The 115,343-nt window shown below is 45.7% G+C and carries 85 protein-coding genes (1 of these 85 running past the window's edge); 54 read left to right on the top strand and 31 right to left on the bottom strand.

What is annotated here, in order from left to right; genetic code table 11:
• Positions 1 to 75, bottom strand: the 5' end (the start) of a protein-coding gene (locus JUB15_RS26325) for a DoxX family protein (RefSeq protein WP_207515649.1). The gene continues 315 nt to the left of window position 1, outside the view; 75 of the gene's 390 nt are visible here — the first part of the coding sequence; the start codon lies at positions 73 to 75; the stop codon falls past the left edge of the window.
• Positions 76 to 173: 98 nt separating this feature from the next.
• On the opposite strand from JUB15_RS26325, the gene JUB15_RS26320 reads away from it, so the two are divergent.
• Positions 174 to 1,364, top strand: a complete 1,191-nt coding sequence (locus JUB15_RS26320; protein ID WP_207515648.1) for a winged helix-turn-helix domain-containing protein — start codon at positions 174 to 176, stop codon at positions 1,362 to 1,364.
• A gap of 129 nt (positions 1,365 to 1,493) precedes the next feature.
• Here the strand turns inward: JUB15_RS26320 and JUB15_RS26315 are convergent, their stop codons facing one another.
• The 4 genes from JUB15_RS26315 to JUB15_RS26300 form a co-directional block, all read right to left on the bottom strand.
• A complete protein-coding gene (locus JUB15_RS26315; RefSeq protein WP_207515647.1) occupies positions 1,494 to 1,697 on the bottom strand; it encodes a hypothetical protein in 204 nt (67 codons plus the stop codon).
• A gap of 84 nt (positions 1,698 to 1,781) precedes the next feature.
• Positions 1,782 to 2,210, bottom strand: a complete 429-nt coding sequence (locus JUB15_RS26310) for a response regulator (RefSeq protein ID WP_207515646.1) — start codon at positions 2,208 to 2,210, stop codon at positions 1,782 to 1,784.
• Positions 2,211 to 2,222: 12 nt separating this feature from the next.
• Positions 2,223 to 2,486, bottom strand: a complete 264-nt coding sequence (locus tag JUB15_RS26305; RefSeq protein ID WP_207515645.1) for a hypothetical protein — start codon at positions 2,484 to 2,486, stop codon at positions 2,223 to 2,225.
• A gap of 204 nt (positions 2,487 to 2,690) precedes the next feature.
• Positions 2,691 to 2,936, bottom strand: coding sequence for a hypothetical protein (locus JUB15_RS26300; protein ID WP_207515644.1), 246 nt, complete (start codon positions 2,934 to 2,936; stop codon positions 2,691 to 2,693).
• A gap of 218 nt (positions 2,937 to 3,154) precedes the next feature.
• Between JUB15_RS26300 and JUB15_RS26295 the strand changes: the two genes are divergently transcribed.
• The 5 genes from JUB15_RS26295 to JUB15_RS26275 all read left to right on the top strand — a co-directional run bounded on the left by JUB15_RS26295 (position 3,155) and on the right by JUB15_RS26275 (position 6,022).
• Positions 3,155 to 3,532 (top strand): hypothetical protein, encoded by a 378-nt coding sequence (locus JUB15_RS26295; RefSeq protein ID WP_207515643.1) that lies wholly within the window; start codon positions 3,155 to 3,157, stop codon positions 3,530 to 3,532.
• A gap of 121 nt (positions 3,533 to 3,653) precedes the next feature.
• Positions 3,654 to 3,983 carry an ArsR/SmtB family transcription factor gene (locus JUB15_RS26290; RefSeq protein ID WP_207515642.1) on the top strand — a complete coding sequence of 110 codons (330 nt, stop codon included), beginning with the start codon at positions 3,654 to 3,656 and terminating at the stop codon, positions 3,981 to 3,983.
• Positions 3,984 to 4,038: 55 nt separating this feature from the next.
• Complete coding sequence (locus JUB15_RS26285; protein ID WP_207515641.1) at positions 4,039 to 4,884, top strand: arsenite methyltransferase; 846 nt, start codon at positions 4,039 to 4,041, stop codon at positions 4,882 to 4,884.
• Between the two features lie 89 nt (positions 4,885 to 4,973).
• Positions 4,974 to 5,387, top strand: a complete 414-nt coding sequence (locus JUB15_RS26280; protein ID WP_207515640.1) for an arsenate reductase ArsC — start codon at positions 4,974 to 4,976, stop codon at positions 5,385 to 5,387.
• A 17-nt stretch (positions 5,388 to 5,404) separates the two neighbouring features.
• The gene (locus JUB15_RS26275; RefSeq protein ID WP_207515639.1) at positions 5,405 to 6,022 is read left to right on the top strand and encodes a class I SAM-dependent methyltransferase; all 618 of its coding nucleotides are present in this window, start codon (positions 5,405 to 5,407) and stop codon (positions 6,020 to 6,022) included.
• Positions 6,023 to 6,108: 86 nt separating this feature from the next.
• On the opposite strand, the gene JUB15_RS26270 is transcribed toward JUB15_RS26275, so the two are convergent.
• Positions 6,109 to 7,122, bottom strand: coding sequence for a LacI family DNA-binding transcriptional regulator (locus JUB15_RS26270; RefSeq protein WP_207515638.1), 1,014 nt, complete (start codon positions 7,120 to 7,122; stop codon positions 6,109 to 6,111).
• A 175-nt stretch (positions 7,123 to 7,297) separates the two neighbouring features.
• On the opposite strand from JUB15_RS26270, the gene JUB15_RS26265 reads away from it, so the two are divergent.
• The 24 genes from JUB15_RS26265 to JUB15_RS26150 all read left to right on the top strand — a co-directional run bounded on the left by JUB15_RS26265 (position 7,298) and on the right by JUB15_RS26150 (position 53,510).
• Complete coding sequence (locus JUB15_RS26265; RefSeq protein WP_207515637.1) at positions 7,298 to 10,513, top strand: SusC/RagA family TonB-linked outer membrane protein; 3,216 nt, start codon at positions 7,298 to 7,300, stop codon at positions 10,511 to 10,513.
• A 19-nt stretch (positions 10,514 to 10,532) separates the two neighbouring features.
• Positions 10,533 to 12,131: a RagB/SusD family nutrient uptake outer membrane protein gene (locus tag JUB15_RS26260; RefSeq protein WP_242696527.1), complete on the top strand. Its 1,599-nt coding sequence runs from the start codon at positions 10,533 to 10,535 to the stop codon at positions 12,129 to 12,131.
• A 49-nt stretch (positions 12,132 to 12,180) separates the two neighbouring features.
• Positions 12,181 to 13,041, top strand: a complete 861-nt coding sequence (locus JUB15_RS26255; protein ID WP_242696526.1) for a DUF5017 domain-containing protein — start codon at positions 12,181 to 12,183, stop codon at positions 13,039 to 13,041.
• A gap of 121 nt (positions 13,042 to 13,162) precedes the next feature.
• A complete protein-coding gene (locus tag JUB15_RS26250; RefSeq protein WP_207515635.1) occupies positions 13,163 to 14,884 on the top strand; it encodes a sodium:solute symporter family protein in 1,722 nt (573 codons plus the stop codon).
• 13 nt (positions 14,885 to 14,897) lie between these two features.
• Positions 14,898 to 17,528 carry a glycerophosphoryl diester phosphodiesterase gene (locus tag JUB15_RS26245; RefSeq protein ID WP_207515634.1) on the top strand — a complete coding sequence of 877 codons (2,631 nt, stop codon included), beginning with the start codon at positions 14,898 to 14,900 and terminating at the stop codon, positions 17,526 to 17,528.
• A 200-nt stretch (positions 17,529 to 17,728) separates the two neighbouring features.
• Positions 17,729 to 21,115, top strand: a complete 3,387-nt coding sequence (locus JUB15_RS26240) for a hypothetical protein (RefSeq protein WP_207515633.1) — start codon at positions 17,729 to 17,731, stop codon at positions 21,113 to 21,115.
• 135 nt (positions 21,116 to 21,250) lie between these two features.
• Positions 21,251 to 23,356, top strand: a complete 2,106-nt coding sequence (locus tag JUB15_RS26235; protein WP_207515632.1) for a right-handed parallel beta-helix repeat-containing protein — start codon at positions 21,251 to 21,253, stop codon at positions 23,354 to 23,356.
• A 112-nt stretch (positions 23,357 to 23,468) separates the two neighbouring features.
• Positions 23,469 to 25,334: a glycoside hydrolase family 97 protein gene (locus JUB15_RS26230; protein WP_207515631.1), complete on the top strand. Its 1,866-nt coding sequence runs from the start codon at positions 23,469 to 23,471 to the stop codon at positions 25,332 to 25,334.
• 5 nt (positions 25,335 to 25,339) lie between these two features.
• A complete protein-coding gene (locus JUB15_RS26225) occupies positions 25,340 to 28,180 on the top strand; it encodes a hypothetical protein (protein WP_207515630.1) in 2,841 nt (946 codons plus the stop codon).
• A gap of 43 nt (positions 28,181 to 28,223) precedes the next feature.
• Entirely contained in the window at positions 28,224 to 30,506 is a 2,283-nt protein-coding gene (locus JUB15_RS26220; protein ID WP_207515629.1) for an FAD-dependent oxidoreductase, read from the top strand.
• 123 nt (positions 30,507 to 30,629) lie between these two features.
• Positions 30,630 to 31,970, top strand: coding sequence for an NHL domain-containing protein (locus tag JUB15_RS26215; RefSeq protein WP_207515628.1), 1,341 nt, complete (start codon positions 30,630 to 30,632; stop codon positions 31,968 to 31,970).
• Positions 31,971 to 32,187: 217 nt separating this feature from the next.
• Positions 32,188 to 32,580, top strand: coding sequence for a hypothetical protein (locus JUB15_RS26210; protein WP_207515627.1), 393 nt, complete (start codon positions 32,188 to 32,190; stop codon positions 32,578 to 32,580).
• 282 nt (positions 32,581 to 32,862) lie between these two features.
• Positions 32,863 to 34,353 carry a coiled-coil domain-containing protein gene (locus JUB15_RS26205; protein WP_207515626.1) on the top strand — a complete coding sequence of 497 codons (1,491 nt, stop codon included), beginning with the start codon at positions 32,863 to 32,865 and terminating at the stop codon, positions 34,351 to 34,353.
• Between the two features lie 86 nt (positions 34,354 to 34,439).
• Positions 34,440 to 35,360 carry a hypothetical protein gene (locus JUB15_RS26200; RefSeq protein WP_207515625.1) on the top strand — a complete coding sequence of 307 codons (921 nt, stop codon included), beginning with the start codon at positions 34,440 to 34,442 and terminating at the stop codon, positions 35,358 to 35,360.
• Positions 35,361 to 35,532: 172 nt separating this feature from the next.
• Positions 35,533 to 38,916, top strand: a complete 3,384-nt coding sequence (locus JUB15_RS26195; RefSeq protein WP_207515624.1) for a hypothetical protein — start codon at positions 35,533 to 35,535, stop codon at positions 38,914 to 38,916.
• 3 nt (positions 38,917 to 38,919) lie between these two features.
• On the top strand, positions 38,920 to 45,360 hold the full coding sequence (locus JUB15_RS26190; protein WP_207515623.1) for a DUF6443 domain-containing protein: 6,441 nt from the start codon (positions 38,920 to 38,922) through the stop codon (positions 45,358 to 45,360).
• Between the two features lie 14 nt (positions 45,361 to 45,374).
• Positions 45,375 to 45,848: a hypothetical protein gene (locus tag JUB15_RS26185; RefSeq protein ID WP_207515622.1), complete on the top strand. Its 474-nt coding sequence runs from the start codon at positions 45,375 to 45,377 to the stop codon at positions 45,846 to 45,848.
• Positions 45,849 to 45,953: 105 nt separating this feature from the next.
• Positions 45,954 to 46,202, top strand: coding sequence for a hypothetical protein (locus JUB15_RS26180; RefSeq protein ID WP_207515621.1), 249 nt, complete (start codon positions 45,954 to 45,956; stop codon positions 46,200 to 46,202).
• A gap of 1,143 nt (positions 46,203 to 47,345) precedes the next feature.
• A complete protein-coding gene (locus JUB15_RS26175; protein ID WP_207515620.1) occupies positions 47,346 to 47,684 on the top strand; it encodes a DUF1493 family protein in 339 nt (112 codons plus the stop codon).
• 259 nt (positions 47,685 to 47,943) lie between these two features.
• Positions 47,944 to 48,501, top strand: coding sequence for a hypothetical protein (locus JUB15_RS26170; RefSeq protein ID WP_207515619.1), 558 nt, complete (start codon positions 47,944 to 47,946; stop codon positions 48,499 to 48,501).
• Between the two features lie 226 nt (positions 48,502 to 48,727).
• Complete coding sequence (locus tag JUB15_RS26165; protein ID WP_207515618.1) at positions 48,728 to 49,024, top strand: hypothetical protein; 297 nt, start codon at positions 48,728 to 48,730, stop codon at positions 49,022 to 49,024.
• A 191-nt stretch (positions 49,025 to 49,215) separates the two neighbouring features.
• Positions 49,216 to 49,569, top strand: a complete 354-nt coding sequence (locus tag JUB15_RS26160) for a hypothetical protein (protein ID WP_207515617.1) — start codon at positions 49,216 to 49,218, stop codon at positions 49,567 to 49,569.
• Positions 49,570 to 49,704: 135 nt separating this feature from the next.
• Positions 49,705 to 50,010, top strand: a complete 306-nt coding sequence (locus JUB15_RS26155; RefSeq protein ID WP_207515616.1) for a hypothetical protein — start codon at positions 49,705 to 49,707, stop codon at positions 50,008 to 50,010.
• Between the two features lie 1,094 nt (positions 50,011 to 51,104).
• On the top strand, positions 51,105 to 53,510 hold the full coding sequence (locus tag JUB15_RS26150; RefSeq protein WP_207515615.1) for a glycoside hydrolase family 127 protein: 2,406 nt from the start codon (positions 51,105 to 51,107) through the stop codon (positions 53,508 to 53,510).
• 10 nt (positions 53,511 to 53,520) lie between these two features.
• Here JUB15_RS26150 and JUB15_RS26145 read toward each other — a convergent pair whose 3' ends face one another.
• The 3 genes from JUB15_RS26145 to JUB15_RS26135 form a co-directional block, all read right to left on the bottom strand.
• Positions 53,521 to 53,877 (bottom strand): helix-turn-helix transcriptional regulator, encoded by a 357-nt coding sequence (locus tag JUB15_RS26145; protein ID WP_207515614.1) that lies wholly within the window; start codon positions 53,875 to 53,877, stop codon positions 53,521 to 53,523.
• An 89-nt stretch (positions 53,878 to 53,966) separates the two neighbouring features.
• Entirely contained in the window at positions 53,967 to 54,425 is a 459-nt protein-coding gene (locus tag JUB15_RS26140; RefSeq protein WP_207515613.1) for a hypothetical protein, read from the bottom strand.
• Positions 54,426 to 54,594: 169 nt separating this feature from the next.
• A complete protein-coding gene (locus JUB15_RS26135) occupies positions 54,595 to 54,966 on the bottom strand; it encodes a helix-turn-helix domain-containing protein (protein ID WP_207515612.1) in 372 nt (123 codons plus the stop codon).
• Between the two features lie 1,017 nt (positions 54,967 to 55,983).
• Between JUB15_RS26135 and JUB15_RS26130 the strand changes: the two genes are divergently transcribed.
• Both JUB15_RS26130 and JUB15_RS26125 read left to right on the top strand, forming a co-directional pair.
• Entirely contained in the window at positions 55,984 to 56,586 is a 603-nt protein-coding gene (locus JUB15_RS26130; RefSeq protein WP_207515611.1) for an RNA polymerase sigma factor, read from the top strand.
• Position 56,587: 1 nt separating this feature from the next.
• Positions 56,588 to 57,367 carry a tetratricopeptide repeat protein gene (locus JUB15_RS26125; protein WP_207515610.1) on the top strand — a complete coding sequence of 260 codons (780 nt, stop codon included), beginning with the start codon at positions 56,588 to 56,590 and terminating at the stop codon, positions 57,365 to 57,367.
• A 1,046-nt stretch (positions 57,368 to 58,413) separates the two neighbouring features.
• Here JUB15_RS26125 and JUB15_RS26120 read toward each other — a convergent pair.
• Together JUB15_RS26120 and JUB15_RS26115 are read right to left on the bottom strand one after the other, a co-directional pair.
• A complete protein-coding gene (locus JUB15_RS26120) occupies positions 58,414 to 61,242 on the bottom strand; it encodes a CHAT domain-containing protein (RefSeq protein WP_207515609.1) in 2,829 nt (942 codons plus the stop codon).
• A 27-nt stretch (positions 61,243 to 61,269) separates the two neighbouring features.
• The gene (locus JUB15_RS26115) at positions 61,270 to 62,172 is read right to left on the bottom strand and encodes a hypothetical protein (protein WP_207515608.1); all 903 of its coding nucleotides are present in this window, start codon (positions 62,170 to 62,172) and stop codon (positions 61,270 to 61,272) included.
• A gap of 325 nt (positions 62,173 to 62,497) precedes the next feature.
• Here JUB15_RS26115 and JUB15_RS26110 point away from each other — a divergent pair, with 325 nt between their 5' ends.
• The gene (locus JUB15_RS26110; protein WP_207515607.1) at positions 62,498 to 62,857 is read left to right on the top strand and encodes a hypothetical protein; all 360 of its coding nucleotides are present in this window, start codon (positions 62,498 to 62,500) and stop codon (positions 62,855 to 62,857) included.
• 80 nt (positions 62,858 to 62,937) lie between these two features.
• Here JUB15_RS26110 and JUB15_RS26105 read toward each other — a convergent pair whose 3' ends face one another.
• The 4 genes from JUB15_RS26105 to JUB15_RS26090 all read right to left on the bottom strand — a co-directional run bounded on the left by JUB15_RS26105 (position 62,938) and on the right by JUB15_RS26090 (position 67,475).
• Positions 62,938 to 63,651: a tRNA1(Val) (adenine(37)-N6)-methyltransferase gene (locus JUB15_RS26105; protein ID WP_207515606.1), complete on the bottom strand. Its 714-nt coding sequence runs from the start codon at positions 63,649 to 63,651 to the stop codon at positions 62,938 to 62,940.
• A 257-nt stretch (positions 63,652 to 63,908) separates the two neighbouring features.
• Positions 63,909 to 64,952 (bottom strand): tRNA (adenosine(37)-N6)-threonylcarbamoyltransferase complex transferase subunit TsaD, encoded by a 1,044-nt coding sequence (gene tsaD, locus JUB15_RS26100; RefSeq protein ID WP_207515605.1) that lies wholly within the window; start codon positions 64,950 to 64,952, stop codon positions 63,909 to 63,911.
• Between the two features lie 190 nt (positions 64,953 to 65,142).
• Positions 65,143 to 66,393, bottom strand: a complete 1,251-nt coding sequence (locus JUB15_RS26095; protein WP_207515604.1) for an ABC transporter permease — start codon at positions 66,391 to 66,393, stop codon at positions 65,143 to 65,145.
• A gap of 212 nt (positions 66,394 to 66,605) precedes the next feature.
• The gene (locus JUB15_RS26090) at positions 66,606 to 67,475 is read right to left on the bottom strand and encodes an aldose 1-epimerase family protein (RefSeq protein WP_207515603.1); all 870 of its coding nucleotides are present in this window, start codon (positions 67,473 to 67,475) and stop codon (positions 66,606 to 66,608) included.
• Between the two features lie 213 nt (positions 67,476 to 67,688).
• Here JUB15_RS26090 and JUB15_RS26085 point away from each other — a divergent pair, with 213 nt between their 5' ends.
• The 3 genes from JUB15_RS26085 to JUB15_RS26075 all read left to right on the top strand — a co-directional run bounded on the left by JUB15_RS26085 (position 67,689) and on the right by JUB15_RS26075 (position 71,613).
• A complete protein-coding gene (locus JUB15_RS26085) occupies positions 67,689 to 68,321 on the top strand; it encodes an MgtC/SapB family protein (RefSeq protein ID WP_207515602.1) in 633 nt (210 codons plus the stop codon).
• A 522-nt stretch (positions 68,322 to 68,843) separates the two neighbouring features.
• Positions 68,844 to 70,442 carry a peptide chain release factor 3 gene (locus tag JUB15_RS26080; protein ID WP_207515601.1) on the top strand — a complete coding sequence of 533 codons (1,599 nt, stop codon included), beginning with the start codon at positions 68,844 to 68,846 and terminating at the stop codon, positions 70,440 to 70,442.
• A gap of 145 nt (positions 70,443 to 70,587) precedes the next feature.
• Complete coding sequence (locus JUB15_RS26075) at positions 70,588 to 71,613, top strand: GNAT family N-acetyltransferase (RefSeq protein WP_207515600.1); 1,026 nt, start codon at positions 70,588 to 70,590, stop codon at positions 71,611 to 71,613.
• Positions 71,614 to 71,745: 132 nt separating this feature from the next.
• Here JUB15_RS26075 and purB read toward each other — a convergent pair whose 3' ends face one another.
• Entirely contained in the window at positions 71,746 to 73,092 is a 1,347-nt protein-coding gene (gene purB, locus JUB15_RS26070) for an adenylosuccinate lyase (RefSeq protein ID WP_207515599.1), read from the bottom strand.
• 57 nt (positions 73,093 to 73,149) lie between these two features.
• Here purB and JUB15_RS26065 point away from each other — a divergent pair, with 57 nt between their 5' ends.
• Positions 73,150 to 73,893 (top strand): menaquinone biosynthetic enzyme MqnA/MqnD family protein, encoded by a 744-nt coding sequence (locus tag JUB15_RS26065; RefSeq protein WP_242696525.1) that lies wholly within the window; start codon positions 73,150 to 73,152, stop codon positions 73,891 to 73,893.
• Positions 73,894 to 74,039: 146 nt separating this feature from the next.
• Positions 74,040 to 74,882 (top strand): LamG domain-containing protein, encoded by an 843-nt coding sequence (locus JUB15_RS26060; protein WP_207515597.1) that lies wholly within the window; start codon positions 74,040 to 74,042, stop codon positions 74,880 to 74,882.
• Between the two features lie 416 nt (positions 74,883 to 75,298).
• Here JUB15_RS26060 and JUB15_RS26055 read toward each other — a convergent pair whose 3' ends face one another.
• Positions 75,299 to 78,667: a DNRLRE domain-containing protein gene (locus tag JUB15_RS26055; protein WP_207515596.1), complete on the bottom strand. Its 3,369-nt coding sequence runs from the start codon at positions 78,665 to 78,667 to the stop codon at positions 75,299 to 75,301.
• A gap of 314 nt (positions 78,668 to 78,981) precedes the next feature.
• On the opposite strand from JUB15_RS26055, the gene rfbF reads away from it, so the two are divergent.
• The 11 genes from rfbF to JUB15_RS26000 are packed head-to-tail and all read left to right on the top strand — an operon-like array spanning position 78,982 to position 91,078.
• A complete protein-coding gene (rfbF, locus tag JUB15_RS26050) occupies positions 78,982 to 79,761 on the top strand; it encodes a glucose-1-phosphate cytidylyltransferase (RefSeq protein ID WP_207515595.1) in 780 nt (259 codons plus the stop codon).
• On the top strand, positions 79,722 to 80,828 hold the full coding sequence (gene rfbG, locus JUB15_RS26045) for a CDP-glucose 4,6-dehydratase (RefSeq protein WP_242696524.1): 1,107 nt from the start codon (positions 79,722 to 79,724) through the stop codon (positions 80,826 to 80,828). The genes rfbF and rfbG overlap by 40 nt, the downstream gene beginning before the upstream one ends.
• Positions 80,825 to 81,370, top strand: coding sequence for a dTDP-4-dehydrorhamnose 3,5-epimerase (rfbC, locus tag JUB15_RS26040; protein WP_207515594.1), 546 nt, complete (start codon positions 80,825 to 80,827; stop codon positions 81,368 to 81,370). Before rfbG ends, rfbC begins: the two co-directional genes overlap by 4 nt.
• Position 81,371: 1 nt before the next feature.
• Entirely contained in the window at positions 81,372 to 82,598 is a 1,227-nt protein-coding gene (locus JUB15_RS26035; protein WP_207515593.1) for a class I SAM-dependent methyltransferase, read from the top strand.
• A 21-nt stretch (positions 82,599 to 82,619) separates the two neighbouring features.
• Positions 82,620 to 83,477 carry an NAD-dependent epimerase/dehydratase family protein gene (locus tag JUB15_RS26030; RefSeq protein WP_207515592.1) on the top strand — a complete coding sequence of 286 codons (858 nt, stop codon included), beginning with the start codon at positions 82,620 to 82,622 and terminating at the stop codon, positions 83,475 to 83,477.
• Complete coding sequence (locus JUB15_RS26025) at positions 83,470 to 84,207, top strand: cephalosporin hydroxylase family protein (protein WP_207515591.1); 738 nt, start codon at positions 83,470 to 83,472, stop codon at positions 84,205 to 84,207. The genes JUB15_RS26030 and JUB15_RS26025 overlap by 8 nt, the downstream gene beginning before the upstream one ends.
• 7 nt (positions 84,208 to 84,214) lie before the next feature.
• A complete protein-coding gene (locus JUB15_RS26020; protein ID WP_207515590.1) occupies positions 84,215 to 85,186 on the top strand; it encodes a glycosyltransferase in 972 nt (323 codons plus the stop codon).
• Positions 85,187 to 85,232: 46 nt separating this feature from the next.
• Entirely contained in the window at positions 85,233 to 86,222 is a 990-nt protein-coding gene (locus JUB15_RS26015) for a glycosyltransferase family 2 protein (protein WP_207515589.1), read from the top strand.
• Positions 86,223 to 86,244: 22 nt separating this feature from the next.
• On the top strand, positions 86,245 to 87,366 hold the full coding sequence (locus tag JUB15_RS26010; RefSeq protein ID WP_207515588.1) for a glycosyltransferase family 4 protein: 1,122 nt from the start codon (positions 86,245 to 86,247) through the stop codon (positions 87,364 to 87,366).
• A gap of 40 nt (positions 87,367 to 87,406) precedes the next feature.
• Positions 87,407 to 90,307, top strand: a complete 2,901-nt coding sequence (locus JUB15_RS26005) for a sensor histidine kinase (RefSeq protein ID WP_207515587.1) — start codon at positions 87,407 to 87,409, stop codon at positions 90,305 to 90,307.
• A gap of 21 nt (positions 90,308 to 90,328) precedes the next feature.
• Positions 90,329 to 91,078: a LytR/AlgR family response regulator transcription factor gene (locus JUB15_RS26000; protein ID WP_207515586.1), complete on the top strand. Its 750-nt coding sequence runs from the start codon at positions 90,329 to 90,331 to the stop codon at positions 91,076 to 91,078.
• A 14-nt stretch (positions 91,079 to 91,092) separates the two neighbouring features.
• On the opposite strand, the gene JUB15_RS25995 is transcribed toward JUB15_RS26000, so the two are convergent.
• The gene (locus JUB15_RS25995; protein ID WP_207515585.1) at positions 91,093 to 92,214 is read right to left on the bottom strand and encodes a glycosyltransferase family 4 protein; all 1,122 of its coding nucleotides are present in this window, start codon (positions 92,212 to 92,214) and stop codon (positions 91,093 to 91,095) included.
• A 49-nt stretch (positions 92,215 to 92,263) separates the two neighbouring features.
• Positions 92,264 to 94,897, bottom strand: coding sequence for a YfhO family protein (locus JUB15_RS25990; RefSeq protein WP_207515584.1), 2,634 nt, complete (start codon positions 94,895 to 94,897; stop codon positions 92,264 to 92,266).
• A gap of 344 nt (positions 94,898 to 95,241) precedes the next feature.
• Here JUB15_RS25990 and JUB15_RS25985 point away from each other — a divergent pair, with 344 nt between their 5' ends.
• On the top strand, positions 95,242 to 96,015 hold the full coding sequence (locus tag JUB15_RS25985) for a queuosine precursor transporter (protein WP_207515583.1): 774 nt from the start codon (positions 95,242 to 95,244) through the stop codon (positions 96,013 to 96,015).
• A gap of 50 nt (positions 96,016 to 96,065) precedes the next feature.
• A complete protein-coding gene (locus JUB15_RS25980; protein WP_207515582.1) occupies positions 96,066 to 96,581 on the top strand; it encodes a GNAT family N-acetyltransferase in 516 nt (171 codons plus the stop codon).
• A gap of 49 nt (positions 96,582 to 96,630) precedes the next feature.
• On the opposite strand, the gene JUB15_RS25975 is transcribed toward JUB15_RS25980, so the two are convergent.
• Complete coding sequence (locus JUB15_RS25975; RefSeq protein WP_207515581.1) at positions 96,631 to 97,344, bottom strand: PrsW family intramembrane metalloprotease; 714 nt, start codon at positions 97,342 to 97,344, stop codon at positions 96,631 to 96,633.
• 756 nt (positions 97,345 to 98,100) lie between these two features.
• Between JUB15_RS25975 and JUB15_RS25970 the strand changes: the two genes are divergently transcribed.
• Positions 98,101 to 100,920, top strand: coding sequence for a TolB-like translocation protein (locus tag JUB15_RS25970; RefSeq protein ID WP_207515580.1), 2,820 nt, complete (start codon positions 98,101 to 98,103; stop codon positions 100,918 to 100,920).
• A gap of 189 nt (positions 100,921 to 101,109) precedes the next feature.
• On the opposite strand, the gene JUB15_RS25965 is transcribed toward JUB15_RS25970, so the two are convergent.
• The 8 genes from JUB15_RS25965 to JUB15_RS25930 all read right to left on the bottom strand — a co-directional run bounded on the left by JUB15_RS25965 (position 101,110) and on the right by JUB15_RS25930 (position 109,778).
• Positions 101,110 to 101,514: a response regulator gene (locus JUB15_RS25965; RefSeq protein WP_207515579.1), complete on the bottom strand. Its 405-nt coding sequence runs from the start codon at positions 101,512 to 101,514 to the stop codon at positions 101,110 to 101,112.
• A 1-nt stretch (position 101,515) separates the two neighbouring features.
• Positions 101,516 to 103,156, bottom strand: coding sequence for an ATP-binding protein (locus JUB15_RS25960; protein ID WP_207515578.1), 1,641 nt, complete (start codon positions 103,154 to 103,156; stop codon positions 101,516 to 101,518).
• 2 nt (positions 103,157 to 103,158) lie between these two features.
• Positions 103,159 to 104,172 (bottom strand): ATP-binding SpoIIE family protein phosphatase, encoded by a 1,014-nt coding sequence (locus tag JUB15_RS25955; RefSeq protein WP_207515577.1) that lies wholly within the window; start codon positions 104,170 to 104,172, stop codon positions 103,159 to 103,161.
• Positions 104,165 to 104,578 carry an anti-sigma regulatory factor gene (locus JUB15_RS25950; protein ID WP_207515576.1) on the bottom strand — a complete coding sequence of 138 codons (414 nt, stop codon included), beginning with the start codon at positions 104,576 to 104,578 and terminating at the stop codon, positions 104,165 to 104,167. The genes JUB15_RS25955 and JUB15_RS25950 overlap by 8 nt, the downstream gene beginning before the upstream one ends.
• Positions 104,559 to 104,969, bottom strand: coding sequence for an STAS domain-containing protein (locus JUB15_RS25945; protein WP_207515575.1), 411 nt, complete (start codon positions 104,967 to 104,969; stop codon positions 104,559 to 104,561). Before JUB15_RS25945 ends, JUB15_RS25950 begins: the two co-directional genes overlap by 20 nt.
• Before the next feature lie 9 nt (positions 104,970 to 104,978).
• A complete protein-coding gene (locus tag JUB15_RS25940; RefSeq protein WP_207515574.1) occupies positions 104,979 to 105,842 on the bottom strand; it encodes an STAS domain-containing protein in 864 nt (287 codons plus the stop codon).
• Positions 105,843 to 106,429: 587 nt separating this feature from the next.
• Positions 106,430 to 107,086 carry a phosphatase PAP2 family protein gene (locus JUB15_RS25935; protein WP_242696523.1) on the bottom strand — a complete coding sequence of 219 codons (657 nt, stop codon included), beginning with the start codon at positions 107,084 to 107,086 and terminating at the stop codon, positions 106,430 to 106,432.
• The gene (locus JUB15_RS25930) at positions 107,061 to 109,778 is read right to left on the bottom strand and encodes a valine--tRNA ligase (protein ID WP_207515573.1); all 2,718 of its coding nucleotides are present in this window, start codon (positions 109,776 to 109,778) and stop codon (positions 107,061 to 107,063) included. Before JUB15_RS25930 ends, JUB15_RS25935 begins: the two co-directional genes overlap by 26 nt.
• Before the next feature lie 1,553 nt (positions 109,779 to 111,331).
• Between JUB15_RS25930 and JUB15_RS25925 the strand changes: the two genes are divergently transcribed.
• Positions 111,332 to 112,702 carry an exonuclease domain-containing protein gene (locus tag JUB15_RS25925; protein WP_207515572.1) on the top strand — a complete coding sequence of 457 codons (1,371 nt, stop codon included), beginning with the start codon at positions 111,332 to 111,334 and terminating at the stop codon, positions 112,700 to 112,702.
• A 112-nt stretch (positions 112,703 to 112,814) separates the two neighbouring features.
• Positions 112,815 to 113,306 carry a hypothetical protein gene (locus JUB15_RS25920; RefSeq protein WP_207515571.1) on the top strand — a complete coding sequence of 164 codons (492 nt, stop codon included), beginning with the start codon at positions 112,815 to 112,817 and terminating at the stop codon, positions 113,304 to 113,306.
• Positions 113,307 to 113,366: 60 nt separating this feature from the next.
• Here JUB15_RS25920 and aat read toward each other — a convergent pair whose 3' ends face one another.
• The 3 genes from aat to JUB15_RS25905 all read right to left on the bottom strand — a co-directional run bounded on the left by aat (position 113,367) and on the right by JUB15_RS25905 (position 115,135).
• Entirely contained in the window at positions 113,367 to 114,017 is a 651-nt protein-coding gene (gene aat / locus JUB15_RS25915) for a leucyl/phenylalanyl-tRNA--protein transferase (RefSeq protein ID WP_207515570.1), read from the bottom strand.
• Between the two features lie 117 nt (positions 114,018 to 114,134).
• Positions 114,135 to 114,431: an ATP-dependent Clp protease adaptor ClpS gene (locus JUB15_RS25910; protein WP_207515569.1), complete on the bottom strand. Its 297-nt coding sequence runs from the start codon at positions 114,429 to 114,431 to the stop codon at positions 114,135 to 114,137.
• Positions 114,432 to 114,679: 248 nt separating this feature from the next.
• Positions 114,680 to 115,135, bottom strand: coding sequence for an SRPBCC family protein (locus JUB15_RS25905; RefSeq protein WP_242696522.1), 456 nt, complete (start codon positions 115,133 to 115,135; stop codon positions 114,680 to 114,682).
• Between the last annotated feature and the right edge of the window lie 208 nt (positions 115,136 to 115,343).

Raw genomic sequence — 115,343 nt, 5'->3', positions numbered from 1 at the left:
GGCAGAATATATCATGAGTGCTGCAAATAAAATGGTAAACACCCAGTACAGGGTATTGATGGTGGTAGGCTTCATAATCGTTAGTTGGTTTAATAATCGTGCATTACTAATATAAGCAAAATCTCACAAATGGGCCATTTGTGGCAAAATGGGATTAACTTTGCCGCCCACGTATGAAGCCACTTATCCTCACGCCGTCACAAGCCAGAAAGATCATCCTCCATGCAGCAGGGCTGTACAAACCTGCACCCTTCGGGAAGGGCCGCGAGGCGGTTTATAAACTCATCGAACACCTTGGATTTATTCAGATCGATGCTAACTATGTGGTTGAGCGGGCGCATCACCATGCCATCTTCAGCCGCGTGCCCGATTACAAACCCGAATGGCTTGAAGAGCTGGAAGCCGACGGAAGGATCTTTGAATTCTTCACCTTTGTTGCCGGCTATATGCCCATGGATGATTTTAGATATTCATTACCCGTGAAAAAAGGCATGTCATTAAGAAGAAAACCGCTGACCCAGGCAGAGCTCAATCTTATGCAGAAGGTGCTGGAAAGGATAGAGCGGGAAGGGCCGCTGATGGTAAAAGATTTTGACAATGACCGGGAGGTAGCCAGTTCAGGGTGGTGGGACTGGCGGCCATCGAAGATGGCGCTCGAACGGTTGTATCTCGACGGAAGCCTGATGATCACCCGGAAAGATTTCCAGAAAGTATATGATCTGCCCGGTAACCTCATCCCCGATGATATTGATACAACGATGCCAACTCCTGAGGAGTTTGCCAGGTATGTGATCCAACGATCCTTACAATCGCTCGGTATCGCCTACGCCAAAGAGATCGTCTGGCGCGCACGTTACGTTAAAGATCATGTAATAAAAAAAGAGCTGCAAAAACTGGTGACGGAAGGGGCCGTTTGCCAGGTGGTGATCGAGGGCCTTACGACCAGTCCGCTCTACATGTTACCCGGTTATAAGAACAAAAAGATCGAATTGGCAGGCGAAGCGTATGTGCTTTCGCCATTCGATATCCTGAATGTATTCAGGCACCGGTTAAAGGACTTTTTCAATTTCGATTACCAGATAGAATGTTTCGTTCCCGAGGCAAAACGCAAATACGGCTATTTTTCATTGCCTGTACTGGTAGAAGATACGTTTGTTGCCCGTATGGATTCGAAGGCTGATCGCAAACAAAAAGTGTTGACTATTCACAATCTTCATTTTGAACGACTCAAACTATCGGAATCAACGATCAGCAGGATCACTGACGCTATTAAAAAATATGCAGTATTCAACCAGTGCCGGCAGGTGGACATAAAAAAAACGAACAATAAACAGTATACCAAGGCCATTCAGGCAGCGCTTTGAAGTTTATTTTGCACTTGCCCGGCTGATCACTGAATTAGCAGTCTTGCAGCAAACTCAAATTTTATTTATGAAAAAAATAAGCTCCCGTCAAGAGAGCTTATTTAAAAAACAAAAACTATATCAGGAGGACTATTGACGGCTACCGCTGCGCGAAACCGCTACCAGTACTATAATAAAAACAGCAGCGCCAATGATCCACATCACTGGTGAGCCCCAAAAGCCTCCACCACCACTGTCTTTATTTACATTTATATCAACATCTGCAGCTTTATCCTGTGCCCATAGCAATGAGCTTATTAAGGCGGTCATTGCTGTTAGATATACTCGTTTCATAACTACGTTTTATAATAACGTATAAAAATATATGCCATGGGAACTTTCTGATATTATTTGAGGACAGGAATGTACCTGGTATAATCAGCTCCTGTTTACCAGGTCACAACAATCAAGTATTTCTTTAACGCAAGCTGTAAATGCATCGTAATCTGAGGGTTTCGTATAGGCAGTTACATTTTCGTTCTCCCAGTAAGCACTGTCTTTTTCATTAAAGAACGTAGTGAGCAGAACAACCGGAATGGAAGGCAACTCAGGGTCTTTTCTGATCTCTTTATACGTTTCCAATCCATTCATCAGGGGCATGTTGTAATCGAGAATGATCAACGACGGCAAGTGGCCTTCGAACTTTGCCTGGTTTAAAAATTCTATTGCATTTCGCCCATTATGAGCGTCTTTAACTATGATAGCGGGATCAATTTCTTTTATTGCAGATCGAACCAGGAATCGGTCATCCTGGTCATCATCTATATGTAATATCACTTTCGCTTCTATCAGGTCAGGCACAGACATAGATGTTGTTTATTAAGCTTCTTTAAATAGGGTAGTCATTTCCTGGTCATTGTTACCATTTTCGTTACTGGTACCAATGGCTGCTTTCCGATTGGCTTTTATAACTTCTTTGGCGATCTGCTTACTTGCTTTCTTCAGCGCGTTTTCATATTTCTTACCCGACCCGTCAAACTCAGCAAGTGCATTGAAGATCCTCAGATACACGGCTTCCGACATCCGTTTCTTCGACTTCTTTTTCGCGGCATATTGATTCAATAAACTATTTTCAGTTGACATACAGGTTGATTAATTAATGGTGCTACTTAACAGCCTTACTTCTTTCGATAGGCAGGGTTGTATACGTTAAGTTCCAAGAATTGTTCCAAAAAACTGATATGAAGTGAATTTATTTGTGTAACCTATTCATTAATAAATAAATAAGTTTTAAAAGGAAGGATCAGATAAACAGGAGGGTATATTATGAATTTTGTGTATATAAGTCTACAAATGCTCCCTCCAGACTTCTATCTTAAGACTGTAGTTTACATCAAAATACCTGACTACTTTTTTTCTAAAATCCTTTGGCAGAACTTCAAGTTCGCCTACAATGGGAAGGATCTCAAAATAATGAGCGTCTGTCCTTACCACAATAAATAAGGAGCCGGTATCTTCCTGACGATGGGGATGAAAGATTTTAATTTTATCGCCCTGATTAACTTTTTGAGTGGAACCAAGCGTTTTCCACATGGGTATCGGATTAATAATCGTAAATAATCAGGCATAAAAATATAAAATCATTATATCAATCCAAATTTATGGGCGATACGTTTTAAAGATCATAGATCCATTTCGTCAATTTACCAGCTTGCTTGCCTGTGCAAACTACAATTCATAGTATTCTTACTATTGAAATTACCCGATCATGAACTATATATTTATATTTTTTATCAAATTATAATATCCTGATGAGCCGTTTATTTATTTCAACCTTGGTGGTTTTATCACTGCTGGCCTCGTGTATCACCATTCAACCCGGCTACCCTTCGCCATCAGGTGATGGAGGAGATCACGAAGATACCCGCAGCAATGATGAAAGGATTTACCCTTTCAGCGCGTTGGGAATTCCTAAAGGACACTTACCGCCTCCCGGTGAATGCAAGATATGGATCCCTGGTCGCGAGGCGGGCCAGCAGGGACCGCCACAATCATGTAGTTCTGCCTTCCGTGAGGCGCCACTTGGAGCGTGGGTTATTACACATGCCGCCAACCGGTATAAAGTGAATGTTTGCAGCAAAACAAAACCAGGCGTCATTGTTGAAGTGCGCTTTTATGCGTTACAGTAAAAGCATCAACAGCAAACTTAATCATAGTACAGGCCCCGGCGTCCCGATAGTTATCGGGACCGCCGGGGCTTTTTAAATAAAATTTTGGGAATTGGAATTTAATCGTAATATTGCGATAGATATGGGACTGACAAAAACCGAGATATTTACCGATAAGCAGAACAAGCTGGCTCAAATGATGAAGGCCTTGGCACATCCGGCGCGAATAGCGATCATTCAACATTTAATTAAAACACAGGCCTGTGTTTGTGGTGACCTGGTTGAAGAATTGGGGCTTGCCCAGGCAACCATTTCACAACATTTAAAAGAATTGAAGAATGCAGGATTGATCCAGGGGACCATCGAGGGCACCAGCGTCTGTTATTGCATTGATCCCAAAGTATGGAAGCAATACAAAGACGCATTTGATAACTTCTTTGTTGCTTATAAGAATAAGGACGGCTGCTGTTAAATTTTTTTGGTCCCATTAATCGCAATATTGCAATAAAACAATAAAAACTTGTCAAATGAACACCCAGGAACAATTAAAAGAAGTGGTAAAGCAGAAATATTCGGAAATTGCTTTACAGGATAAAGAAACAAACCAAAGCTCCTGCTGCGGTTCGGGCTGTTGCAGTACAGAGGTGTATAACATTATGTCTGACGATTACAGCCAATTGGAAGGGTATGATCCCGACGCAGACCTGGGCCTGGGCTGCGGCTTACCCACCCGGTTTGCGAAGATCAAAAAAGGCGATGTTGTCATTGACCTCGGAAGCGGCGCTGGTAATGATGCCTTCATTGCGCGGTACGAGACCGGCGAAACCGGAAAAGTGATCGGCATCGATTTTACGCCTGCCATGATAGAGCGGGCCAGAAAGAATGCAGAAGCCAGAGGATTTCATAACGTTGAGTTCAGGCAGGGTGATATTGAACAAATGCCTGTTACTTCCAATCTAGCTGATGTAATAGTAAGTAATTGTGTGCTTAACCTGGTACCAAATAAAGATGGTGTGCTTAAAGAGATCTTCAGGGTGTTGAAACCCGGTGGTCATTTCTCCATTTCAGATATTGTATTGGAAGGTGATTTACCAAAGGAAATAAGAGAGGCGGCCGAAATGTATGCCGGTTGTGTTTCCGGAGCCATACAAAAGCAGGTTTATTTGGAGTTGATAGCATCGAACGGGTTTGAGAACATCACCGTTCAGAAAGATAAACCCATTGCGATACCCGACGATATCCTGTCGCAGTATCTTTCGCCGGAACAACTGGTTACTTTTAAACAATCAGGAACAGGTATCAGCAGCGTAACGGTATATGCCGAAAAACCATTGGAAAAAAAGGCCTGCTGCGGTCCCGATTGCTGTGATTAGTGAATTACAGTACGCATACAGCCGCACAGAGAGCTTCGTAATGTATGTCTGGTAAGCAGTACTATTATAAAAAAGGAAATTTTCCCTCAATGAAACGGATCTTAATTTTATGTACCGGAAACAGTTGCCGGAGCCAGATAGCAGAAGGGTATCTGAAGTTCTTTGCAAAGGATAAAGCAGAAGTATACAGTGCAGGAATTGAAACGCACGGTGTAAACCCAAGAGCCATTCAAATAATGAAAGAAGATGGAATTGATATATCTCATCACACATCGAACCATGTAAATGAGTACAAGGATATCGATTTTGATTATGTGATCACTGTCTGCGACAATGCCAAAGAAAGATGCCCGTATTATCCTTCAAATGCAATAAAGCTTCATTACAATTTTCCTGATCCGGCAAAGGCAACAGGAACAGAAGAACAGATCCTGCAGGCGTTCCGGGATGTAAGAGGTATGATCAGGGAGTATTGCCAGAACTTTGTGGCTGAAAACTTATAACGCTCAAGTAAAAATATATGAGTGACGAAACAAAGGACCATTGGGAAAATGTTTACCGGCATAAACAGGCCAATGAAGTAAGTTGGACGCAGGATGTTCCGCAGCCCTCGCTACACTTCATCCACAGCTTAAATATTCCGGCATCTGCTGCTATCATTGATATTGGGGCAGGGGATAGTAAACTGGTCGACTTCTTACTTGATGAAGGCTTTCAAAACATTACCCTATTGGATGTTTCTGAACAGGCGCTTGAAAAAGTGCGGAAGCGGCTTGGCGATAAAGCAGAACGGGTAAAATTTGTGGTTGCAGATATAACTGAATTTACACCGGTTGAAAAATATGATGTTTGGCACGACAGAGCCACCTTTCATTTTTTAACCACCGTTGAGCAGGTGCAGCAATATGTTTCCATAGCAAGGCAATGGGTAAAGGAATATTTAATAGTAGGCACCTTTTCTGAAAAGGGTCCTAAAAAATGCAGCGGACTTGATATTAAGCAGTATAGTGAAAAAGAATTGGAAAATGTATTCTCTGCCGGGTTTAGTAAGATTCGTTGTATAGAGCAGGAGCATTTAACGCCTTTTAATACGCTGCAGCATTTTGTTTTTTGCGGGTTTAGGAAGTCCGGGCTTTAGCCGTTCGATATACTCTACTGTTAAGTTATCGGTTTTTTTCAGTTAAGCCGGTTGCCCCGCGCAGGCGTGTAAGCCAATTTGCCAGCTTAACTCGATTTGCGTACGATCAGCTCCGTTTTTAAGACCCGGATGATCGATTTCCACTCTGAAATATCCCGGTTGATCTGATCGATCAGCAGCCGGGCAGCAGTACTGCCGATCTCCTTTACTGGCTGCGATACGGTAGTAAGGGGCGGATCGATCAATTCGGACACATAATCATTGCTGAAACCCACGACGGCGATATCCTCCGGTACCCGTAATCCTTTTTTGCGAATGATCCGCAGCGCCTCGATGGCAGTAGGGTCATTGATGGCAAAAATAGCATCCGGTGGATTATCCAGCTGCAGCAGATGGTTTACATAAATTTTCACTTTGGCAAGCGTAAGATCATAGGGTATGATGAGCTCTTCATCGATCGGGATCTCGTACTTTTTCAGGGCGTCGCGATAACCACGCAAGCGTTTAACGCTGATGGACAGCGAGTCGGGACCGGCGAGATGAGCGATGCGCTTTTTCTTTCGCTTGATCAAATGCTCTACGGCGCGAAAGGCGCCTTCGTAATCATCTACCACCACTTTAGGCACACTCATATCTTCACACACGCGGTTGAAAAAAACAATGGGAACCCCTTTGCGCTCGAATACTTTCAGGTGATCGAAATTCCTGGTTTCCTTGGTGAGGGACACCAGCACGCCATCTACCTGGTTGGCCAGCATCAATTTGGTGTTGGCCACCTCTGTTTCGTAATGCTCGTTACTATGACAAATAATGGTGTTATACCCTTCCTGTGCGGCAATTTCCTGGGCGCCGATGATCACCTGCGGGAAATAAGAGCTCATGAATTCGGGAACAATGATGCCGATGGTGTTGCTTTTTTTATTGAGTAAACTGATGGAAAGCATATTGCGCTGGTAATCCATTTTCCCGGCAAGTTCCAGTACGGCCTGGCGGGTTTTTTCGCTTACGCTGGGATGTCCGGTCAATACCCGGGAAACAGTCGATTTGGAAAGATTCAACTTGTGCGCAATATCCACAATCGTTACCTGGTGACGTTTCATATATGGCTGCTATTGTTCTGGAATAAAAAACAAGTGTAAATGAACAACAAAGAAAACAAATTAATTGAAAGATGGGAATGTTCCCGTAAAATGGGAATGTTCCCACAATAAATTAATTGCAACTTTTTTTGTTCTGCTGAATGTATTTGGCATTTTTGTTATAGAACATTGCCGTATGAAAAAAACATTGCCTGCGATTGCCCTTACGATTGTAACTGCTTTTCAACTATTAACTACTGCTGCAACTGCTCAAAATGCACCTCCCGCCAGCAGTAATGTTGCTCCAGCCAAAGTAATTACCGGTAAAGTCACCGATCTGAACAATGAACCGCTCGAAGGGGTCACAGTTACGGTAAAAGGAAAGACGATCACTGCCACCACTAATGAAGAAGGTTACTACAGTATTTCTCTTAGCAGTACTACAGGGGTAGTACTTATTTTTTCCTCCGTTGGCTTTACGCCGAAGCAGCTGCGATTGAATACTACCGGCACCATTTACAATGTAAAACTGGAGACAAGTCTGAAAGACCTCGATGATGTGATCGTCATCGGTTATGGTAGCGTACGTAAAAAAGACCTGACCGGTTCTATAGGCCAGGTCAGAGTGACAGATATGAAAAAAGCGCCGGTAGCGTCTTTTGAAGATGCCCTCGGCGGCCGGGTGGCAGGTGTGCAGGTTACTGCTGTTGACGGCCAGCCGGGCCAGGGAAACACTATTGTTATCAGGGGCGGTAATTCTATCACCCAAAGCAATGCACCATTATATGTGGTGGATGGTTTCCCGGTGGAAGATCCCAATAATAACATGTTCAATCCCGACGAAATTGAATCTATAGAAGTGTTGAAAGACGCTTCTGCCACTGCCATTTATGGCGCCCGTGGCGCAAATGGCGTTGTTATCATTACTACCAAAAAAGGAAAGGCCGGGGCGCCGGTGGTCGCATATAATGGCTGGTATGGGTGGCAGAAAGAAATAAACCGGCAGGAAGTGATGAGCCCGTATGAATTTGTAAAATACCAGTTCGAGTTGAATCCGACGTCGGCTGCCACAACCTACCTGAAAAATGGAAAAACGCTCGAATCGTACCGGGATGCAGTAGGAGTGAACTGGCAGGATAAAATCTTCCGCACGGCGCCCATGCAAAACCACAGTATCTCCATCAGCGGCGGTACCGATAAGACCAGGTATGCTATTTCCGGTTCTTTGCTCGACCAGGATGGCATTCTGCTTAACAGCGGATTCAAGCGTGCCCAGGGCAGGGTAGTGCTCGATCAAACCGTGAGTTCAAAACTGAAAGTGGGCGTTAATATTAACTATTCATCCCTCCAGGCAAATGGCCAGATAGCTACGAATGGCGGCGACAATGGCATCAATGCTTCTTCTTATGCTTTTTACAGCGCCTGGGGCTATCGCCCGTTGACCGGTGACTCTGCTTTCGACCTTACATTTGCCGATGATGCATTTGATCCCAATATCACTTCTTCGGTGGACCTGCGCGTAAATCCAGTTGTACAGGCGCAAAATGCCTATAACAAGGCATTTACCAATGCGCTGTTCAGCAATGCCTATCTCGAATATAAATTCCTGAAAAATTTTACCCTGCGTGTAACAGGGGGAATTACCCGAAACGATGTACGCCGCGAGATCTTCAATAATTCGAAAACCTCGGCCGGCAACCCGCTAACCGTATATGGCCGCACCAACGGCATCAATGGTTCTGTAAATAACAATACCGTAAGCAGCTGGCTGAATGAAAACACACTTACCTGGAACCGCCGTTTCAATAAGAACCACCTGTTGAATGTAGTAGGTGGTTTTACCCTGCAGAAAACAAAAACAGTTATCGATGGCTATACTGCCAACCTGGTGCCCAACGAATTTTTAGGCATCAGTGGGCTCGACGAAGGAATTCCAGTTGTGAACACATCCTCTGAATCAGAAGCCGCAGTGGCCTCGTTTCTGGGGCGCGCCATGTATACGCTGTTTTCAAAATACCTGATCACTGCTTCTTTCCGTGCCGACGGTTCGTCGAAATTCGCCTCCGGCAATAAATGGAGTTATTTCCCTTCCGGTTCTGTAGCGTGGCGCATCCATGAAGAAAATTTTATGAAAGGCATTCCGGTGATCTCGGAAGCCAAACTGCGCGCAAGCTACGGGGTTACCGGCAACAACCGGGTATCGGATTTTGCCTACCTGAGTGTATTGCGACAAACCGGGTTCACCAACGGAAGCGGCAACACAACGCCCGGCTATTATTTTAATAACACCCATATCCCAGGCTCTGCTCCCGTAGAAGTGGGTAACAAGGAATTGAAATGGGAGCGTACGGCCCAAACAGATATCGGCCTCGATGTAGGATTACTGAATAACCGCATCAGTTTTACGGCCGATTACTATTATAAGGTGACCAGCGACCTGCTGCTGAATGCTTCGCTGCCTTCTTCAACCGGGTATTTGACCGGATTCAAGAACATTGGTAAGGTAAGTAACCGCGGTGTAGAGTTCACTTTAAATACGGTGAATATCGATAATAAGAAATTTACCTGGAGCACCAACTTCAATATTGCCTTCAATCGCAACAAGATACTCGAATTGAATTACGATCAACCCAGTCTTACCACCCGCGTGATCTGGAACGATAACTTCAATACCTCCTTGCCCTACCTGGCCAGGCCCGGCATGCCGGTAGCGCTGTTCATGGGATACCTGTTCGATGGCCTGTACCAGTATGAAGATTTCAACCTGTTGCCCAACGGAACTTATGTATTGCGCGATGATGTGCCGAACAACGGGCTCGACCGTTCCCTGATAAAACCTGGTTACATCAAATACCAGGACGTCAATAACGACGGAGTGGTAGATGCGAATGATCAAACGTACATCGGTAATCCCATTCCCGTGCATATCGGTGGCTTTTCGAACAATTTCCGCTATGGTAATATCGACCTGAACATTTTCTTTCAGTGGTCGTATGGCAATGATGTGTTGAATGCCAACCGCATTGTATTCGAAGGGGCAGAAGCCAGGCCCTTCCTGAACATGTTCAAATCTTTCGAGAACCGGTGGACGCCTGAAAACACCAATACCATTATGCCGGCCGCAGGTGTTACCAGTCCGAACGTATATTCAACGCGCATCATTGAGGACGGCTCATTCCTCCGCCTCAAGACCGTGGCGCTGGGCTACAATCTGCCGGCAGCAACCCTGAAGAAATTGAAGATGAAAAGTATAAGGCTGTATGCGGCTGCGCAGAACCTCGTTACCTGGACGAACTACTCGGGTGTTGATCCGGAAGTATCGGTAAGGCACAGCGCGCTAACGCCTGGTTTCGACTGGTCGGCTTATCCAAAAGCCAGAACGCTTACTTTGGGATTAAATGTAACCTTCTAACGATTAAACTTGCTCGTACATGCAAAAAGGAAACGTAAAAAATTATTTAACCTGGCTCGTTGTAGTGATGTTTATGGTAGCGGGGTTGAACAGTTGCAAAAAATTCCTCGATACCAAACCAACGGATTCCGTTACGCCGGAAAATTATTATAAAACACAAAGGGATCTTGACAGGGCGTTGTCGGCGGTGTACGACCGGCTTGGCGATCGCCGCGTATATGGTTCTGCCCTGTATGGGTACCTGGCTTTCAGTGATGAATTCTTTCTGAAAGGACAAACAACTGGTTATATGTCGAATACCATCGACGCTTCCATGCTCGAATTGAACAGGTGCTGGGAAGCCCTGTACGCCGGTATAGAACGTGCCAACATGTTACTGGCTAATCTGGATAAAGCAGAAGTAAGTGATTCTGCCCGCAACGAAGTGAAAGGGCAGGCCCTGTTCCTACGGGGGTTCTATTATTTTGTGCTCGTTGATAATTTTGGCGCTGTACCCTTGCGTACGAAGCCCATGGAATCGCCGACAGAACCGCCATTACCGCGTTCACCCATTGAAGAGGTTTATGCACAGATCATCCAGGATATGCTGGAGGCGGAAGGGCTGGTGAAGGATATTTCCAGCTATGGCTACAACGGCCGCATCAGTAAAACAGCGGTACAGGGAATTTTAGCGAGGGTGTATCTCACTATGGCAGGTCATCCTTTGAATGATGCGTCGAAATACCAGGATGCACGTACTTATGCGGCCAAAGTGATGCAATCGAACGAACATGCGTTGAACAACAGCTTTCAGCAGATCTTCATCAATCATGCGCAGGATAAGTATGATATCAAAGAATGTTTGTGGGAAGTAGAATACTATGGCAACAACCTGGAGCAGATCCGCGAAGGCGGTTTCCTGGGTTCCTGGATGGGAGTCCTATGTCCGAATGTTGATACCGGGTATGGCTACGACCACGTGCACGCCACAGCGAAACTGTATAGGGCCTATGACAGCGGTGATGTACGCCGTGACTGGACCATTGCGCCTTATCGTTTTGTGGCCAACGGAACAGGCACCGCTGCGCCGGTAACCAGAACCAACTGGACGGCCACCCAACTGTATGAAAGAAGCGCCGGTAAATGGAGAAGAGAATATGAATTATTCAAACCCAAAAGCCAGGATTATACCCCGATCAATTTCCCGATGCTGCGGTATTCAGATGTGCTTTTGATGTTTGCAGAAGCGGAGAACCACCTGAACGGACCTACCGCCGCGGCTTATGAGGCGGTGAATATGGTACGCCGGCGGGCTTATCAGAAACCCGTGGGCGCACCGGATGCATATGCTGATCTGCCAGCGGGATTGTCGGAAGTAGATTTCCTGGAAGCAATAAAAAATGAAAGATACCGTGAGCTGGCTTTTGAAGGCCTTCGTAAACATGATCTTGTTCGATGGGGGATGTACGTTACCACGATGCAGCAACTGGTGGCCGACTACCAGGCCACCATGCCATCGAGCTTGTCGGGCCCTGCCATTGCCCAGGCAGGCCGGGTGACTGCCAGAAGCGTATTGTTTCCCATTCCGAACAGTGAAATTTCTGTGAATCCTTACATCTCACAAAATCCCGGATGGTAATAACCTTTAATCTTAAGCCATGCTTACAACCAGATATATTATACCTATTATGCTGTGCCTAGCAATTTTGTCCTGTACAAAAAGAGATGGTGTGGAGGCGCCCGCCTTTGACGTATATACCGCTTCCGACACTTATAAAGTAGGCGATACCATAATCTTTGAGTTTGCCGGTACTCCCCAGAACATCGTGTTCTGGCCCGGCACACCCGGCCGTGTGTATGAATATAAAGACCGCCTGTTCACAACAGGGAACAAACTGCTGATCAAATTCAATACCTTTCAGCAGTTTGGTACTGTTGAGAATAATTTATCGGTGCTGGTATCAAATGATTTCAATGGAATTTATGACACCACCAACGTTAAAAAAGCTACCTGGACAGACATAACCAACCGGGCGGTTTTGTCGTCAGGCGCTGATCAAACGCCATCAGGCACCCTGGATATGTCGGAATTTACCGCTGGTAACAAAGCGGTAACGCTGGCATTCCGTTATGTGACCAACACCATGAAAACCCAGAACCGCTGGGTGGTGCGCACTTTCAATGCCGATAACCAGGCCGCCGATGGAACCGTTACCTCAATGGCCACTATGTCAACTGCCGGCTGGAAAGCAGTCGATTTCAAAAACCCCGCCGCTGTATGGTCCATTACCACTGCCCAACTGTTGATGCGGGGCACCGCCGATGCCCTCGACGACGACTGGATAATAACCAAAAGTTTCAACCCGACGGCCGTTACGCCCGACAGGGGGATACCCATTAAAAATATAACTGTTAATTTGAACAAATATGTAGCTACGGGCGTGTATACCAAGCCCGGCACTTACAAGGCGGTATTTGAAGCTACCAATGCCTCTTACGAAAATGTAGAACGCGTAGTGAAAGAAATTACATTAACGATAACACCATAAGCCAGATCACAGGTTGCTTTGCAGTCACGTTACTTACCGGAACTGTATATCATTATCACATTATCGAATTATCACATTACAATTAGCACATTAGCAAATTATCACATTAGCACATTGTTCTATGGTAGATACCACTGTCATCATTGTTTTCTCGGTCTTTATCATGCTGATCGGTTTTCTGTTTGCGCGAACGGGCAGGAACCTGAAGTCATTTTTTGCCGGTGGCGAAGCCGTGCCCTGGTTCATTGGCGGGCTCTCGCTTTTCATGAGCTTTTTTTCTGCCGGAACTTTTGTGGCCTGGGGATCTATTGCCTATCAGCATGGCTGGGTGGCTATTACCATTCAATGGACGATGTGTATCGGAGGTTTGATCACCGGTCTGTACCTGGCGCCTAAATGGAAAGCTACCGGCAATCTTACCGCTGCTGAATTTATTAGGGAGCGCCTGGGCGAGAAGGTGCAGAAGACGTATATCTATATCTTCATGCTGGTGTCCCTGTTTATCAAAGGCTCGGTATTGTATTCTGTGTCGAAGCTCGTAGCCTCATCGTTGGGATTTCCATTGATACCGGCAACCGTTGTGCTTGGATTGTTTATGATCGCCTATACGGCAGTGGGTGGTTTATGGGCCGTGATGGTTACCGACATCCTGCAGTTCGTTATTCTTACCGCGGCTATTCTCATCATTATACCCCTGGCATTTGAGGCAACCAATGGCGTGGAAAGTTTTTTGCAACAGGCGCCCGCTGATTTTTTCAATATCGTGAATGGCGAATATACCTGGGGTTTTATCCTGGCCTTTGCGCTCTATCATATCTTTTATATTGGCGGCAACTGGACATTTGTTCAACGCTATACCAGCGTTGATACCCCAAAGTCTGCCTCCAAAGTGGCCTATCTCTTTGCCGGATTGTATATCATCAGTCCGATCTTATGGATGCTGCCGCCGATGGTGTACAAGACCATTAATCCGTCTTTAACCGGGCTCGATACGGAGAATGCTTATCTGATGATCTGTAAGCATGTATTGCCCGCCGGGTTAATGGGATTGATCCTTACCGGCATGTATTTCTCTACTTCTGCCTCCGCCAATACGGCGCTGAACGTGGTGTCGGCGGTTTTTACCAATGATATTTACAAGACCAATATCAACCCCAATGCATCAGACAGGAAACTGATACGCGTAGCGCGGATCTCTTCGTGGTTCTTTGGGCTGGGCATGATCGGCATTGCATTGATCGTTCCTTACATCGGTGGTATTGTTGAATTTACTTTAAGCATTGGCGCTGTAACCGGCGGTCCGTTGTTGGCGCCGCCGATCTGGGCCTTGTTTTCGAAAAGACTGTCGGGCAAAACCACCATGTTGGTAACACTGCTGTCACTGGCCGTGAACCTGGTATTTAAAATGTTGCTGCCGCTTACCATCGGATCTAAATTAAGCCGCGGAGCAGAAATGCTGATAGGGGTGGGGCTGCCCTTTGTTATGCTGGCATTGTATGAATGGTATGCCTGGTACAGGGGGATCACTTCCGATCAGTATCTGCGTTTTAAACAACAACGCGCCCAGCGAAAACAGGAAGCTTTGCAGGCTGGCGTTGAAGAAGAAAAAAAGATCAAACGGCAGAACAGGTTCGGTTTGCGCGTGATCGCATTTTCACTGGCCTTTATTGCCCTGTTATTGTTTGTGCTGAGTGTGTTGACGGCATCGGGCGGAAAGATCGTGATGGTCATAGCCGCGGTTATCCTGGTTTCTGCGCTGATCCCGTTCAGGGCATCGAATAAATTGAAAATGATGCCGGAAACCAATCTGACTAAAACGCCTGCAATGGTGGAAGACGTTTGAACAATATTTTACAATGCGAACTCACAAAAAACATAGTATTACCGCCTGGGTGTTTATTATCGGCTGCGCTTTGCTGATGCCATGCAGCATGCAGGCGCAAGCAGCTGCATCCAATACCATCCAGTTGAGATCGGGCCGGCTACAATTATCCTGGCATAAACAAGCCGGTGGCTGGCAGTTGAAACAATTATCTGTACGCAGGAACAATGAATGGATCCCGGTGGCCGGAACAAGCGGTGAATACACGGTACTGTATGCTGCACAAAAGCCCGATACAACACCGTTAACCATTTACAATGAACAGCGACAGCCGCCGGTATTTCCCGAACCGCAATACCGTTACATTATTCCTGTATGGAAGGAAGCGGTTCAACCCGTAGCAATGAATACCGCCGGCGAAGCCATCGCTTTTTACCCGGCGCAGGTGACTGCTGCAGACAGCATTGTTCAATTCACCCAGGAAGAAAAACAGGCTGTCATCAAAGCGGTGTGGCAAATGGATGCCCGTTATGAAACAGATATCCTGGTTCAAATTACATTGACCGCTAAACAGGACGGCTATTATTCCATTGCCTCGCCTTCGCTGGCTATTGTTCCCAACGGTGAGTTGTCCTGGGGTATGGTGCCCGGCCATTTCCAGGGAAATGCTATACAAAACGATTTTATCAAAGCCTATGCTTACGGCCAGGGTATTCCCGCCAAACCGGTAGTAACGCATGATAGAACTGCCGCTACTTTATCACCCCTGGTTTCCAATAAAAAAGGCATAACGATAGCCGTGATACCGGCGCCGGGAACCAGCCGTGATCCCTGGGCAAAAGATAATAAAACCCAGGCCGACTGGCACCTTGGCCTGTCTGTTATGGACCGCCGCGCCCGGTTAACTCCGGTTGCCTGGCACCCGGTGCTAGGCCAAAAAGGGTCTTTCCTCCAGAAAGGGGATAGTGTTCAATTCAATTTCCGGTATTGCGTTCAGGCGGCGGATTGGTATACGGTGTATAAACATGCTGTGAACGATATTTACCACCTGAAAGATTTTCTGGCCCTGAAGCAAACCAGCCAGTCGCTGACTGATCGCATCCTGGCCATGCAACAGTACGTTGTAGACGACAGTACCTCTAAATGGAAAGTGGAACAATACCGCGGATTAGCCATCGGCGCCCAGCAATATCTAGGCGGCGTATATGGTGCACAGAAAGACGCCGTCAAAAACGCCGATTATGGCGCTATGTGGATGCTCGCAAACATTACTCATGACAGCATATTGAAGCAAACCCGCCTGCCTTATGTACGCAACTTCAAATTAGCCCAACAGGATACAACGGCCGGTTTCTTTCATGGAGCTGCCGCGGGGCAATACTATCTTACCCAAAGTAAAAAGTTCACAGAAGAGTGGGGCCCTTATGTGGAACCCATTGGAACCACCTATTACATGCTGATGGATATCGGCAATGTGCTTTTGTTCAATCCGCATGACAGCGCCCTGAAAAAAGAATTGCAGCTGGCCGCCGATAAACTGCTGGCCTGGATGAACGCAAACGGCCAATGGGCCGTAGCCTATGACCACGAAACGCAAAAACCGTTATTTACCGATATCGAAGACCTGCGGCCTACTTTTTATGGACTGGTGATCGCTTATAAATTATTGCATGATAAAAAGTATTTGACAGCAGCCCGCAAGGGGGCCGACTGGTACATTACCCATGCAGTTAACAAAGGCCATTTTACCGGTGTATGTGGCGACACGCGGTTTGCACCTGATTTTGCCACCGGCCAAAGTGCACAGGCATTACTCGACCTGTATGAAATAACAAAAGAAAAAAAATACCTGCAGGCGGCTGTGCACACAGCAAAGTTGTACACAACATCTGTTTACACCCATCCCATACCTACCCGGGAAGTTAAACTCGTAAAAGGAAAAGTAAGGCACGACTGGGAGATCAGTCAGGTGGGATTGAGTTTTGAACATGGCGGCAGCATGGGTTCTGCCAATCATCGCGGTCCGATCCTGCTGGCAAGTCATGCTGGGTTGTTTATAAGAATGTACTCGCTCACGCAGGATTCGCTCTTCCTAACTATGGCAAGAGCGGCTGCCCTGGGTCGTGATGCTTTTGTTGATCCGAAAACCAGCGTGGCTTCCTATTACTGGGATGTAATGGATAACGGCGCCGGTCCTTACCCGCATCATGCCTGGTGGCAGATCGGCTGGATCACCGATTACCTGTTGTCGGAAGTATCGCTGCGCACAGCAGGTAAGGTCAGTTTTCCTCGTGGTTTTATCACGCCCAAAGTAGGGCCTCATCAAACTTATGCGTTTGCTGCCGGCACTGTATTTGGTAACACTGCAAACTTATACCTGCAACGCGGGCTGTTAACTGCATCAAGCGCTTACCTCGATCATTTTGCCGCTATTAATAGCGACCGGAAAAAGCTTTGGCTGCTGTTATTGAACAACGACGATGAGCCATTGCAAACGTCCCTGACAATAGATTATAGCAAAGTGATCAATAATAAAACGATCACGGCGAAGAAAGTTGTAAGCAAAGATACTACTGGTAAACCGCAGGTGTTGAACGTTGGCAATAACTGGCAGGTTCATATACCGGCTTATGGCGTACGGGTGATCGAGATAGATTACGAATAAATTAGTTCAAAGTTTAAAGTTCAAAGTTCAAAGTTCACAGTTCACAGTTTATAGTTATTGAGTTAATAATTACTAGGTAAACGGATAATAGTTAGTTTTTAAGATCAGGTTTGTCAATTGTCAATTGCCGATTGCCAATTGGTTTTGCCGTTTGCCGTTTCACGTTTGCCATTAGCCGTTCACCCTAAACAAATAGTGCTATGTTATTCATCCGAAGGTCCTACATCGTGATAATGCTGTTGATCTGTATTCACAGCAAGGCCCAACAATCCTACCTGCTGGAAGCGGAAGATTTTCAATTCAAAGGCGGCTGGGTGGTGGAGCATGCAGGCAAAGCCGTTTCCGGCGAGCGGATATTACGCGTAATGGCCGGCGGCAAAAGCAAAGCAGCCGACGCACTCACGGTGGTAAGCATCCGGCAGGCCGGAAATTATGCGGTATGGACACGCTCAGCTGATTATGCCGGCAACAGACCGGGAACCCGGTTATGCCAGTTGCAGGTGAATGAACAGACCATGGAAGAATCAGGCAAACACGGTAAAGAAGGGTATTATTGGGAAAAAGTTGGGCAGGTGCAATTACCCGCTGGCGAAGCGGTGATCAGGTTGATCGATAGCAGAGGCAATTTTGCCCGTTGCGATGCAGTCTTGCTCACCCAGGCCGGTGATGATCCAAACAACCAGGCCCTGACTGCCCTGGCCGCACATAAAGCCAAACCCATTCCGCAAAAAGCGACAGCAGTACAATATCCGACGCTGGCGCCGGCGGTAACGGTAGACCTCGCAGCGGCACCGGTAGCTGCCATCTCCAATAACTACATACGACTGCGTTTTGTACCGGTAAAAGGCGGTGAACAACGACTGGCGGTAAAAACGGAGATCAAACAAAAGAACCGCTGGCTCAGTATAGATCCCTTGCACGAGGATCATAAAGTATATGTTATACAGGCAGATAATCCGCAACCCGGCTTTGGCAATTTCTTTCTTTCCTGGAACGGCTCCCACGGATTTACGCATTTTACCCACCAGGGAAAACAATATCGCTTACTGGAACCCGATAACGCCATGAACCCATTTATGGCCGGCGTTTTGAAACAGGCGATCCCGGTAACTGCCAAACAGGTAGATAATACTACCATTGAAGTGGAATACGCGGTGGAAGGAAAGCGCATCGTAAAAGGAAAATGGCGGTTGGCACCAAACAACAGGCACATAGGAATAACGCTTCAGTTGACACCTGTGCACAACGGGTATTACAGCCTGGGTGTCGCCGCTTTTCAGGGTAGTGTGCCCGACAGTGTTACCAATATCCAATTGCCGCCCATGTTCCAGTACCAGCGGTTATCGCCTCAACCCATACTGCTTCCTTCCGGCATGATGCCGCAACCGCTGGCCATTGTGGAAACCAAAACTGCCCAGGGTTTGTGGACGAGCTTTGCCAGCGGCGCTGCACAAAACTTTCCGCTCGAGTGGGGAAGTGCTTACAGCAGTCCCATGGGTTTTGCCGTTAAAAATGAGATGAACCAGGTGCAGCCGGTAGCCTTTGCACCGGTACTGGGCTTAGATGGTTCGAAACTGGAAGCAGGGGCCACCGTGCAAAAAGAATTTGTCATAGGCGCTACGACCGGTAACTGGAATGATGCGCTCGAATATATTTCAGACAGCATTTACACCGTAAAAGATTACCGCTCACAAAAAGGAACTTCGTTGACCGAAGCCGCATTCAATATGGTCGATCTGATCAGAAATGATTCGGCTGCCGGTTGGAGCGCTCCATTGAAAGGATTCTATGATATTGAGGCTAATCCGGCCGTAGTACCAACCGTGGTACAATCATCGCCGCTGACCCTGGTATCAGCAGCTGTGTTGGGCCGCGACGAGGACTTCTATATTAAACGCGCATTACCAACCATTGAATATACCCTGTCGCGCAGTGGATTTCGCTGGGCAAAAGCGGTATCGGGAACCACCTTCAACAGTGATAGCAGATCGTTGCGGTTAAGTCCGTTTGGTTCCCAGTTCACCACCAACTATTTTGAAGGCCTGTACCAGTTCCTGGGCGAAGCGAATCCCTGGCTCGAGGAGATCGCCTTACCCGATGGCGCCATTCGTAATGCCAGAGGATATTCGGTAGAAGTGCCCGATTACACGCAGCAACTCGCTGCCTGGCGACTGACCAAAGAAGAGAAATGGTTGAACACCGCCAAAGCAAGCGCCAATGCATACATTAAAGCACAGGTATACGGCAAACTCACCAAACCTTTGTCGCGTATGCCTTTTTATAATGCGGCCTTTTATGCATATTGGTGGGACCTGATCGATCTGTACGACGAAACCAAAGAACCGCATTGGTTGAAAGCGGCTGAAACATCCGCTTTTCAAACGCTGGCGGGCATCCGCTCTTTCCCATTGGTAAAAGATACGCTCCAAACGATCCATCCCGGTGGGCAGTTTGAAGGTAACACCACCATGTGGTGGAAGGGCGACAAAAAATACCGCCTGGGTTTTCCACGTACCAAAGGAGATGCGCCTGAAAAAAAGCTGCCGCAATCCGACGTATCACCGGTTGGATTGGGCTTTGAACAACCCTTTACCTATTTCGATGCCGGCAAAACGGTGCGGCCTGTTTTCATGAGCAGCTGGGCGCCTCATTTGCTCCGGTTGTTCGATCATACGCATCGCACCATCTTCCATACGTATGCGCGCAATGCCGTGATCGGCCGCTTTACCAATTATCCGGGTTATTATGCTTCCGGTTTTACCGATATTACCATGCAGCCTGATTTCCCATATAAAGGACCCGATGTAAGTTCTATCTACTATCATCATATTCCTCCTCATTTGGCATTTACGCTGGACTATGTGATCACCGAAGCCATCCAGCGTTCGAACGGGAAAGTGCATTTTCCCCATGGCAAACAGGATGGTTTTGTGTGGTTCAACAATCGCATTTTCGGTGGCGGCCAGGGCACGGTGTATGATGATTCAGGCGTACGGTTATGGATGAAGAAGGGACTGGTTACCATCAATACTCCGCAAGTGAATTACGTAACGGCCATTTCGGACAACCGGTTCTGGATCCTGTTAATGAACGAAGCTGATACGACCCTGCAGGCAGCTGTTCAACTGGGCGCAGCCATACCGGTAAACGACAGGTCAACAGCCGGTTTGTATGGAAGCACTGGCCGCAAGCGACAGGCGGCGCTGAACAACAGGCAGCTCAACGTTGCTCTCGAAGCAAAGGGTTTTGCCGCATTGTCTTTCCCATTGAACAAAAAAAATATCGAGGCGACAATTACGCCTGTAGAGAACGGCATGAAAGTGATCGATCTTGGTTTGCCCTGGGGCAAATGTTATGTGTTCAGGATCAGGTCACCCTTTGGTTGGGATTCGATCTACGGTTACCTGGAAACATCACCCCTGCCGGATGCAGCCATTACCGTTTCCTGCGGGGACAAAACAGTAACGCAAAACGAATATCCGTATGAATGGTCGTTTTATAAGCTGGAGGCGGGAAAACCGTTGCAGTGTACAGTTCAGGTAAAAGCGGGCGGACAAACAAAAAATGTAACGGTCGATTTTGAATAACTAAAAGTACAACGGCAAGTGATGCACCTTACAGGTCTTAATAAATAACCATGGGTCACATGCGTACCGGGGTATGCCACACTTTGAAGGTTTGGCACATATATGTTCAATGCAGCCATCAAACATTGCTTCATAATGAAAAAAAACAAACCATTCCTTATCATGCTCTGCCTGCTGCAGGTGGGCATTGCCTCGCAAACACAGGCATTGAATAAACCGGTACTGTTAGCTCCCGGCAATGGCAGCACCGGTTATGTGCGCAATCCCGGTTTCTCCTGGTCAACCGTCGCAGGTGCTTACAGTTATGAGATCCAGGTGGCGACTGATACCGGCTTCACCCAACTCCTTACCAGCCGCCAGGATCTATACATCACCCGCTTTGTACCGGTTAAGATCTTACCGGCAGGTAAAGTGTACTGGCGGGTGCGGGCGCGCGATACGACCGCTACCGATAGCAGCGCCTGGTCATCGCGGTTTACCTATATCGTCGCGGCGCCGCCAAGGGTGTATACCATTCCTGCAGGCGCATCCCTGAAAGCATTTAAAGATACCCTGCGCAAGGCCATCAGCAATACCCCTGCTGTTCTAAGATTGGCCAGCGCTACTTACACTTTCGATACGGGTTTTAGCGGACTATTCGCCATCGATACGGCCAATGTCAACGATCTTATCATTGAAGGCAATAATGCCAACATCATCATTCGCAATCACCCGCATGTGGGCTTTATGAAGCTGCGTAACTCAAGCCGCGTAGCCATCCGGCAATTGAAAGTCGACTGGGATCCACTGCCGCATGCGTTGCTCGACGTTATTGACGTTAACCATTCAAATCCCACCACACTCGATGTGCGGGTACGGCTGCGGCAGGTGGCCGGACAAACCAATGCTTATTATCCTGCTATCTTTAACAATCCATCTTTTACGGATCACTGGTCATGGGCTTTTTTACTCGATCCAAATAACCGGGGCAGTTTAAAGAAAGTGCCGCGCAATGTGTTTGGCCTGAGCGCCGATGATGTAACGCCCTTGTTTGATATAGATCCATACCAGTACCATATTGTGCATCCGGGCTCAACCTCCGGCCAGTATTTTGCTATTGGAGATATCCTGGCCATCGTTGCCCGCGACAATGTGGGCTCATTCATCAGCACCTACAATTGCGTTGACATCACCTGCGACAGCATCATCAATTACGCCAGTCCGATCGGATGTTATTATTCCTATGAAGGCAGTGAAATGAAAGTGTTGAACTGCCAGTCTGCTTTGAAAGATACCACACGGTATGTATCTGCCAATGCGGATGGTGTGCATTGCCGCGCCAACCTGATCGGACCATGGATAGAGAACTGCTCTTTTGTAGGCAATGCCGATGATGGCGTAGCCCTGTATAACAAGGGCATGTTCATAATGACGAAGAACAGCACCACCAGTGTAACGGTGAAGCCCGACTTTATGAACCTGGCAAAAGGTCATACGTTCAAATTGTATATTCCTAAAACCGGCTTTGTATCTGAGCCAGCTTATGTGGTAGATACAGTGATCTTTAGTAGTGGTAATTACCGGATCAATTTTTCGCCGGCCATACCGGCTGCCGATTATGCCGCCATGACCGACATCGGCTTGTCGGATCTGCAGCAGAATGTGCAATTGTTCAATGTAACCCTGCGCAATGAAAAATTCATGATCCACGATAACCTCTTCACCATACGAGGGCGGGGATCGATCATCCGTTCGGCCAAAGGTATGGTGAGCAACAACCGGTATTACCGCTGTTCTTCGCCCGCTGTTGCTTTCTATAATGAAGCGGCATCCTGGACGAATGGTTTGTACAGTCGCGATGCCTGGATAAAGGATAATGATATTCAAAATTGCGGATTTGATAATCTCGGCATGAAAGCCGGATCCATCCAGGTCGTGTTCCATAAGATCGTAAAACCAGCCAACAGTTACGTGGATTCTATAGCGCCGGGCCGTCATCATGCCAATCTGTTCATCACCGGCAATACGATCAAAAACCTGGCGCAACATGGTATAACGCTTTTTAACGCATCCTCGAGCAAAGTGCTGAACAACAGTTTTACCAGTGATATGACCACATTCCCTTTATCAGGTGCGCATTATGGCATTTATCTCGACAGGACCAATGCCTGCACTATCCTGAACAACCAGTTCTCGGGTGAGATAAGAACGCTAACATCGAATATTCATGTCACCAATAGTACGAATGTCGTGAGTCAGTAAAGAGGGAGCTGTGGTGGGAACATTCCCACAAATTGGGAACATTCCCGGAATTATTTTATAACAAAACCTTTGCAGGTAAGCTGCCTGCAAAGGTAAATTTGACGATTCATACATGCGGTTATTGCTTACCATATGTTTTCTCCTGCTTTGTTCCGTACTTTTCGCTGCGGATAGTTTGTTGCTGCAAAGTCCGAACCGGCAATTGGCAGTTACGGTATCGCTGAACAATGGAAAACTGATGTATGCGCTAAAGGCCGGTACGAAAATGCTTTTGTCGCCTGCGCCGCTCGGCATTCAGCTTCAAACCCGCACCATCGGCATGAACGGCAAACGCCTCGCCCTTCACCGCAGGTACACCGTCAACGAAACCCGCTCTTCCCGGCTCAATAACAGCAGGGCAGTGAACCATTACAACGGTTACTGCATCACTGTACAGCAAAACGACATTACCGACACCATCGAATTCCGCCTGTTCGACCAGGGTTGTGCCTTCCGGTATTTGCCGGTTATACCTGCGTCGACAAAAGTGCAGCAGGAGCTGACAAGCTTCACGCTGCCTGCGCATGCCGGCGTATGGTATTTTGAAAGGAACAGCGACTGGAAGCTCAAATCCTACGCCGGGCTATGGATGCGAACCGATGTGAGCCAGCTGCCCGCGGTGTCAGGCCAGGGACCCATACAGGGCAAACCACTGGTGATAACATTGCCTTCCGACAAATACATGGTGTTGACGGAAGCTGCGCTGCATGATTACAGCGGCATGCGATTGAAAGCCGTAGGCAATAATACGCTGCAGGTAAATTTTACAGAAGCAGCTGCCGGGTTCCCGGTTTCACCCGGAAGCCGCACGCCCTGGCGGGTGATCCTGTATGCAACCGGTTTGAACGAACTGGTAAATAATACAGTAATTGAAAATCTCAATCCATTGCCCGACCGGGCACTGTTTGCCGATAAGGCATATATAAAACCCGGTAAAGCCGTATGGAGCTGGATCACGCGGAATGAACATTACCTGGATCCGGCAGAAGAAAAGCAATTCATCGACGCTGCCAATGCCCTGCACTTCGACTATACACTGATAGATGATGGCTGGGAAACCATTTGGAAAAACAAATGGCAAACGTTGCAGCAGCTCTGCGATTATGCCAGGAAGAAACAGGTAGGCGTATGGGTTTGGAAACATTCCAAAGAAATACTCGATCCGCAACAGCGCGACCGTTTTCTGGACAGCATCCGGTTGGCCGGCGCTGTAGGGCTCAAGACCGACTTCATGAACAGTGAAGCCAGATCGCTCATCGATTTTGAAATTGGCTTGTTAAAAGCCGCTGCGCAACGTAAACTGATGGTGGTGTTCCATGGTTGTCAGGCGCCAACCGGAGAAAGTGTTACCTATCCCAATGAAATGTCACGCGAAGGCATCCGGGGCATGGAACTGAACATCATGAATGAACCAATACCGGCCTGGCATAATGCGGCTTTGCCGTTTACGCGCTTTTTATGCGGCCATGGCGATTATACACCAGGGTTCTTTACAAAGCGGGCACAAACAACGAATACCCATCAGCTGGCCCTGTTGTATTTGTTCAATTCACCCTTCCAGTGCCTGGCAGAAAACCCAGGCACTTTGTTGCACGATCCGATCTATGCACCAATACTTCCTTTATTACGAACCCTGCCTGTTACCTGGGATGAGACCAGGGTATTGCCCGGCAGCAGCATTGGCGCCCTGGCCGCATTCGCGCGGCGCAAGGGAAAGGATTGGTATGTAGCAGTGATCAATGGAACCGATAGCGCCATCACATATACGCTGCAGCCGTCTTTTCTGCCCAAAAAGAAAAAGTGGAAAGCGCGGGTGGTAACAGATGCCGCGGGCGATACGGGCTTTGAAAGTGTTGACATGCTATTACAAGCTACCCAACAAAAGCAGTTCCCGTTACAGGCTGCCGGTGGATTGGTTATACATATTAAAAACGATTAGTTGTCATGAAAAAAAGTAGGAGTAAGTTTTGCGCAATCATGTTAGGTTGCTGTTGGCTGGCGCCGGCTAAAGCACAGAAAAAAGTGCAGCTGCAAGGCGACAAACTGGTTATTACGAATGCGCAGCATGCTTATACATTCCTGCCTTCCTTTGTGGTGCTGTACAATGCTGCCGATCCCGCGATGGCATTAAAACCCGCTGGTATCAAAAAGGTAAATTATAATGTACTTACCTGGAAGGTGACCGATAGCAGCAGGGCCGATTTCAAACAAAAACAGGTGAACGCTTCCATGGCAGGGGATGGTTTCGATGACCGGATACTTCGAACAAAAGCCGACTGGAGAACGGCCAATATTTTCAACGCCGGCGAACGAATACCCTTACAGGCAAGATCAGTGCAGCAAAAACACGATACGCTTTTCTTTACTTATCCCGCTAACGACAAGTTTGTATTGACTGCGCAACTGATCACGAGTACAAAGCCATATCCATTGTTAAAATATAGTTTCCAGGCGTTACAGGAAGGATATTACAGTATCGGTTATACCGGCGCGCCTGTTATTGACAGCCATAAAGCTGCCAGCATCTGGCAGCCGCTGATCTGGCAGGAGAAGCGTATCCCGGATGCGGCTTATTGCACACCGGCTTTTATGGCCACCCTGCCAACGACCATGGTGTACGATGGCGCCAATACCATCGGGGTACTGGCGGCGCCGGAGGAAATTCCGTTCCAGCCATTGCCGGTATTGAACAACAGCCGGTTCGGCGTGTCACTGGTGAATGAAAAAAAGCAATTGCAGCCACAAATATATGCGCCCCTGCCGGGTGGTTATTTGTCGCAATTGACGGCAGGTGCTACGTTTAATTTTTCCATGTACCTGGTGACGGAAGCGAGTACGATCTCCGGTACTTACGAGAAGATCGCCCGGGAGCTGTTTGGCTTTGGGAATTACCGGCGGAATGATATTGCATCGCTCAATACCGCATTGGATAATATTGTTGACTATGCATTGTCGAAATACGCCTGGTTCATAGATAGCCTGAAGGGATGTGCGTATTCAACCGATGTGCCGGGAGCGGTGAAGAACGTATCCAGTCTGAACCCGCTGGAGCTGGCGCTGGTGCGGGATGATTCCGTGCTATTCGAAAAACGGGCTTACCCATTAATGGAATTCATGCTGTCGCGCGAGAAATTCCTGTTCAGTTTGGATAGTACTCAGAAGATCCAGAGCCCCTCACGTAAATTAAAAGGACCAATAGCGCCGCTGTCGGAACTGGTGGCATTGTATAATGTCTTTGGCCGTAAGAATGATTTTTACCTGCAATTAGCGCAAAAGGAATATAATACCGCCAGGGTGCGGAACCTGGATGACAAGGAGTTGGGAAAGAACTGGATCAACGCCATGATGTTGTATAAAGCAACTGGTGACAGTAATTTTCTGCAGGTTTCCATCGCCGGGGCCAACAAATACCTGCAACAACGGATCAATACCACACAAACAGCGTTTAATGATCCCCTGCAGGGCAGTTACTTTTTCTGGCCCACATTTACCGGCCGGTGGATCGAATTCCTGCAGTTGTATGAAATAACACGCGATCCCAAATACCTGGCTGCTGCGCAGCAGGGCGGCCGCCAGTATTGCCAGTTTACGTGGATGTGTCCACGTATACCCGACAGCCTCATTACGGTGAACAAAGGCGGTAAAGCGCCCATGTACTGGTACCTGAGATCGAAAGGACACAAACAAATGTATTATCCCGAAGAGAAAGCGCCGGCATGGCGCTTATCAGAGATCGGGTTAACACCTGAGTCTTCGGGAACAGCCACCGGTCACCGCGGCATCTTTATGGCCAACTATGCGCCCTGGCTATTACGGTTGGGCTATTATACCCGCGATACATTCCTCATGAATGTGGCGAAAGCCGCCACCATTGGCCGCTACCGCAGTTTCCCCGGTTATCATATCAATACCGAAAGAACGACTGCCTATGAAAAAGTTGATTTTCCCCTGCACGACCACACCGACCAAAGCGTAAATTCTTTTCATTACAATCATATCATGCCCATGGCATCCATGCTGCTCGATTACCTGGTAACGGATGCTTATGTGCGCAGCGGCGGCCGCATCGATTTCCCTTCCGAATATGTGGAAGGGTATGCGTACCTGCAGAACAGGATGTACGGCATGCAAAAAGGCAGTTTCTACCAACAGAAAGATGTGCAGTTGTGGATGCCTGCCCGGTTATTACGGATCGATAATACGGAGTTGAATTATATAGCTGCCCGTAAAGACGGCCAGTTGTTGCTGGCATTCACCAACCAGTGTAACCAGCCGGTAACGGCAAACATAGTGTTGAATCCAGCCTGGGTTACCGCCGGGCGTAACAGTCGGATCACGTCTTATACAGATAAACAAAAACCGGTGTTGAAAGACAGCAGTTTCACGGTTCAGGTAGCTGCCAATGGGATAACTGCTATTGCTGTTACACCGGTGCAGATAAGATCAAATTTCCAGGAGAAATTACTGGGCACCGGTACTGAGCGTTGTAATGATTATACAAAGCTCGATGCCGGCAATGCGCATGCGCTGTTGTTTCAACTGGGTGAATACGATCGCCGCCTGTACGTGTACCTGGAAGACGATGATAACAGGTACCGCCAGGTGTCGATCACCTACGCAGGCCAGGATGGTAAAGAGCGACAGATCGTTGATAGCACTTATCCGTTTGAATTCACGGTGCCTGTTGGTCACAAAACACCGGTAAGCTTTCAGTTATCGCTGGTAACTGTAAATGGTCAGGTTCAGCAAAGCAACAAAGTAGTATTAGGCAATAAAACCCGCTAATTAAATAACCGAAACTTTATTCTAAATAATAATTGATATAACGATGAAAGTTGATAACAGTACAGGCAAGCGCTCTTTTGTAAATAAAACGATACAGGCCGACCTGGTGATAACCGGTGGAGGTTTATCCGGCGTATGTTGCGCCATAACCGCTGCCCGAGAAGGATGTTCAGTGATCCTGGTGCAGGACCGGCCGGTATTGGGCGGTAATGCCAGCAGTGAAGTGCGGTTGTGGATCCTGGGAGCTACCTCACATATGGGGAACAACAACCGCTGGGCCCGCGAAGGTGGAGTGATAGATGAAATACTGGTGGAGAACACCTATCGCAATCCCGAAGGCAATCCCGTGATCTTCGATATGATCCTGCTCGATAAGGTAATCGCCGAGTCGAAAATAACCCTGCTGCTCAATACGGCGGTATACCATGTTGATAAAAAGAATGAAACTACGATTGCTGCTGTTAAAGCTTTTTGCAGCCAGAATCAAACCGAATATACCTTGATGGCGCCTTTGTTCTGTGATGCTTCGGGCGATGGAGTAGTGGGCTTTCTGGCAGGCGCTGCCTTTCGGATGGGCGCCGAAAGCCGCGACGAGTTTGGTGAAAAGTTCGCACCGAATAAAGAGTACGGTGAATTGCTTGGCCATACCCTGTATTTCTATAGTAAAGACACAGGCCGGCCGGTTCAATTTATCCCACCGGCTTTTGCGCTAAAAGACATTACAAAGATCCCGCGCTTTAAAACTTTCAATGCAAAAGAATTCGGTTGTAAATTATGGTGGATCGAGTATGGAGGCCGGTTAGATACGGTGCACGATACAGAGCAGATCAAATGGGAGCTGTGGAAAGTCATATACGGTGTATGGGATTATATCAAAAACTCGGGCAATTTTCCCGAAGCAGCTAATCTGACCCTGGAATGGGTAGGAACAATTCCGGGCAAACGGGAAAGCCGTCGCTTTGAAGGCGATTATATGATGCGGCAGCAGGATATTGTTGAGCAGCGCACGCATGCCGATGCGGTGGCCTTCGGCGGCTGGTCGATCGACCTGCACCCGGCTGATGGTGTGTTCAGTGAAAAGCCGGGTTGCAATCAATGGCATAGCAAAGGCATCTACCAGATCCCTTACCGCAGTTTGTACAGCAGGAATATCAGTAACCTGTTCCTCGGTGGCCGCCTGATCAGCGCTTCGCATGTAGCTTTTGGCTCAACACGCGTAATGGCTACCGCAGCCTATGCCACGCAGGCCGTAGGTTTGGCAGCTGCGCTTTGTAAAGAGCGCAACGTACTGCCGGCCGATATTGCTAAAGATGAGCATATCCATGCCTTACAGCAGCGGCTGTTGCTGTCGGGTCAGTATATACCAGGCCTGGTATTAAAAAACAACAGCGATCTTGTGCAGGCGGCAACCATAACCGCTTCGAGCGAATTGGTGCTCACCGAACTGCCAGAGAGTAATTTTGTGAAACCGTTGACCCTCTCGGTAGCGCAAATGGTGCCCCTGGCTGCCGGTAAAATAGAACCATTTGTATTTCATGCACAGGCCGGCGAAGCAACCAGTTTACAGGTAGAACTGCGCATCAGCAGCAGGGAAGGCAATCACACGCCTGATACCACGATTGAAACCATCACCTTGCCCATACAACCAGGGCGTAATTGTTTACAGGTAACATTCAATGCGGTGATGGATGCGCCCGCTTATGCATTTATCACCTTTATGAAGAATCCCCTGGTGGAGCTGCATTATACGCGCAAAAGAGTGACGGGGATCTTATCAGTATTTAATACAATTAATAAAGCCGTGTCTAATTACGGCAAACAAACACCACCCGAAGATATTGGTATGGACGCCTTTGAGTTCTGGTGTCCGCAGCGGCGGCCGGAGGGACATAATATCGCGTTTAAATACCCCGCAGGTTTGCATTGCTTTTCAGCAAAGAATATCCGCAATGGCATCGACCGGCCGGTAAACACACCCAATGCCTGGGTGGCCGACTGGAATGATGCAGCCCCGCAATTGACCCTCAGCTGGCAGGAACCGCAAACGATCAGTTGTATTGATCTGTTTTTCGACACCGACTACGATCATCCGATGGAATCGGTGCTGATGCAACACCCGGAAACCGCCATGCCTTTTTGTATCAGGAGGTACCGTATAAAAGACGATGCCGGAAATCTCATTGTAACGAAGAGCGATAATTATCAGACGCGTAACCGGATTACACTGCCACAACCGGTGAGTACCAGCCGGTTGATCATCGAAGTGGAGCATCCTTCTGCAGAGGTGCCTGCAGCCATTTTTGCCGTACGGTGTTACCGCCGTTGACCATTCACCATTCTGCCATTAAAAAATGTCATTTCAACCATTGAAAAAAACAATTCAGCTGATTCCGGATAGCGGCAATTGGTATCCGAATAACTTTGGCTGTTTTTAAATAATAGAACAGTCATGATAAGACAGACAGGACTTATAATTTGTATACTCTTTGCATTGGCATGCAGTAAGACAGGTAATACGCCGCCAACGCCCGGAGAGCCGGGCAACCCGGATAATCCGGGCAATCCGGATAACAATCCATCGGTAACTATTACAACCGTTTCTCCGGATGCAGCGGAATCAGGCCAGGTAACCATTACGGGCACCGGCTTTAACAGTACAGCGAATTTAAACGTGGTGAACTTTGGCGGCCTGGCAGCTACTATCCGATCCGCTGGCACGACCCAACTGGTGGTGGACCTGCCTGCCGGTTTACTGCAGGGTGATCATGATGTTACGGTGATCGCCCATAATAAAGTGGCCACCAAAGTAAAGGCATTTCATTTGATAGGATGGGCCGTGCATAATTACGCAGGTACCGGCGCCTATGGCAACGCCGATGGACCTGTGGCTACAGCCAGTTTTCAATGGCCGGGTGGTTTGGCGATCGATAAGAGCGGCAACCTGTATGTGACCGACCTGCACAAGATCAGGAAGATCACGCCACAGGGAGTAGTGAGCACCGTTGCCGGGGCCAATGGCAGGGGCAGTATAGATGCCAATGGAGAGAATGCCCGATTCAATACAGTTACCAGTATTGTGCTCGACGCTGCGGGCAATATGTATGTGGCCGATCAAATGAACTTTACGATCCGGAGAATAACACCGGCCGGTGATGTTACCACCATCGCGGGAAAAGCCGGCGAATATGGCCGAACAGACGGAATTGGCGTTAATGCACGTTTCAGTGCGCCATACGGACTGGCCATTGATGCCGCCGGAACGCATTTGTATGTGGGTGACCATGCGAACGATGTGATCAGGAAAATAGATCTTGCTACCGGTATGGTTACCACCATTGCCGGCAATGGTCAGTCGGCCAGTATAGATGGCAAAGGCTTACAGGCCGGGATACCGGGACCGGGGAGTATGGCCTTTGATAAAGACGGGAATTTGTTCATTACAGAGAAGGGCGGTGGAAAAGTACGTAAAATGACGCCTGATGGAACTGTAACTACCATTGGAGGCGATCTGAGTGTAAACACCATGCCTACGCATGTGGCAATAGACGATGATAAAAACATTTATGTGGCCTACAGCGGCATGGGCAAGATCAAAAAATATACACCTGCAGGTGTGGAATCCAGTTTCGCCGGAAATAATACCGGCAGCGGACCGGAAGAAGGAGCAGCCCAGGGTGTTGTCATTACGCGCCCCGAAGGCATTGTGATCACGAAGGATAATAATGGTAAACAGATCTTTTATATTACCGATGCGTATAACAAGAAGATCAAAAGGATCGTTAAAGAATAAATTTCTAAACACAGCGTAAATCAAATCCCGGGACTCAATGGTGATCCCGGGATTTGCTAATAACCACTTACACACTTATTGCCAAAATCTACACGCCCATTGGCAAAAACTGCACGGTTATCAAATAAAACGAATAATATTTTATTATATACGTTATCTGTTTTACTTTCAGGGGGAGTAGCCAACCAAACCACCCAAACCCCAAAGTCAAACTGATATGATTGACTTAACCCATGCTGAACTGTTTCAGGATCTAACTACAATAGATTATGAAAATTCGTTTTTTGATCTGCATAACGATTATGCCTGTACAGGAATAGATTATCAATCAGCAAATAAAACGGTAGGTTTTTTATTTCAACCGATAACGAAAGATTCAGGAAAAAAAGTCCTGCTCCTGCAATTTGAAGATGCGCTGATTGCAAGCTTCAGTGTTAACTTAAGGCGTACGGCAGATAGTAATACCCTTGACCTGTTTTACCGGGGCAGATTTGAGATCAGCGGTAAACTTTTTGACTTTCATCCCGATGGAGGGGGTGTTTTTTATATTGATTTCTGGGAAGGTGATTCTTTTACGATTTCTTCTAAAAAGGTAACGTTGATGTTTTGAACAGTGCACGGTTATTGCCGAAATCTGCACGCCTATTGGCAAAACTGCACGTTTATCAAATATGACAAATAGTTCTTTCTTCCATGCATCACGTGTTATACATTTGCGTTACCCCTAACCAAACATCTACCTGTACATGAAAAGTCATCAGCTATCCCAACTGGTTATCTCGCGATCAGCGTGTTCTCCCAACTCATTCTTGCATTGATACTAATAAGATAACAGAATATAAAGGTATTCTGACGGCTCGTGCCGGTGAATGCTTTAAACTGAACTGTACACATGAAGAATAGCCTTGTCCTGTTTGTTATACTGATGAGCATGTTTTATTGTAAACCAGGCATGGCCCAGGATGCGACTGCAGACAGTGTTCTGCATTTTCCTTCCGCTTACTTTTCAAAGATTGAAAACAAGTACGATGCGTTGGAAGACCGGGTTACCGAAAAAACGGAGAAATACCTGCAGAAGCTTTTGAGCAGGGAGAAGCGAATGCAACGCAAGCTGGCTAAAATAGATACTGCCGGCGCCAAACAATTATTTGCCAACAGTGAAAAAGAATATACGCAGCTGATATCGAAAATTAGATCTGCGGGAGATAAAGTGTCAGGAAGGGCGGGCAGTTATATTCCGATGCTGGACAGTGTTAAAACCAGTTTATCGTTCCTTGGACAAAACAACAATATATTAGGTCAATCCAAAGAGGTGCAGGAGAAATTGACCGGTTCACTCGCACAGGTGAATCAGTTGCAGGGAAAACTGCAGCAAGCCGAACAGGTGAAAACCTTTATCCAGCAACGCAAGCAGCAGATCAGGGAGTCGTTAAGTAAATATACCAACCTGCCAGGTGGCATTACCAAAGACTTCAATGATTTTAAAGCGCAGGCATATTACTACAGTGCGCAAATAAAGGAATATAAAGAAATGCTGAATGATCCCGACAAGCTCATTCAAAAAGGTTTGTCATTACTGAACAAGCTGCCCGCATTTACGAAGTTCATGAAACAGCACGGAGAGCTGGCCAGCCTGTTCCGGCTGCCCGATAACTATGGTACACCGCAAAGCCTGGCCGGCTTGCAAACGCGCTCCCAGGTACAGCAACAATTACTAGATAGATTTGGTGCCGCGGCCTTCTCTCCCTCTTCAGGGGGAGCCGGAGGGGGCTATGTGCAACAGAATTTACAAGCAGCGCAAGGCCAGCTTAACCAGTTGAAGGATAAAATAAATAAACTGGGCGGCAGTGGAGGCGGTGACATGGAGATGCCGGATTTCAAACCCAACAATCAAAAGACAAAGAGTTTCTGGCGACGGCTGGAATATGGCACCAATTTGCAAACAGCGAAAAACAATTTCTTTCCCACCACGACAGATCTTGGTTTGTCGGTAGGTTATAAGCTCACCGATAAAAGCACGATTGGGGTAGGCGCCAGTTACAAGATGGGGTGGGGGCAGGATATTAAACATATTGCCATTACCCACCAGGGAATGGGACTGCGGTCATACGTAGATGTAAAACTGAAAGGCAGCTTTTTTGCGAGCGGTGGCTTTGAATACAATTATCAGCCATTGAAAGCAGATAGTTTAACCGCTTCTTCTGCCGACGTGGCTGCGGTTTCTTCCTGGCAACAAAGCGGTTTGGTAGGCATTAGCAAGATCATCTCCATAAAAAGCAAGTTCTTCAAGAAGACCAGGTTGCAATTGATGTGGGATTTTTTGAGCTATCAGCAGGTGCCACGCACGCAGCCGGTGAAGTTCAGGGTGGGGTATAACTTTTAAATTAAGATATCATCCTGAAAATATTTACAACTGATACTATCATTCTTACGAGGCATTTATCAATTGCCTGATTAATTTTTAATTGTATGAAATATATTTACCTGATTAGTAGTGTTCTTTTTTGTTGCTTTCATTCATTTGCACAGTCCGGAATTTTTTTTGATGAAGATCAGCTAAGCGAAACCGCCGGCACTGAAATAGTATCAGATGCAAGTGCGTATAAGGGAAAAGCGCTTCGTCGTTCGAGCAGCGCTCCGGCAGCTACTTTCTTTTATGGGCCTTACACAAGTTATAAAGCAGGTTATTATCTGATCCAGTTCAGGCTTAAAGTCTCATCTAATGTATCTTCTTCACCGATATGCCGTTTAGATGTGTTTAGCAATGAAGCAGGGACGAGCGCTTTAAATTATCTCACCATTACTCCTTCCATGTTTGAAAGAAGTAATGAATGGAAGTTGTTTACACTGGCGGTGCACATTCCGCAAAATGTGTCCGATCTGGAAATAAGGGGAATGGAGTTTGTTCCGGGTATTTGCGATCTGTATTTTGATTATCTCCATATTATGGCGCCCGATGTGCTAACTATAGGTGGGTCAGGCGATGTAGCTATTAATTCAGCTGTGGGCATTGGTACAACTGATACAAAAGGACACAAGCTGGCTGTTGCCGGCACGGCCTTGTTTACGAAAGTCACCGTGAAGGCACTTCCATGGGCCGATTATGTTTTTAATAGTAATTATCGTCTTCGTCCCCTCAGCGAAGTAGAACAATACATAAAACAACATAATCACCTGCCCGAAGTCCCCTCTGCAGCAGAAGTGGAAAAGAATGGAATAAGCATCGGTGATAACCAGGCAACGTTGTTGAAGAAGATAGAGGAGTTGACGTTGTATGTGATTGAGCAGGAAAAGCAAATTAAACGGTTGAGTGATGAGAATCTTGAATTGAAACAACTTAGGACGGAAATTGACGCGTTAAAAGCAGTTATACAACAGATAAAGAAATAGTTGCCTTGTACACCATAACAGCAAGCGCTGTTGGCGTATCATAATGGTTATACTTACATAATCACGGAATTCCATTCAGTACATGTGAGGATCTCTGCAGGCAATTTAATCTGCCTCAATAAGTCATATTGCCACAAGAAGAATGTCATAAGTACTTTAATAAGACCACAAAATGAAAAGAACACTTCTTTATGTAGTTTTTTGGGTAATTTTTTTTGTGTTTGATGCTGGTGCACAAAGTATTGAAGCTAATTTGCCTGGTGTTATTCCCCCTTCACCGACGGCTGCTGCCTTAGCCAGGTTTGGAGAAATACCTGTGTCTTATTATACGGGGGTGGCTAATATTAATATTCCACTTTACGAAGTAAAAAACAAGGATATCAGCATTCCTATCTCACTTGCCTATCACAGCAGCGGTATAAAAGTAGAGGAAGAAGCATCCTGGGTAGGGTTGGGCTGGTCGCTCATGAGCGGCGGTTCTATTACCCGGATGGTTAGGGGATTGGACGATATACCGGTGGCTGGAGCTGTCATTGGATATCCCGATTCATACATGCCGGCTACGATCGGTAGTGGCGGTAAATATTATGAACCAGCTGATCCAAGCCAGGTTGAAACCGATAAAATGCATCTTGGTGAAGCAATAAACGGACGTGAGGACACTGAGCCGGATATTTTTATCTTCAATTTCAATGGCCGTTCGGGGAAGTTTGTATTCAAGAAACGATCGTCTCCCAGCATGCCATTGGAGCCTCTTCTTATCTCTCAGGAAGATGTTGATATAAAAGTAAGCCGTTCTCCACAAACGAACCATTACCAATGGATAGTCACCGACGAAAAAGGGATGAAGTATTATTTCGGTACGCCGGAATCAACCACCACCAGGTCAGGTACTGGCGATAGGGAATATACTGCCGATCAAATGGCGCCTGAAGGGTTGCCGTCTAATGTAGTTTCAACCTGGTATCTCGACAAAATTGTGTCTCCCACTGGTGCTGAAGTCTCGTTCAGGTATTATAGAAGCGATTTGGTTGGCCGGGGCACGCAAAGGATCTTAAGCCGGTCGCAGGTAAAAAAACATGTAAAGAGAATTAACGCCTACAATGGATGTACCGTGCCGATGAACTCCTTCAGTTATTATAGCACTTATACCGTGGTACATGACGTATATCTGAAGGAAATTATTTTTCCTGCCGGTAAAATTGAGTTTGTCTTAAGTGACCGGGAAGATATTGAGCCTGTGCCGGGTGGAGAACCATTCACTTATGCCAAAAAGGTAGAGGAAGTGCTGGTTTCGAGAGCCGCAGGAAACAATACATATGCACTGTTGAAAAAATATATTTTTAATTACACCTATACAGATCTGGGAATAGGCTACGCCGGCAAAAGATTGCGGTTACTGAGTCTGACCGAGTCTAACGGTACAACGAACCTGCCGCCTTATTTGTTTGCCTATAATAGTCTTGCCTTGCCTGAAAAAGATTCCAAAGCCATTGACCATTGGGGCTATTATAATGGCGCCAATAACAGGTTGGTGAACGAAACGATGTACGGCGACTTTATTACAAACGGAACATTGGTGCCGCCCACTTCGGTGTATATAGAACAAAATGGACAAACGCGCAATTATGCCGGGGCGAATCGAAATCCCAATCCCGATTATATCCAGGCTGGCATGCTTACATCCATCACCTATCCAACCGGAGGCAGCGCCAGTTTTCAATATCAGCTGAATGAATATTTTGATCAAAAGACAATCGTTCGTGAAACGCCAACGGATGCTTACCTGGCTGCATATGGTGCAAATACCGGAGTTACTAACCCTATACCAGAAACGATCACGGTAGAGATTGCATACCCTACCGTTTTTAATGTGGCAACCATGGTGCAGTGTTTTAACGGTCAAAAGACATGTCTTATAGATGAAATGGAATATGATGTTGCCAGAATAGAGTCAGTAGATAATACGCCTTATTATTATCAGGGGATTGGCTATTTACTTACCTACGATAATCAGGATCAGGGCGCTTTTCAGGAGATGAATGTTGAACTGCCGCCTGGAAAATACAAGTTCACTGTCTTTGCAGACCAGAGTTGGCATTCGAAACTAATGTTAACATGGAAGGTAAAAACACCAGAGACAGTCTACAACCACTATGGTCCCGGTTTGCGAACCAGCAGGATAATTTCTCATGACGGCATTTCGCATAATAATGACCTGGTAACTGATTACAACTATTCAATAAAATTATCCAATGGCATAGTTGCTTCAACCGGTAAACTTATGGTAGCTCCATTGTATGAGTACGAAGAAGAGATATATAAAACATGCGAACAGAGTGTTTATGAGATTTATGCAAAAAGTCTTGTTCGGTCATCTTCTGTAATCAGGCCAATAAGCAACTCGGCGCAGGGTAGTCCACTTGGATACGATGAGGTAACGGTCTCAAAGGGCGAACAAGGGAAAATAGTATACAAATATCTTAACCAGAAAGACGTTATTTCAGCTCCTGAATATCCTAATGTGCCAACAGTGGGCTACAGTGGGAATGGACTGTTAAATTCAGAGACCGTTTATAAAAAGAAAAGTGATAGTGTATATGTAAAAGTAAAAGCTACAACAATAAACTATTCACTTGGCAACAGAATGCAGGTAGTAAAGGGCATGAAAGTGCCTGCGGCGGAGTACGCTAATTATATTACACGTATAGGGGTTGTGCCTCGTTTCACTAATGTAAAATTTTACGAGGTGATCTCTGAATGGGCGCATCCTTTGAATGAAACAGTTGAGCTTTTTTCACAGAATGAAGACAACTCCGTCGTACAACAATTCACACAATACCATTACGAAAATCCTCTATGGCATCAGCGAACCGGTGTAACTGTCGTTGATAGCAAACAAAAGCAGAAAACGACAACCTATAAGTATCCCTTTGATTTTTCGGGCACCAGCGTATATGATGAAATGAAATTGAGGAACCAGGTAGGTGTGGTTGTTGAACGGATACTCAAAGCTGGCAATGATCATCTTGAAAGCACAAGAACCAACTACGACTTCTGGTATAACAATAACTGGGCAAATAACATTGCCGGCAGCCTCATTGTGCCGCGAACTGTTGATACAAAAGTATTAACGCAGCCGCTATATAATACACGCATTCGGTACAATGCTTACGACAACACCGGGAATGTCGTTTCCGTAGCCAAAGAGAAAGATGTAAACAAGGTGTATGTATGGGGGTACAATGATCTGTATCCGGTTGCGGAAATAGTTGGTGCATCCTACACAGATGTAATGGCGGTTTTAAACCCGGGCATTATTCAAAACCCGGCAGATGATCAGGCTTTGCGTAATGAGTTAAACAGGCTGAGGCAATTATTTCCCTCAGCATTAATAACAACATTTACATATAAGCCGCTATTAGGAATAACAAGCCAGACAGATGCCGCTAACCGTACGGTCTATTATGAATATGATGGATTTGGCCGTTTGGAGGTCGTACGTGATCAGGAGGGCAACATCATCAAAACCTTTAAATATAACTATAAACAATAGAAAATGGCTGCCTGCTTAAACCGGATGATCCTTCACAAATATATACGTGTACTATTGTTATCAATTGCCATGTGCTGGGGCTATTCATCTCATGCGCAATGCTGGTACCCACTTAACGTATATCAGACTTCTCCTTCCGGGACAATATGTTCAAACCAATGGGTAACACTGCGTGCTCAGTACGATGACTGGGGAAACACCGGCAATGTGAACGGGGAATTCCATTGGTATTTATCTGAAACCGATCCTAATCTGGTGCAGTTAGATTATATCAACAGCTCGGGATCATTAGAGACGGAAGATTTTACTTTTTATGCAACGAATGGGACCACCGTATGGTACAGTTATCTGGATTATAACAACAACTGTGAGTCGCCCCGCCTGTCATATACCATCAATATGGGCACAAGTCCTTCACTGTATCAGAATAACGTACGGTATTGCGGAGATAACATCGGTCATGTGCAGGTGAGCAGCAATGTACCAGGCGTTACCTTTGAACTATATAAATTAGAGGAGAATAATAATTTTGATTATCTGGAAAGTAATGGATCAGGAAAGTTTGATATTTACGGTTTCAATCTTGCAGATAAAGACCGGTACTATATAAAGATCTATTCTCCGTCTGGCTGTTATACAGGCGCCTATGAGAAGTTATTTTTTGAGATCACAGATCCGGCTCCGCCAACTGTGACCGGTAATCTTACTGTATGCGAAGGTGAAAGTACCACCTTATCTTCGAGTTCTCCTGTTTATACCTTTCGATGGTACGATGCCAGTGGCAGTACTGTTTTAGCTGAAAGCCGGTTATTCACCACCCCTCCAACGCTCACGGCTGGTACTTATGCGTACCAGGTAAGGGGACTTAGTCAGCAGGGGTGTTTAACAAATCCTTACACTGTAAACCTGGTGGTAAATCCCTTGCCGGTTGACGGAAATATTACTGCCAGCACCACCGCCGTTCATGTGAACGAAGAGGTGATCATTACCAGTTCAGGTGGAACAGGGACGCCGCATTACTCGTGCAGCAACGATGGCGGCGCCACCTGGAATGTGTTCCAGGATAACCATATTGGAGCTTATTCTTTTTCAGATAAACGGGCGGTGCCCGGCACTTACCGGTATCGCGTGAGAAATCAAACAGCTTGTGGTTTTTGCTCAGACAGGCCTGGCGGCTGCACCGACTATCATTATGTAGATGTGACTGTTGCGCCATGGGATCCGTTACAGGTTGGTGCCATCAGCCCCGCGTCACAAACTGTTACATTCAATGGCACCGCTGCTACTTTGTCGGTAAACGGCGTGAGCGGTGGCAACAAGATCTACACTTATGAATGGCAAAGTTCATCGACAAGCGATTTTGCCCACCCGGTTAATCTTGGGGCCCCGACAGGCAGCAGCTATACACCTGCCAACATTACTTCCAAAACCTGGTACCGGCTGAAAGTGTCGTGTGAGGTAACGGCAGATACATATAGCGCCGTAGCGGTAGTAGATGTAAATCCTAAATTTGATCCCAACTTGATTTTGCCGGCATCTATGATCATTCAGGCAGGAACAAAACCAGGTATTTTATCCGGAGGACCGGCCAGTGGCGGTGGATGTAATAACAATTATGCGTACCAGTGGCAATATTCTACAGATGGTGTCAACTATTCAGCTGCTCCCGGCGATAATCAGGGGCTTACTTACGAGCCCGGGCCGGTATCGGTTACCACGTATTACCGTCGCCGGGTTAAATGTACCGGCAATAATGAAGAAACATATACAAATGTTTGCGCCGTGACTGTCGGCACACTCGATGTTGAAAACCAAAATTATATCCGTACGCGGTCCTTTGCTCGTGCCGGCATTACCGATGACCAGACTGCCGCAGGCATTGGCTCGGCGGAAGAGGTAAAACAAACCACGGATTACTTCGACGGATTGGGCAGATTGATGCAAACTGTTTCGATGAAAGCGGGCAAGGATAATATCACCGGTCAGGTCAGAGACATAGTGGTTCCGGTAACATACGATGAGTATGGCAGGCAGGTGGCGGCTTATTTGCCGTATTTGTCGCCAGGAAGCGATGGAAAATTCAAACAAAACCATTTCGGTGAATTGACTGATTTTAACAAAGGACAATACCCCGGCGAATCGTTTTTTTATAGTAAAACAAATTTCGAGGCATCGCCTCTTAACCGGGTACAAAAAGTTATGCAGGCAGGGGATAGTTGGAATGGCAGCAACCGGGGCGTCGAAAGTTCGTACGAGATCAATGCCACTGCAGACGATGTAAAAATGTGGAGTGTTTCCAATGTAGCCAACGGATGGGGCCAGTACACAATGGATGGCATTTATCCGGCCGGACAACTGTATAAAAACATAACATTTGATGAAAAAGGCAACCAGGTGATTGAGTTCAAGGATAAGGAGGGACAAATAATACTTAGAAAAGTACAGGCTGGCGATATGCCCGGTAATGGCCACACCGGCTGGCTATGCACTTACTACTTATATGATGATCTCAATCGACTGCGTTGTGTCATACAACCCAGAGGTGTTGAATTATTGGTGGAAAATAACTGGGACATGACCGCATTGGATGGTGATATTTTAAATGAACAATGTTTCCGGTATGAATATGATATGCGTAAACGCTTAATTCGAAAAAAAGTACCAGGAGCCGGCGAGGTATATATGGTATATGATGTTCGGGACCGGTTAGTATTTACGCAGGATGCCAATATGCGTAAAAACAACCAATGGCTAACCACTTTATATGACAATTTTAACCGGCCGGTTATCACAGGCCTTACAACCTGGACAGGCACATTTGAGAGCCTGCAGGAAAATGTTACCTGGCAAACTGGCAATGGAGCAATCCCTGGCGTGCAAATAACCAGGACCCTGGATCAGCCTAATATGAGCGGTACTTATGGAGCGTTGCAAAGTGTCACGCTGCTTCCTGGTTTTTCAAGCGGGAGTGAATTTACCGCAGAAATTATTACAGGCAGTGGTAGCGGCAATCTTGATCATGTGGTAGACGGCATGACCGTTTCAAACTATCCTGTTCCGGATGGAGCGACATTTAATTTGTTGACCAAAACCGGATATGATAACTATGCGGCTATACCAGCCTCAAGTAACCTTACTGGCGCTATAGATAATTCGTATACCGGCAATGACTATGTTAACTCGTCTTATGGCAGTTTTCCGTTTGCAGAGCCCGTTACCCAAAGCATGCAAACGCAGGGACTGGCAACCTGGACGCAGACAAAAGTGTTGGGTACTGATCAATACGTGTATTCAGTAATGATATATGATAAGAAGGGCAGGCTTGTACAGGTGAAAACCAGGAACAACACCAATGGAACCGATGTGTTAACGACTCAATACACATTTAGTGGTCAGCCCCTGGTAGTTGTGGCAAAACAGGAGAAGGGGGGAACCGTGAATCCGCAAACCCACATCGTGGTTACAAAGAATAATTACAATGAGTTGGGCCAGTTAAAGAATGTTACTAAAAAGATAAACAGTACAATTAATGGGGTGCCGGTAGATAAACCCGAGTTGGAAATATTGACCAATGAATACAATGCTCTCGGCCAATTGGCCGGGAAAAGCATCGGTAAGAAAAAGGACGACAATGGTAATTACACGCAGGCACCTCTGCAGACGCTCCGATATGATTATAACATCCGGGGCTGGGTTTTAGGGGTAAATCGTGAATACCTGACCACAGAAGGACAAACAACCGATGGTAAAGTGTTCGGTTTTGAGCTCGGCTACGACAAAACCGCCAATAATGCCGGCAAGGCCTTCGCTAAAGGGGAGTATAATGGCAATATAACGGGAATGGTATGGAAGAGCGATGGCGACGATATTCGAAGAAAATATGATTTTACTTATGACGCAGCCAACCGGTTGTTGCTGGCCGACTTTGAGCAGCAGAATGCAGAAGATCATCTGTGGAATAAGAGCAAAGTAGACTTTACGATGAGGATGGGCGACGGCACAATGTTAAGCAACGGCTCCATTGATCCCACAAAGGCCTATGACGCCAATGGGAATGTATTACGTATGCAGCAGTGGGGCTTGAAAATTGATGGGAGTAAGCCAATTGATGACATGGTCTACAGTTATTACGATAATAGTAATAAACTTCGTGCGGTTACAGAACAGGGAGCTGCTGCTGCTGACCATAAGTTGGGTGATTTCACTGATCTAAATACCATGGGCAACGATTACGGATACGATGCAAATGGTAACCTGATAATCGATCGCAACAAACGGTTAAAGGAAACGATACAGGTTGAACCGGGTGAAAATATGAGTGCAGGTGGCGCCATCACTTACAACCACCTGAACCTGCCTGAAAGCATTGCCGTTAAACATGGTGATAGTAATGAAAAAGGTACGATCAGGTATGTGTATGATGCTGCAGGAAATAAACTACAGAAAATTGTCCTGGAACAGAATGTTACTGTAACGCATAACAACCAGTCTTATGTGGGTGATGTTACAACGACAACCACTTATTTGGGAGGCGCCGTTTATGAGAGCAAATCGTATGAACATACAGCGCTTGCCGGGCTTGCTTATACAGACAAACTGCAGTTCATGGGGCATGAAGAAGGAAGAATTCGATTTATACCTGCTATAGATGGCGATCTGCCTGAAAATGACAAGCCAGCCCATTATGAGTACGATTACTTTATCAAAGATCACCTGGGTAACGTACGGATGGTGCTGACAGAGCAAAACGATCCGCATCATTATATTGCCACCATGGAGCATGGAGAAGGTAATAAGGTGCGTGACGATGAAAACAAATTGTTTAGTAATCTGCAAAACAGTGAATGTTCAACGCAGGCTGCTCCTGGTAATATTTATCCAGCCGGAACTTCAGTGAGTGACCCAAATTTATATGTAGCAAGATTGAACGGCAGAGATCAGAAAAAGGGACCGGCCATTGTATTAAAGGTAATGGCGGGTGATAAAGTAGAAATAGCTGTACAGTCATTTTATGAGTCCAGACAGGGTACTTTTACAACAAGCAATGCGTTAACCGATATTTTGACGTCCCTGGCCGGAGGCATTGTTTCTGCCTCGGGAGTTGCTAAGGGAACCTTAAACGAATTAAGTAATCCTACCTCCAGTCCATTGTTGGGCGCTTTAAATACCTTCCGCGGGACGGAGAACCAGGATATGCCGTCGAAACCAAAAGCCTATCTGAACTGGATGCTGCTCGACGAACAGTTTAAGTATGTAGGCGAGTATCCGCAAAGTAATGCGGAGCCTGTCAGAGGCGCAAATCAGGTAAATTCATTGGTTTCTCCGGAGATCACCATTGCTAAAAATGGATATTTGTATATTTACGTGAGCAATGAGACCGAGGATTGGAATGTGTTCTTTGATGATCTGGCGGTAAAGCATATTCCCGGGCCGTTAGTGGAGGAAACGCATTATTATCCGTTTGGGTTAACGATGGCGGGGATAAGTTCGAAGGCAATGGGTAGGCTGGATAATAAATATGAGTATAATGGTAAGGAGAAACAAGAAAAAGAGTTTAGTGATGGTGGCGGATTGGAATGGTACGATTACGGGGCGAGGATGTACGATGCGCAGATAGGGAGGTGGCATGTGATTGATCCATTGGCAGATCAGATGAGAAGGCATTCACCATATAATTATGCATTTGATAATCCTATAAGATATATTGATCCGGATGGGATGTCTCCGGTAGATGATCATTATAATAAGTCTGGACAATTTTTAAGTAGCGAGGGATCTTCACCTGAAGGCGACTTTTATGATAAGGACGGGAAAAGAATAGGAACGGATGGAGTAAATGATGGAAAAAAATATTTAGTAACAGATAAAGCTGAGGTAAAGGCGATTGCGAAAACCAACAAGGCTGGTGGAACCACCCGAGAATCGGATGTAACAAGTTCTGTTGTTTTGCCAAGTGATGCTGCTCTAAGGGAAGCATTGGATGTGATCAGGAGAACAGAAGCTAACGGAGGTTTAAAAGAAGAATCCTCTCTTGTAATGAAAGATGGAACGGTGGTAAGAGGTGTTACCGGGCCTGAGCCTGAAATTGTAGATGGAGTGCAAACTGCTGAATCTAGTTTGCCTAAATTGCCAGAAGGCAAAGGCGTTGCAGACGTTGAAACTACTATTCATTCTCATCCAATAACTGTCAAGATTGTAGATGGGAAAGCATATCCTCAATCAGCGAATCTTCCGTCGAATGTTGATAGGCCGACATTTGCTCAATACGGGACAAATATCATTGTAGGCCCGCTTGGTCAGGTTGAGGCAGCAAATGTGATTCGAGGTACAGATGGAAGTATATCTGTTCCTAATAGACCAGTCGGTATAGTAGGTTATTATTACGGAGTGACACCTTCTTTTGAATTAACACGTAAGGCAGTAACGAGAATAATTAATCAATAATAGTAATATTTTATATGCTAAAAATATTTGTTTTGATTTTGGCTTTAGTCTCAATTCCTCGTGCTTATAGTCAGGAAAATAATAAGAACCTTGATCTGATTATTGTAATTGACGAAAGTGTTTCTGTTAACACGATATCTAATTTTAAAATTAGAGTTACATCGAGTAATACGGAAGATATTATAGCGTCAAGTTATTATCCTGGTAATTTAGTATTAAAGCAGACGGATTATGCCAAAATGATGACCGATACTGCTAGAACTATTTTATTGGAATTTGATTATAATGAGTATGTTAATAATAAACATCTTACTTACCACTATTCCATAGAGTTTAAGAAGTCATGGTTTAGAGAGCTATTCAATATACTTCGGATTTATAACCTGGATAAAAAGAAATATAAAAAGAAGTTTAAGTCAATTGATACATCCCAGAAGTACATATATGAAATGGATTCTCCTGGTGGTACCTTTCGATATGTGCGATGAGTCAAATATTATTCAGGTATTCTTCTATTGTTAAGGGATTAATACCACAAAGTTTAAATGATTTCCAGATAAGCAATGGCCCACGTTAACTGGGCCTTGTTTTCTATGTCGATAGATATACATGTTGATGAAACAGGAAGTAACCTGTTGATCTATGCTGAGAATACTACTAGTGCAACGTCTGCATTGTACCATATGGTCGATGATAGAGAAAGAGTGCCAGGCCAGCTAACGGCACATAGAAATATGTACCAGATCTATATGTGGAAGGAGCCTATCAGTAATGTTTATTTTGAAGAAGCTTTGGGCACTGAATATAATCCTGTAAAATATAATAATTTAATCGATTGGTAATGGGTATAAAGAAGTATTGGTTTTTGTTTTGATTATCTCAGGTATAGCAGTTTCTTGCGGGGATATAAATGACAATGCCACGATAGCGGGCGTTTCTTACGGCTATAGCATAGGAATGGGATTAAATTTTAAATTTGAAGTTTTTGTGCCTTTAGTTACCCAAACAAACAAATCAAATAAGTAAAAAAGAGATGGATGTTTTATTTTCGATCAGCGTTTATATTTTCTTTATTTCGTTGGCGATAAAAATAATTTTGCACATACAGCTTGATATTGGCAATGGATACAAGTTGTCATCTAATCCGTCTTCAACATGGGTTTATTTACTTCCTTATGATAAAGAAGTTACATCTGAATTCTATGTAAAGAAAAAAAAATGCAACAAAGTTCATAAATTGGTGGTTTATCTTCTCGTATTTATGGTTCTAATGTTGATTTTAAGAAGTATATTTTAAAATTATTAACTACAATAAGACAATATGAAGCCATGGATTTGCTCTGTATTATTTTTAATGATACTTATTTCTAAGCAAATAAATGTTAGTGCTTGAAAGTTTTACTTTTCATTCAGGCTTATCAAATAAAACAGCTCCTGAAATTTCTTAAACATCTACAAGGATAAACGAATTGAACTTGTTAGAATAATTTATTTAAACGAGAACAAAGTTGATACTTTAAGGTCCGGTTCGTTTAAGGGTACCTTAAATGATAAGGATTATAAAATGTTTGTCAATTTGTTGAGGAAGTGTAATTGGACTTCTGTTGCAGTGCAACAAGACATTTCTACCGAAAAACCATCAAAGACTATGATTATTTCATACAATGCAAAATATAAACGAATAGTTGGGACCGCTTTTCCTAAGGAACTTGAAAAGATTTCAAATTTTTTGACAAAATTGGCCGTCAAAAACAACTTTTCAAAATTTTATGGCGCTATTGATTTTGAAGAATAAGTAGTGTCTTTGAAGGGCAGATAACTATCTAAATATATTGCAAAATAATGGTATGCAGGAGGCCGTCTATATTAATACGACGGCTTCTTTTATTGATCCCGTAAAAAGAGATAAGATTATTAGCACTTTAACAGAATTAGAAAATACAGCTGAGGCTAACAATAGAGCGTCCTAAAAATAAGTAAGGGCTATGAATAATGAAATATTTAATAAACTGAAATCCTTTGTTGTAAAGCATGCGGCTATAGACGCCGATGAAGTAACAAGAGAAGCACAAATCGAAGATCACTTAGGAGTAACAGGCGATGATGCTGTAGATTTTTTACTTGCCTTTGGTAAAAGCTTTAATGTTGATATCTCCAAATTTATGGCAGCAGAATATTTTGGACCAGAAAGAAATGTTTTTTTATCGGAGTTGGGGAAATTAATTACTGGGAAAAATAAACGAACGAGAAAAATACTTACAGTCGGTCATTTAGAAAAGGCCATAATATCGGGACGATTAGACGAAGAAATAATAAACAGCTAAAAATGAGGTTCTCAAAACGTTCAGAGAACCGGAACACTAGTTGGGCCCATTAAAGTACACTGAACTTCAGTGAGTGACCCGAATTTATATGTAGCAAGGACAAGGGCTTTGGTCCGAGAGCCTTTGAAAAATGGCTAAAAGATCACAAAAAATGAAATCAATAAGCTTATATTTATTTTGCGGTTGTATTCTCGGCATGTTCTGTTCGAACGAGATATCCGGTGAGTATTCCTCTCGGCGGATACCATACGTTTTTACTTTGAATAAGGACTCGACATTTTTTTATCGTTATCACTTCCAGTTTGATAATGAATATTCACTTGGCAGATGGCACAAAAGCGGTAAAAATACTGTAACACTGAACAGTCATTACAAAGAGAAACTACTTCGCTTACAAGTTCAGCAGGATAATAATATTAACAGGGGTGATAATGTAAACTTAAACATTGTAACTCCGGATTTTGACCGGGAGTATTATGAATGCTTAATTTTTGTTAACGATACCTTACATGCAAAACAAAAATGTGACTCAATAATATCGGTATCGATCAAAAAACCTGTTCAGGATGTCTTTTTAGGATTCACTGCTGACAGGACGGCTGATCCGCTTTTAGCCTCAAGGTTATTGGATACTTTATATACTGAAAAACTTTATCCGAAGTCCGATGCTTTTGATAAGTATACATTGCGAATTGCTTATAATGACTCGCTTTTTAATTACAAGGTCTTCGACAACGAGGTATTTAAGATCACGAGAAAAGGGCTTATTTTTTATGATTCTAAACGGAAGGTCAGACAGACCATGCCACAGCAGTAACTTTTTATCTGATTTATAACTACAAGACCGCGGTGATCGCTGTGGTTTTAAACTTTAAAACGATAAAAAGGAATAACAACAAAACTGTCATACCATACAATGCAATCTAATTCCGGTTCACTGAGTAAGGGCATCTATTTTATTGAAGGCAATTACGTAAAACAGTATGGGAGGATTAGTGGCTCTGAGACACATTCTTACTACGAAAGACATTAAATAACTTCTCATGAAAGAAATTACAATAGATGCCTTAGAGTCAATTTTGAAAAATTTGATTGAAAGATTACGTAAAAAGGATATCAACGAATTATCATTTGATAATGATTGGTATTGGAATATTCCAACTGAAAGCTTAAGTAGCTTTCCCACTGAACCTAGCTTAACAGTCGGCTCTTTGAATGATGACGTTGATTTTTTGAACTCTTTAGTGAAGGAAGATTTTACTACAGATTTTTTAGAGCTGGAACGATTAGCGGCGTTGTTTAAATTTATGTCCAAGAAGTTTAGTTCTTCACTTGTCTGAAAGATTGTATACAGTACGTTATAAGACCAGGGTGTACGGAGTTGAGAAATGCAAGAGCTTATATTTACAACTAATATAAGCAGCATAAAGATTGATTTGATCAGGGTATATCCACATCAGGCAAGCACATTGTCTACTCCTTTGCCGTCAGCATTTGTTTTAAAAGATTTACCTACAATTTATTATAAACGATGAGAAACAATCTTCTGTTAATATTGGCTGCGGTTCTTACGTGTTGTAAAACTGTTTCCGTATCTAAAGACTTGAGTGGTCATTACTTCAAAGCAGGTAAAGATTATAAATACAGCTTGCTTCTTAATAAGGATAGCTCATTTGCTCTTACTCAAAAGTATTTGGAAGTTTACTCAACATGCAAGGGTAAGTGGCAGTATTTGTCTACCGATACAATTTTATTAATGTGTGATGATGAAGATTTATCGGTAAAGCTTCAAAGCGGATATATGACAGAGAGAAAAAAGAGAGTAATTCTAGTGACTAAAAGCAAAGTAAAGCTTGGGCAAGTAACTTTAAAACGACAAAGATGAATAATAACACGTACCGGTCAATTTGAGATAACCGTAATTGTTTTCGGATATGATGTTACTATAAGAGGCGCGGTTGCAAATCGGGTGCCTCGTATTGGTAACGGCATTTATTAAATAACAGATATTAAATAATTCATGTTAAACGTAAACAGCTTACTAATTGATGTAAAGGCAAAACAATCACAATCGGAAGACGAAAAAGGGTTATTGATCAGGGAGATGTTTTTGTTTTGGTATGCCTTGCTTGAGGGAGTTGAATGCGAGAACTTCAGTGGATCTGAGTTGACAAGGATGTTAAATAGATGCATTGAACGTTATAAGGCAGGCTTTTATAATGATGCGGATTGCACGTTTATGGTAGGGATGGTAATGATAGCATTCTGGATTTTTGGTACAACATTTACTGAGGAGGAAGGTGTAAAGATGTTGATTGAGGCGTGAGCAGCTCCGTTCAATCGAAAAGAATAGAACAGCTTAACTTGACCGCGATCAATCATATGGTCAAACTCTCACCTCAGTACTCATTTTAACCATTTACCCAAACATTTGCCCGATCCAGATGTCGTTTTTCCAGCTGCCATCAACCATTTCTCAACTTCAATATTCAATTTTCGAAATTGTATCGAACATTTTTCCAATTCAATAGTCATTATTGTTAATTCTCTCAAGCATTGGTCGAATGCAGTAATTAATTTGTAGAATTTATAGTAACTATTTTCATATTTAGTAGTCATTTTATCGAATTATATAAATCTTTTTTCGAATGGGCAAGCTCGTTGGTCATTTTTGACAGATCTATTGCATAAAGTAGTATCCAGTTCAGCTATTTGGCGTCATAATTAAGCAAACTACGAGCTCCTTTCAACAATATGCCGTGCAAATCCAATAAAAGTTGCAGGGAATTCGCCAATTTGGTAGCTAATATTAAGAAAAGATTTATTCAAATCTGCAAATGAATAACTGAATTCAAATAAAGATTTATTCAATTCGCCAAATGGAAAATAGAAAACAGAAAAAGTAAAGTTAAATACGGCAAACTGATAGCTGACTTCAAATAAAGTAAAATTCAATATGCCAAATTGAGAACTGTAAAGGAGAAAAGTAGTGCTGCTTTTTACAAAGTGACAAAGTGCTGATATCTTTTTACCCAAAATATACCGAATGTTGTTATCCATTGTTGGTTAAAGATCCAAATCGGTCAATTTTCGTAAACAACCTGTTAGCCAACGCCATCACATCCCGCCCGCATTCCCTTAATTTTAGCTGAACAGCTTAAAATGTGGGTCATGTGGCATTACCTGCTTTATTCAATACTTTGTATAATGGTGTCCTTAACGGCATTGCCGAATAAAAGCACTACCCAGTCCCGCAACTGGTAACCGGTAACCGGCAACTGTATTGCCCGGTAACTGGTAACCGGTAACCGGTAGCTGTATTACCCCGCAACTGGTAACAGGTAACCGGCAACTGTATTACCCGGTAACTGGTAACTGGTAACCGGCAACTAGTAACCGATAGCACTTAAACTAAGAACGATGAACATACATAAACTGCTGGTCCCGATATCAATGATGATGGCCATGGAAGCAAAGGCCCAGCTGAAAGACTATCCTATTCAACCAGTGTCCTTCACCCAGGTAAAAGTAACGGATCAGTTCTGGCAGCCGAAAATGAACGTGAACGCAACAACAACTATTCCCTATATCCTGGAGATGTGTAAAAAGCATGGCCGGATCGATAATTTCCTGGCAGCCGCAGGTAAACGTGAGAACAAGGTGTGCTCGCAATTCACATTCGATGATACCGATGTATACAAATGGATCGAAGGCGCTTCCTATGCCTTGCAGGTGGCGCCCAATGCTGCGTTATCCAAATACCTGGATTCTCTCATCGATATCATTGCTCAGGCACAGGAGCCCGATGGTTACCTCTTCACCTTTCGCACCATTAAACCCGCCAAGCCGCACGAATGGATTGGGGACAGGCGCTGGGTAAAAGATTCTATCCTAAGCCACGAGTTGTATAACAGCGGTCATTTGTACGAGGCTGCCTATGCGCATTACAACGCCACGGGGAAAAAGAATCTGTTAAATATTGCGCTGAAGAATGCCGATCTGCTGGTAAAAGATTTTGGCTGGGGTAAATTAGAGATCTATCCCGGCCACCAAATCGTAGAGATCGGACTGGCCAAACTCTATCGCATTACCGGGAAAAAGAAATACCTCGACCTTGCCAGGTTCTTCCTGGATGTTCGTGGTCCGTATGGTGATAAGTATAACCAGGCCAACAAACGGGTAATTGATCAAACCGAGGCAGTAGGCCATGCCGTACGGGCAGCGTACATGTACAGTGGTATGGCCGATATTGCCGCACTTACCGGCGATACCGCTTATCTGAAAGCCATCGATGCCATCTGGAACGATGTGGTCAGCAAAAAGCTGTACATAACTGGCGGAATCGGCGCTACTAATAATGGCGAGGCGTTTGGCGACGCTTTTTACCTGCCCAACATGAGCGCCTATGCCGAAACCTGCGCTGCAATTGCCAATGTGTACTGGAACAGCCGCATGTTCCTGCTCCATGGCGATGCCCGCTATATCGACGTGCTGGAACGTACGCTGTACAATGGCTTACTGTCGGGAATGTCGTTAAACGGCACCCGGTTCTTTTATCCGAATCCGCTTGCCTCCGTGGGACAGCATGACCGCAGTCCCTGGTTCTCCTGCGCCTGCTGTATTTCCAATATGACGCGCTTTCTGCCTTCTGTACCGGGTTATGTATATGCGCAGAATAAAAATGATCTTTATGTGAATCTCTTCATGAACAATAGCAGCACCATCCAACTGCCGACAGGCAAAGTGCAATTGACGCAACAAACCAATTATCCCTGGGCCGGACGGGTCGCAATTACAATAGATCTGGCCAAACCTACAGCCTTTGCCCTGCATATTCGCATTCCCCGATGGGCTAAGGGTGAGCCGGTTCCCGGTGATCTGTATACAACGACCGACAAACCGGCTGCAGCAACCATAACCATAAATGGAAAAAAGATTACCTGTAAAATGGCAAAAGGGTATGCGGTGCTGCAACGCACCTGGCAAAAAGGCGACAGGATCATGCTCGACCTGCCCATGCAACCGCAACCTATTTATGCCAATGAAAAAGTAAAGGCAAACGAGGGGCGCTTTGCCATTCAGGTGGGACCAATCGTATATTGTCTCGAAGGCTGGGACAACAGGGATAGCCTCGTACAAAATATTGTTGTAGACAAGAATGCGGCCATGCAGGTACGTTATACCGATAAGCTGTTAAATGGCGTCAATATTATCACTATGCCAGGTACGAGCTCGAGGCGTCAGTTAAATTCAACTGAGCTGCTCACCAGCGAACAAACTGTTACAGCCATCCCTTATTATGCGTGGAATAACCGTGGGGCGGGGGAAATGCAGGTGTGGATACCCTATACCGCCGCCGCTGCGCGGCCACAGCCGGCGCCTACGATCGCCTACACCAGCAAGGTAACAGCGAGTATACAATCAAGGAGCTTAATGGCGGTGCATGATCAACTGGAGCCTGTTGATTCAAAAGATAATTCCGTACCTTACTTCCACTGGTGGCCCAAAAAGAACACTACTGAATGGGTGCAGTATGAATTTAACAGCGCGCGTACCGTGTCTTCCTGTAAGGTGTATTGGTTCGATGATGGCCCCTGGGGTGGGTGCCGAATTCCGGCCAAATGGACCATCTATTATAATAAAAACGGGCAATGGCTGCCGGTAAAAAATACATCGGCGTATGAGCTGGCAAAAGACAAGTACAATTCAGTGAACTTTGAACCGGTAACTACTAACGCCCTCAAACTGGAAGTGCAGCTGCCGGTTGAGCATGCTACGGGTATTCACGAGTGGGTGGTGGAGCCCGAAGCCTCTAAAGCCGGGTAGGGCAAGATCTTTACACCCCCGGCAAGGTATGGGCAAAAACAGTAGGCGTAACGCCATAATAATTCTTGAACGCCGCACTGAATGCGCGTTGCTGCGAGTAATTCAATAGCATCGATACTTCTTTTACATCTTTACCCGACTCCAATAACTGGCGGGCGCGTTCCATACGTTGCTTCATCTTGTAGTCGCGGATGCCCACGCCATAATTCGTCTTGAAATTTCGTTGTAATACATTACGGCTGACACCAAATTGGGCAGACAGCTGCACCGCCGAGTCGCCATTGCAACAATGGTCGTCGAGAAGTCCTTTAAAGGCATATACTGCCTGCAGTACATGTCGGTTGGCTCTTTTTCTGTCATCGGTCATTGTGTGGTCCGTTTAATGGTGAGCCTGTAAGCCTCGCTTTATCAAAGTTTCGCGAAGGCGCAGCAGGCAGGGTCATGGTTTCAGCCAGGTCATCCTTCATAGTGCAGGAAATGGGTTTGCGTATACTCCAGGAACTGGTGCGCACTGGTAAACACTTCACCTATTTCATGTTCGTGGTCGTAATCATCCCGTACGATCATTGTATTGTGTTTGGTCAGGCGAAAATACAATGCATAAAATATGATCTTCACTACCAGGGTACAATAGATCTCGGCCTTGCCTTTATAATACATGTCCCAGAGTTGCTCGGGCGTCAAAGTTGTTAGGGCACGGCTGTTGGCGAACTGAAAATCGCTTACAAAGATGTTGAAGGCAGCGCTGGGGTACAACAATCCAAAGTCTGCATAGGGCTCCGGCGGCGGGTTCAGTGCGTGGATCACAAACACTGAGTCATCGATGTTCATGATAAACTCGATGCCATGTGGATTGTCATAGATCCCCAAATGATCATCCAGGAAAGCATATATGTCTTTTTCTGCTTTTGTCATACCACGGCCTTCATAAATTTAAGTTCCGATTGCTATCGGAGGTTGTAAGACACTCCTTCTCAGGCAATATTCCTTTTCCTGGCTATTCAGCAATCCTTCTTTCGTGGCGTAAATGTATAGACGGCTTACATAGGCGGTATCATGTGCAATGTGGCTGCGCGTAGGGTAGTTAATTCCTGGCCTGTTTGTTAGCGTTAGTCAGCTTTTGATTTTTTAACCAGTCGGTAGGGCTGGCTTCATGGAAGCTCCTGAAAGCATTGCAGAAAGAGCTGGCAGAGGAATACTGTAACAGGATGGCCGTTTCCTTGATCGATTTTCCGGTCTTAAGGTGTTGTGCGGCCAGCTTCATGCGGAGATTTAATTTATACTGGCCAATGGATGTGCCATATTTTGCTTTGAACACTTCCTGCAGCGCATTGCGGCTAACACCTGCCATGCGAGCCATTGCAGCCGTGCTGGTGCCATTGTTGGGATGATTATCGATATTTTTTTTGACCCATCGCACCGCCTCCAATACCCCTTTTTTATATTGTCTTGGCATACACGCCGGTTTAAATGAATGTTGACAAATTCGTGTCCTGTCCGTTGTCGGGCACATATGCGTCCACAGCCACATTCATTCAGAACTGCGTTGCCATTCTTTTGGTTTTAACAGGTTGTATACAGCTGCAAACATTATCCATGTTCACGGATATGCGCTGCTGGCTGTAACTGCATGCAAAAATGATAAGCAATACAATTTATGACATGGATAGGGCGCTACAAATCTCCGTTCGAAAGAACCCGGGTTGTTCCTACATTCCGAATGCAAGTTACTGACCTTGTTATTATTTTCTAAATCAATCAATTCATGTTTTGCCCTATTCGGTTGTAGTTTCGTCATTTTGGCAAAATTCACTACTATGCCAGCCTGCATTTCCTATATGGCCGGTAGACAATATGGGTTATGCGTTTTTGAGTGAAAGCGATTTATATATGCGGAAATCATCCGGTATGTTCACCTTTATTACCTGAAACTTTATTTTTTCAGTTCATTTTCCGCACAATCCAATTGGTTCACGTCCGATGGCTCAATTACCGGCTTTGAGCCTTGTGCAGTCAGTTATTGGTGCGCTTTATACCCGTAAATGATCAGTGTGGGCCATGTCCTGGCCTTTGTCGGCCTGCCTGCCGGCGGGTCTGGGTAAATGATATTACTGGCGCCATAAACGGGGGAGGTTTGTTCCGGGTGGGCAGTATCCCTGCGGCTGGAGGTATTAATTCCGGCGAATTGTTCCGCTAGAATGGAATTTCGGGCGGAACGTTTACGGCGAAATCCGAAGCAGGCGGAAAATGTAATATATTATTATAGTTAGTGGCTAAGCTGGGTTGGCATTATTGCCCCGCTTAAAATGTTGACTTGTATCAAATTGATGGGTTATTCTACAAACTTTAATCCACTTATAATCTTGCTTGCGTTATTTTTACGCCCAATAGTCAGCAAACTTTTGAAAATCTTTAAAAAAGTGATCATGCCGGTTACAAAACCAGGACCGGCGTTTACTATTAATATCGGAGAATGATAAAAGGCAACATGTATTCTGATGCAGAACTAATTGCTGCCATCGGAAGCGGGGATCAGTTGAATAACGCCATTTTTTTCATTTACCAGCAGTATTCCCAAACAATTCAGTCTTTTATCCTGGCTAACAGCGGTACGCCGCCTGATGCGGAGGATATCTTCCAGGAAACAGTGGTCACTTTCATTGACCTGGTCAAAAAAGGCAAATTCCGGGGAGAAGCCAGTGTAAAGACCTTTTTAACCGCTATTGCCAGAAACCTGTGGTTGAATGAAATGAAGAAAAGAACGCGTAGCGGTATCCGGGAAAAGGCGTTTGAAACGCGCCGCGACGGAATTGAAATGGACGTTAGTCAATACATCGCCAACCGGGAGGTAAAACAACAATTCCTGGCGGTGCTGGGCAAGTTGGGCGAACCCTGCAAAAAATTGCTGACGCTCTTTTATTATGAGAATTTGTCAATGAAGGATATAGTACATCACCTGCCTTATGAAAATGAACAGGTGGTGCGTAACAAAAAATATAAATGCCTGCAGGCGCTAACGGAACTGGTGAAACAAAATCCCGTTATTGCCAACATGGTAAACCAACAGACCGATTAATATGGAAGGCCGTAATGAACAACTATTAATCAATTACCTCGACAGAACCCTTGAAGAAAAGGAGATGCGGGAAATGGAAGCGCTGATCAACAACGATCAGGAAACGCGCCGTCAATGGGAATTTTTGCAACTGGCTGTGGAAGCAGTAGAGTATTCAGCCATCTACGACCAGGTGGCTGCGGTCAAAGAAAATTTCCGCACCATACAACCTGCGGAGGTATTACAACCATCTAAGAAAGGTGTGCGTGTGCAAATGCGTACACTCAGGCGGGTAGCCGCAGTCCTGTTATTCTGCGTGGCGGGCGCCGGAGCGTATAAATATTTTTCGGTAAGCGCAACACGTGTATATCAGGAAGCGTTCATAGCGTATACACTACCAACTACCAGAGGGCAGGCAACCATCACTGATATAGAGCAGGCTTACCGCCAGCAAGAATGGCAGTCTGTAATCGCCGCCTTCAATACTATTGGCACTTCTTCTTTAAATGATAATAAAACCTTATTCCTGGCCGGTATGGCGCACCTGCAGCTGCACCAGTATGCTTCTGCGTCAACATTGTTCGATCAGGTGCTGGCGAACAACATCCGGAATGCTGATGATCTTTACCAGGATGAAGCACAGTTTTATGGTGCATTAACTCACCTGGCCAACCACGACACCCAACAGGCCATTGCTTTGTTAACAAAGATCAGGGCCGACAAGGGTCATTTGTACCACGAACAGGCTGCCCGGATCGGGAATATCGATCTACAGATCCTGAAGATCAAGGGTGGCAGATAGTTTGAAATATTTTTTAAAAAAAGTTCGATTCGCGGTTACATTCTTTTAGTCAGCTTTTACTATTAAATAGAACCAGCTCTTTTAAATTAATTCTCTTTTACGTTCGTGAGGATTTGAATCATGGTATCGGAAACCTGGGTGGCAGTAGTTACGGCCACAACAGAGAAACCTGGATGGTTCCTTCTTCACGAATATTCTTCACCTCCGTGAGGATCTGAATCATAATATCGGAAACCTGGGTGGTTGTAATTACGGCCACAGCAGAGAAACCTGGATGGTTCCTTCTTCACGGATATTTAGCTTCACCATCCGTGAAGACCGGATCATGATATCGGAAACCTGAGTGTGCTCTGCCAGTTGGCGGAGGTTCCACGACAGAGAAACCTGCTTGATTCCATCTTCATGGAGAATAGCTTCACCATTCGTGAAGACCGGATCATGATATTGGAAACCTGGGTGGTCGTATTACGGCCACAGCAGAGAAACCTGGATGGTTCCTTCTTCACGATTTTTTTGTACATCCCGTTCGTGACAATATTCATTGGGCACGATGCAACATACATATTACGCAAAACGCCTGATGCTGGAGGCAAAAGGCGAAGTACCTAACGTAATCAAACGTTAAGCGTCAGGCGCTACGTTTTAAGCATAAGAGTATTCCTAAACCCTAAATTAAATAGCAACCAGAGAAACAAGTTAAAGACCTGATTTACACACTGATTTAGTTTTCTGTCGGTAACCGGGCACCCAGCAATGGACCCCGGTTACCTTCTTTAACGCAAAATGCCAAACGTTAAAACGCCGAACGCTAAACGCAAAACGCTAAATGCTGAACGCAAAACGCCGAAAGCCAAAAGCAAACACGCGGAGCACTACCAAAAGGAAGCGTTATGCTTTAAGCCTTAAGCGTTCAGCGTAACAAAATATTTGATCCGTTTAACACGGATGTGAACGCATAAAAGTCGACGTCATTGACCACGAAGGATAACGCAGAACCTGCTGTAGTCCGGAGTACACACATCAGAGCAATTTTTTAATCCGTATTACTAGGAAAACCACGTCGACTTTTTTCTTCTTTTATAGTACATCACCCCAAAAGATAATACTGCCACCAATCCGCCAGTTACAAGCAACCACCGGCCCCCGCTAACCGCTTTTGTCAATGGCCGGGCATCTCCTGTCAGTATCAGATGCGCCCAGTAGCCGGGCGACTTATGCAACGCATTGCTATGCAGGTAATCGAGTTTGGCCTGTCGCAATGCTTTTGATTTGGTATATCCCTGTTGAAGATAATTATGAAATTGATGCAGGATGGCCGCCGTGGCTTCATCATCGGCCTTCCATAAACTGTTCACCAGGCTGGCGCATCCGGCATACGCAAATCCGCGGGTGAGGCTCAAGACGCCTTCACTGTTCACGAGTTGTCCATTTCCCGTTTCACAGGCGCTGATGATCATCAGCTGCGTGGTTTCCATATTCAATCCATACAATTCTTCCAGGTAAAGCGCATCCTGCGCCGGCTGTTTGGTTTGCGGGTAGAACGCAATAAAGGAGGCTGCACTATTGCCGGTATCCGCAATTGCATGCGTGGCCAGGTGCACTACGGGGTATTGCTGCAGGTGTTGCAGGAACTGATCTTTGGTTGCCTGTGCGCCGGTAAATGAGCGGCCGGGTAAAAACGCGATCTCCCTGGCCGAAGCCGGCAGCTGTTGCATAAAAGAATATTCAGGATGCGGAAAGGGCAAACCGCCTGCTGCAAAAGGCGCAAAGGCAAGGGTAGCATATGTTTCTGTTGCCGCTGATCTGCGCTTGTGCACGGCTGTAATAAACCGGGCAGAGAACTGGTAGCTGATCTCATTGGTCTCTAACAAGGTTTTGCCATTGGGCTTGTCTTCTGCCGGCAGTGATTCAAAAGGCAGGTAGTATAAAATATTGTCGGGAATAATGATCCATTCCGTCTTATGGCCGGCCAGCGCCTGTATTGGTTTTATCAGTTGCCGGTAGAGTTGTCCGCCCCACGGCTCGCCTTTGAAACGCCGGCCCGCTTCGGTGTTTTGCAGGGCGTCAAGCCATTGCCTGGTGGCCTGTTGTATAGAAGCAAAAGAGTCGATGCTGGTAACCTGAAAGCCTGACCGTGTAACAACATATACATGCAGCCTGTTTCCGGTGGCGTAAAAGCTGATTACGGCCTGGTGGCCCCCAAGCAATGGCTGCAGTGAATCCGGGCGTGGATAGCTGTCGCTGTATTTGAGTTGATAATAACCGCTGTGCTGCTCAACTGCATGCTGTAACTGTGCAAGCTGCAGCTCGTACCTGGCTTTCTCACTGGCGAGGGCAAGCAGCGCGGCGCTGTCCTGCGTTTGATCGGTTCTGATGCTCAACCGCGCCAGGTTGTATTTGATGTTCCGTTCCTGTATTGACAATGCGGGATCGATGCCTGTTGTTTTGCGAATGCCTTTTTCAGTTACACCGCTGTACACCACCGAAGCCTTATTGCGTTCCGCAATCACGAATGCCTGTTGTGCATAACCCCCTGCCGGATGCAGGGCATGCAGTTGCATACAAACCTGCACCGCGTTTTGGTAAACCTGCTGACTATTGTTCTTGAGGAATAATTTCGCTTCATCAGTATCATAGCTCTTTTCGATATAGCGTAACAGGGCAATGGCACTGTTATAGGTGTTCAGGGCGGCCTGCAAATGCTTTTCCTGGCGCTGTTTGCCGTATAACGCTTCGAATGTAGCGGCTTTTTTAAAGAGGGCATCAAAAAGCCGGTATGATGTAAAGGTGCCGGTGAACCGGGCGGGATCAGTAAAAATATCTTTATTGCGAAAATGTCCGCTGAACTGGATGATCGCCTGCTGCAGTTTTTCTAAGGCCGGTTCATATTGATGTAGTTGCAGCAGCCACTCAGCCCGGTATAAATGGTTCATGCCGGTATAAATACTATTGGGCATTGCATTGCCGGTGGCTTTTTCGAACCGGGTAAGATAATAGTTGGCTGAATCGGGATGCTGTAACAAGCTGTGCGTATGGCCTAATTCGTTGTATACCTGGGGCAGGGTAGTGGCCTTTACCCGGTGAAATGAGCGCAGCGCCTGTTGATAATTGCCCATGGCTTTATAGGCCAGTCCCATATTCAGGAAAATCTGGCTGGTGAACAGGTTGCGTGAGCAGATCGTCTGATATAAGGCAATGGCCTGCTGAAACTGTCCGAGCTTGTAACTGGCGGCTGCCATATTGTTCTCGATATTCACTACCCAGGCGGCGTCTTTTTCAGGCTTCTTATTGATGATGCCCAGGGCATGTGTAAAGTAGTTACGGCTCTGTAAATAGTTGCCGTTCTCATAATACAGAACGCCGAGGTCATTGTACAGCCGTTCTTTTTCGGGCACGGCAGGAAAACGTTGCGCCAGGGTTTCTGCCAACAGCAGAAAATAACTGGCCGAATCGAAATTGTTCAGGTGGTAATAAGCAGAACCGATATGTGCTGCTACTTCAAACAACAGCGAATCGCTCCATTGCGGATTCCGTTGTTTTATGTTATATGCCTGCCTGTAGGCTGTTATGGCCTGCGTATAACGGGTAGCTACATCGAGCAGGATGCCTTTTTTTAAATGGGTATAGAACAGGATGGAATCCGGCGCCGATCCTGCTTGCTTCGCCATATCCAGCACCTGCTGAAAGGCTTCGAGGGCAAGGCTGTCACTCAGGTCGGTGGGATTCGGCGTATTGAACAGGCGGTTGGCCTTGCTGTACATGGCCCGTAGTGCCCCGGGATCGTCCGGGTTACCGGTATGGTATGAACAAACCAGCCAGCCGGCCAGCAGCAGCCAGCCTTTCCATGTCAAATCCCGTAAAATTGCCCGCGCCATTTTTATCATGGGTTGGCGAAGATAAGATTAACGCAATAAGCCGGCAATGATCAGCAATGGTGGCCTGGGTTTTCCATTGACAACCTGGTAAGAGAACATGCTGAGATTTTTGCTGGAAATTTCCTGTTGCAGGGAAATGGGAATGTTCGATGCCTTGTCATAATAGATCACCTGTACGGTAATCCGCTGGGCGGCCCGCTGACTGGCATCGTTCAGTTTATATTCTATCGGAATTATTTTGCTAGTACCGTTCCTGGGGTTAATGCCAAACAGGCCTTCGGCTACTGATCGTTTCAGGTTAATGATGCCGCTCGTTGACCGTACGCGTAAATGCTGGTCATTGGCTCTTGAGCCGGGCACTGCATCATCGAATACGCATTTGGCATTGCCGTTACTGTTATTGTCGGGATAATCGGTATCGTCGCTATTGTCGCAGATCGAAGGACCAAAAGGATCAGCATTAAAGATGGGTTTGGCAAGCGTATCGTTCTGGTCGAGCACATAGATATGATCCAGGTAGGTCATACCGCCAACGATGAGCTGGCTTACACAGGTATCCTTGGTGCCGTCTTTAATGAAAGCAATATTGTAACGGACACCGGTTTCACTTTGCGATACGTTAATGGCTCCCGTGCTCCTGTTGAGCCTGAGCCCTTCGGGCCACGACAAATACGTTCCCGGAACGCCTATGTTATTGACAGGTGAAACAAAAATATCGCCGCCAATCCTCGGTTTTGTAAAAATGATCGTGTCCCCGTAATTGGGGGCATTGGGGCATCGGGCGGAGTTTACTAACAACGGGGTCGTACTGGTTGCATTTTTAGTTTCATCAGTTTCTTCCTCTGGATGATCGGCTTTGTTGCACGCAACAAATACAAGCAGCAATACGAACGGTAGCAAGGGAAAACAAAAACACGGTTTGCTTTTCATGTATGTTTCGGTTTTTAACACGGGAATCAACAATCAGACAAGGTTTGGTCCTGGTCGCCTATCAGCGTGTTTCACCGCTTTTCAAACGGATACGGATGAACAAATATTCGATTTTTACCTTATAGTTTACGAATATATATTACAATGCTATTTATGTTGCTGATTATCATGTTATAAGGTTTAATGATTTTCGGTTACGGGTTATGAATGACAGGAATGCCAACGAGGTGTGACTAACAAACTAACTGTTATGCAAATGCAAGATCCTTTTTCAGTTATCTTTATTTCCAGTTGAACGTTTTTCATATTAACCAAAAACCATTTTATGAAAACAAGCATTTTATCTGTTCTTGTTCTTCTTTCCTTTGCGTTCACCACTCCGGCATTTTCAGCAAACATTCCTATCACCGGTGAACATGTGATCTCCGGTACATCCAACTACACATTTTACGCTACACCGGTTGCGCCTGGCGCTACTTATACCTGGAGCGTATCTTCGGGCACAATAGTGGCGCAGAATACCGATCCGGCGGCAGGTCCCCTGTATGTCACTATCCATTGGACTACTCCCGGGCTATACCAGGATTATGTTCAGATTGCGGACAACCAGGGTAATTCCGGGTCATTTGATGTATATGTTGGTATTAACCCCTTTGCCATCTATAATCTAAGTTTTAAGTTCTAAGTTTAAAGTTCAAAGTTTTAAGTTGCAAGCATAGTTCTTTAAACTTAAAACTTTGAACATAAAACTTTAAACTACTTTCTTTACAGATACAAGTAATAATCTTTCATCAGCTCCACAAACTCCGGCGTATAATTACCATCGGCTTGCTGGATGGTAAGTTCAAAGGTGGGCGCAAAATGGTCCTGGTTGCGGGTGTAATGCAGGATGGCGCGGAAATGATTGTGTCGTGGGCTCTGTTTGACGAACAGCTTTTCGGTTAACGAGAAATTATACCGGGTGGCCAGGGTATTGAAATACTCCCAGCGGTGATAGGGAAGCAGAATGCCAAAGGCGCCATGCGGCTGCAGGTTGTCAGCGATCACCTGGATCAATTCTTCAAGCGTAAGGTGTTTGCTGTGTTTGGCGATCTGCTCGCGGTCATCGGTCGATTGCAGATCGTCTTCAAAGAATGGCGGGTTGGAAATAATGAATTCATATTGCAATGGAAAGTGGAAGGTGCGGGCATCGCCCGGAAACACCTTCATACGCATTGCCCAGGCGTTCTGGCTGATGTTTTCCTTTGCCTGCCTGTAAGCGGCCAGGTCGATCTCGATGCCGTGGATCTCGGCCTGGGAGCGTTGAGCGAGCATCATCATGAGCAAACCCGTACCGCTGCCGATATCGAGCACCGTGGCGTATTGCGGGATCTTGGCCGAAAACCAGGCGCCAAGGATACAGGCGTCGGTGCATACCTTAAGGGCGCATTGGTTCTGGTGGATCGTGAATTGTTTGAATTGGAAATAGGAATTTGGCATTCTTCTTCGAAGTTCACAGTTTAAAGTTCAAAGTTCAAAGTTCAAAGTTCAAAGTTCAAAGTTCAAAGTTCACAGTTCAAAGTTTATACTTACTCAGTATTCGTTAATAGTTTGACGGTATGCGGACAATAGCGAGTCATGAGGTATGGGAGAAATTAGCACATCAGCACATTAGCTAATCAGCACATTAGCTAATCAGCACATTAGCTAATCAGCACATTAGCTTATTAGCACATTAGCTTATTAGCTAATTGGCTTTACCATTCAGCTCTCGCAGTTGGACTGGCGCTCAGATCAGCAAAATCACCTTCCAGGTATTTGTAGTGTGCAGTCATGGCGATCATGGCCGCATTGTCGGTGCAATATTGGAAGGCAGGGATGAAGGTCTTCCATTTGTATTTCTCACCCATTTCAGTAAACGCGTTGCGCAGTCCGCTGTTGGCTGATACGCCACCGGCAATACAGATCTGATCGATGCCTGTGGTAAGGGCGGCTGCTTTTACCTTGTTCAGCAGAATTGACACAATGCGGTGCTGGATGGAAGCGCAGATATCGGCCAGGTTCTCCTCTATAAAGCGGGGATTGGCAGCCGTGTTCTCCTGCAAAAAATACAGGATAGCAGTTTTAAGTCCGCTGAAGCTGAAGTTCAATCCGGGTATTTGCGGTTCAGGAAATTTAAACCGGTTTGGGTTACCCGACCGTGCATATTTATCGATCAACGGTCCGCCAGGGTAGGGCAGGCCCAGCAGTTTGGCCGATTTATCAAAGGCTTCACCGGCGGCATCGTCCATGGTTTCACCGATCACTTTCAGGGAGAGGGGCGATTCGCACAATACGATCTGGGTATGGCCGCCGCTAACGGTGAGGCAGAGGAAGGGAAATTCGGGTTTGGGATCCTCAATGAGGTTAGCCAGCACGTGCGCCTGCATGTGGTGCACGGCGATGAGTGGTACATTCAGGGCCAGTGCCAGTGATTTGGCAAATTGCGCGCCTACCAGTAAGGAGCCTATCAGTCCGGGCGCCTGCGTAAAGGCGATCGCGTTTACCGACTGCAACAGGGTATGTGCAGCGGCTTCATTGGCCGGTTCACCAGCCGCCTGTGCTGCTTTTTGTAAGGCTGCCTGAATAACGGGCACTATATGCTGCATATGGGCGCGGGAAGCCAGTTCGGGCACAACGCCACCATATTGTTCGTGCACGGTTTGGTTGGCGATAAAATTAGACAGGATGGCCCCGTCGCGGATGATGGCTGCGGATGTTTCGTCGCAGGAAGATTCGATTGCCAGGATTGTAATACTCACTTTGCAAATATAAGCAATGGTAATTAGCTAATGTGATGATGTGATGATGTGATGATGTGATGATGTGATAATGCTTACAGGGTAATAGTCTTTATTAAAGGCTAATCTCGCGCGAGAGCAATACAATAGTTTGTGACAGGAATTGCTATTTAATTATCAAATTATCACATTTGCTAATTATCACATTAATTTACTTGCTGCGTATCGCAACAACGGGATCCATTTTTGCGGCAATAGACGCGGGGATGATGCCGGCTAATACGCCTACGATGATACAAATGGTGATGGCCAGGATCAGGATCTTGGGAGCGATGAACACGGCAAATCCAAAGATGGCCTGTGAGGCGAGGGTGAGCAAGAATACGACGATCAGCCCGAGCAGTCCGCCCATGATGCAAAGGAACGCGCTTTCAAGCAGGAATTCGGTCAGGATAACTGAGCGTTTGGCGCCGATGGCCTTTTTCAGTCCGATCTGCGGCGTGCGTTCCCGCACGGTCACGAACATGATATTGGCCACGCCGAACATGCCTACGATCAACGAAAGCGTGGCAATGGCCCAGCCGCCTTTATTGATGCCGCTGAAGATATTGCTGGCAAAACTGCTGAAAGCGTCGATATCGTTCAGGGCAAAATCGTCTTCCTGGGTGGGTTTTAATTTGCGGATGGAACGCATGGCGCCTGTGAGCTCATCACGTAGCTGCTCCATGGGCACCGATTCTTTACCCTGCACCATGATGATGGGGTTGCTGTTCTTTTCCCGCACCATTTGTTTCATAAAGCCCAGCGGCATGAGAACGCTGTTATCGTACTCCCAGCCGCCTACTATTCCGCGGCCCTGTTTTTTGATCAGTCCGACCACCAGGGCGCGTTTGCCCGATTTAAGGACAAGCGTTTTGCCGGGAGCTTTTTCTGCTTTGCCGAACAGGGTTTCGGCAACGGTGTAACCCAGCACAACCACGTTGGCGGCAAAATCGTAATCGGCGGGTTGCAGGTAGCGGCCGATCTGGATCTCTACCGGTTGAATATTTACAAATTCTTCGGTGATACCGTAATAATTGATATTGTTCACCACATCGTTCTCAAAACCCACATAACCTGTAGTGCTGATATTGAAGGCTACATTGGCGGCTGCCGGTACTTTTTGTTTAACCAGTTGCATTTCTTCGTAGGTGGGAGCAGGGCGTTTTACATAGCGCCACCAGGGATAGTCGGGACCGCCGGCATACACCCATTTATCGATGTAAACGGTATTGGTGCCCAGGGCCTTGATGTCTTTCTGAACCTGGTATTCGAGACTGTCGACGGTAGCCAGCACGCTGATGATGCAAAAAATACCAAAGGCCACCCCGGTCAGCGACAGCAAGGTGCGAATCTTATGGCTTTTGAATTCCTGCCAGGTGAGGTTGAGGCTACTGCTCAGTATTTCGAGAACACGGCGCATGACCAAATGTAAATTGAACGCTCCAATTGTTAAATAGTCAGTGTGTTAAGTGGTTGTGTTCGATGACCATTGGAATAATTAGCTAATTTGATAATTTGATAATGTGATAATTGAAATACAAGTTACTGCTATAGCTTTCGCGTGAGGTAGCCTTTGATAATTGACTGTTACATGTAAGCATCATCACATCATCATATTATCACATTATTACATTAGTATAAAGTAATAGTCCATGTTCGGGTGAAGGACTCACTCGCTTCCAGTTTATTGATCCCTTCTTTATCCTGCAGCTGCTGGTTGGTGCTTACGCTGTCGGCAATGCCGCACCAGGGTTCGATACAAACAAAATCGGCGTTTTTGGCTGCCCAGATGCCGAGAAATGGAAAGCCCGGATAATCGAAACGGAAACCATGATCTGTTTTACCGGAACCCAAAGTGACAATCGTAGCACTCATTCCCTTGAAAACCAGTGCGTCTTTTTGAAATAGGTCTTTCGACAAATTCAGCCGGTTGCTGTTTTCAAGTAACGGCAGTGGCGACGATTCAATCAGTCCCTCGGGTGAAATAGGCCAGCGGGGGGCGGTCTCCGTTTGATTGAACTGGAGATAATAATCGGTATATTCAGTGCCTGGCACCAGCGGTATTTTAAACGCCGGGTGGGCGCCAACGGAAAAATACATGACGTTATCGCCGGTATTCAGTACTTCATAGGCCACTGCGAGGGCGTTTTCGACCAGGGTATAGCGGATGCGGAATTCAAACGGAAATGGAAAAACAGTGAGCGTTTCTGCATCGTGGCGCAACAGAAAGGTGATGGTATCGGCCTTTTGCTCTTCAATGGCAAATTGTTTGTCGCGCGCAAAACCATGCCGCGGCAGCTGGTAGTTCTGCCCGTTACAGAAATAGGTATTATTTTTTAATGCACCTACTATAGGGAACAATACCGGCGAATGTTTGCCCCAAACAGCAGGATCACCGGCCCACATATAATCGAGCTGGTGCTCTTTGTGAACTAACTGGGTAAGCTCGGCGCCTTTGGCTTTGATAACGGCTTTGATCTGTTGGTTTTCGATGGTAAACATGGGGCCAAGATACTAGTTTCAGGGTTACAAGTTACATGTTTCAGGTGTCGTCGCTTTAAGTTAGCTGTTACGAGTTACCGGTTTCCGGTTACCGGGCAAACACACAGACCGCCTGCCAATGGGTTAGCCTGCTGAATTTAGGGGCTGGCAACGGGTAACTGGTAACCCCGAACCCGCATGGGCTTGTTTCATAAATTCTTCAACTTACCAACCATGGAAACATTGGACATAATAACCAAATTGCTCATCTCTGTATTGATCGGGGGCATTATTGGCGCCGAAAGAGAGTATCATAGTAAATCGGCCGGCTTGCGTACGCTGATGCTGATCTGCCTCGGTTCAACCATGTTCACCATGTTTTCCATGGAGATCGGCCATGAGCATTCGCCCGACCGTATCGCCGGCGGCATTGTTGCGGGGATCGGGTTTGTGGGCGCCGGGGTGATCTTTATGGGTGGCACCGGCATCAATGGTGTTACCACCGCGGCTACCATTTGGGTAACGGCGGCCCTGGGCATGGGCGTTGGTGCAGGCCATCAGTACGCATCTTTGATGGGCTGTATCATCCTGGTAGGCATCCTGCAGGCGTTCACGGTCATTGAAACCTGGATGGACCGGATTAACCGCACCCATACCTATAAGATCACCTGTACCTACCGCGACAAGGTCTTTGAACATTATGAAGCATTGATGAAACAACACCAGCTGAGCTTCCGGCGCGGACCGCAATGCCGGCACCAGCAAACCGTTTGGGGCACGTGGGAAGCGGAAGGCTCCCGGGAGCAGCACAATGCGTTTATCCATTATATGTTGAATGACGCGAATGTGGAGAAATTTGAATTCTGATGTGATGATTTGATAATGTGCTAATGCGGAGCGGCGAAGCTATTTGCCAAATGACACTGTTCTATTACCAAATTGGCCAGGTGAGATAGATTTTCGGAAAGAACAGCGTTGATCTCCTTACTTTGCGGACTATAACAACCCCCGCGTGAGAAGTTTGTCTTTTCCTTCGACTGGCAGATTTTTTCGAGCAATTGTTTTTCTTCGGCAGACAATCGTTCGTTTAACTGGTGGAGGTTAGGTTTTCCCGTACGGCCCGCACGAGGGCATCGGGCGTTTGAGCCTGTGAAAAGATGAAACTGAAAAGCAGCGCGGCCAGTGCGATCTTTTTTTTCATGAATGGCGGTTTGGGCTATTGTTAAACTGCTTTTTGCGGCACTTATTTTATTAAGTCTGATTTTTAACAGTTTGCATACCAAACGGGTAGTAATAGTCTGTGAAAGACACCAAAAAATCCCGCGGCAAACCTTACCTTTGCGGCAATTTTCGGGAGACCGATTTTGCCTCCTGAAAGTATATAACACAATGAAATACAACAACGAAATTCATAAACGACGCACTTTTGCTATTATCTCGCACCCTGACGCCGGTAAAACAACCCTTACCGAGAAATTCCTGCTGTTCGGCGGCGCCATTCAAACGGCCGGCGCGGTAAAAAGCAACAAGATCAAAAAACACGCTACCAGCGACTTTATGGAAATAGAACGCCAGAGAGGTATCTCGGTGGCCACGTCGGTAATGAGCTTCGAGTACAAAAATATTTTAATTAACCTGCTCGATACCCCTGGTCACAAGGATTTTGCGGAAGATACATACCGCACCCTTACAGCCGTCGACAGCGTTATCCTGGTGGTTGACAGCGTGAACGGGGTCGAAGAACAGACCCGCCGCCTGATGGAAGTGTGCCGCATGCGCGACACCCCGGTGATCGTGTTCATCAACAAAATGGACCGCGATGGCAAGAACCGGTTCGACCTGCTGGAAGAAATAGAAAATGAATTGAAGATCTCCCTGCACCCCATGACCTGGCCCATCAACAGTGGTAAGGACTTCAAGGGAGTGTATAACCTGCACGATAAGAACCTGCTGCTCTTCACCGCCAATACCAAGGTTACCGATGATGAAGATGCGGTGCAGATCTCTGACCTGAGCCTGCCCGTGCTCGACGAAAAACTGGGCGAGAAGGATGCAGCCATCTTACGCGAGGACGTCGAACTCATTGAAGGCGTTTACGGCGAATTGCCGGTCAATGATTACCTGTCGGGTAAAGTAGCCCCTGTTTTCTTCGGCAGCGCCATCAACAACTTCGGAGTAAAGGAAATGCTGGATACTTTCATCCGCATTGCACCCATTCCACGTCCGCGGCCTACTTCTGTTCGCGATATTCCGCCGACAGAAGACAAGTTCTCTGGCTTTATTTTTAAGATCCATGCCAACCTCGATCCCAAACACCGCGACCGTATTGCGTTTTTACGGGTTTGCAGCGGCCGGTTCGAGCGGAACAAATATTTCCATCACGTACGGCTCGATAAAGATGTCAGGTTCAGTAACCCTTATACTTTCATGGCCCGCGACAAGGATGTTATTGAAGAAGCATACCCTGGCGACGTGGTGGGTTTGTTTGATACCGGCAACTTCAAGATCGGCGATACGCTCACTGAAGGAGAAAATTTTTACTTTACCGGCATTCCCTCGTTTTCGCCTGAAATATTTAAAGAGGTGATCAATAAAGACCCGATGAAAACCAAGCAACTGGAAAAAGGTCTTTTGCAGCTTACGGATGAGGGTGTTGCGCAGCTGTTCACACAGTTCGGCGGTAATAAAAAGATCATTGGCTGTGTGGGCGACCTGCAGTTCGAGGTGATCCAGTACCGCCTGTTGCAAGAGTACGGTGCTTCGTGCGAGTTCAGGGCCTTGCCTTATTACAAAGCCTGCTGGATCACCAGTGCCGATCCTAAAAAGCTGGATGATTTCACCCGCTTTAAATCGAACAATATCGCCACCGATAAAGACGGGCACCTGGTGTACCTCGCCCAAAGCGAATGGTTCCTGAATACCGAACGCACCAATAACCCCGATATAGAGTTCCACTTTACCAGTGAGATCCATAAAGAAGCAGTGTAGAGCAATGTGATAATATGATAATTAGCTAATTTGATAATTAAATACAAGTTGTGCGGGTGCTTCGCGTTAGGTTAGCATTTAAAAGAAGCTTTCGCAATAGGCCGTTATCACATTATCAAATTATCACATTATCTAATCAGGTGGTATGGTTATTTTCGAAACAAACCGGTTGCTTATTCGTCGCTATACATTGGCCGATGAAGCCAATTTCTTCGCTATCAACGGAGATGCCGAGATCATGAGATACATCCGCGAACCGCGCGACCGGCAGGAGTGTTTGATCTTTCTCAGGCGGAACATCCAGTTCTACGAACAACATCCACTGATGGGCCGCTGGGCCATGGCGGAAAAAGATTCCGGAACCTTCGTTGGCTCCTTTGCTATTATTCCTGTTGAAACTACCGATCCAAAACGGCACACCGAAATACAATTAGGCTATGCTTTACTGAAAGATTATTGGGGCAGGGGGTATGCTACGGAAAGCACCCTGGCTGGCCGCCGGTATGCTTTTGACACAATGAAGCTGCCGCAGATCGTGGCCATTACAGAACAGGAGAATATTGCATCGCAAAAAGTATTGTTGCGGAGTGGGTTCAAAAAACAACCCGATATCAGGGAAGGTAATAAAATGCTGTGTTATTTTACCAGCCACAATCCGAACGTTATAGAAACAGAAAGGCTTCATTTATTTCCACTTACAATCAATCAATTGGAATTGTACCTGAAAGCAGGCGATCAACTGGAAAAAGCCCTGGGGCTAACGCCATTCGGCCGTACTGTTTCGCCCCCGGTTGCAAGCAGGGTTTCGCAAATTACGCTGCCCGCAATGGAAAGGGCCGGCGACGATTATTTATTCCATACCTTCTGGCTGGTGGTAGATAAACAAAGCAAAGTGATCGTAGCAGAGATAGGATTTAAAGGGGTGCCTACAGCCAGTGGCGAGGTGGAGATCGGTTATGGTACCATGCCGGCGATGCAGAACAAGGGGTACATGACTGAAGCCGTGAAAGGCTTGTTGCAATGGGCGGCCAGCCGCCCTGATATAAAAACGGTATTTGCCGAAACGCGTGCCGACAATAAACCATCTATCAGAGTGGTGGAGAAGAATGGGTTTGTTCTGCTTTCCAGCCTGGGTGGCAATTTGTGGTGGAGATACACGATACCAATGTGATAATGTGATAATTCAATAATTTGATAATTTGATAATGCTTCAACGTTCAGCAGTCCGTACTTGATGGAACTTCACGCGAAAGCATTTAAATAATTGTATTCAATCATCACATTATCACATCATCACATTAGTCTAAAATTCAGGATTCACCCCCGTATAATTCTGCGGCGTGATCTTTTTCAATTCTTTTTTAATGGCGGCGGAAACTTTGAGTCCGTCGATGAACTGGTGAATGGTTTCCTGGTTAATGCCATTTTTACCGCGGGTGAGTTCTTTCAATGCCTCGTATGGCTGAGGATAATTTTCGCGGCGTAAGATGGTTTGAATGCCTTCGGTCACCACCGCCCAGTTATCTTCCAGGTCGGAATTAATAGCGGCGGCATTCAATACCAGTTTGCCCAATCCTTTTTCAATGGATTTTATAGCGAGTATGATATGTGCAAAAGGAACACCGATATTACGCAATACGGTGGAGTCGGTAAGATCGCGTTGCAAACGGCTTACCGGTAATTTGGCAGCCAGGTGCTCGAGCAGCGCATTGGCAATACCCAGATTACCTTCCGCATTTTCAAAATCGATGGGGTTAACCTTGTGCGGCATGGCGCTGGAACCTACTTCGCCCTTCAGCGTGCGTTGTTTAAAGTAGTCCATGGAAATGTAGGTCCACATATCGCGGCAAAGGTCGATCAGGATGTTGTTGATACGCTTCATGGAATCGAAATGCGCGGCCAGGTTATCGTAGTGTTCAATTTGTGTAGTGAACTGCTGACGTTGCAAACCCAGCACGCCTTCCACGAATTCGTTGCCCAGGGCAATCCAGTCTTTTTCGGGAAAGGCCACCGAATGGGCATTGAAGTTACCGGTAGCCCCACCAAACTTGGCGGTAACAGGGATGTTTATGATCTGTTCTACCTGGTTGCCGATGCGTTCTACAAAGACCATGATCTCTTTTCCCAGGCGGGTTGGACTGGCTGGCTGTCCATGCGTATGCGCCAGCATGGAAACTTCCTTCCAGTCGGTAGCCAGGATCTCCAGCTGCCGGTTGAAGTTCAGCAGGGCAGGGAGGTATTCATTTTCGATGGCCTGTTTCCATGAGAGCGGAATGGCCGTATTATTAATATCCTGCGAGGTCAGCCCAAAGTGCACCCATTCCTGCAGGTTTTCAGCATCGATCGCAGCCATTTTTTGTTTCAGAAAATATTCCACGGCCTTTACGTCGTGGTTGGTGATCTTTTCTGTGTCTTTTATCTTTTGAGCGTCTTCAATGGAGAAATTCTCACAAACTTCCTGCAAAGCTTTTTTCTGTGCGGGGGTAAGGGTGAAGAATTTTTTGTCGGCCAGGAACCGCACATACTCTACTTCTACCAGTACGCGGTATTTTATGAGCGCGAATTCGGAAAAATAGTCATCTAAATGTTGAACCTGGTGGCGATAACGTCCGTCAACCGGAGAAATGGCCGTGAGTGCGTTTAGTTCCATGAACAATTGTTGTTTTAAGGCTCGTCGAGTACCTTTGTGACCGCAAAATTAATTCAATTGAATAAGATTAAGGTTGGAATTGTTAATTATCTCAATACGAAGCCTTTAATTTATGGAATTCAGCGTGCGCCTGTGGCGGATAAGCTATTATTGATAGAAGATTACCCGGCCAATGTAGCAAGGATGCTGGTGGAGGGAACAATTGATGTGGGCCTGGTTCCTGTGGCGGTGATCCCGCAGCTAAAAGAGCATCATATCATTACCGACTATTGTATAGGATGTACAGGACCGGTGGCTTCCGTGGGCATTTTTAGTGAAGTTCCGATAGAAAAGATAGAAAGAGTACTACTCGATTACCAGAGCCGGACTTCCGTGGCTCTTGCTAAACTGTTGTTACGTAAATACTGGCAAATTGAACCGGAGCTCGTTGATACGCGGTCTGATTACCGGGCATCTATCAAAGGAACCACCGCGGGCGTAGTCATTGGCGACCGGGCATTGGAACAGCGGAAGGTTTCAACTTATATGTATGACCTGGGCGAAGCCTGGATCAAAATGACCGGGTTAGATTTTGTTTTTGCCGCCTGGGTGAGCAATAAACCGTTGCCGGATGATTTTATTGCAGATTTTAATGCGGCCAATAAACTGGGGCTCGAAAATATCGATAAAGCCGTGGCTGAAAACCCATACCCGGTCTTCGACCTGCACAAATATTACACCGGGCATATCAGTTATGCGCTTACGCCCGAGAAAAGAAAGGGGTTGGATAGATTTCTTTCGTTTTTAACACAGAGGGCTTGATGCCAGCGATAAGTTCACTTCGCATATACGGTTTGTTTACCCACTGTGTAATTCACCGTATTTATTGCCGTTATTTGCATTTTTGTTTGCATCTGTGGCAGACTTTATTATTTTTGTGGGATCTGTCCATTTAACCCCTCAATAGCATGAAAAAAATACTGGTAAGCTTAATAGTCATTGCAAGTGTGGTGGCATGTACGAAAGATTGCGAAGAATGTAAAAAGGATTGCGATCCCGCTCAGGATTCTACCTGCAATTGTGACACGATTTATATTCCACCACCACCCGATACCTCCTGCAAGACTGACCTTACCAAAGGTCTGTTGGCTTATTTTCCCTTCAATGGTAATTTCAATGATGAAAGTGGAAATGGTAACAATGCCACCTCAAAGAATGGGGCTTACCTTACAACAGATTTCTTAGGTAGAACAGGTAAAGCCGCAGGTTTTGATGGCGTTAATGATTACTTAATAGTTCCTGGAAGCAATAAGCTGAATGCAGATACGATAACGGTTTCTTTCCAGGTAATGGTAAATACTATTAACCGCAGGCATGCCGGTGTAAGCAGAGCAAACTATGAAACTGTACAGTCGCATGTATTCGCAATACAGCAAAGTCAACCTTCGGATAACAAATGGAATTTTGCCGTGGTTCCGGGTACTGACGATTGTTCAAAACTATATTCATACGACCCGGGAGGCGCCGTGTATGCCAGTGGACCAACACAGCCTGGCAGATGGTATAATATCGTAGCTTCATTTGCCGGTGGTGTTCAGAAAATATATTTGGACGGCGTGTTGCAATCCTCCACCACAAGAACATTTACAAAGGTAAAATCATGTGATAATGGCGACCTCTTAATTGGTGGCTGGTGGAAAAATGATATATTATCAATTGATGGAAAGATAGACGAAGTGCGGCTTTATAAACGCCTGCTGACAGATTGTGAGATCAGTAAGCTCTCAGAAGTATTTAAAGATGCCCAGTAAGCGTATTTTTATGTAGAATACGAAACTTCAAGAAACTGATTACAATACAACGCCAACCGGAAGGTTGGCGTTGCTCTTTTCAGGTCTTTAGTAAATTGAAATCCTCGCTATTTCAAAATTAAGTGGCCCCCCAGCCGCGGCTTTAACGCATTGGGCGCCTGGCCCGAGTTAAAGATCATGCTGTTAAATATTCTTCTGTTTGCGAACCGTAATAGTACCATGAAATTACAGGTATCTGGTTTACGGTCATTGCGTGCATTGTCTTTTATAGTGAGGCAATGTTTTTTGAACCTTACGTAACTGTAGGGACAAAGAGTAGGGATGCCAGATAAAAAGTTTCATGATAAGGGGTGCAATTAAGAAAAATCCCGTTCCGGTATAATCCTGGAACGGGATCTTTCTTTATATATGCCTGGTTATAATACCAGTACTTTAAATGTCTGAAGTGTTCCTCCTACCCATATTCTCACATAGTAATGACCGGCAGGAACACTCACCCGGTTGATATAAAAGGTGAGTACGTTCACACCTGCATAGTAGGTAATGGAAGACTTGAGCACCTGTTTCAGGTTACCGCTCAGGTCATGCAGGCTCGCCGAGCCTTTCTGAGCATTGCTGGTATACACCCATGCCAGTAAGGGTCCGGTGGTTGGGTTTGGATATAATTTTACTTCTACTTTGTTGCTGTCTGCGGCTTCGATCTGGTAGCAGATCTCGAGCCGGGGCTTTAACGAATCGGGCGCCTGGCCTGAATTAAAGATAAGGCTGTTATAGTATTGCTCCGCCTGCAAACGCAACAACATACCATGATTTTGTTCGGGCTGTTTCACCCATGTTTGTACGAAATCAGTTACATCAACCACATAGTCCTGAGCGGTTGACGAACTTTGTGGCAGTTGTTTTTGCCGTTCGGTGGTGGTAACTGGCTGGTTGTTCCAGCCGGTGCCGCCTACCGTCCAGGGGGCAGTTACCTGTTGTAACAGGGCGTTGTTACTGCTGCCGTAGGTTGGACTGCCGTACAGGCCATTGATATTATTGCTTTTGGCATACAGGTGCAATTTGGCGCTGGTGATCCTTGTATTGGTGGGCAAACTGCTCAACTCATAACGGAACAGCGATCTGAAATTACAGGTGGGGTAGCCACCGCTATAACAGGTCCAGGCGGCAGCGCCTAGTTCGGGCTGGCTGGTGTCTGCTGCAAAAGGTGCATTGCTATCCAGGAACAACTGTTTGAATTTGCCGCTCATCCTGTCGCCCAGTACAATCAACGATTTGCTGTTGGTGCAGGCAGGTGTGGTAGACGGTGTTCCAAAAACAGTGATCGTTCTGCACCTGGTAGTTACACAACCGCCATCGTATTTGATGGTAACGCAAACATTGTAGTTACCATGCTTGGGATATGTGTGGGTGATGTTATAATTGGTGCTCGATGAAATGTAATTGAAACAGGTATCTTTTCCATCGCCAAAGTTCCAGCAGATCTGTACCGGCTTTTTATTGGCAGAATGCCAGGTGCTGGCAATGAACAGTTTTTTCAGCGGGTTGTTTTCTACGATCGAATCGGTGAAATTACCGCGGCAGCTGTCTGTACCCGTTGCCGGCACTGTATAACAGATCTCGAGCCGGGGCACCAGGGTAGAATCTGTCGCCTGTCCTGAATTAAAGATCATACTGTTGTAATATTCTTCGGCCTGCAAGCGCAGCATCATGCCGAAATTGCTATCGGGTTTATTTACCCATGATTGTACAAAATCGGTTACATCTACTATATAGTTCTGGGCAGTGTTGGTGCTTTGCGGCAGTATTTTCTGACCGGTTGTTGTAACCGCCGGCTGGTTGTTCCAGGCTACGGTAGCATTGTTCCATGGCGATGTTGCTTTTTGCAGCAGGGTGGTATTAGCGGTACCGAAAGTTGGATTGCCATAGTTGCCATTGATGTTATTCGTTTTGGCATACAGGTACAGCCTGGCGCTGGAAACAACTGCATTGGCGGGAATGCTGCTCACATTATACCGCAGCATACTCCTGAAACTGCAGGTTGGGAAGCCGCCGGAGGAACAGGTCCAGGCAGCGGCAACGATCTCATTTTGTGCAGTGTCTGAAGCAGTCGGGTGCCAGGTGCTCATAAGCGCCTGCTGGAATTTACCATCTGCCCGGTTTCCTCTAATGACCAGCATATTATTACAAACAGGGGGAACCGGTGGCGCTACCACTGTGATGGTCCTGCATTTTTCTGCTACACAGCCGCCTTCATACGCGATCTTAACGCATACGGTATACGCGCCTGCTGCTCTGTAATTATGGTCTATTGAATAATTGCCAGTGGTGCCTGGGTTATAACTGAAGCAGGTGTCTGTTCCGTCACCGAAGATCCAGCAAACCTGCACTGGTTTTTTGGTATTGTTATGTGTTGGCACCGCTGTGAACAGGCGGTTAAATGAATTATTTGACCAGATTGAATCAGTAAAGTTCGCTTTACAGCTGTCTGCACCCGGAAGTGAATAGCAGATCTCCAGGCGGGGTCGCAGGGTAGAATCTGTCGCCTGTCCCGAATTAAAGATCATGCTGTTGTAATACTCTTCGGCCTGCAAGCGCAGCATCATGCCGAAATTGCTATCGGGTTTATTTACCCATGATTGTACAAAATCGGTTACATCTACTATATAGTTCTGGGCTGTGCTGGTGCTTTGCGGCAGTATTTTCTGGCCGGTTGTTGTTACCGCCGGCTGGTTGTTCCAGGCTACGGTAGCATTGTTCCACGGCGATGTTGCTTTTTGCAGCAGGGTGGTATTGGCACTACCGAAAGTTGGATTGCCATAGTTGCCATTGATGTTATTCGTTTTGGCATACAGGTACAGCCTGGCGCTGGAAACAACTGCATTGGCGGGAATGCTGCTCACATTATACCGCAGCATACTCCTGAAACTGCAGGTTGGGAAGCCGCCAGAGGAACAGGTCCAGGCAGCGGCAACGATCTCATTTTGTGCAGTGTCTGAAGCAGTCGGGTGCCAGGTGCTCATAAGCGCCTGCTGGAATTTTCCGCTGGAACGGTCGCCGGTTATGACCAATGAATTGTTGCAGGTTGGTGGCGTTGGCGGCAGCTGGTAACAGATCTCGAGCAGGGGCTGCAGCGCAGTATCTGTAGCTTGTCCCGAATTAAAGATCATGCTATTGTAATAGCTTTCGTTTTGCAAACGCAGCAGCATGCCGTAATTGGTGGCGGGCTGGTTTACCCATGATTGCACGAAATCGGTCACATCTACTACATAATTCTGCACAGCACTCGTGCTTTGGGGCAGTGTTTTCTGATTGGTGGCAGTGGCCGCCGGTTGATTCAGCCAGCCGGTGTTGGCTACCGTCCATCCGGAGGTAACTTTTTGCAACAGGGCGGTATTGGCATTTCCGTACATGGGGGTGCCATAATAACCATTGATAGCATTGGTTTTGGCATACAGGTAAAGTTTTGCGCTCGTAATTACTGCATTGGCAGGCACACTGCTCACATCGTACCTGAACAGGCCCCTGAAATTACAGGTATTATAACCGCCTGAAGCACAGGTCCAGGCAGCGGCGACTATTTCCGGCTGCGAAGTGTCAGACTGATAGCTGCCTTTGGAATCGAGCAGTAACTGTTTGAACCTGCCATTGGTGCGGTTGCCCCGGATAGTCATACAATGGGTTGTTTCGGAAGTGCTGTTGATCCTTCCGGAATAAGTTCCCCTGATCTGGGAAAACCCGTCTATGAAAATGTTGGCAAAAAGAATTAAAAGGTAAAATTGTTTCATTTGGTATTAGGGTTAATACAACATTTGGGACCAAGGTATAAAAAAAATGTTGCGGCATTAACTGAAACTAATAACTGTGCTGTTTTAAGGCAAATCCGTGCAGTTTTTGGCTATAGGCGTGAAGCAGGCCAACCGTTGGCGGGCCTGCCATGTATTGTTCCGGCAGGTTCTTCTTTAGGTGCTGTTTTTTGTTTAAGATGTTGATAATAAGCTTAGTGTAAAGTCATTACCGGCCTGTGCCGCATTTTTAAAATTTAAGTGTTTAATTATGCGATATAACTGAAATACAGTTAGTTTTGCAGCAATTTTAAATTATGAAAGTTGTCATATTTGCAGGTGGACTGGGGACCCGCATTGCTGAAGAAACCGATACCCGTCCAAAGCCAATGGTTGAGATTGGGGGAAAACCCATTTTATGGCATATCATGAAAATTTACAGCCATTACGGGTTTGATGACTTTATAATTTGCCTGGGTTATAAAGGGTTTTTGATAAAAGAATATTTCATGCAGTACTATCTGCATAATTCTGACATCACTATTGAATTAGGCAGCAATAAGCTTGACGTACATTATACCAATGTTGAATCATTTAAGGTTACATTGGTCGATACGGGGCTGTCAACCAAAACGGCCGGCCGGTTAAAGCGAATCCAGAAGTATATCGGTAATGAAGATTTTATGCTCACCTATGGCGACGGGGTTTCGGATATTAACCTGCCCGAATTGGTGAAATTTCATAAATCGCATGGCAAGATCGCTACCGTTACAGCCATTCAACCGGAAGCCCGGTTTGGGGGTATGGAAATCGGTAACAGCGGCATTGTTGATGCATTCAAGGAAAAACCAAAAGGCGATGGCAAATGGATCAATGGTGGTTTTTTTGTGCTTCGTCCTGAGGTATTCAATTATCTGAACGGGGATATGGATAATACCATGTGGGAAGACGATCCCATGGAACAGTTGTCGAAAGATAAGCAGTTGATGGCTTATAAACACTACGGTTTCTGGAAATGTATGGATGCCATGCGTGACAAGCTGGAACTGGAGTCTCTATGGCAAAACAATCAGGCAAAATGGAAAATCTGGCAATAGGACAACAATTATCTGCATACTATAAGAATAAGAAGGTTTTTGTTACCGGACACACCGGGTTTAAGGGCAGCTGGTTAACAGCTACCCTTTATTCATTAGGCGCCACAGTAAAAGGGTACGCGCTGGCTCCTGATTACGAGAACGGACTATTTGATCTGCTTCTGCCACATAAGACCGGTGAGAGCGTCATTGCTGATATCAGGGATAAAAACAAGCTGATAGCGGAGCTGATTAGTTTTCAGCCCGACTACGTTTTTCACCTCGCCGCCCAGCCGCTGGTGAGGCGTTCTTATGAGATCCCGGCCGAAACTTTTGATGTGAATGTAACAGGTACCGCCAATTTACTGGAAGGGATAACCCAGCTTCCGGGAAAATGCACGGTCGTGGTGATCACTACGGATAAAGTGTATGAGAACAAGGAAAAGGATATATTATATACTGAGCAGGATGTTTTAGGTGGGTATGATCCGTATAGCGCCAGTAAGGCCTGTGCCGAACTGGTAGTGAACTCTTTCAGGAATTCGTTTTTCAATACTGCGCATTACAACCGCCACCAAAAGGCGATTGCCAGTGTGCGGGCAGGGAATGTGATCGGTGGTGGTGATTATAGCCGCGACCGTATTGTGCCTGATATTGTGCGTTCGCTGCAGCAGGGAAGAACAATTGCTGTACGGAATCCCCGCGCTGTGCGCCCCTGGCAGCATGTGCTGGAACCGATAGGTGGCTATTTACTATTAGGTGGATTATTAAACGGGGCGCCGTTGCAATTTTCCAAAGCCTATAACTTCGGACCGCTGGCTGATGATCACCTTACGGTGCAGGAGCTGGTACAAAAAGCTATTGATTCATGGGGGAGCGGTTCCTGGGAAGATGTATCGGACCCAACCCAGGTGCATGAAGCCGGGTTGTTGAAACTAGACATTACACGTTCAATGAAAGAATTGGGTTGGCAGCCTCAATGGGATGCCTCCAGGGCCATTCAGCAAGCGATAGCCTGGTATAAGCAGGCGACGGATCAACAGGCCGGATTTACGTTTCAGCAAATCAAAGTTTACTTTGGCCTATGAAATTTACGCCTACGTCATTAGCCGGCAGTTTTGTGGTGGAGCTGGAGCCTTTCAGTGACGACCGCGGATGGTTTGCCCGTTTCTATTGTGAAAAGGAGTTTGAGCAGATGGGGCATATAAAAAAATGGGTTCAACTGAACCATTCAACTACCTATAAAAAAGGATCGATACGGGGCATGCATTATCAGTTGCCACCTTTTCGTGAAATAAAAATGGTACGTTGTATAGCAGGTGCTGTATTTGACGTTATTGTTGACATCAGAAAGGATTCGGCAACTTTTTTGCAATGGTTCGGAACTGAATTGTCAGCTGCCAACAAAAGAATGCTATATATACCCGAAGGGTTTGCGCATGGCTTTCAATGCCTGACCGATAATTGTGAACTGATCTATCATCATTCTGAATTTTATACGCCTAACGCAGAAGGCGGGATCCGTTATGATGATCCGATGGTAAAAATAAACTGGCCCCTGCCCGCGGGTGTATTATCGGCAAGAGATGCCGGACACCCGTACCTTACTGATGATTTTAAAGGAATTTAATATGCAATGCAGATTTTGTAAAACCGAACTGAAGCATGTTTTTATTGACCTGGTTAATTCACCGGCTTCCAATTCTTTCTTAAGCCGGGAGCAACTGAATGAACCGGAAACGTTTTTTCCATTAAAAGTATTTACCTGTCATAAATGCTTCCTGGTTCAGGTTGATGAATACCAAAAATCCGACGCTATTTTCAATAGTGATTACGTATATTTTTCATCCTATTCCACTACCTGGCTCAACCATGCACGGGAATATACCAACAAGATGGTGGCGCGTTTTGGCTTCAATTCCAATTCACAGGTAATAGAAATTGCCTCGAACGATGGTTATCTGCTACAGTATTTTCATCAGCAACAGATCCCGGTATTGGGCATAGAACCTACGGCCAATACGGCGAAAGTGGCCATGGAAAAAGGGATTAAGTCCATTGTTGATTTTTTTGGTGTACGGCTGGCTACTGAACTTCGGCAGAAAAATATTCAGGCAGATCTGTTACTGGGTAATAATGTACTGGCCCATGTGCCCGATATTGTGGATTTTGTGAAAGGGCTGAAGCTGGCGTTGAAACCGCAGGGCGTTATCACTATGGAGTTTCCTCACCTGATGCAACTGGTAGAAAATAACCAGTTCGATACAATTTATCATGAACATTTTTCATATCTGTCGTTCAGTACGGTAGAAAGGATATTTGCTGCACAGGGCCTGGAAATATTTGACGTGGAAGAGCTACCTACTCATGGCGGTTCTTTGCGGATATATGGTAAACACACAGAAGATACCAGTAATGCCATCGGTAAAGCCGTGGAGCAATTGTTGCAAAAGGAAGAGAGCAAAGGCATGAACACCCTTGCTTATTACGATAACTTTCAGCAAAAAGCATTGAAGGTTAAACTCGATCTCACTGAGCTGCTGGTTAAATTAAAGCGCGAGCAGGCAACTGTGGCGGCCTATGGTGCTGCCGCAAAAGGCAACACGCTGTTGAATTATTGTGGCATTAAAAGTGATCTTATTGATTTTGTAGTGGATGCCAATCCGCACAAGCAGGGAAAATGGTTGCCCGCCAGCCATATTCCGGTAGTGAATGAAGCACATTTAAAACAAACAAAACCTCAGTATGTAATCATATTGCCCTGGAACCTGAAAGACGAGATCACCAGGCAACTGGCTTATATAAAGGAATGGGGTGGTCGGTTCATTATACCCATTCCGAAAGTAGAAATAGTATAAGGTCTGTCTGAAAACAATTCTATGAAAAAAGTATTGGTGACTGGAGCTACCGGGTTTATCGGAAATTATGTGGTGCAGGAATTGCTGCAGCAGCAATTTGCAGTAATTGCCAGTTCGGCCAATGAGCAGAAAGCCAGCACTTTTTCATGGTACCCCTGGGTACAGTATATACCTTTTCAACTGGAAGCAACAGATACTTCCGTTGATTATTACCGGTACTTCAATGAGCCGGATATTATGATACATCTGGCCTGGGAAGGGTTACCGAATTATAAATCCTCTTTTCATACTGATATTAATTTACCTCGCCATTTTACTTTTCTGCAAAACATGGTACAACATGGCCTTACCAACTTGGCTGTTACCGGAACCTGTTTTGAATATGGAATGCAGGAGGGCTGTTTACGGGAAGATATGGAGGTATTTCCCGATAATCCTTATGCCCGGGCAAAGCATTTACTTCAGGTGCAATTACAACAGCTACAACAGCAATATCCGTTCATGCTTAAATGGATACGCCTTTTTTATATGTATGGAAAGGGGCAAAATCCGAAATCCTTACTTTCGCAACTGGACGCGGCCCTGGCTGCCCATGAGCCGGTGTTCAACATGAGTGGGGGGGAACAGGTACGTGACTATTTGCCGGTTGAAAAGGTGGCGGAATACATAGTAAAGATCGCTTTGCAGAACCAGGTTAACGGTATCATAAATTGTTGTAGCGGACAACCTGTTACCATTAAAGATTTTGTAAACGATTACCTGGCGCAAAAAAAACAAAGCATTACGCTTAATCTCGGTTACTATCCGTACCCCGATTATGAGCCGATGCGTTTTTGGGGTGATAATACCAAATTAAAAAACATTTTGACTAATGAATAACCCGATCAAAGCGTTTATTGATGAACGAATACAGCGTATTAACGGTAATGGCAAAAACGTTTCCCTGCAACAGGCAGCCGAGGCATTTAATATAGAATCGAACAAGGCGCAATACTCGTATAACTTTTCCTGGATGGGGCGTCCGATCATTCAATATCCCCAGGATATGATAGCCATGCAGGAGATCATCTGGGAACTGAAACCCGATCTCATCATTGAAACCGGTATTGCCCATGGCGGATCGTTGATCTACTATGCTTCCTTATTGGAGTTGATCGGAAAGGGCGAGGTATTGGGTATCGATATTGATATCCGTGAGCACAATCGCCGGGAAATTGAAGCGCACCCCATGTTCAAGCGCATTAAAATGATCCAGGGCTCATCTATTGACCCAAACCTGGTTGAGCAGGTAAAAACAGTAGTAAAAGGAAAGCAAACTGTGCTCGTAAGTCTTGATTCCAATCACACACAAGACCACGTGTTGAAAGAGTTGCAGTTCTATGCACCCTTTGTTACGCCGGGATCTTACATAGTGGTGTTTGATACAATTGTAGAAGATCTGCCCGAAGGCTATTTCAAAGAAAAACGTCCCTGGGGTATTGGAGATAATCCCAAAACCGCTGTGTACGAATTTTTAAAGAATAATGATCAGTTTGAAATTGATACCGCCATTAATAATAAACTGTTGATAAGTGTAGCGCCAGATGGGTATTTAAAGAAAATTAAATGATCAATGTATGGTTGATCCGAAAGTAAGCTTTTGTATTTCTACTTATAACCGGCCGGTTCTTTTAAAAAAGCAATTGCAGTTACTGGCTACCCAAACTTATGCTCAGTTTGAAGTGGTGGTTTCTGATAATGATCCCACTAAAAGCGCAGAAAGTGTTGTAACAGGCATGAATGACCCCAGGTTCAGGTATTTCGCCAACGATACCAACCTGGGCATGGTTAAAAGTTTTAATAAAAGTATTGAACGGTCGAAAGGGGAGTATGTGATCATGGTTACCGATGACGATCCGGTAATACCCACAATGATAGAGGAGATGTTAGCTGTAGCAACCGCTTATCCTTCCTATCCTGTGTATTGTGGTTGTAACAGACCGGGTAAAGAAGCCGGTGCCATAGAAACCTTTGGCCCTGACGATTTTTTGTTTCAGCTTTTACACCCGGTATTGACACCGCATTTTCTTTGGTCAAGTTGTTTACTAAAAAGAGAAATTGCTTATAAGGTCGGGGGAATGCCAGACTTCGGCAGCCCGCATTTAGCCGACCACGCCCTGTTGGCGCTCTGCAGTGAATTTGGCGGTGGCGTTTTTATTAATAAAGTGTTCAGCAATTTGTATGCACATGATAGTAACTTTTCAAAAAGCAACTTCGAATTATACTATATAGGTTGTAAAGAATTTTATCGGCTTATTACTGAAAAGTTCAAACAAAATGTATATCAGAAAAATGGGGTGGATGCATTAATGAAACATTTGGGCGGATGGTTTATTGCAAATTCATTTGCCCTGCGAAAGTACTTTACTTATAATAATAAGAATAGCCGGTTTGTTGAAGATGTGGCCAAAAATTCAGCCAAGATCCTGGAGCTGCCATTTATGCAGCGTTTTTATCCCAGGTATGTATTCAAACTCATTATTTTTTACTTTAAATTCCCATACAACAGTTGGGTAAGGGCGTTTAGATCTGAAAAAAAATATATTTGAACCTTGTTTCCGTTATTCCAGTGAACTGCACCCATAATATTAAAGTATGCCCAAATACAGCATCATACTACCAGTTCGTAACGGCGGTGAATATGTGAAGGAATGCGTTCAAAGCATTTTACGACAGATTTATACGGATTTTAACCTTATCGTGCTCGATAACAACAGCACCGACGGAACTGTTGAATGGATAAGCGCGCTGAATGATAACAGGATCATTGTTTACCGTTCAGACAGACCACTGTCTATTGAAGAGAACTGGGGCCGGATAAAGGACATTCCCAAAAACGAATTCATGACCATGATCGGTCATGATGATCTGCTGTATCCGCATTACCTGCAGGAAATGGATGCGTTGATCGCCCGCCATCCGAAGGCCACCTTATACCAGACACATTTTACTTACATAAACGAAACCGGGGCACTGGTAAGGCCGTGTTTGCCTATGGACGAAGTGCAATACGGTCATGAGTTCCTTGCCTTTCAGTTTACCAAATTACTGGAAAGCACGGGTACCGGATATTTGATGCGCTCCCGTGATTTTGATGCGGCAGGCGGGATGCCCGTGGATTATCCCAACCTGCTTTTTGCCGATTACAGCCTTTGGGTGCACCTGGCCAGCATGGGTTACAAAGCCACGTCATTCAGGGAATGTTTTTCTTACCGGCTTCACCAGAGCACTTCCCGGGTAACGAATGGCATGGTGTACCAGCAGGCCTTTAGCCGGTATGTACAGTTTTTAAAAGAGATGATGCAAAAAGACCAGCGCATAAAAGAAGTGGTAACCAGGTATGGCCATCAATTTCTTTTATACAATTGTGAAACGCTGTCGCACCGGTTGTTGAAAACACCTGTAAATAAACGCAGCCTGAAAGTGGGGGATTGGGTAGCGAAGTGTGAGACCTTTGCTGCCGACCTTATACCCGGCCAGGCCTTCCGGCCCCGCGATGTATTCAGGATCCGTATTGCGATACAACTGGATCAATCGGCTTTTGGAAGAGGCTTTTTCAAAATGGTTAAGAAAGTGATCCGTTGATGGATCGATCAAATTCTGCTGAATGAAAATTGTTGTGAACACTCGGGTGTTTCGTAAAGGTCAGATGGATGGTATTGGCTGGTTCGCCTACAATACGTTGCTGCATATCGTGCGGCAAAATCCGCAGATCCAGTTTCATTTTTTATTCGATTCGGGCATCCATAACGAGTTTGTATTTGCCGACAATATTATTCCCCACAACCTGTTTCCGCCTGCCAAACATGCAGTATTGAATGTGATGTGGTTCGAATGGAGTGTGCGCCGGCTGTTGAAAAAAATAGATCCCGACCTGTTTTATTCGCCGGATGGTATTTTATGCCTGGGCTGGCACGGGAAACAGTACGGGGTCGTTCATGATATCAATTTCCATCATATTCCTGAAGACCTGAAATGGACGAACAGGAATTATTATAATTATTTCTTTCCGAAATATATTGAAAGAGCAGCCCGGCTGGGTACTGTTTCAGAATACAGTAAAAAAGACATTGTAACTACCTATAAAACCAACCCCGATAAAATTGATGTAGTATACAATGGCATCAATTCTTTTTATGAACCGGTAGACGAGGCAGTTAAAAAAAGTGTAAGAGAAAAGTACACCGGAGGAAGCGAGTATTTCCTGTTCGTGGGCACACTGCATCCCCGGAAGAATATTATCCGTCTCATGCAGGCATTTGAGCTGTTCAAGAATAATACAGGTTCGCCAATGAAACTGCTGCTGGTGGGCAGGGAAATGTTCAAGACCGATGAAATGCATGCCTGTAAAACGAACATGCAGCATGGGCAGGATGTGATCTTTACAGGCCGGCTGCCGGCGGAAGAGCTGAAGAACGTATTTGGCGCTGCTTTTTGTTTGTCATTCGTGCCTTACTTTGAAGGATTCGGCATTCCGTTGATCGAGGCCATGCAATGTGATGTGCCTGTTATAACTTCCAATGTAACGTCGATGCCTGAAGTGGCCGGCGATGCGGCCTTACTGGTAGACCCCTATAACGTAACCGACATTGCACATGCCATGGAAACCATGGTAAGGGACGCTACCGTAAGGCAGGCGCTTATTCAAAAAGGGCGGGTACGAAAAGGGGCTTTTTCGTGGGAGCGAACAGCGAACCTGTTATGGGCCAGCATCAACCAGGTCTTATAATTCCGGCAATCAATCTGTTATTCTCTGTTAACCAGCCTATATGCGCAACCTTATTGTACTGGCTTTTCTGTTCTGCTTACCTGGATGGGCATTTGGCCAGGAGTACAGCTATACCCACTATGATACGAAGGAGGGCCTGGCCGGATCCACGGTCTTTTGCATGGCCCAGGACAAGGATGGGTTTATATGGTTTGGAACCGAAACCGGATTAAGCCGTTTTGACGGCACCCATTTCAAGAACTTTACCCGGGAGGACGGCCTTCCCGATAATGATATCATTCAATTGTTTCCCGATTCAAAAGGCCGGGTGTGGTTGTCGCCCTTCCAAAAATCCGTCTGCTATTATTATAAAGGTAAATTTTACAACAGTGAAAACGATTCGCTGCTGAAAAAAATACAGATCCAGGAAAACATCTTACGGTTTGCCGAAGATCCCGACGGCAATGTGCTGTTACAGGAAATGTCGAGGTTACATTTAGTGAAAACGAACGGCGAGGTAATCACCATTGTGAAAAATGGTGACAAACCGCTGGGTTATTTAACGTTGATCAGTGGCCGCCCGGCCGGCGGCTTCTGGGTTATGCTGGATGATAAATTCTATATTTTAAAAGATGGTCGGCTTACGCTTTGGAAAACGGTTGAATACCAGGTGAAACATTATAATTATGCGGCGGGCAGAGGTGCCTTATTGTTGTGGCGAAACGCTCCCGAAGAGTTGTCGGTTATATCAACGCCCGAGCATAAGAAAACAAAGTTTCATTTGTTAACGGGGAACGACCAGTATATGAATGTTTCTGCGGTCGATAATCAAAACATCGCCGCCTGTACGCTGGACGGCGCCTGGGTTTGGTCTGTGAACAATCCCGACAGTGTTCAGCATTACCTGCCCGATATCGGGGTGTTGAACATGTTAAAGGATTCGGAAGGCAACTGGTGGTTCAGTACCCTCGGAAAAGGCGTTTACCGGCTGAATTCAGCCGTTACATTGAACCTGGACTTTTCTTCAAAAGACCGCCAGAATTTCCTGGTATTGTCTATTCTAAAGTATAAAGACTGGATCCTGGCAGGTAGTACATTGAATAGTATTTACCGTTTCAAGCTGCATGGCGACAAAATGGAAAACCAGAAGGTCTTTAAGCATGCCAGTCCCAATTCAAGGATGATCGTGACCACCACGGGCGATAACACGGTGATCATAGGATCTAAAAATTACCTGGCAAAACTGTCGCCTGACCTTACGCATTTGACATCCCTTCTAAGGGATGTATCTGTCAAGGATTTCTGTTTGCACCGGAATACGTTATTGGTAGCCTCTGAAAAATGCGTTTTATCCATTGACCAGCAAACACTGAAAGTGATGGATACGCTATGGCATTCCCGGGCCACCTGTGTTTATTCGGATAATGATACTATTTATTTAGGCACCCAGAACGGCTTATACCGTCTTGATCCTGATAAAAAGGCACATTACATGGGATCCCTGTTAAAAGAATTTCAGGGCCGCATAGCCGCCGTTCGGGAAGATGTAAATCATGTATTGTGGGTAGCCACTTCAGGCGATGGTTTGATAGCCTGGAAGGACGGTAAGCTTATTAAACGCATTTCCAGCAGCAGTGGATTGACGAGCAGCATCTGCCGCACCCTTTTTTTAGACAAAGGAAATTTGTGGGTAGGCACCAATATGGGATTGAATAAAGTGAACGTATTATGGCCAGGCTTTCCTATTGAAAAATTTACCACCAACGACGGACTGCTCTCTGATGTCATCAATACGGTCTTTGTATATAACAATAAAGTATTCGTTGGCAGCCCGGGAGGCATCTCTTTCTTCGACGAAGAGAAGATGTTGCGACAGTCGCGATGTGATCTGCGTTTTACCGGCATTACCATTGAAGGGGAAACCTTTGATGCCAGCAATGCCCCGGCAGTGATCCCTCATGAGAAGAACAATATCCGGTTCAATTTCGTAGGTATTTCCTATAAATCGAACGGCGATATCCGTTACCGGTACCGGTTGGTGGGATTGGATAGCGCGTGGCATGAAACGCGGGAAACTTTTTTAAATTATCCCACGCTGCCTTCGGGTGATTATATGCTGCAACTGGAGGCCATCAACAAATTCGATGTACACAGCAAGATCCTGGCCATCCGTTTTACGATCGATAAATTGTGGTATGAAGAGATCTGGTTCAAGCTGTTGATGGGTGCGTTATTCCTGGCCATCACCGGACTGATAGTGGTGTTGATCGTTCGCCGGGTAAGAAAGCGGGAGCAGGAAAAAACGGCTACGAATAAACGGATAAACGAACTGGAACAGCTGTCGCGTAAGGCGCAGATGAATCCGCATTTTATTTTTAACAGCCTGAACTCGATACAGCATTATGTAATGGACGCCGACGTGGCCGGGGCTAATAAATTCATTTCGGGATTTTCACGGCTCATCAGGCAAACGCTTGACTTTTCCTCGCGGCCCGAGATCAGCCTGGAAGAAGAACTGGATTACCTCACCAACTACCTGGAACTGGAAAAAACGAGGCTGGAAGATGCTTTTTCCTACAAGGTGGTCATAGCAGATGCGGTGGACCCCGCAGACCATTATATTCCACCGATGATATTGCAACCGTTTGTGGAGAACAGCGTGCGGCACGGATTGCGTTTTCGCCGTGACAAAAACGGTATGGTGACGATAACCGTTAAACGGGATAAGGACCACCTGGTTTGCATCCTCGAAGACAATGGCGTGGGCAGAAAAGCAGCAATGCAGTACAAAAGCATTTCTCCTATTAATTATCAAAGTAAGGGTTTATCATTAACCGCAGACCGAATCGATATGTTCAACCTTGAACATGAGCAAAAGATAACGATGCATATCGATGATCTGGAGGACGAATTTCACAATTCCCTGGGTACCAGGGTGACAATAAGTTTCCCAGTTAATTAATATATTCTTTTTCTTTGTAGTATGATTAACGCTTTAATTGTAGACGACGAACCAAAGAACCTGCGCATTTTACAGGGATTGTTAGGCGAAAGCTGTCCCGATGTCCGGGTCGTCGGCGAGGCTGTAAGCGCTGAAACGGCCATCCCATTGATTGCTTCCCTAAAACCCGATCTGGTTTTCCTGGATATTGAAATGCCGCATGGTAATGCGTTTGACCTGCTCGACAGGATAATGCCCGTAAATTTTGAGATCATTTTCATTACCGCCTTTGATTCCTATACACTGAAAGCGTTTAAATACAGCGCCCTGGATTATTTATTAAAACCGGTAAGCATGGACGAATTAAGAACGGCTGTGCTGAAAGCCCGCGAGCGTATCCGGTTCAAGAACATCAATGAGCAACTGCAGACCCTGCTCTTCAATATCAACAAACCCAATTCTGCCCTGCAGAAAATTGCCCTGCCTAATAATGAAGGGCTCGTGTTTGTTCAAATGGCGGACATCATCCGTTTTGAAGCCAAAGGCGGTTATACCTACGTTCATACTACCGGCAACCAGAAATATGTTTCGTCGCGGATGGTTAAAGAATACGAAGAGATCCTTCCTTCAGATCTGTTTTTCCGCATTCACAATTCGCACATCATTAACCTGAACTTTGTGGTAAAATACCATAAGGGCAGGGGCGGGGTGATTGAAATGAGCGATAATGCCATAATAGAAGTGGCCACGCGCCGTAAAGAAGAATTCTTAAACCGGTTTGGTATACGCTAACAGCCGCAAACAAGTTATACTTCAATAAACCTGGCGGCTTTTTGGGCAATATTATCCCAATAGAACTGATCGAAAAAAGCAGGAGGAATAGCTTTTTTACAGGTTGACAGCTGCACGATCTTTTCAGCAAAACCATTTATCGTGTCGTCGGTTATTTGCAGCTTATCATTACAAATGGCGGGATCAATACCTATGGCGCCATGGCTTGTTGATACTGCATTCATGTTATGCGCCAGTGCTTCTACCAGCTTGGTTTTTATGCCGCCTCCTTCGAAAATAGGATTTAGGAAAATATCGGCTCCTTTAAAATAAGTGGTAATGTCGTCAACAAAACCGGCAATGATCAGATTTGGCTTGTTTAACTGTGTAATGGCAGCGGGGATGTCTTTACCGCAGACGAGCATAGTGTATTTAAAAGACGCTTTTTTATCAAGGGCCGGCAATACCTCATGCACGATCTTTTCAAGGCCATTCAGATTAGGTTTATAATTAAACGCTCCGTTGAACAGTAAGATACAATGATCGTCAGGAATGGCATGGCGGGTAACCAGTGACTGCCTGGCAATATTTTTTTCTTCAGCGGTGGGGGGCGTTTGCCATTCAATGCCATAGGTAATGGTCAAACACCGCTGGGGTTGCAGATTAAAATGTTCAATAGCATACAGGCGGTCGCTATCCTGCATAAAAAAATTATAGTGGGCCTGTTTATGGATGAACTTTTCGTAATGCCACAGTGCTTTCCACCACCATTTGCCCAGGATCTTCCATCGTAATCCCTCGATATTATGTGACCGCACAATCAGCCTCACGCCGGTAAACCATTTCAATAACAATCCCAGCCAGCCGAAATACGGATGCTCCAGCTGGATATGGGTGATCTGACGGCGGCGAATGACAGACCGAATGGTAAAGAAAGTAAATGGATTGATATACCGGAGCGGCGAATCCGACCAAACTGTTATCAACTGGTAGCCTTCGGCGAGCGCTGGATCATTACTTCGGGTAGTGATGCAGGTGAAGCGTACATGCCGGGCCAGGTATTTGTTCAATAATGCAATAGCTCTTTGCCCGCCCATCACAGGAGGAAAGATCTTATAAGAAACGAGGGAAGCAAGGTGTGTGTTGCTCTCTTTCATAAAAAAGATACCCGTTGCTGTGGAGCAACGGGTATAATATGTTAAGCCATTACTTGGTTTTCTTATTACGCAACCAGATCTGCCAGCCGATATAAGCTGCCAGCAGCAATGCTATCAGCCAGCCTGTAATGGCTGATAACGTATAACCGGTACGGAAGGTGGTTGGTTCAAATTTAAATTCAATATTGTGTTTGCCTGCGGGTATCAACAGGGCGCGTAACACATAATTGGCTTTGGCTATGGGGGCAGGTTTTCCATCGATGTAGGCCTTCCATTCTTTGTAGAAGATCTCACTGAAAACGGCTACATGGGGCGCATTGCTGTTGCTTTCATACTTGATGTTCTCGAAATCGAAGGCTACCTGTTTGATGGATGCGCCGCTGTCGGCGGGAACTGCTCCGCTTAACATCGATTTATAGGAATTGTCAACGATGGCTGTCTCTGCCGGGTTGAAATTATTGAGAGCCTGCATTTCTTTAACAGGACCATCAACGTATTGGACGTTTTTTACAAACCACACATTGCCTAAGGCATTGGGGTTTGGCACGGCTTCGAGGCTGTTCGTCTGGCGGTTCTGCTCGATCCGGTATTTTACGTTGAGCATATTGATCACCGCCTGGTTCTCCCCATCCATCAATTGATAGGTCATCAGGTCATCATAGATGCCTAAACGGGCGGGGTGGTAACCACCTATTGACTTATGATAATACGAAGTGCGGGAGTCACCCTGGAACGGATCACCAGCCGTTGTATTATACACCCTGAAATTGGGGTCTTTGTCTTTCAGAATTTCATGGTCAGCAGCTGTTAGCGGGAATGTGGACGCTTCGTAATTTTCCTTGCTGCCAAAGCTGTAACTGTTCAGGTATTTGGTGTCGATGATCATCAGGTCGATGATCGTTGCCAGACCAATACCTGCCAGCAGTATTATTGCGTTTATCTTTTTTACGGCATACAGGTATAAAATACCAAGGCCTATCAGTACGAAGATCAGGGAGCTGACCAACGTTTTGCCATAGGCCGCCTGGCGGTCTTCGCGCAAAGCGTTGATGATGCCGCGTGCAACGGAAGGATCGGCCTTTGCCTGAAATAAAAAATTTTCATAAATCCGGTTATCTGGCTGAGCAGGAAATGTGCGGTTGATGGAATCAAGGGCTGCCATCGTTGAGGCCGTCATGCCGCCACTCATTACCTGGCTAATGGCCGCAGTACGTTTTTTATTCTCATTGCTGTAATCTGCCGAGAAATAAATGCCCGCTGCCACGAGGAACACCGTACCGGTTATTATGCTGGCCAGCTTCAGGTCCTTAAGATCCACGTGGCCGGTAGCTACCAGTTTCTCGAGCCCCATGGCAGCGCCTATGGGCAATACGAGTCCGGTAATTTCCAGCGCCATGGTTGGCACCCTGAACTTATTGTAGAATGGCAGGTAGTCGAACAAAAAGTAGTTGAAGGCGGCGAAATGTTTGCCCAGCGCCAGTAAAATACCGAGGATAGCGGCTGTCAGGATCCACCATTTATGTTTACCATCGAGGTATACCATGGAAAATATGAACAACAAACACACGATAGCGCCCAGGTAAATAGGGCCTGCTGTAAAGGGCTGATCGCCCCAATATAAATTTCCGCTTAACTGGAAAGCGATATTGGTAGCCTGGTCTTCTGGCAGGTTCAACTTTTCCTGCAGGTGTGTGGCTACATGTGAGTTCTCATCCAGCTTGGGATACATGAACTGATCGCCGTCGCGTTCTGCATAATGCTGGCCATAACCCATTACACCGGGGAACATGAGGGTGAGTGATTCCGTCCAGCCATAGCTCCACTGGAACGCATAATCTTTACTAAGGCCTTTTGTTTTATCGCCTTTCATAACATCCTTCGTGTTCCGTTTATCCGGCATCACCAATTGACCGCCGCGTTTCGATTCTTTCGAATATTCGTACACGGTTAACAGTACGATCGCGTTGAACAGGATGCCCAAGATACAGGCCACTGCTGCCAGGCCTGTTGCTTTTAATTGGGGAACTGCTTTTCCGGAGCGGAAGGCCCGGATCAGAAAGAATACCACCATGACTCCGATCACCAGGAACATATAATAACTTACCTGCTGGTGGCCTCCGGAAATTTGCAGGGCAGCGAATAAGGCAGTGACAATAAATCCGCTGATATATTTTCCATCGAATAGTAATATGATGCCGCCCAGAACAGCTGGTGCATAGGCCAGTGACAGCATTTGTGTATCGTGGCCGGCCGTTATGAATATGGGGAATGTGGTACTATAGGCAAAGGCCAGGCCGCCGATAACAGCTACCCAGGGCCGAATACGGAGGCACATACAGAGGAAATAAAAACATATGCAGGCCAGGAAGAAGATGTTTATGGGTTTGGGCAGGCCCAGCTTCAACAGTGCGTCTATAAAAACCAACGGTGTCCACGGGCCATCCGTGGCGATCTGGTAAGCAGGCATACCTGCGTACATGCTTGGCGTCCATAATGGATAATGGCCATGTTTTTCTTTGTATACATCTGACTGGTGAACCATGCCCTGCCAGTTAATAATATCTCCCTGTTTCATCACCGTGTCAGATTCCAGCGCCGGTTTGGCAAAGAGCATGGCTACTATCAGAAAAATAGCAACGGATATCAGATGTGGCATTACCTGCTGCCAGAGTGTTTTCTTCATTACTGCAAATAATTAATAGTTGGGCAAAATAATGCAATTTTACAGGAAGTTGACTATATGCAAAGTTTAATATTTTTCAGTCGGGTGGCTTTTATTTGTAATGTTTGCTTTGTGTTAGTGTGGGTTATGCGGCTTTATCCCGTGCTTAAAGAAGGCCAGCCCGGCGAACTTGTATCCCTGGTACTTATTTTGGGCATTTTGATCGCTTTTCTGTTGAATATAGGGGTAAACCTGTTCATGCTGGTTTTTATCCTGAAACGCAAAGCCGCGTGGAAACATTTCCCGAGATGGCTTATAATTGCTAATTTTCTTTTTTTATTGCCCCAGATAATACTTTTTACAAGATGATCCAGTCTATTATTAAGGATAAACCGACCCGGCTGTTTGTATTTTTCACCGCATTTTTTGTTGCCAATGCCCTGATCGCGGAATGTATAGGTACCAAACTGTTCTCCCTGGAAAAATTGCTGAATACCCAGCCCGCTAATATCACCCTTTTCGGTCAGCCCGGCCTTGCCTTTACGCTTACCTGCGGGGTACTGTTATGGCCACTGGAGTTTGTGATGACCGATATCATCAATGAGTTCTATGGGCCTAAAGCCGTGCGCCGCATCAGTTTCATTGCGGTGGGACTGATCTCTTATGCCTTCCTGATGTTTTACCTGGCCATTCATGTGCCGGCTGCTGATTTCTGGGTCACCAGCCGGACCAAACAGGGTGTTCCCGATATGCAGATCGCTTTTGACAGTGTGTTTGGGCAGGGTATGCGCATCATCGTCGGCAGCCTGGTGGCCTTCCTGGTGAGCCAGATCGTCGATGTGACGGTATTTCACAAGATAAAGAAACGTACCGGTGAAAAACATGTATGGCTGCGGGCAACGGGTTCAACCGTGGTATCTCAACTGGTAGATAGCTATATTGTATTGTTCATTGCTTTCAGCGGCATTTTCACCTGGCAGCAGATCCTGGCCATTGGGGTAATGAACTATACTTATAAATTCCTTATGGCGCTGATCCTGACCCCCGTTATTTATATAGCAGAAAGGCAGATAGAGAAATACCTGGGCCCTGAAACGGCTAAACAAATGAAACTGGCCGCTATGGGAAAGGAAGGATAATTAGCTAATTAGCTAATTAGCTAATGTGATAATGTAAAATGTATGAGAGCATGATAAATATCGGGTATGCAACTGTTGATGACCTTATAACTATTGAACGGCTGGCGCGGGAGATATGGCCGGTGACCTATGGAGAGATCCTGTCGCCGGAGCAACTGGCGTATATGCTCAACCTCATTTACAGCAATGCCTCGCTTCGTAATCAGCTGCTGGAGCTGAAGCATATTTTTTTGATGGTTGAGTCAGGCGGCAAACCGGTAGGTTTTGCTTCTTATTCTACCATAGAGCCCGGCGTTAGCAAACTGCATAAGATCTACGTTCACCAGGATACCCAGGGCCAGGGCATTGGGAAGAAATTGATCGATTACATCATTGAACAACTAAATCCACAGGCCATTCATGCCTTGCGCCTGAACGTGAACCGCTATAATAAAGCACGCTTTTTCTATGAGAAACTGGGTTTCACCATTATAAAAGAAGAGGACATTGATATCGGCAACGGCTATTTTATGATAGACTATGTTATGGAAAAGAAAATTAGCAAAAGTGATAATCAGCAAATGTGATAATTAGAAATGCAATAAAAGCTGTCTGTATTATCACATTATCAAATCATCACATCGTATTTTGCTGCCGCGATAGTTCCTCGTGCAGCCGGATCGATTTCACCGCCATACGAATGGCAAAATACCAGGCCACCAGGGCGCCGGTGATCAGCAATCCATTCGAAACATATTGTTTTACCTGTGAGCTGTTCTGCAATAACAAAAAGAAATCGAATGCACCATGAAAGAAGATGGCGAGCAGCAGTCCTTTTACAATGTGCCGAATGGCATGTGGTTTATCGAATTTGGCCAGGCCTACATGATAGCCCATTAATACAGCAAAAGCGCCATGGGAAGGTACTGATATGAACAAACGGATGAGGCCGGTCCTGAATCCATAATTCAGCACATAGTCGATGTTTTCCAGCGTGGCGAATCCCATGCTGATCATTACCGAATAAATGATGCCATCGAAGGGTTCGTTAAAGGCTTTGTTGCGATACGCATAGCCCCGCAGCATGAGATACTTGCTGCCTTCTTCACTGGCGGCCACCACAATAAATGAAAGTAAAAAGTAATACCAGATGGTGAATCCGGGAAACCGGAGATACAATACCGGTTTCAGTACAACCTGCATATAAATCGCCGGCGCCGTGGCCACCATACCCAGTAAAAATGAGATCAGCAAGGGCTTTAGCGGTTCCCGGTCATATTTATCCCTCGAATAGATATACAATGTGATAGCCGCACCCGGCGCAATGGCCAAAGCTAGTAACGAAAGCATGTTTACAAATATGTTTTACCCCCAAAGGGAGACAGACATGGTACAGCAAAGCAATCGGGCCCAAGATACAAGTTCCACAACAGAAATCCATTTCTGATTTCTGATTTCGGGATTTCGAGATTTGCTTATAAGCCGGAACTCCCACTAACTTCAAATACTTCAAATTCGCAGCCGCAAAATCCCAAACTAATAATCCATTTCTGATTTCGGGATTTCGAGATTTTGAGATTTGCTTATAAGCCGGAAGTCCGACTCAACTTCAAATACCTCCATTTCGCAGCCACAAGATCCCAAATTAGAAATCCATTTCTGATTTCGGGATTTCGAGATTTCGAGATTTGCTTATAAGCCGGAACTCCGACTAACTTCAAATACTTCAAATTCGCAGCTGCAAAATCCCAAATTAGAAATCCATTTCTGATTTCGGGATTTCGGGATTTCGAGATTTGCTTATAAGCCTGAACTCCGACTCAACTTCAAATACCTCCATTTCGCAGCCACAAGATCCCAAACTAATAATCCATTTCTGATTTCGGGATTTCGAGATTTTGAGATTTGCTTATAAGCCGGAACTCCGACTCAACTTCAAATACCTCCATTTCGCAGCCGCAAGATCCCAAATCAGAAATCTCAAAATCAGAAATCTCGAAATCCCAAAATCTCGAAATCCCAAAATCTCGAAATCCCAAAATCTCGGGATGAAAATGACCGTATATAGAAAAATGAACTATTTTCAGGCATATATAGTCTCAAAGAATGAGAAAGCTTTTTCTATTTATCTGTTGTTTACCCGTATATGGTTTATTGCACGCACAACAGTTTGGTGGGCATCCTCCGTCAACAAAATGGAACCAGATCAATACCGACACCGTGCGGATCATTTTTCCTGGCGGCCTGGGCCTGGAAAAACAGGCTGCCGATATAGCCACTACTTCGCAACGACTCGCTGTTGAAACAACGCCAACGATCGGTAACCGGCTGCGCAAGATCAGTATCGTTCTGCAACCACGCACTACTATCTCCAATGCCTATGTGGGATTAGGCCCCTGGCGCAGTGAGTTCTACCTGATGCCGCCGCAAAATCCGTTTGAGCTGGGTACCTTACCGTGGTATCATACCCTGGCCCTTCATGAATACCGCCATGTGCAGCAGTATAATAATTTCCGCAAAGGTTTGTCAAGGGTTGCTTACTATTTGTTTGGGCAGGAAGGACTGGCCATGGCGAACAGCGCAGCCATTCCCAACTGGTTCTGGGAAGGTGACGCCGTGTACCAGGAAACGTTAAAAAGCAGGCAGGGCAGGGGGCGGCTCCCTTTTTTCTTCAATGATTACCGGTCGCTATGGTTCGCCAATAAAGATTATTCCTGGATGAAATTGCGCAATGGTTCACTGCGCGATCTTGTACCCGATCATTACCGGCTTGGCTATATGCAGGTGGCTTATGGCCGGGAAAAGTTCGGACCTGAATTCTGGAAACAGGTCACCGATGATGCGGCCCGGTTTAAGGGCGTGTTCTATCCATTTCAACGCGCTATTAAAAAATACAGCCAGGTAAACTATCATACATTCCGGCAGGATGCTATCAACTATTTCAAAAACTATGCTGACTCTGTAAAAAGTGATGCGGTGAGCAACTGGGCGCAGCAGCAACGGCATTTTGCGGGCGATGAAGAGTTTCCGCAATGGGTAACCGATGAGTCGGTAGTGCTGGTAAAAAGCAGCTATAAAAGAATTCCGGCATTTTATATCCGGGACCTGGGCAGCCACACAGACACCAGGATACGAACAAAGGATATTTCGCTGGACAATTACTTTTCATACAGAAATGGCAGGATCGTGTATGCGGCTTATGAAGCCGATGTGCAGTGGGCCTGGAAAAACTACAGCGTGCTGAAGGTGCTCGATGTAAAGAGCGGCCGGCAACAGACTGTTACGCACCGGTCGAATTATTTTGCGCCGGATATTTCAAGTGATGGTAAACAGATCGTTGCAGTTGATGTACAGCCCGGCGGCGCGGCCAGCCTGCATATCCTGGATGCCGCTTCGGGCGCTGTCGTGAAAAAAGTGCCTAACCCCGAAGGATTGTTCTATAGCCAGCCTAAATTTTTTGATCAGCAAACCGTAGTGTCGGGCATTCGTACTGCGGCGGGAGTAAACACGCTGGCGCTGGTTAATATCAATGATGGTTCTTTGAAGGAATTGTTCCGGCGCACCAACCGGGTGGTTGGCTTTCCGGCGGTACAGGGCGATACCATAACGTTTACAGCTGCGGGTGAGTTAAAAGATGAGTTGTATGCATGGGTTAACGGCAGCATCTTCCAATTGCGAACGCCGGCCAATACCGGCACCGGTAATTACCAATGGAGCGCGCGGAACAATAAAGCCATTTATACCGCTTTTACAGCGGCTGGTTATCATATGGTACAAGAACCGGTTACAGCGGAAAACTGGCAGCCTGTGAGCGCTCAAGCGTTTACAGCGCCTTTGTTTGTGTATGAACTGGATCCCTTACAAAAGGATCAGCCTTTACCAGTTGATACAAATAGGGTGTATCCCATCAGCCGTTACCGGAAATCATTTAACCTCATCAATTTCCACAGCTGGCGGCCGTATATCGCCGAACCCGACTATACTTTTTCGCTGATCGGTCAGAACGTGCTGAACACGCTGCAAACGGAGATCTATTTTAATTACAATACCGACGAGAAGTTCAAGGAAGTGGGTGCTACGGCCATTTATGGCGGCTGGTGGCCTTATCTTACCCTGGGCGTTGCCGGAACCTTCGACCGGAAAGAGAATGACAGTCCGGCCACCAAGACCTGGAACGAGCTCAACGGCAGGCTGGGTCTGCAGTTCCCTTTTACCTTAAATGGCGGGCGGTTCAACCGGCGCCTGGTGGTCTCGGGTGGGATTAATCACCACCAGGTGAACTATACGAATTTTGCCAAAGGCCGTTACCCCGACAAACAGTTTGAGTTTGCTGATGGGTCTGTTCAGTTCACCATGCAATCGCAGGTAGCGCGGCAACATATTTATCCGCGATACGGCCTCAGTCTGCTGAGCCGCTATCGAACGATCCTTACTACCTACAGCGGGTTTCAATGGTTGACGAGTGGGGCCCTGTATCTTCCGGGTGCGGCGCCTACGCATAACCTCGTGATCACCGGGGCTTATCAAAAGCGCGATACCGTTGGGGATTATAGTTTTTCGAACAGTTTTCCATTTTCCAGGGGATATCTGGCCATCAATGCCCGTACCATTCCCGACATGTACAAGGTGGGCGTCAATTATCATTTCCCGCTGGTGTATCCTGACCTGGGGATCGCGAATATTGTTTATTTTCTGCGAGTGCGGGCCAATGCCTTCTATGATTACACTGAACTGCAATATTTCAGGGGTAATACTACCTGGCAGTTACGATCTGCAGGCGGCGAGGTCTTTTTTGATACGAAATGGTGGAATGAATATCCGGTGAGTTTCGGCATTCGTTACAGCCGGTTGTTCGATGGGGAAGTGGAGGGGCTTGGGCCGAACCAGTGGGAGTTTATTTTGCCAATCAATTTGTTGGGACGATAAGTTCAAAGTTCACAGTTCACAGTTCACAGTTCAAAGTTCAAAGTTCAAAGTTCTCAGTTGTTCAGTTGTTCAGTTATTCAGTTATTCAGTTATTCAGTTATTTAGTTATTTAGTTAGCTATTAGTCGCGAGGCTAAAACTATAAACCATAAACCATAAACTATAAACCACAAACCACAAACCATTCTTGTTATTCACAAAATTCGAGGAATGCTTTCGCCGTATCCATACTTTCTTTGAAAGTTACTGGTTTGGTGATGTAGGAATGGGCGCCCAGCAACATACATTTTTCTTTTTCGAGCGGATTTAACGAGGTGCTGTAAATGATCACGGGAATATTGTTAAATCGCGCATCGCTTTTGATGCGGCGCAGCGTTTCGGTGCCATTCAGTTTAGGCATGTTCAGATCCAGAATGATCAATGATGGCCGGAATTCGGCATCAAAATCGTTGCCCAGGATGCGCAAAGCTTCTTCACCATTGTGTGCAAAGCAAAGCATTTGGTCTGCTTCCAGTTCCATCATAGCATCCTGCAGAATAGCGCGGTCATCTGCATCATCGTCGGCCAGTAAGATTTTCGCTTTGGTTGTTGCCATATTATGATGTTCTGATTGGTAATGTAACATAGAAACTGGCGCCGTTGCCTTCACTGGAGGCGGCACGGATACTGCCTCTGTGGATCTCAACGATCTTTAAACATATGGCCAGTCCCAAACCGGTTCCTTCATATTGATCGCGTGCATGCAAACGTTGAAACAGCTTGAATATCTGTGGTGTGTATTTTTCGTCGAAACCTATGCCGTTGTCTTTAAAAATGATCTCGTGGTTATTGCCTACCCGTTGGTAACTGATATTTATTTCAGGCTGTACATCGCAGCGGCAGTATTTCAGTGAGTTCGTAATAAGGTTTTCGAACAGTTGCCGCAACAGGCTTTCATCTCCATCAACAATGGGCAACTGCTCAATGTTCACCACTGCTTTTTTGTCTTCAATGGCTAATTGCAAGTCCTGCAGGGCATAGTTGGCTACTTTATTCAGGTTCACTTCGTCGAAGTGGATCTGCGATTTATTGATCTGCGAAAAAGCCAGCAGGTCCTGGATAAGTGTACGCATGCGGCCCGATACGGAATGAATGATCCTTAAATATTCGATCCCTTTCGGGTCCATATGTTCTGTGTAGCGGTTCAGCATATAATCGCTGTACAGCATCAGTTTCCGTACCGGTTCCTGCAGGTCGTGTGAAGCAACAAAAGCAAATTGCTGTAATTCGAAATTGCTCTGGTTCAGCTCACCGATATATTTTTCCAGTTTGCCCTGGTTGTCTTTCAATTCATCCCGAACCTGTTTTAATTCAATATTGTCTTTCAGCGTTTCTTCAAAAACTTTTTGCGCATGTATATCTACCAGGTATCCTATCCAGTACTGTAATTCGCCGCGTTCGTTCAAAAATGGCGAAACGGAGATCTGGTGCCACAGGTATTCGCCGCTCGTGTGTTGTTTTATGCGGGCCTGGGTTTTTATAGTGGCGGCATCAGGTGGTATCTTCTTATTGAAGAACAGGATGAACGCATCGTAATCTTCTTGATGTACTACCTGCTTCCACTGCATGGCGTTTAATGAATCGATGCTTTCACCGGTATACCGGATCAGCCATTCATTGGCATAGATGAGCAGGCCATCGGGTTGCATGGAAAAGATCATCAGCGGCAGTGAGTTGGTAAGCGTTTTATACTGCGCTTCGCTTTTTTGTAAGCGGACGGACATTTCCTGCAGCCGTTCGTTCTGTCTTTTTATTTCTTCATAAGGCGAGAAAGAAGGCTCATTGCGAAAGATGGTGCGCCATTCATCACGCCGGTTCATATCCATTTTCACCACATGAGGAACGGCATAGAACAATTCTATGAAGGTTTCTGAATCGGTACTGGAAACGGAATACTTATTCACCAGCTTTTTGGCATATTCCAGACCGTTCATGTTATTGCCGGCGTTCTTGTCATTTTTTATGGCAGCAACAATGAACTGGATCTGTTTATTGTGTTTTTGACCATCTACCCCCAATACCAGTGAGCCGCTTTTGCCGTTCTCGATGGTGTTCCTGGCTACTTCCGATACTGCTGTCGCAAATGACGTTTGGGCTGAAAGTGATAATCCCAGTAATTCGGCCAGTTTCATCGAGCGTTTATGCGCAATGATAAGGTCCATCTCATTATCCAGCCCAACTTTCGCAATATCTTCCATAATCAGTTATTTATTTTACAAATAGCTACAGATGCGTCATCGGTATTGCGGGAAAAGTCTTTTATCAGGGACAATGCCAGCATCGAAAGATCGTATCGAAGGATGCCTGGATATTTCAGGGGGTCCCACCGGCTGCGGAGGCCATCGCTGCACATGATCATATACTGGCCTTTTTCATGCATGAACGTTTGGGTATGTAACAAACGAGGCACATTCAACCCTATAATGCCGTTATACGACATATAGTTCTTGCTAACGGACGGCCCGTTTATTTTGGTGGTAATGTTTCCAACACCGCATATTTCCCAGATTTTCTTAGCTATATCATACACTGCGACCATACCAACCAATCCCCTTGTTTTTCTTACCGATGAATTTATAAAGCGCAATATATCAGGAGGATGAAGCTCCTGGCAAATTGCAAAAGCCATGCCTGCCTCCTGTACAGCCCTGGCGGCTTCTGCACCATGGCCCAGGCCATCGGCCAGGAATAATTTAATATGGTTTTTGTTTGCAATGTGAAAGAAACTATCCCCGCATTTGGTTTCTCCCGGTTTGGGTATTACTACCGATCTTATTTCAGCCGCAGGTTGTTTTGCATGACCGGGCGGCTCCTTCACATATTTGCGGCATAAAATTACAGTGCCCCAGTTCTTTTGCGAATAGATCTGAAATGTATCTGATAACCGCTGCATGGCACCCAGCCCGAGGCCGAGGGTGCTTTTAGTGGTTTCACCATCCCGCACCATTTTGTTGATATCGGCTATACCCGGACCGTTATCCATACTCATGATCTCGATGCCGTCGAGGTCGTTTTCCCGGATCAGCTTAGCGAGTATTTGTCCGCCCCCCGCATGTTTTACCAGGTTGGTGGCCATTTCAGCCACTATAATATCAATTTCACTGATGCGGCGTTCGCTGAAATTGAGAGTAAGGGCCAGGGCGCGTATTTCTTTTTTCAGGATCGCGAAATAGCTCCTGTCATTGGCTTTGAATAAAACATGTGCATTACCCATTCTTCCACTTGATTATTGAAACAGTAGTTCCTTCGCCTACACTGCTTTTGATTTCAAATTCATTTACCAGCCTTTTGGCGCCTGGCAATCCCAGTCCCAGACTTTTTCCGGTGGAGAACCCGTCCTTCATGGCCAGCGCAATGTCTTTGATGCCCGGGCCTTTGTCAACGAAGGTCAACCGGATGCCACTGTTCCTTCCTTCGCTGATCACTTCGATGACCGTGATGCCACCATTGGCATATTTCAACATATTTCTAACCAGCTCGCTGGCTGCGGTAATTAGTTTGGTTTGATTGACGACACTCATTCCAATCTTTACCGCATATTCCTTTACGCGATTGCGAAAAGGAACAACGTCCTGTTCCTTTTCTATTTTCATAGTATCCTTATTCAGTACTATCCTCATTGGCTTCTATTTCATCTTCTTCTTCATAGTCCAGATCTTTGATTTTGTTTCTCAACAATTCCATTCCTTTTTCAACATTCAGAGCGGTATGTACGCCTTTCAGTTCAAGGCCCAGTTCAACCAGGGTTATGGCTACGGCAGGCTGCATGCCTACCACTACAGTTTCAGCATCCATGATCCGGGCCATACTGCCGATATTACCGAGGATGCGCCCCATAAAGGAATCTACAATGCTTAAAGCAGAAATGTCGATCAAAACACCTTTCGCCCCGGTTTTGTTAACCATGTATACCAGGTCAGTTTCCAGGTTAGTAGCCAGCCGGTCATACAGGTCAATTTGAATGGTAACGAGTAAAAATTTCCCCATTCTGAGAATAGGTATCCTGTCCATAGGTCCTTCTTATTTTTCTTTTTCTTTTTGAATTCGTTTAACGTCGAGTCTAAGCATGCTGAAAGCATGTTTTAGGGCATTTGCCAGGGTAGCTTTTGTCATGATGTTCGAAAGATCGATACCCAGGTGAACAACTGTTTGCGCAATTTCGGGTCTGATACCGCTGATAATACATTCAGCGCCCATCAGGCGGGTAGCCGCTACTGTTTTAATGATATGCTGCGCCACCAGTGAGTCAACGGCGGGCACACCCGAAATGTCAAGGATGGCAATAGTACTTCCTGTTTCAACGATGTGCTGCAACAGGTTTTCCATAACCACCTGGGTGCGGGCGCTGTCAAGTGTTCCAATAATTGGCAATGCCAGAATACCATCCCACACCTGAATTACCGGTGTTGAAATTTCGGCTATTTCATCTGTCTGGCGAAGGATCACTTCTTCACGGCCTTTAATGAAGGTCTCAAAGGTAATGATGCCAAGGTTATCGAGTAATTTATTGATGGTGACCAGGGCCTGCATCAGTGTTTCCTGGTCGTTCTGTAATTCTGTAACAAGCGTTTTCAACAGAGCATCTTTCAGGCTGAACACAAACACACCGGTTTCACGGGGAGAAAATCCCTGACGTGCCCTCGAGATAGAAATACCAGACAGGATCTCGTAAACGGGTGCGAAGGCTTCTGCGTTAAAATCGGTCAGATTCTTTTCAGTGATGCCTTTCAGCAATGAATCGAGCAGCTCAGCACTTTGTTCACGCAATTCATCATTACTCATCAGGTCTTCTCTCAATCCCGCATCTGCGAGTTGTGAATTCATCCAGTCTTCAAGTATGTTCTTTCTTTTCTTTTGTAGGAGTTTTGAAATGTCTTGTTTCATTAGATAGAAAAATTGAAGTTTTAAAAGTATGCTTTATAGAATAACCAGCTAAAAACAAGGTTCTTATAGATGGTTGGCAGTCGTTTGCTATTATTGACATAGATTATATCTGTTATCTATAACGTATAAACATAGCTATGCGAATACCATATTTGCTATAGTATTCGCTCAAGTATTAAAAATGAATTAAAGAATGTTAATTGGTTCCTTTCTTTTAAAAGGATATCATAGGTGATTAATATGTGGACTTACAGGTGCTGAGAAAGTATATAAAAAAAACCGGGCCAGGCAAATCTAATGTGCTAATTAGCTGATGTGCTGATTAGCTAATGAAGGCGATGTGATAATTTGATAATGTGATGATGTGATAATGGAATACGCCGGATAATGTGCTAATTAGCTGATGTGCTGATTAGCTAATGAAGGCGATGTGATGATTTGATAATGTGAAAATGTGATAATGTAATACTCCCCTGCAAGTAAACCCCAAAAAGCAGCAGAAATAAGTTTACATGCAGTTGTTTGCTTTGAGGAAGACGTTTGGGTTGTATCTCATTATCAAATTATCGAATTATCGAATTATCAAATTAATCTTTCGGTTTTTTCCTGAACAGCCACTTATTGGCTTTGTGCATGAGCCAGGCGCTGCCGGCGCCAATCACTGCGCCTGCCAGCACATCACTGGGATAATGAACGCCCAGGTACATGCGGGAATAACCTACTGAGGCAGCCCACGTGTAAGCGGGTACGGCTACATACCATTTGGGATAAGCCAGGGTGAGTGAGGTGGCCGATGCAAAGGCTACTGAAGTATGGCCTGAAGGGAAGGAGGGACTGCTGCCTGTTCCGGCAGCCGTTAAGCCCGGGGTAACCATAAAGGGTCTTGATCTTTTAAAGGAATATTTCATTCCATACGATATGAAGGTGGCTGCGGCGGCGGATTCTGCCAGATACAGGCCTTTCTTGAGCGTCATTTTATTGTTATCGATCAAACCGGCGGCTACCACGGTAGCAGGAATGAGCACTGATACCAGCTGGGTGTTGTCAGAAATACCCTGCATCAGTTTCGTAACACCCTCCGAACGGTTCTCCATCATATTGATCAATACCCGCTGATCGAGGTTAAGCTTTTGCGCTATTGCTGAGGGTTGTAAATAACAAAAGCATACTGCAGTGAACAGTATGCTTTTGAAGATATATGAAACCGTCGTTGTTCTCTTAGAGGTTTTGAAGGCTACTTTCAAGGACCTTAATCTTTTCTTCGGCATCCAGTTTTTTCTTTTGCTCTAATTGAACGACATCCGGCCGTGCAGATTGTATGAACCTTTCATTGCTTAACTTTTTATTAACTGATTCAAGGAATTTTTTCAGGCGATCGAGCTCCTTTAACAACTCCTCTTTTTGCGCGCTGGTATCTACAGCGCCTTCAGTCTCAATGTAGAATTTGTCCTTGCCGATCACCGCTGTAATGGTTTGCGCTACAGGCTCAGTAACAAATGTTAATTCTTCAATATTCACCTGCTTGTTCAGAATGGGCTCAATGGCTTTGTACAGCTCATTGTTTTCGCTCTGGATGTATAGTTTGATCGGTTCTTTTGGTTTGATCTGGTTCTTAACCCGTACATCGCGTAAGCCGGTAATTACATCTTTCAGCAATTGTCCTTCCCGCAATACAATAGCATCGGTGTTTTGCAGGGGGGCAAATTGTTTTATGCACAGGTCTTCCGCCCGGGGCGCCAGCAATTGATAAATTTCTTCGGTTATGAAAGGCATATACGGATGCAACATTTGCATCAGATCGGTAAAGAAGGAAACGGTTTTATCGTATACTGCTTTATCGATAGGCTGATCCATGCCGGGCTTTACCCATTCCAGGTACCAGCTGCAGAAATCGTCCCAGATGAGGGAGTAAAGTGTTTTTAATCCTTCGCTGAGCTTAAAGTCTTTGTACAGTTGCTCAATGTCGGCCTTGGCTTGTTGTAACCTGTTTTCAAACCAGTTGATGGCGAACTGCGCCTGGCCATTCGTTGTTGAAGGTCGCTCGCTGACCTTTGCCTCCCACATTTTCACCAGTTTCAGGGCATTCCACATCTTGTTATTGAATTTGCTGCCCTGTTCAGGCGAGGTTTCGTCGAACAGCAGGTCATTACCGGCAGGGGAGGAGATCATGATGCCGAAGCGAACGGCATCGGCGCCGTATTTATCGATCAGCATGAGCAGGTCGGGTGAATTGCCGAGCTGTTTACTCATTTTTCTGCCCAGTTTATCGCGCACCATACCGGTAAAGTACACATCGCTGAACGGTTTTACGTTCATGTATTCCATGCCGGCCATGATCATTCGCGCCACCCAGAAGAAAATGATATCCTGTCCGGTTACCAGCACCGACGTGGGATAGTAATAATTTATATCGGGATTACCGGGATAGGTAATGCCTTTAAATACTTCTATAGGCCATAACCAGCTTGAGAACCAGGTGTCGAGCACGTCGTCGTCCTGGCGGAGCGGGTGATTGGTGTAAGGAGAATTGGTTATTGAGCCGGTAGCGCCGGGCTGGATGTTTTCTGCCCACATGCGTACTGCTTCTTCTTCCGTTTCGGCTACATAGCAATTGCCATTGTCGTCGTACCAGGCGGGAATACGCTGGCCCCACCATAACTGACGGCTGATACACCAGTCTTTTACATTTTCGAGCCAGTAGCGGTACGTAGCCATGAATTTATCGCCGGGGTGGATCCTTACTTCACCACTGCTAACCGCTGCCAGGGCTTTATCGGCCAGGGAGCGCATGGTCACAAACCACTGGGTAGAAATGCGTGGTTCAACAACGGCCAGACTGCGCTGTGAGAAGCCCAGGCGGGTAGTGTACTCTTCTTCTTTCACGAGCAGACCCTGCTCCTGCAGCATTTCCACCACTTTTTTACGCGCCTCGAAGCGGTCCATACCCACGCAAACCTCAGCGGCTTCATTCAGGGTGCCGTCTTCATTGAGGGTGTCAATAACAGGCAGATTATGTTTTAAACCCAGGTTATAGTCGTTGATGTCATGCGCCGGAGTCACTTTCAGGGCGCCGGTACCAAAGGCAGGGTCAACATATTCATCAAAAATTACCGGTACGGCCCGGTTCACCAGGGGCACAATTACTTTTTTGCCTTTTAAGTGGGCAAAGCGTTCATCATTCGGGTTAACGCAAACGGCGGTATCGCCCATAATGGTTTCGGGGCGCTGGGTGGCAATGATGATGAAGTCTGAAGTCTGAGGTCTGAGGTCAGAAGTGCCCGTATTTGCGGTTTCTGACTTCCGACTTCCGGCTTCGGATTGAACAGCATATTTTACGTAATACAGTGTCCCCTGTACTTCTTTATATTCCACCTCTTCATCGCTGAGGGCGGTTTTTGCGGCGGGGTCCCAGTTGATCATGCGGGCGCCGCGATAGATCATTTTTTTATTGTAGAGGTCAACGAAGACCCTGATAACGGCTTTGTAGTAGTCATGATCCATGGTAAAAGCAACCCGGTCCCAGTCGACACTGCAGCCCAGTTTTTCGATCTGGTGGTAAATGATGCCGCCGTATTTTTCCTTCCATTCAAAAGCATGTTTCAGGAACTCTTCGCGGGTGAGGTCGCTTTTTTTAATGCCATTTACTTTTTCGAGCATTTGAACCACCTTGCTTTCGGTAGCAATAGAGGCATGGTCGCTGCCTGGCACCCAGCAGGCATTGAAGCCGCTCATGCGGGCTTTACGCACGAGAATGTCCTGCACCGTTTCGTTGAGGGTATGACCCATATGTAATACCCCGGTAACGTTGGGCGGGGGGATCACCACAGTGAACGGTTTTCGATCGTCGGGCGTGCTGTTGAAATATCTTTTTGATTTCCAATGCTTACTCCATTTGTCCTCCACCGCTTTGGGCTGGTAGTTTTTGCTTAGTTCCATAGATATGTAGTCTCCTTTTAAGGGAGGGCAAAGGTAGTAAATCCCCCCGACCCCCTGAAGGGGGAGTTCAGGCCAGGATTGAAAAGTTTGCAGGGGTTTCAGGTTACAGGTTGCAGGTTTCAGGTTTCAGGTTGCAGGGGTTACAGGTTACAGGTTGCAGGGGTTACAGGTTACAGGTTGCAGGTTGCAGGTTGCAGGGCATGCAAGTTACAGGTTGCAGGTTACAGGTTGCAGGGTTACAGGTTGCAGGTTACAGGTTTCAGGTTGTAGGGCATGCAAGTTACAGGTTACAGGTTTCAGGTTGCAGGTTACAGGTTTCAGGTTGTAGGGCATGCAAGTTACAGGTTACAGGTTTCAGGTTTCAGGTTGCAGGTTACAGGGGGGCGGGTTGAAGTTAAATGGGCAGAGGTATTCGTTTGGGTATTCGTTTAATTCACCCTTTAGGGCGTTAGGGGGTAGGCAAAAAAAAAGCACCCCGCCATTTCCGGAATGCTTACAAAATAATTCCTTGTCCAATATCACTGTCGGGATACCGGAAGCTTTTTTTGTGTTTCAGTAAGGTTGTACCAGCTTAACAACTAAGCATACCAATACAGGTATGATAGCAACATGATGAAGCTTAAAAAACCAATTGCCATTAATGCTACCTTACCGTTTTCGCCCAGATGGAAGTGATTGTGCGTTGACTTTTTCATACGCTACGTTTTTTTTAAATGAATGATTAAATCCGTAGTACGATCATGCAATCGGTCTTCACAGGCTTACGAAGTATAGGGTATTAAAGAAACTAAAGCCGTGGTTGTTCAGGAAGGATATAACACGGTCAGTGAAATGCCAGGCTGATGTAAATAAAGCCAAGACAAAAATAATACACAGTTGTTAGAACTGCAAATGTTACCTATTTAAAAAAAAAGCAAAATATGGTAACGGGACAACTTATTGATCAAAATTAAGTGAGCATGAGGCTGCTCACAGCCGTAAAGCTCAAAGTTAACAGGGAGGGGTAGGCTAAAAATGCCAGTCCGGGCCCGGGTTACAGTTAAATTACCGGGTAAAATGGGTAACAATAAAGTATGAAGCACAAAGGCGGGAATTGTGACGGTCATAAGCTTTGCGCTCCATACTAAGCGTTTACTTCAAATGACGGCAAAGCCATTAACCCTGCGTAAACCAGTAAGAAAACAGAACCAGCGCAATGAAGAATACTACTACCACTGCTACTAAAGTCCTCTTTTCTCCGGCTTCCTGCATGTTGAATTTTTGCATGGACAACGGATTTTTTGAGGTTTAACAATGCGGGACGGATTAAAAAGGCATGGGTAGGATTAATGAGGTCTCAGGTCTGAGGTCTGAGGTCTGAGGTCAGACGTCTGAGGTCTGAGGTCCGAGGTCTGAAATTCAATATATTGAAATAATATGAAGAGTGTTAAGCATTAAGTCTCTTCTGACTTCCGACTTCAGGTTTCCGGCTTCCGGCTTCTGACTTCCGATTTCTGACTTCCGGCTTTAGGCTTCGGGCTTCCGGTGGTTCTTTGTAACTTTACGATCGATCTATGTACGCTATCGTTGATATAGAAACTACCGGCGGGTACGCTGCCAATAACGATATAACGGAGATTGCTATTGTGTTGCATGATGGACAATCTGTTATAAACCGGTTTGAAAGCCTGGTAAGGCCTGTTCGAACGATCCCGTATTATATTCAGGTGTTAACCGGCATTTCCAACGACATGGTGGCCGATGCCCCTTCTTTTGAAGAACTGGCGCCTAAATTATACGAGTTACTACAAGGAAAGATCTTTGTAGCCCATAATGTAAATTTCGACTACTCCTTTTTAAAACATCATTTTGATGCAGCCGGTTATGATCTGGTCTGCAATAAGCTATGTACGGTCCGGCTGTCCAAAAAAGTATTCCCCGGTTTGCCTTCTTACAGTCTGGGTAACCTGTGCCGTCATTTTGGTATCACTATTTACAACCGGCACCGGGCGGGGGGCGATACCGATGCCACTGTACGTTTGCTGGAGCACCTGCTGCAGCATAACGCTGAGCCGTATATCCAGCAATTTATAAAGCGGGGCGCCAAAGAACAGTCGCTGCCACCCAATTTGCCTAAAGAACAGGTAGATCAGCTGCCTTACACGCCAGGCGTATATTATTTCCACAATCAAACCGGGAAAGTCATCTATGTCGGAAAGGCCAAGAACCTGAAATACCGGGTGAGCAGTCATTTTACGCATAATGGAGCAGGAAAGCAACGGCAGGATTTTTTGCGGAATATCTTCAGTATAAGTTATCAATCTTGCAGTACCGAATTGATGGCTTTTATCCTGGAAAGTGTAGAGATCAAAAGACTATGGCCCGAATTCAATAGCAGCCAGAAACGCTTCGCCCATTCGTATGGATTATATATGTTCGAAGACAATAGCGGCTACCTGCGGCTGGCCATCGATAAAAAGAAAAAACACCTGCAACCGCTGTATACATTCAATTTGTTGATAGAAGGCCATCGCCTGGTCAATCAGCTGATGCAGCGTTTTAATTTATGTCCGAAATTATGCTTTATGCAAACAGCACCCGGGCCCTGTGCCGGAAGTGGTGAAGCTGTCTGTTTGGGCGCCTGTGAGCATAAGGAACCGGTGGCAGTATATAACGAACGGGTTCTGCAGGCGTTGCAATGGCTTGAAGAATGGCTGCCCAGTTTCGCCGTGGTTGATGCGGGTCACCAGCGTGATGAGCACAGTTGTATCCTGATGGAAAAAGGCAAGTTTTATGGTATGGGCTATATACCTGCAGGCGTTGGCATTACCAGCCGCGAAGAATTGAAGAATTATCTTACCCCATATCCTGAAAATGATTATATCAGGGGACTGGTATATCAGTATGTTGAGCGTTACCCAAATAAGAAAATCAGTTTTTCATAAGAATGGTCAATAGATGATCGTGAAATGGATCTCAATACCAGTTAACACTTCTGCTTCTCAACTTTTTTGGTACTAAACTTGTGAAAGAAAGGCGACATAAATAACCCACACTATGAAAAGACGCAACCTGTTACTATGCTGTTTGCTTGCAGCCGGGTGTCGTGAGGCAGCACCCAAAGAAGCAGTACCCAAAGCGGATGAGGCAAAAACGGCCGCACCTATCAAAGCAGAAGCTCCGGCAGAGAAAGTGCCGCTCGAGCGTGCTACGGTGAATCCCGAACCGGTGGCAGAACACAAGGAAAAAACGGATAATCCATTGAACGATTGGTATTTTTCTGTCAGGCTGTATGAAACACCTAAAACTTTTCAATACATTATGAAAGTAAAGTACGAAGAGCTGGAAGGTGATGATACGTTGAAACTCCCTGATATGGGAAAAGCACCGAAGCCTGTTATTCAAAAAGGGGAGGATAAATATTCCTGTATCGTAGGTTTTATGGATAATCACGATCAGTTCAGGGAATACAAGAAAGTATATGTGAAGAATGATCAGTTGAAAGTAACTACACTGAAACATTATTCGGTAGCTACGTATAGTAAGTAATATATACTTGTTAATTCATTAAAGGAGCGTCTTCTGTTACGGAAGGCCTCCTTTTTTTCTTTATTCGGGAATGAGCATTTTTATTAACTCAATAAATTCTTCCCGGGGGATCATGTGGGCGCCCAGGCTTTCCAGGTGTTCGGTGTATACCTGGCAATCGATCAGCTGTACACCTTCTTCCTGCAGCTGCTGAACATAACTGATGAAGGCATATTTGCTTGCATTGCTTAATTTACTGAACATACTTTCACCAAAAAACACTTTGCCCAGCCGGATTCCATATAAACCGCCTACCAGTTCATCATTCAGCCATACTTCAGCGCTGTGCGCATATCCCTGCTTGTGTAACCGGATGTAGGCATCTTTCATGGAGTTGGTGATCCAGGTACCGCTTTGTCCGGGCCGGTTTATATTTTTGCAATTATTGATTACCTCGGCAAAAGCTTTGTTCGTAGTGAAAGTAAATGCTTGTCTTTTCAACAGCTGTTTCATGCTTTTGCTCACTTTCAGGGTGGCCGGCGTTAAAATGAAACGCGGGTTGGGGCACCACCATAGAATGTGTTGTCCTTCATACCAGGGGAAAATGCCCTGCCGGTAAGCCAGCAATAAACGTTCCGTTGACAGGTCTCCACCAACAGCTAATAATCCATCTGGTTCAGCGAGGTGAACGGGTGGAAAAATTATCTCTTTATTCAGCGCAAACAAAGGCATGCCGAAGTGTGGTTGGTTGGCGTAAATATAGACAAAAAGAAGAATGTAAGGTGTTGTTCAGGAGCCCGATGGCTACGGGCCGGTGGCAGGCAAAACTGAGTGCATTAGTTGACCGCATCAGGCCAATACTTCAAGCGTAGCGCCAATTCCACGGTCGGTGATGGCATCGCATTGTGGTTTTAATTCGTCGTAAGAACCTTGTTTTACGGCATATTTACCCTGGAAATGGATAATATAAGCGCATTGTTCGGCCTGTTCTGTGGAGTGGCCGCACACTTCTATCAGGGTTTCAATTACCCATTCAAATGTATTTACCTCATCATTCCATACAATTAAACTGTATGGTTCGTCCAATGTGGTAAGCACATCCGTATCCTCTTCGTAATGTGGTTTTACCGGTGCGTCAATAGCCATATATAATGGTTTATTCCGCTACAAATTTATAAAAATACCCTACGCATAGCAAGCCCTTTTATCGGTTTTTAATATTAGGTGATTATCACGTAATTAGTTCATTTAGAACAGATAGCTATGAGTTCTACAAAAAAGTCCAATTCTTTACCCGGCGCGGCTTGTATTTTCCGTCCCTAGCTATGGCGATTATTCCAGTTTCGGCAGTTGACCGCTGCGTTTAGTGCAGCCGCTTTAAATAACTGTTATGGTCAGGTGGTTGTAAGGGCTGACAGGTTTTCTTCAATAAACTTTTTTATGAGCACAATGGTCGTTTGCCAGTAAAAAGCCAGGTGGCGATAAATGGTTTCGGTTGGGAAATTATCAATGGTGAGCGTTAACATCGTTGCATTATTGGCTGCATTGAGCTCAAACGTAACGATCGAATAATTGTGAGGTTCGTCTGGTAGTCTCGACAGGGAACTTAAATGGCTATACTGAAGCCGTTTGCCGGGTTCAAATTGCAACACAGTTCCCTTGTTTTCAAACGGCAGGTGGTGAAATCCTGCAATAATGATCGCACTGTTTATAGCCCAGCTGGTTCGAATATCGAGTTGCATGGATGCGTCGCCCATCCATTGTTTCATCAGGTGTGGTTGGGTGATGGTCGTCCACACAATGGAGGCCGGTGCGTTTATGGTGACTGTATTGTTAATGTGGAATGTCAAAATGTATTTTTCTTTTCAATTTACGGTTGTTGAACAAAACAGTACTGAAACTGTAAAGTTCACACGGTTTAACCACATTCAACCTGATCCCTTGATCCTTCACATTGTGTGCGTAATAAGGGATCAAGTCAAATTGTTGGGGGATTAGGTTGTTAAGCATAGATTTTTTGGAGTCTAAATAAGAAGAAATTAATATCCCGAACTCCCC

The organism is Longitalea luteola (assembly GCF_017356035.1).
Taxonomy (GTDB): domain Bacteria; phylum Bacteroidota; class Bacteroidia; order Chitinophagales; family Chitinophagaceae; genus Niastella; species Niastella luteola.
The sequence above is the reverse complement of the archived record's forward strand: the minus strand, read 5'-3'. Positions and strand labels throughout refer to the sequence as shown.

Excerpts from the sequence above, each read along its gene's own strand:
- JUB15_RS26320 (WP_207515648.1), top strand. The coding sequence starts at position 174 with ATGAAGCCACTTATCCTCACGCCGTCACAAGCCAGAAAGATCATCCTC.
- JUB15_RS26315 (WP_207515647.1), bottom strand. The coding sequence starts at position 1,697 with ATGAAACGAGTATATCTAACAGCAATGACCGCCTTAATAAGCTCATTG.
- JUB15_RS26310 (WP_207515646.1), bottom strand. The coding sequence starts at position 2,210 with ATGTCTGTGCCTGACCTGATAGAAGCGAAAGTGATATTACATATAGAT.
- JUB15_RS26305 (WP_207515645.1), bottom strand. The coding sequence starts at position 2,486 with ATGTCAACTGAAAATAGTTTATTGAATCAATATGCCGCGAAAAAGAAG.
- JUB15_RS26300 (WP_207515644.1), bottom strand. The coding sequence starts at position 2,936 with ATGTGGAAAACGCTTGGTTCCACTCAAAAAGTTAATCAGGGCGATAAA.
- JUB15_RS26295 (WP_207515643.1), top strand. The coding sequence starts at position 3,155 with ATGAGCCGTTTATTTATTTCAACCTTGGTGGTTTTATCACTGCTGGCC.
- JUB15_RS26290 (WP_207515642.1), top strand. The coding sequence starts at position 3,654 with ATGGGACTGACAAAAACCGAGATATTTACCGATAAGCAGAACAAGCTG.
- JUB15_RS26285 (WP_207515641.1), top strand. The coding sequence starts at position 4,039 with ATGAACACCCAGGAACAATTAAAAGAAGTGGTAAAGCAGAAATATTCG.
- JUB15_RS26280 (WP_207515640.1), top strand. The coding sequence starts at position 4,974 with ATGAAACGGATCTTAATTTTATGTACCGGAAACAGTTGCCGGAGCCAG.
- JUB15_RS26275 (WP_207515639.1), top strand. The coding sequence starts at position 5,405 with ATGAGTGACGAAACAAAGGACCATTGGGAAAATGTTTACCGGCATAAA.
- JUB15_RS26270 (WP_207515638.1), bottom strand. The coding sequence starts at position 7,122 with ATGAAACGTCACCAGGTAACGATTGTGGATATTGCGCACAAGTTGAAT.
- JUB15_RS26265 (WP_207515637.1), top strand. The coding sequence starts at position 7,298 with ATGAAAAAAACATTGCCTGCGATTGCCCTTACGATTGTAACTGCTTTT.
- JUB15_RS26260 (WP_242696527.1), top strand. The coding sequence starts at position 10,533 with ATGCAAAAAGGAAACGTAAAAAATTATTTAACCTGGCTCGTTGTAGTG.
- JUB15_RS26255 (WP_242696526.1), top strand. The coding sequence starts at position 12,181 with ATGCTGTGCCTAGCAATTTTGTCCTGTACAAAAAGAGATGGTGTGGAG.
- JUB15_RS26250 (WP_207515635.1), top strand. The coding sequence starts at position 13,163 with ATGGTAGATACCACTGTCATCATTGTTTTCTCGGTCTTTATCATGCTG.
- JUB15_RS26245 (WP_207515634.1), top strand. The coding sequence starts at position 14,898 with ATGCGAACTCACAAAAAACATAGTATTACCGCCTGGGTGTTTATTATC.
- JUB15_RS26240 (WP_207515633.1), top strand. The coding sequence starts at position 17,729 with ATGTTATTCATCCGAAGGTCCTACATCGTGATAATGCTGTTGATCTGT.
- JUB15_RS26235 (WP_207515632.1), top strand. The coding sequence starts at position 21,251 with ATGAAAAAAAACAAACCATTCCTTATCATGCTCTGCCTGCTGCAGGTG.
- JUB15_RS26230 (WP_207515631.1), top strand. The coding sequence starts at position 23,469 with ATGCGGTTATTGCTTACCATATGTTTTCTCCTGCTTTGTTCCGTACTT.
- JUB15_RS26225 (WP_207515630.1), top strand. The coding sequence starts at position 25,340 with ATGAAAAAAAGTAGGAGTAAGTTTTGCGCAATCATGTTAGGTTGCTGT.
- JUB15_RS26220 (WP_207515629.1), top strand. The coding sequence starts at position 28,224 with ATGAAAGTTGATAACAGTACAGGCAAGCGCTCTTTTGTAAATAAAACG.
- JUB15_RS26215 (WP_207515628.1), top strand. The coding sequence starts at position 30,630 with ATGATAAGACAGACAGGACTTATAATTTGTATACTCTTTGCATTGGCA.
- JUB15_RS26210 (WP_207515627.1), top strand. The coding sequence starts at position 32,188 with ATGATTGACTTAACCCATGCTGAACTGTTTCAGGATCTAACTACAATA.
- JUB15_RS26205 (WP_207515626.1), top strand. The coding sequence starts at position 32,863 with ATGAAGAATAGCCTTGTCCTGTTTGTTATACTGATGAGCATGTTTTAT.
- JUB15_RS26200 (WP_207515625.1), top strand. The coding sequence starts at position 34,440 with ATGAAATATATTTACCTGATTAGTAGTGTTCTTTTTTGTTGCTTTCAT.
- JUB15_RS26195 (WP_207515624.1), top strand. The coding sequence starts at position 35,533 with ATGAAAAGAACACTTCTTTATGTAGTTTTTTGGGTAATTTTTTTTGTG.
- JUB15_RS26190 (WP_207515623.1), top strand. The coding sequence starts at position 38,920 with ATGGCTGCCTGCTTAAACCGGATGATCCTTCACAAATATATACGTGTA.
- JUB15_RS26185 (WP_207515622.1), top strand. The coding sequence starts at position 45,375 with ATGCTAAAAATATTTGTTTTGATTTTGGCTTTAGTCTCAATTCCTCGT.
- JUB15_RS26180 (WP_207515621.1), top strand. The coding sequence starts at position 45,954 with ATGTCGATAGATATACATGTTGATGAAACAGGAAGTAACCTGTTGATC.
- JUB15_RS26175 (WP_207515620.1), top strand. The coding sequence starts at position 47,346 with ATGAATAATGAAATATTTAATAAACTGAAATCCTTTGTTGTAAAGCAT.
- JUB15_RS26165 (WP_207515618.1), top strand. The coding sequence starts at position 48,728 with ATGAAAGAAATTACAATAGATGCCTTAGAGTCAATTTTGAAAAATTTG.
- JUB15_RS26160 (WP_207515617.1), top strand. The coding sequence starts at position 49,216 with ATGAGAAACAATCTTCTGTTAATATTGGCTGCGGTTCTTACGTGTTGT.
- JUB15_RS26155 (WP_207515616.1), top strand. The coding sequence starts at position 49,705 with ATGTTAAACGTAAACAGCTTACTAATTGATGTAAAGGCAAAACAATCA.
- JUB15_RS26150 (WP_207515615.1), top strand. The coding sequence starts at position 51,105 with ATGAACATACATAAACTGCTGGTCCCGATATCAATGATGATGGCCATG.
- JUB15_RS26145 (WP_207515614.1), bottom strand. The coding sequence starts at position 53,877 with ATGACCGATGACAGAAAAAGAGCCAACCGACATGTACTGCAGGCAGTA.
- JUB15_RS26140 (WP_207515613.1), bottom strand. The coding sequence starts at position 54,425 with ATGACAAAAGCAGAAAAAGACATATATGCTTTCCTGGATGATCATTTG.
- JUB15_RS26135 (WP_207515612.1), bottom strand. The coding sequence starts at position 54,966 with ATGCCAAGACAATATAAAAAAGGGGTATTGGAGGCGGTGCGATGGGTC.
- JUB15_RS26130 (WP_207515611.1), top strand. The coding sequence starts at position 55,984 with ATGATAAAAGGCAACATGTATTCTGATGCAGAACTAATTGCTGCCATC.
- JUB15_RS26125 (WP_207515610.1), top strand. The coding sequence starts at position 56,588 with ATGGAAGGCCGTAATGAACAACTATTAATCAATTACCTCGACAGAACC.
- JUB15_RS26120 (WP_207515609.1), bottom strand. The coding sequence starts at position 61,242 with ATGGCGCGGGCAATTTTACGGGATTTGACATGGAAAGGCTGGCTGCTG.
- JUB15_RS26115 (WP_207515608.1), bottom strand. The coding sequence starts at position 62,172 with ATGAAAAGCAAACCGTGTTTTTGTTTTCCCTTGCTACCGTTCGTATTG.
- JUB15_RS26110 (WP_207515607.1), top strand. The coding sequence starts at position 62,498 with ATGAAAACAAGCATTTTATCTGTTCTTGTTCTTCTTTCCTTTGCGTTC.
- JUB15_RS26105 (WP_207515606.1), bottom strand. The coding sequence starts at position 63,651 with ATGCCAAATTCCTATTTCCAATTCAAACAATTCACGATCCACCAGAAC.
- JUB15_RS26095 (WP_207515604.1), bottom strand. The coding sequence starts at position 66,393 with ATGCGCCGTGTTCTCGAAATACTGAGCAGTAGCCTCAACCTCACCTGG.
- JUB15_RS26090 (WP_207515603.1), bottom strand. The coding sequence starts at position 67,475 with ATGTTTACCATCGAAAACCAACAGATCAAAGCCGTTATCAAAGCCAAA.
- JUB15_RS26085 (WP_207515602.1), top strand. The coding sequence starts at position 67,689 with ATGGAAACATTGGACATAATAACCAAATTGCTCATCTCTGTATTGATC.
- JUB15_RS26080 (WP_207515601.1), top strand. The coding sequence starts at position 68,844 with ATGAAATACAACAACGAAATTCATAAACGACGCACTTTTGCTATTATC.
- JUB15_RS26075 (WP_207515600.1), top strand. The coding sequence starts at position 70,588 with ATGGTTATTTTCGAAACAAACCGGTTGCTTATTCGTCGCTATACATTG.
- purB (WP_207515599.1), bottom strand. The coding sequence starts at position 73,092 with ATGGAACTAAACGCACTCACGGCCATTTCTCCGGTTGACGGACGTTAT.
- JUB15_RS26060 (WP_207515597.1), top strand. The coding sequence starts at position 74,040 with ATGAAAAAAATACTGGTAAGCTTAATAGTCATTGCAAGTGTGGTGGCA.
- JUB15_RS26055 (WP_207515596.1), bottom strand. The coding sequence starts at position 78,667 with ATGAAACAATTTTACCTTTTAATTCTTTTTGCCAACATTTTCATAGAC.
- rfbF (WP_207515595.1), top strand. The coding sequence starts at position 78,982 with ATGAAAGTTGTCATATTTGCAGGTGGACTGGGGACCCGCATTGCTGAA.
- rfbG (WP_242696524.1), top strand. The coding sequence starts at position 79,722 with ATGGCAAAACAATCAGGCAAAATGGAAAATCTGGCAATAGGACAACAA.
- rfbC (WP_207515594.1), top strand. The coding sequence starts at position 80,825 with ATGAAATTTACGCCTACGTCATTAGCCGGCAGTTTTGTGGTGGAGCTG.
- JUB15_RS26035 (WP_207515593.1), top strand. The coding sequence starts at position 81,372 with ATGCAATGCAGATTTTGTAAAACCGAACTGAAGCATGTTTTTATTGAC.
- JUB15_RS26030 (WP_207515592.1), top strand. The coding sequence starts at position 82,620 with ATGAAAAAAGTATTGGTGACTGGAGCTACCGGGTTTATCGGAAATTAT.
- JUB15_RS26025 (WP_207515591.1), top strand. The coding sequence starts at position 83,470 with ATGAATAACCCGATCAAAGCGTTTATTGATGAACGAATACAGCGTATT.
- JUB15_RS26020 (WP_207515590.1), top strand. The coding sequence starts at position 84,215 with ATGGTTGATCCGAAAGTAAGCTTTTGTATTTCTACTTATAACCGGCCG.
- JUB15_RS26015 (WP_207515589.1), top strand. The coding sequence starts at position 85,233 with ATGCCCAAATACAGCATCATACTACCAGTTCGTAACGGCGGTGAATAT.
- JUB15_RS26010 (WP_207515588.1), top strand. The coding sequence starts at position 86,245 with ATGAAAATTGTTGTGAACACTCGGGTGTTTCGTAAAGGTCAGATGGAT.
- JUB15_RS26005 (WP_207515587.1), top strand. The coding sequence starts at position 87,407 with ATGCGCAACCTTATTGTACTGGCTTTTCTGTTCTGCTTACCTGGATGG.
- JUB15_RS26000 (WP_207515586.1), top strand. The coding sequence starts at position 90,329 with ATGATTAACGCTTTAATTGTAGACGACGAACCAAAGAACCTGCGCATT.
- JUB15_RS25995 (WP_207515585.1), bottom strand. The coding sequence starts at position 92,214 with ATGAAAGAGAGCAACACACACCTTGCTTCCCTCGTTTCTTATAAGATC.
- JUB15_RS25990 (WP_207515584.1), bottom strand. The coding sequence starts at position 94,897 with ATGAAGAAAACACTCTGGCAGCAGGTAATGCCACATCTGATATCCGTT.
- JUB15_RS25985 (WP_207515583.1), top strand. The coding sequence starts at position 95,242 with ATGATCCAGTCTATTATTAAGGATAAACCGACCCGGCTGTTTGTATTT.
- JUB15_RS25980 (WP_207515582.1), top strand. The coding sequence starts at position 96,066 with ATGATAAATATCGGGTATGCAACTGTTGATGACCTTATAACTATTGAA.
- JUB15_RS25975 (WP_207515581.1), bottom strand. The coding sequence starts at position 97,344 with ATGCTTTCGTTACTAGCTTTGGCCATTGCGCCGGGTGCGGCTATCACA.
- JUB15_RS25970 (WP_207515580.1), top strand. The coding sequence starts at position 98,101 with ATGAGAAAGCTTTTTCTATTTATCTGTTGTTTACCCGTATATGGTTTA.
- JUB15_RS25965 (WP_207515579.1), bottom strand. The coding sequence starts at position 101,514 with ATGGCAACAACCAAAGCGAAAATCTTACTGGCCGACGATGATGCAGAT.
- JUB15_RS25960 (WP_207515578.1), bottom strand. The coding sequence starts at position 103,156 with ATGGAAGATATTGCGAAAGTTGGGCTGGATAATGAGATGGACCTTATC.
- JUB15_RS25955 (WP_207515577.1), bottom strand. The coding sequence starts at position 104,172 with ATGGGTAATGCACATGTTTTATTCAAAGCCAATGACAGGAGCTATTTC.
- JUB15_RS25950 (WP_207515576.1), bottom strand. The coding sequence starts at position 104,578 with ATGAGGATAGTACTGAATAAGGATACTATGAAAATAGAAAAGGAACAG.
- JUB15_RS25945 (WP_207515575.1), bottom strand. The coding sequence starts at position 104,969 with ATGGACAGGATACCTATTCTCAGAATGGGGAAATTTTTACTCGTTACC.
- JUB15_RS25940 (WP_207515574.1), bottom strand. The coding sequence starts at position 105,842 with ATGAAACAAGACATTTCAAAACTCCTACAAAAGAAAAGAAAGAACATA.
- JUB15_RS25930 (WP_207515573.1), bottom strand. The coding sequence starts at position 109,778 with ATGGAACTAAGCAAAAACTACCAGCCCAAAGCGGTGGAGGACAAATGG.
- JUB15_RS25925 (WP_207515572.1), top strand. The coding sequence starts at position 111,332 with ATGTACGCTATCGTTGATATAGAAACTACCGGCGGGTACGCTGCCAAT.
- JUB15_RS25920 (WP_207515571.1), top strand. The coding sequence starts at position 112,815 with ATGAAAAGACGCAACCTGTTACTATGCTGTTTGCTTGCAGCCGGGTGT.
- aat (WP_207515570.1), bottom strand. The coding sequence starts at position 114,017 with ATGCCTTTGTTTGCGCTGAATAAAGAGATAATTTTTCCACCCGTTCAC.
- JUB15_RS25910 (WP_207515569.1), bottom strand. The coding sequence starts at position 114,431 with ATGGCTATTGACGCACCGGTAAAACCACATTACGAAGAGGATACGGAT.